This is a genomic window from Bradyrhizobium sp. Kon69, assembly GCF_055807515.1.
Genome location: NZ_JBVVOS010000006.1, coordinates 1 through 113,458, shown reverse-complemented (window position 1 = coordinate 113,458; position 113,458 = coordinate 1). Strand labels below are relative to the sequence as shown.

Below are 113,458 nucleotides of genomic sequence, written 5' to 3'. Positions count from 1 at the left end.
GGTCTACCAGACCAACTCGACCCATAAGTCGATGTCGGCGATCCGCCAGGGTTCGATGCTGTCGGTCAAGGACGTCGAGTTCCACACCGTCGAGCAGCAGTTCAAGGAGGCGGTGTTCACGCACGCATCGACCAGCCCGAACCAGCAGCTCATCGCCAGCCTCGACGTCTCGCGGCGCCAGATGGAGCTTGAGGGCTACGGTCTCGTCGCCAACGCGATCGAAATTGCGTTCGCGATCCGCAAGGCGGTCAACAGCAATCCACTGATCTCCAAATACTTCCGGATTCTCGGTGCGGACGCGATGGTGCCGGCGCAGTACCGCCAGAGCGGGTTTACCGACTATCTGGCCGCCGGCACGAACTGGGCGAACGTCGTGAAGAGCCTGGACGACGACGAGTTCTGCCTCGACCCGACCCGGATGACGTTGGTCTGCGGCACCGCCGGCTACGACGGTACGCAGTTCAAGGGCATCTTGGCCAACGAGTACAACATCCAGATCAACAAGACATCGCGAAACTCGGTGTTGTTCCAGTCCAACATCAACAATACCCGCAGCGACGTCGCGCATCTGGTGAGGGTGTTGGCCGAAATCGCGGGCGAGGTCGATCGCGGGCTGGTTCAGGGTGGCGCCAATGCGAAGAAGACCTTCGATGCGCGGGTGAAGAGCCTGATGACTGATGTGCCCGATCTGCCGAACTTCTCGCACTTCCACGACAGTTTCCGTGGCGATGCCGGCACCAAGACCAACGAGGGTGACATCCGTAGCGGCTTCTACTCGGCCTATGACGCCGCGGGATGCGAATACATCCGGCTCGGCGATCCCGAGATCGACCGTCGCCTCAAGGCCGGTCCCGACCTCGTCTCTGCCAGTTTCGTGATCCCGTATCCGCCGGGCTTCCCGATCATGGTGCCGGGGCAGGTCATCACCCAGGAAACCATCGACTTCATGCGCAAGCTCGATGTGAAGGAAATCCACGGCTACGACGCCAAGGAAGGGCTGAAGCTCGTACGCGCCGAAGCCCTGGCGAAGATTGGCCGGCCCAAGCCCGGCGCCGCGCCGAAGCTGAAGGCTGCATCGTAATAAAAGGGGACGGACATGCAGAGCTTTTTCACGTTCTTGCAGCAGAACCCGTTTCTGTTGCTGTTCTTCGTCGTTGGCCTCGCCGTCTGGATCGGCCGGGCCAGCATCAAGGGTTACGGCCTCGGCATGGTCGCCGGCGCCATCGTGGTGGGCGCTGGCTTATCTGTGTGGGCGTCGATCTATGGCGTGAAGCTCGAGTTGAACAACTTTGCCAAGAGCCTGTTCTATTACCTGTTCATGTATGGGGTTGGCCTTCGTGTCGGGCCCTCTTTCATCAACAGCCTGAAAGGCGACGGCCTCAAGTTCTGCATCCTTGCGCTCGTGTCCAGTGTTGTCGGACTTGCGCTGGTCGTGATTTGCGCCAAGCTGTTTGCGCTGCCAATTGGTGCTGCCGGCGGCATGCTGGCGGGGTCGCAGACCATGTCGGCCGCGATCGGTTCGGCCGAGCAGGCTATCACTTCGGGTGTGGTGAAGCTCCCTGAAGGCATGAAGCCCGAGGATGCGTCTGGCATGATCGCGCTGTCCTACGGCATCACCTACATCTGGGGCACCGTGGGCATCATCCTGATCTGCAAGTACCTGCCGCGCTGGTGGGGGGTCGACGCCAAAGCGGCAGCCAAGCAGTACGAGCAGGAGTTTGGCGTCAAGGACCTCGAGGGTGGCGGCCTGACCGGTTACCGGCAGTTCGGCCTCCGTGCCTACCGGCTCGACAATCCGGCCCAAGTCGGCATGAGCATTGCCAAATTCCGCACGATGAATCCCGAATACCGCATCGTCAACGTGGTGCGGCGCGGAGAACCCCAAGGCGCCGATCCCGAACTCGTTCTGCAAAAGGGCGATGTCGTCGCGCTCGGCGGCTCGACCGAACATCTGACCGACAAGATGGGCCTGATCGGGCCGGAAGTCGCCGACGCCAAGGCGCTCGGCATTCCCATGGATCAGGCGGACATCCTTGTCACCAACAAGGAGATGGCCGGACGGACCTTTGAATCCTTCCGCGAGACGGCCATTGCCGGCCAGTTGCAGGTCACCAAGGTAGAGCGTGGCGGCGTGCAGATCCCCGCCGGTCTCAAGACCGAGTTGCAGCGGATGGACATCGTCTCGGTGGTCGGTATCAAGTCGGCCGTCAACGAGCTCGGCGAGATGTGGGGACGCATTGCGCGGACCAACACCTCGACCGATCTGTTGACGCTCGCCGCCGGCATGATCATCGGCTTCCTGATCGGGATGATCGAATTCCCGGCCTTTGGTGCCAAGATCGGCCTCGGCAACGCCGGCGGTCTGTTGCTGTCCGGCGTGATCGTCTCGTCGCTGGTTTCCCGGCTGCGCTTCTTCGGCAACACGCCGAACGCGGCGCGCAATGTGCTCGAGGATCTCGGTCTCGTGGTCTTCGTCGCCATCGTCGGCATCAATGCCGGCGCCGGACTACTGGCGCAGCTGACCGGGGCCGTGGCGTTGAAGATCTTCGTTGCCGGCTTCATTGCCTGCACGATTCCGCCGTTCATCGTCTGGGCGATCGGCTTCCACGTCTTCAAGATCAATCCGGCCGTGCTGATGGGCGGCGTCGCCGGTGCGCGGTCTCACTCCGGGCCGTGCCGTGAGGCCGCGGTGGAGATCCAGAGCTCCGTGCCCTGGATTGGGTTCCCGGTCGGCTACGCGGTATCGGGCATTCTGCTCACCGTGTTCGGCTACTTCGCAATGATCCTGGCTCAATAGCTCGGCGTCAAAACCAGAGGAAAGAAAAGTCATGAGAAAAGTCGCTATCTATGCCGCCCTGGTCGCCTCGCTGGCAGGCGTCGCCGGATTCAGCACGCCATCGCGGGCAGAGACCGGCCAAGTTGCCGTTGTCTTCACCAAGGGTGGCTTCATCGTTGGCGTCGGTGGGGGCGAGGGTGTTCTGCTGTATCGCGGCCACAAATACCCCTTCACCGTCTCGGGCATGAGCGTCGGCTTCACCATCGGCGCTTCGACCACCAAGCTGGTCGGTCGTGCCCTCAACCTGAGGGGGCCGGAGTCGCTCGAAGGCTCCTACGCTGTCGGCGGTGCGGGCGGTGCCATCGCCGCCGGCGCAGGTGCCGTTCAGCTGCAAAACGGCAACGGCGTGATTCTGCAGCTTAGCGGGCCGAAGGTCGGTGCCGAGCTGTCAGCCGCTGTGGGAGGCGTGACGATAGCTTTGAAGCGGTAGAGCCGCAGTCGCGCCGCTTCGGCGGTCGCGGCGCTTGAATGGCGCTGCTTTTCTCATGCACGTAAGTCGGGATCCGGCCGCAAATCAGTGCCAGGTCGGGTGCAACCGCGTTCCGCGAGGCATCGTCGAAGCGGATCACGGCACCCATATCGAGGGAGGACATGCCATGTTTCGTTATCTTCTCGCTCTCGCTGCGGCCTTCGTTCTTCTCACAGCCACGCTCATTCCAGATGACGCCTACGCCCGCCGGGGCGGCGGTGGTGGCTATCGCGGAGGTGGAGGGGGCATGCGCGCCGGAGGTTTTCATGGCGGTGGCTATCGTGGCGGCGCCGTTCACGCGGGGCGGATCCATGGCGGAGGCGGACGCCATTACGCAGGAGGTCCGCGGCCGAGCCATCCGATCGCCGGTCGTCCGGGTCGTCCTGGTTACCCCGTTGCGGGTCGTCCCGGCCGCCCCGTCGCCGGCTATCCGCGATATGGCTACCGAGGCGCGGCTTACGGAGCTGCTGCCGTCGGTGCGGCCGCGGCGGGCGCCTACGGGTACTACAATAACAACTACAACAATGGTTGTTATCAGGACACGTACGGCAATTGGGTTTGCCCCAACCAGTATCCCTATTAAAGGAAAGTGCTGCTGACGGGTCCAACGGACCCTCAGCAGCATGGTCAGGTGATCGGGCCGAGCCGGGAGCGCGGCGTCAATATCGCTCGGTAACGAAGTTCATCCCACGCAGGCCGGCCTGGTCATTGTAGCGTCCTTTGTCGGAACGCTTCGGCAGCCTCACCTTGTCCTTCTTGATCCGCTTGTGGGGGATCGCCGCCAGGATGTGCGCGATGCAGTTCAGCCGCGCCCGCCGCTTGTCGTCGGAGCGAATGATGTACCAAGGCGCCTCCTTCGTGCTCGTCTTCTTGAGCATCAGGTCGCGCGCGCGCGAATAATCATACCAGCGCTTGAAGGATTCGAGGTCCATCGGACTCAACTTCCATTGCCGCACCGGATCGTCGATGCGGGCGTTGAAGCGGCGCTCCTGCTCCTCCATCCCGACCTCGAGCCAGATCTTGATCAGAATGATGCCGCCGTCGATGGCGTACTTTTCCATTTGCGGGCAGAGCGCGAGGAACCGATCGTGCTCGGCGGGCGAGCAGAACCCCATGACATATTCGACGCCGGCGCGGTTGTACCAGCTCCGGTCGAAGATCACGATCTCGCCGCCGGCCGGAAACTGCTTCATGTAGCGCTGGAAGAAAAGCTGCGTCTTTTCGCGATCCGATGGCGCCGGCAGCGCCACCACCCGGAATACGCGCGGGCTGACCTTTTCTGTGATCGCCTTGATCGTGCCGCCCTTGCCGGCCGCATCGCGGCCTTCGAACAGGACGATGACTCGAAGCTTGTTTTCCTTCACATAATCCTGGAGATGGCAAAGCTCGATCTGGAGCTTTTCGAGCTCCTTCTCGTAGTCCTTGCGCTTCATCCGCTCTGAGGCTTCGTCCTTTGCCATGCCGCTCCGCCTTCTCTTAACTCGGCCGAAACGTGATCAGTCGCCCCAGGAAATGATGACGCCGATGTCGCCGGGGACGCCGTCAGGAAAGTCGACGACCTGGTAGCCGATGCGATAGCCGCGCGGCTTGAGGTATTCGGTCCAGAGTTCGAAGATCTCTTTTGGAATTCCCGTCAGCGTTTTCTCCCAGCCCGCCTCCATCTGGTTGATCGCGCGGCCCTTGTCGGTGCACAAGGTGTTCGGGAAGCGATAGACCTGCACTTCGGTCAGGCCGTTGCGAACCGCGCGCTGGATGATGGTCGAGGCGAGCTTGATTTTCTCCTCCTCGGATTTGCCCGACGGTTTGCTCAGCCGTTCGATCAGAGCGCGTTTCTCGGCTTCGGCCGCGGCGGCGAGGCGAACATATTCCTCGGCCTTTCTGGCTTCCTCGAGCGCAGCTTCCTTGCGAATTTGCAGTGCGTTGGGAATGAGCTCATCGATGCCGGGCATGATTGGTGCGTTCCTGGCTTGCTGTGGGATCGGAGTCAGGGCTAAGCTAAGTTTCGCGCCGTTCGGACCTTTGATTCATATCAAGCAATTTTCTCACCTGCGCGGCCACGGTGACGAGCCGGCGCGCAGACCGCCCTGATCCCTTCCGTGGAGGCGACCATTGAGCGAGCAACTTCATCCGATGGCCCCGCATCATCTGCCGTTCTACCTCGCGCCGGGAAGCGGCACGGACGTGCTGATGGTGGTGATGGGGATCTTCCTGATCGGCACCGTACTCTGGGTTGGCACGCTCTATTGGAAGCTGCACAGCCTCCCCGAACGAATGGCGCACAAGTCGCAGAAGCTGCAATTCGAGATCGTGGCCGTGCTCGGCATCATCTCGCTTTTTACGCACATGCACATTTTCTGGGTGGCCGGCCTTCTGCTCGCGATGATCGACTTGCCGGATTTCGGCACGCCGCTGCGGAGTATCGCAGGCTCGGTCGAGAGGATCGCCGACGCCGCGCCCGGCGAGAGCCGCGAGCCCGAACTCCCTGGCTTGCCGCCGGTTGAGAAGCCGATCGTCAAGGGGAAGGAGCACAGCCATGTTTGAGCTCATGTTCTGCTCCATCCTGACCATCCTGCCGGACTACCTCTACCGCCGTTATGCCCAAGGCAAACGTTTCGGCAAGGAAATCACCTTCTTTTCCATCTGGTACGAATTGCGATGGGGTATCACCGGCTGCCTGATGCTTACGGTGTCGCTGATCACCATGATCTTCTACTTTCACCCGTCCACCACTTCGGCCGCGCTCTATTTTCGGACGGTCCCCATCCTGCCTGAAGGCTCCGGCCGCGTCGCGGAAGTCAATGTCGGCTACAGCGAGGCAGTGAAGAAAGGCGATGTGCTGTTCAGGCTGGACAGTTCGAAGCAGAAGGCCGCCTTGGAGACGGCCACGCGCAAGATCGCCGAGGTCGACGCCGCGATGACAAGCGCCGAAAACGACGTGGTCAAGGCCGAAGCGCAGATCCAGGAAGCCAAGGCCAGCCTTCAGCAGGCCAAGGACGAGCTGGACGTCAAGACGGAGCTGCAGCGCCGCAATCCCGGTATCGTCCCGCAACGCGATATTGAGAAACTACAGGTCGTGGTCAACCAGAGGCAGGCCGGTGTGGACTCGGCCACCGCGTCCAAAACGTCGGCGATGTTGCGGCTTTCAACGCTGTTGCCGGCTGAAAAAGCGAGCGGCCAGGCGGCGTTAGCTGAAGCGCAGGTCGATCTCGACAAGACCTTCGTTCGCGCCGGCGTCGACGGGCGGGTCGAACAGTTCCTCGTTCGGACTGGCGATCTCGTTGCCCAGATCATGCGACCAGCCGGCGTGTTGATACCGGCGGATGCCGGCAGGGGTAGGCTGCAGGCAGGGTTTGGACAGATTGAAGCGGGGGTGGTGAAGGTAGGGATGGTTGCAGAAGCGACCTGCATCTCCAAGCCATGGGTGATCATTCCGCTCCTTGTCACCGATGTGCAGGATTACATCGCCGCCGGCCAGGTCCAGGCTGGCCAGGAACTGATCGAAGCTCAGAATGCACGTAAGCCGGGTTCAATACTCGCCTTCCTGGAGCCGCTGTACAAGGGCGGCCTCGACGGCGTGACGCCGGGCAGCAGTTGCATCGTCAACGCCTATACCAGCAACCACGAGGAGATCTCCGCGAAGGAGACGGGCACGGCTCGTGCCGTCGCCCTGCATGTCGTCGATGGCGTCGGCCTCGTGCACGCCATGCTGTTGCGAATTCAGGCGCTGCTGCTGCCGATCAAGACGCTGGTGCTGAGCGGGCACTGACCGGCTTCGCTTTGGTTTGAATCGCACTTCGGTTCAGCAATGCGCCTCAGTTGAGCCGGTCTGGCGTCATGAGCCAGTCCGACCGCCCAGCGCATATTCACTATGAGCGCTACATGGTCCCCGCAAAAATGCCGATCTGGCTTCGTTCCTTTATTGTCGCCAGCGCTGTCGCGCTCTTGCTTGGAGCTGGCCTGTTCGGCTACCGCTGGTACTCTCGCCCGACGACGCTGACCATCGCGGTCGGATCGCTGGATGGCGAAGCCACACGGCTGGTATCGGCGTTGGCAAGCCGGCTTGCCGCCGTGAACGCCCCGGTCCGGCTCAGACTGGTGGAAACCACCAACGCGGTTGATGCTGCCGAGCAATTTGCGGCGGAAAAGGTCGAGCTTGCTGTCGTCCGCGGCGACGTCGGCGACCTATCGCAGGCGCAGGCTATCGTGGTTCTCGCCCATGCCGTTGTCCTGCTGGTTGCGCCGCCGGGCTCCTCCATTACCGAAATCGCTGGTCTGAAGCGCACCAGCGTCGGCGTGATCGGCAGCGAGATGAATCGCAAGGTCGTCGACGTCCTCAGCGACGAATACGGCCTTGGACGCGCCAACGTGACATTCCGCAATCTCCAGCCGGCAGACGCGCGGCGGGCACTCGACACCAAGGAGGTGCGGGCGATTCTGATCGTCGTTCCCCTTGCGGAAAAGTATCTGGCCCTCTTGCGCGGCCTCTTTCTGCAGACGCCGAAGACCGCGCCGGTCCTCCTTCCCGTCGAGGCGGCTGGTGCCATCGCGGAAAAGCAGCGCGCCTATGAAAGCTTCGATGTCCCGAAGGGCACGCTGCGCGGTTCGCCTCCCGTCCCGAGCGAAGATCTCACCACGCTGCGGGTTTCGTTCTATGTGGTCGCGCAAAAGCAGCTCAGCGCAGAGGTGGCGGGCGGCCTGGCCGACGCGCTGATGAAGGCGCGCAGGGATCTGCTGGGTGAATTGCCAATCCTCTCGCAAATGACCGCGCCGAGCACGGATTCGGACGCCTTCCTCCCGGTCCATCCTGGCGCCGCAGCATTCTACAACGGAACGCAGCAGAGCTTTCTGGACGAATGGGGAAACGTGATCTTCCTCGCGCCCATGATTTTCGGCGGCCTCATCTCCATATTGGCGGCGGCTTGGAAATTCCTTCAGGTGCGTGATCCCTCTAAGGACGAACGGGGCCTGGACTTGCTGTATGCGCTGGGCGCGCGGATACGCAAGACGGAGGCGGAGGCCGAACTGTCCGATATCGAGGTCGAGATCGACCGGGTGCTCCAGGGCCAGCGCGCCAAGGCCGCTGCAGGAGACGAGAATGCGCTCGATGTCACGACATTGAATGTCGCTGCGCATCGTCTTCAGAGCCTGATTCACGACCGTCGGATCCTGTTGTCCGCGAACGGACATGAGCAAGCGCTCGGTCAGCCAGTTGACCGCACCTGACGGTGGTCACTCCAGACCAAGTCGAATCACGGCCGCACCCAAGCTCAGCGACCTTGATCTTGATCAAACCCTCCGGCCGCCAACCCCGTTTCCTTCAGCAATCGCGTCATGCGAAGGGTGCGGGATATCAGGGGGATAGCGGACGGGCAATGAAGCGTCGTGAGTTCATGGCCTTGGTCGGGGCTGCAGCCGCTTGTCCGGTTTTCGCGCACGCTCAGGACGGGGCACCGCGGCCGATGCCGTCGGTCGGCGTGCTGACTGGCAATGTGGTGGGCGATGGCGGCGCTCAGATGCGCGTCAATGCCTTTCAGCAGGGTCTCGCCGACCTCGGCTGGATCGCCAATCAGAACTACCGACTCGATGTGCGCTGGCCGGGTTCCAATCCGACATGGCAGGAACGTGAAGCTCGCGAACTTGTTGCCACCGGACCCGACGTGCTGTTTGCGACCAGCACGGCGACGACACGGGCGCTGCGGGCTGCAACGCAGGTCATTCCGATCATCTTTGTCGGGCTCTCGGATCCGGTCGGGACAGGCCTCGTCGTCGATCTGGCAAGGCCGACCAGCAATCTTACCGGCTTCTCGCTTTACGAGCACGCCATGAGCGGGAAATGGCTGAGCCTGTTGAAGGACATGGTGCCCAGCATGAGCAGTGCGATGCTTCTGTACAATCCCGAGACCGCGCCATATGCGCCCCTTTATCTTCAGGCCGCACACCAGGTGGAAAGTCGCCTGCGCATGACGGTTACCGGCGCCTCCGTCCGCAGCGGCGCCGAGATCGCAGGGGTCATCGAGACGGCGGCGCGGAATGGTAGCGGGCTCGTCGTGCTGCCGGATGGCGGTTTCTTCAGTACTCAGAGCGCCATGGCAATCCCGTTGCTGGCCCAGCGCCGCGTGCCGGCGATCTTCGCCGTCCGCTTCTATACTGTGAATGGCGGGCTGATGTCCTATGGCGCCGACCTGACGCAACAGTTTCGGGACGGCGCTGGCTATGTCGCTCGCATCCTTCGCGGCGCCGAGGTCCGCAGTCTTCCGGTGCAATTCGCCACAAGGTTTGATCTCGTTATCAACGTGAGAGCCGTCCACTCACTTGGGCTGGCGATCCCGGAACGATTGCTGATGGAGGCTGAGCTGATTGACTAGCTTGCTCGGGCGTCGCGGGGGATGAGGCAGCGTTTCGTTGATCTCGATCAACAAACGCCAGCTCTCGGGTCTGATGATCGCCGGAACATGTGTATGGAGGATCTGATGTTTTGCTGCGGCAGGACCTTGATGGCGCTTGCGCTCGTGATCGCGATTCCGCTGGCGGCGGCGGCGCAGACCGCAGATAAGGCGCCCGCCTCCAGCCCGCAGCAGGCAAATCCCCCCGCGCAAGCCGCAGAGCTTCTGAAACCGGAGCAGCTCGAAGCTCTGGCCGCGCCGATTGCGCTCTACCCCGACGAGTTGCTTGCCAACGTGCTCGCGGCTTCCACCTATCCTCTGGAAGTCGTTCAGGCCGATCGCTGGCTGAAAGAGCGCAAGACTCTGAAGGGTGATGTCCTGAAGACTGAAGTCGAGAAGCAGCCGTGGGATGACAGCATCAAGGCGCTGGCCTCGACTGCTGAGGTCTTGGCCATGATGAGCGACAAGCTCGACTGGACCAAGGCGCTCGGCGACGCCGTGCTGGCACAGCAGCCGGATGTGATGGATGCGGTCCAGCGGCTGCGGACCAAGGCTTATGACAACAAGAAGCTGGTGACCACCAAGCAGCAGAAGGTGAGCGTCAAGACCGAGGAAAGCAGGCAGGTGGTCGTGATTGAGCCGGCGGTTCCCGATACGATGTATGTGCCGTATTACGAGCCTGCGACAGTCTACGGCGCGTGGCCCTACACCGAGTATCCACCATATTACTTCGGCTACCCGTCCTACATCGGCGCAGGCGTCGTCGCGGCAGGTCTCGCCTTCGGCACGGCCTGGGCCATCGGTCGCTGGGGCAATTATTGGGGCGGCGGCTGCAACTGGGGCAACCGCAGCGTCTATGTCAATCACCGAACCACGAATATCGGAAATGGCTGGCAGCACAATCCCTCGCATCGCCAAGGGGTACGCTACAACAACGCCAACGTTCAGCAGCGCTTCGGCAATAGCAATCTAAAGGCCGGGGCCGCCGACCGGATGGATTTCCGCGGCCGCGACGGACAGCAGAAGCCGGGACAGGATCGGTCAGGTGCGGGAGATCGCGCAGGAGATCGTGCCGGCGATCGCGCAGGTGATCGAGGCGGTGACCGACAAGGCGCGGGGGATCGTGCCAAGGCGGGAGGCGATCGCGCCAAAGCTGGTGGCGATCGCGCGGCCAAGGGTGGTGGTGCCAAGAATGCTGGCGCAAAAAGTGCCAGCTCTAAAGCTGGCGGTGCCAAGGGCGGCGGTGGCGCCAAGGCCGCGAACCGCGGGGGTGGCGGCGCCCTGAACGTGTCGTCGGGGCGCTCGGCGGCCGCAGCGTCGGCCCGTGGCCAGGCGAGCATGGCGAGCATGGGACCGCGCGGTGGCGGCGGCGGAGGTGCGAGCTTCGCCGGCCGAGGCGGCGGCGGAGGCTTCCAGGGTGGCGGTGGCGGTGGCCGCGGTGGTGGTGGCGGTGGACGGCGTTCCGATATTGGGCTGAAGCATGATGTCGTTCTGCTCGGCCATCTCGCAAGCGGCCTTGGTTACTATCGCTTCAGCTATATCGGCAGCGACAGGGCCTATGTCGGCGTCATTGCGCAGGAAGTCGAAGAGGTGAAGCCACAAGCCGTCACCCGCGGAGCCGACGGCTATCTCCGGGTCTATTACGAAAAGCTCGGTCTGAAATTCCGTACCTATCGCGATTGGCTCGAGAGCGGCGCGCGGATTCCTGCGGGGGTGACGCCATGATGGGTTTGAAGTCGCTTCATCGTGCGGCGTTGCCGGCCATCATGGCGCTAGCGCTCCTGAATTCGCCGTCCCTGGCGCAGCAGTCCTATCCGACACCGGAGGATGCGGCAGCGGCGCTCGCTGCCGCCGTGAAAGGCGGGCCGGACCGGGCCATCCTGAAAGTCCTCGGCAGCGCTGCCGAGGACATCGTCTCGTCCGGTGATGAGGTCGCCGACGTCGACATCCGGCAACGCTTTACCTCGATGTACGACGCCAAGCATTCGATCAAGGCGGAGGGTAACAAGAAGGCAATGCTGATGTTGGGTCCGGACGACTTCCCGTTCCCGATCCCGCTCGTCAACTCCAGGACCGGCTGGGAATTCGATGCCGCCGAAGGCCGCATCGAAGTGCTGTATCGCCGCATCGGCCGCAATGAGCTCGACGCCATTCAGACCAGCCTCGCGTTTGTCGATGCCGAGAACGACTACGCCGACAAGGATCGCGGCGAGGGGGCCGGCGTGTACGCACAGCGCATCGTCAGCAGCGCGGGCAAGAAGGACGGGTTGTTCTGGCGGGACGACAGCGACCAGAGCCCACTCGGCGCATTGGCAGCGCAGGCTTCGGCTGAAGGCTACAAGGCCGAGGAGGGTGCGGCGCCCTATCACGGCTATTATTTCCGGATCCTGAAGGGGCAGGGGTCGAACGCGCCAGGCGGCGCGCTCAACTATGTGGTCAAGGGCAAGATGATCGGAGGTTTTGCACTGGTCGCCTGGCCTGCCGAGTACGGCAACTCCGGCGTCATGACCTTCCTGGTCAACCATGCGGGCGTTATCTACCAGAAGGATCTCGGTTATCGGACCAAGGTTCTCGTTTCCCGCATGACTGCATTCGATCCGGACCAGACCTGGAAGAAGGTCGATGGTGCAAAACCCTGAGCGACGCACGCAGATAGTGCGTCTGGCACCCTCGTATCGGTCGCCAACCTCAGCACGATCATGATCTCTATGAAGTGAGCGAAAGGCGGAACGATCGTGACGGTCTCGGAGCGTCATTGCGACGAAGTGGGAGCGGAGATTGGCATCTCCAACTCGAAAACGGAGCCCCTGACATCCGATTTGACCAGCCTCAACCTTCCTCCGCACCTTGCAACCAGGTTGGAGGAGATGGCCAGTCCCAACCCCATACCGCCTTGCTTCGTCGTAAAGAAAGGGTCGAAGATGCGCTCTTGATGACGCGGTGTGATGCCGGTGCCCGAGTCCTCGACGGACAAATGAACCGCTGTACCACCATCGAGGGCAGTTTTCAGACGGAGCTCTCGTTGGTCGGCGGGGACAGAGCTCATTGCGTCAATCGCGTTTTTGCAGAGGTTCAGGACAATCTGCTGAAGCTCAGTGCCGTCCAGTGCGACTGGAGGTATGTTGCCCTGAAGCTCCATCGTCACTGATACGCCATTGGCCAGGAGATCGTGCTTCAACAGTCTCAGCGTAAGCTCCGCGATGTCCGCGACGTTTGCCGAAGCGCCGCCGCGCGCCGTTTTGATTGTCATCTCGCGAATGCTCGATATGATGTCAGCCGCCCGACCGCCGTCGGCTTCGATGTCACAGAGGATGTTCTCGAGTTCCTCGAGTTCAGGGGAGGCAGCTCGCAAGTGACTCAACCCTGTCGCAGCATTGAGCGAGATGGCCCCCAATGGCGATCTCAGCTCATGGGCGATCGCGCCAGTGACCGCGTCGATGCTGAGAAGCCGGTTCGCTCGTTCGCGTCGCTGCAGGGCAATGACGCTGGCAAGGCGCGAATAGATAAACATCGTTTCGATGAGCAATACGGTCAGCAACATGCAACTGCCGATCAGAACGAAACCGCGTGCTGCGTACCAACCGATGGTGAAGCGAACCGAGCTGCCGATGATCGCTACCAGAAAGTTCGGCAAGTAGGCGAGCAAAGTCACCATCAGCCAAACGTCAAGAATGGTGCGCATGCGCGCAAACAGGACGGTGAGAGCAGTCACATTCCAAAGCAAAAGTATCAGGTTGACTTGATTACCGAGAGGCGTCTGATGCCTGACGTCGTTCACGTAGAAGCTAGGGAGAAATTCGGCTTTCGCAGTCACCATCCACGTCAGTGCTGCCACGGTGGCAGCGATGCAGCCGAAGGCTAGTACGATCACGGCTATCGCCGGTCTGCCTGGTCGGCCGGCGGTGGAGTGATCCTTTGTGAATCCGTACACCAGGATAGCCGCGGGAAAAGCCGTGTGCCAAAGCACGTAAAGCCAAGCGGGGCTATCCAGTCCATTTCCAATGACACCTGCGGTAGCGTATCCGTTCGGAAAAGCGAGCGTTTGCAAGAATGCGAACGATCCGCTGAAAACGTATCCACTTGCGAGTGCGAGAAGTGCCCGTTGGGGCTGGATCGAAAATTGAGCAAACAGCAGGGCTGCCGTGATAAACTCGGCCAGGGCCAACGCGGTCTGCAATACTGGAACGAAACCATTGATCTGGCCCAATTGGATCCGGGCGAACGGCGCGATGGCCGCTGCAAGGACGATGAGCAAGACGGCGACACCCACCGCCCAGGCCTTTTGGCGAGGGGTTGCGGGCATGTTCGCGATGATCAATGGGAATTCTTGCTCATCATCGTAGGGGGGCTCGGCGGCTGCATTGGCCGATCGCTGGCTCGCTCGCGCAATGCCCGGCCCTGATGCTGTCGCACCGCCGCCAAGTCCCATGAACTTGCGCTGGCTCATTCCGCCTCCGGGACCACGAGACAGCATCTTACTCGTCCCCGCGCCCGTTGAAAGCCCATAAGGGGGATCGGCGTGTCGGAAGAGACATCTGACGGCCGGACTTATGTTCGCAACATGGCCTCGATCTCTTGCGCCGCTTCAAGCAGCGTGCGGTCTTGTCCGCGCGCGGCGATGACCTGAAGACCGAATGGAAGTCCGCACCGATCCGTTCCGCACGGTATCGAAATCGCCGGCAGGCGGGCATGATTGACAAAGGGAGTTAACGCCGCGTGCGCGCGCGGACTCGCCACGCGGCCACCGATCGAGTCGGGTCCGGACTGGGTGAATGGCCAGGCGACACAGGGCACGGTTGGCGCCAGCAGCAGATCGACCTCCGTGAAGAATGCAGCGAAAGCATTGGCGATCGCGGCGCTTGCCAGCAGCGCACCGGCAACGTCGGCGCCCGACCACGACAGCCCTCGCTCGATCTGCCTGGCGATGTCAGGATCGAAGACGGCCGGATTCTCGCGGAACGCGTCTCGATAGAGTGCGGCGAGCCCGGCGTGCTGCAGCGGCATGATGGCCTCTTCCGTCGCGCCCGCCGGCCAGACGGGATCGCGCTGCGCGATGCTGAGGCCTGCGGCGGAGAGACGCGCGATGGCGAAAACGAGCCCGTGAGCGACAACATCATCAACGGCGACGTCGAGCCCAAGCCGTGGCGAGAACGCGATGCGCAGACCGGCGATGTTTTTGGCCTCTTGAGCGATGGGGGCGGAATCCGGGTCGCGCGGATCGATACCGGCCATCGCCTCGAACGCCAGCGCGATATCCGCGACATCAGTGGCGATCGGCGCGATGACGGAGAGGCCGAAGAACGGTTCGGCGAAGCCGGGCCCATAGGGGATCGCACCATACGACGGTTTGAACCCGGCGACGCCGACATGAGCCGGCGGCCTGCGGCTCGATCCGCCCGCATCGGTGCCGATCGCCAGCGGCACGAGACCGGCCGCAACCGCGGCGGCCGGGCCCCCCGACGAGCCACCGGGCGTCAATGTGGGATCGAGTGGATGCCGCGTTGGCCCATACAGCGGCGAGGTTGTCACGCCCTTGCAGGCGAATTCCGACGTTGCGCCGATGCCGACGACGACGGCGCCGGCCTTGCGCAGCCGCTCGATCGCAATCGCGTCCCGCGGTGCGACGAATTCGGCGAACAAGCGCGAGCCCTGTGTCACACGCCAGTCGCCGACCCAGATGTTGTCCTTGACGATGACGGGGACACCGGCGAGCGGCATCGTCTCGCCGGCACGCAAGCGATCTTCGACCGCTGTGGCATCGGCAAGCGTACGTGCGGGAGCGGTCGTCACCACCGCGTTCAGCGCCTTGGCGGACTCGATGCGCGTAAGCGCGGCCTCGGCGGTCTCGACCGCACTCGTTCGTCCGGCAGAAACGTCGGCCGCAATCTCGCACGCGTTATTTCTTCCCTTTGTCATGGCCTCCCCAGATCAGTGCCAATGTGCCGCAGAGGGCGAGGCACGCCAAGGCGAAGAAGGCGGCACCGAGACTGGCTGCGCCGTCCAGGAGCGACACCAGCGCCGGCGCCGCCAAGAGGCCGGCATAGGATGCGGTCAGCACCGCGCCGGTCGTTTCGCCAATCCTGTCCTGCGGGGCGAGGCGTGCGATCTCGGCCACGAAGACACCGTTCCAGCCCGAGGCCGTCAGGCCGAACAGGGTTGCAATCGCAAACTGGCCCGTCCGTCCGAGCGATGCGCCGTCGAGGCCGAGCAGCGCGGCGCAAAAAGTCATGCCGAGGCCGATGACGACGAGAACTCCGCGTGAGGCGTTGAGGCGCATTGCGACGAGGCCCCAGCCGAGCCGGCCGACCAGCCCGCCGGCCTGGGCGCAGGCAAGCGCCATGCCGGCCTCGACATGGCTGAGGCCGAGTTCGCGGGTGCCGAGCGTGACGAAGACCGTATTGAGCGACACCTGCATCGCGCTGAACGGCATCGAGGCCAGCGCCAGCATTGCGATGCGCCGGTCCGCGGTCACCAGTGCCAGCCGCGTTCGAAGGCCAAGCTCTGGCAGTGGAACGACCTTCACGGCGTAGGCCGGCCGCAGGCGCTCGAACCATGCTGTCGCCAGCAGCGCACAGGCGCCGACGACTGCGTAGCACCAGGCCGGTCCCAGCGAGATTGCGATCACGGGCAGAACCAGCGAGCCGCAGACCGCGCCGATCTGGTTTCCGGTCTGGCGAACCGAGAACACGAACGCGCGCCGCTCGGCCGTCACGAGCCGTGCCAGCAGCGCCGCGCTTGCGGGGGTCTCCGGTCCGAAGGCGAGGCCAAGACAGAGGCCGGCTGCGAGCAGGGCGGCCGTCGAGCCGAGCGAAGCCAGCGCCATGCTGGCGATGATCGCCGCCGCGCAGAGGCTCGCGATGCGTAGCGAGCCCAGGCGGGCGATGAAGCCGCCGCCCCAGAACGAGGCGGGAATGCCGACGGCGAACACGGCGCAGGAAAACATCGAGAGCTGCCAGACCTCGATATGGGCGCGCGGTGCCACCACGCCCGGCGCGAACAGAGCCAGCGCCACCAGCGCCTGCAGCGAGGTCATGGCGCCAAGCGCCGGCAACAATGCCGGCGCTGGCCGAACGGCCGTGTTTGCGTCTACCATGGTGCTGCGTTCGTTGGAGGAACATCGTGGCAGGCGGCATTTCCATTCACGCGGTCGATGTGGCGAGCGGACGCCCGGCGCAGGGTCTGCGTGTCGAGATCTGGCGGATCGATCCGGACTCGCTGCGCGTCGCCGACGGACGGCTTGCTGCCAACGGCGTGCTCGATCATCCCGTTGCGCAGGGCGCGGGCGTGACGGCAGGCGAGTACGAGGTCCTGTTTCATCTCGGCGAGTTCTTTGGCGAGCGCGACGGGTTTCTCACGGTGACGCCGTTCCGCTTTCGCATCAAGAATGTTGACGAGCATTTTCACCTGCCGCTGAAATTCACGCGCTGGGGCTATTCGCTGTTCCGCGGCGCCTGATCAGTTGGTCAGCCGCCGCGACAACCCCGTGACGCGCTCCATGATCGCGACCAGCGCGACGGTCGCAATGATCAGCACGCCCGACAGCGCGGCGATGGTGACGTCGAGCTTGCCCTCGAGGTCCTGCCACATCCGGATCGGCAGCATGTCGGTGGCGGCATCGCGCAGGAACAGCGACACCGGCACGTTGTCGAACGACGACATGAAGGCGATGAAGGCGCCCGCGATGATGCCCGGCCGGATCAGCGGCAGCACGATGCGCCGGAACGTGTAGATGCGGCTGGCGCCCAGCACGGCCGAACTTTCCAGCAGGGTCGGCTCGAGCTGGGCCAGCGCCGCAATCGTGTTGCGCACGACATAGGGCACGCACACCACGGTATGGCCGATCACCAATGTCAGCGGCGACACCGGCAGTCCGACCAGCGAGAACAGCATCAACGCGGCGAGACCGAAGGCCAGCGCCGGCAGCACCAGAGGGGACATGAACAGGGAATCGAGCAGCCGCGCCGACAGCTTCGGCGAGCGCGAGATCGCGAGCGCTGCGGCAACGCCGAGCACCACGGACAGTCCCGTCGCCCATACCGCCACGATGAGGCTGTTCTTGGCCGCGAAGTGCAGCTGCCAGGCGTTCCACAATTCGGCGTACCAGCGCAGCGAATAGCCCGGCGGCGGGAAACGCAGCGAAAAGCCGCTGGTGAAGGAGACGGTCAGCACCACCAGCGACGGCGCGATGATGATGACCAGCGCGACGATCGCGACCACGGTCATGACCAGCTCGAAGCTGAACGCCTCCAGGGTACGCTTGCGCCCGCTCATCAGGCGCCTCCATAGCCGCGCGACAGGCGGCCCAGCGTAGTGAAGACGGAGACGACCGCGAGCACGGCGAGCAGGAAGATGATCGAGATCGCGGATGCAAACGGCCAGTTCTGCAGCGTGGAGGCCTGCTGATAGAGATACATCGGCATGAACAGCATCTGTCCCCCGCCGATCAGCGACTGGGTGATGAAAGCGGTGATGGCGGCGGCATAGGTCAGCGTGCAGCCGGCGATCACGCCGGGCAGCGACAGCGGCAGAACGATCTTGAAGAAGGTGCGCCAGCTTCCGGCGCCGAGCGAGCAGGAGGCATCGTCGAAATTGGAGTCGATCCGGTTGAGCGCAGTGATCAGCGGCAACGTCATCAGCGGCATTTGCACTTGCGCCAGCGCGAGCACCACGCCGAACTGGGTGTAGAGCAGCTTCAAGGGCGAATTGATGATGCCAAGCGATTGCAGCGTCGCGTTGATAATGCCTTGGCGGCCGAGAATGACGATCCAGGCAAAGGTGCGCACCACGACGCTGGTCAGGAGCGGTAGCAGCACGATCAGGATGATGATGGTCTGAAGCCGCGGCCCGACCCGCTGGTAGAGCCAGGCGATGGGAAAGCCGAGCACGAGGCAGACGGTAGTCACCTCCGCCCCCAGCAGCAGCGTCGAGCCGAGCACGCTGAGGCTGAAGGGGTCGGTGAGGAAGTGCAAATATTGGCCGAGCCCCCAATGGAGCGCGGCCGTGTCGTTGTGGAGCGACAGCCAGAGCAGTTGCAGCAGCGGCGCCACGAAGAAGACCAGGAAGAACAGCGCCAGCGGCACTGCCAATCCCATCCCGTAGGAGGTCACGTCCCGTGGTGCCGGTGCTGCGCCCATGGTCAGGTCCCTGAAGCTCTTAGATCTTGATCTCGCGGTTGAAACGCTCGATCCAGGCCGAGCGCTGCTCGTTGATCTTCTTCCAGTCCTGGAACACGAATTTCTGCTTCAGCTCGGCGGTATCCTTGGCGAGCACGCGCGCGATCTCGCCGCCCATCGCCACCTTGGAATTGGTCGGCACGATCAGATAGGGCGGGTTCATCAGCGTGGTCTGCACCTCGGGCGTCAACGACGCCTCGATCAGCTTGAAGGCGAGCTCGCGGTTGGGCGAGTTCTTGACGATGTGGATCGTGGTCTTGAAGGCGATGGCACCTTCCTTAGGGGCCACGAACTCGACCGGCACGCCGCGCGCTTTCAGGATCTGGATGGCGTTGAAATTGCCGGGCGAGATGTCGATCTGGCCCTGCTGGAACAGTGTGGCGAGCGCGCCGGGATTGGCGGCGACCGCGGCGAGATTGGGCTTCAGCTCCTCGATCGCCTTGAAGCCGGGATCGACATTGGCTTCCGAGCCGCCGCGCATCTTGGCGATCTCGACCAGCCAGCCGGTCCCGAGCGTCGAGTTGAGGTTGGTGATGCCGACGCGGCCCTTGAACTCGGGCTTCCACAGATCGGCCCAGGAGGTGGGCGGCGTCTTGACCGCTTCCGGATTGTAGGTGAGGCCGACGACCTGGAAGAACGGGGCAGGGCCCATCGGCTCCTGCGCCTCGGCGATGAGGTCCTTGTAATAGGCGCTCTTCTCGACGGGGTAGGGCTCGACCAGATCCTGACCGATCGCGACCAGCGCCGGGCCGGGATCGTGCAGCATGACGTCGATCGGCGGATTGGCCTTGGCGGCGTTCACCTTGGCGATCTGGTCAACCGAGAGCATGGGGTCGAGCACCATCGCGGCGTCCGCGTTGGCCTTACGGAAGGCCGGCACCAGCACGGCCTTGTGCGCCTCCTCCCAGCTTCCGGTGAAGGTCGCAAACACCAGCGGGCGGGCCTGGGCATAGCTCAATCCGGGAAACGCCTTCATGGCACCGAGTGTGAGTGCGGTCGTCATCAGGCTTCGGCGGTTCATAATCATGTCGAACTCCCTCTGGACAAAGACTGGATCTAAAGCGTTGCAGGAAAAGCGTTGGCGAGCGACGGGGCGAGCGGCGCGAGGCGCACCGCGGCGCCGCTCTCGAGCGTGCGCGTCTCGCCGATGCGCGCCTGTGAGATCTTGACGCCGGAGCCGTCGGCGGTGGTGACCTCGTGGACCACGGTGGCTCCTAACGGCAGCGACATGCCGACCACGCCGGCAAAGCCGGTCTCGTCGCCGACGAATTGCAGATGCTCGGGTCGGATACAGACGGTGACGCGGCCGCCTTCGGTGAGAGCGCCGCCGGCGGGACGCGCGATGATTTCCGCGCCGGCGTCGAGACGGACTTTTGCTGCCGTCCGATCCGCCGAGACGACCACGCCGGGCATGCGATTGCTGGCGCCGACGAAGGTGTTCACGAACAGCGTCTGCGGCCGGTCATAGACGTCCGATGGCGATCCGAACTGCTCGAGCTTGCCGTGGCTCAGCACCGCGACGCGGTCGGCCATCGACAGCGCTTCTTCCTGGTCGTGGGTCACGATCACCGTGGTGATGCCGGAGACGCGCTGGAGCCGCTTGACCTCGATCTGCATGTCCAGCCGCAAATTCTTGTCGAGCGCGGCAAAGGGCTCGTCGAGCAACAGGATCGACGGCTTGATCGCCAGTGCGCGAGCGAGCGCCACGCGCTGCTGCTGGCCGCCGGAGAGCTGCCGTGGCAACCGTTCCGACATGGTCGGCAACTGCACCAGATCCAGCAGGCGCTGCGCTTCGCGCTGGCGGGTCGTCTTGTCGACGCCGCGCGCGGCAAGCCCGTAAGCGACGTTCTCGCTGATGCTGAGATGGGGGAATAGTGCGTAGTTCTGGAACACAATGCCGACCGCGCGACGGTTCGGCGGCAGCGCGTCGACGATGTCGTCGCCGATGATGATCCGCCCTTGCGTCTGCGCGATGAAGCCGGCGATGATTCGCAGCAGGGTGGTCTTGCCGCAGCCGGAGGGGCCGAGCAGGGCGATGATCTCGCCACCCTTGATGTCGAGATTGATGTTCTCGACCGCGAGCGCGCCGCTCGGATAGCGGTGGGTAACGGCGTCGACGACGAGCGATCGGCCGCCTTGCGCTTCAGCCATGATGTTGCCTCCCACTGTCCCGAGGAAGAAAGCAAGTCTCGTGCCCGCGCCGGTCGCTTTTCGCTGCGAGGTTTGGCATTGTGGAGCGATGACATCGATTTGCGATCTCACCGCCACGGCCCTCACGCGCGCCATCGCGAAGGGCGAGCTGTCGTCGCGCGAGGTTGTCGAGGCGCATCTCGAACGGATTGCGCACCGAGACGTGCAATTGGCGGCATTTATGACTGTCGATGCGGAGGGCGCCCACCGTGCCGCGCAAATCTGCGATGCCGCGCCCGCGCCGATGGGCCCACTGCACGGCGTGCCCGTAGGAATCAAGGACCTCACGGACACGGCGGGGCTTACGACCACCCATGGGTCGGTTCTGTTTCGTGATCACGTCCCCGCCGAAGACGATCTCGTGGTCGCGCGGCTGCGGCGTGCCGGCGCGATCATCCTGGGCAAGACCAACACGCCGGAATTCGGCTTCGGTGCGGTCTGCACCAACAAATTGTGCGGACCGACCCGTAATCCGTTCGATCCCGCGCTGACCTCCGGCGGGTCGTCCGGCGGCTCCGCGGTTGCGGTCGCGGCCGGCATGGTGCCGCTGGCCCATGGCACCGATTTCGGCGGCTCCGTGCGCACGCCCGCAAGTTTTTGCGACGTCGCTTCGATCCGGCCGACGCCCGGCCGGATTCCGTCGCCGCGGCGCCCGCTCGGCTGGGACATGCTGGCCTCCCACGGTTTTCTGGCCCGCGGCGTCGACGATCTCGAACTTGCGCTGTCGATCTGTGGAGGAGGCGACGCGAATGATCCGATTTCGGTCGGCGTCGTCAGCGACGGTCGGCTGGTCGCAAGGCGTCCCAGAATTGCAGTGACGCCCGATTTCGGCGTCGCGCCGGTTGCGCGCGATGTTCGAGCCCGCTTCGGCACCGCCTGCGAGGCGCTCGCGCGCGTTGCCGATCTCGTGCCGTCGTCGCCCCATTGCGGCGGTGCTATCGAGGCTTTTCGGACGCTGCGCGCCGCACACATTGCCAACGGTTGTGGCGAGCTGCTGAGGACGCGCCGCACAGAACTCACGCCTACCGTGATCTGGAACATCGAAGCGGGCGCAAAGCTCGCGGCTGAGGACTATCTCAACGCCGAACGGCGCCGCACCGCGATCTACCGCAGCTTTCGCGAGCTGTTCACTCGCGCCGATTTCCTGGTTGCGCCGGCGGCGTCCGTCTTGCCCTGGCCGAACGAAATCAGCGATGTCACCGCGATCGACGGCGCAGTGCTGGAGACCCCGATCGACTATCTCGCCGTCACTTTCATCGTGTCGCTGGTTGGTTTCCCGGTGCTGACCCTGCCGGCGCCGCGAGCGGAGAGCGAGCTGCCGTTCGGCATCCAGATCATTGCCCCACCGGGATGCGAATCCCGCCTGTTTGCCTTCGGCCGTGCCATCGAGAACGAATTCGGTTTTTCTCATCGCTGGCCGAAGCTCCCCTAGCTGTCGCGGTGCTCGAGCCGAGCGGCGAGCGCATCGGCAAGGCCAAGGGTGGGTTTGGCGGCGGGGCGGCGGTAGGTGCCTGCAGTTGCCTTGCGCAGGCGTAGCGCCACCAGCGCTTCCGCTTGCTTCACTGCGGCGACGACCTGATCGACGACGGGAACGGGGATCCGTTCGGCGACGCGCTCTGCAAGGCCCGAAAGTGGCGCGCCCGCGAAAATCAAAACATCGGCGTCGTTCTCGACGATCGCACGCTGAGCAAGTCCGACAAGCACATCTTCCTTCTCGGTGCCGACCTCCGAGATCGCCTGGAACGGCGTATCGAGCATGCGGATACCGGCGCAGCGATCCCACAGCCCGTGGGCGCGGACGCATTCCTCGTACCAGGGGCCGAGCGCCTGGGCGAAGGTGACGATTGCGAAGCGGCGTCCGGCCATGCAGGCGGTCAGCATCGCCGCTTCCGCCATGCCGACCACGGGAATGTCGAAGGTTTCGCGCGCGGCGAACAGGCCGGGATCGCCGAAGGCGGCGATGATCGCGGCGTCGACCTTGCGGTGCTGCTCGGCCAGCATTTCCAGTGCGATAGTGCCGCCGATCTGCGCCTCGGTGCGCGTCGAGATGTAGGGCACGCCGCGGGTCGCGGTGCAGGGGATCAGCTCGGTCCCGGGCGAAGCCGCGCGCTGCCCGACATCCGTCATCAACTGGGTGACAGCGGTGCTGGTGTTCGGGTTGAGCAGCAGCAGCTTCATGATTACGCCGCCGTCTGCTTGGCTTGAGAGGTGCCGATCACTTCGAGCAGAGCTGTGCCGGTGCGCCGGACATGGGCGCCGAGCAGGCGTCCTGCGGTTTCGCTATCGCGCGCCTCGAGCGCGGCAAGGATGCCGGCGTGCTCGTCGACCGAATTGCTCCAGCGCCGGTCGGCGCCGAGCGCGAGGTAACGTGCGCGCTCGGCGCGGGAGATCAGCGTCTCGTGCGCTTCCCGCAACGGCGTGTTGCGCGCCATGCGGACGATGGTGTTGTGGATCTCGCCGTTGATGGCGAAGTACTCGTCGAGCTTGCCGTTGCGATGATGACCTTCCATGCGGGTCTGAAGCGTGCGCAGTCGGGCGAGATCGCGCTCGGTGGCGCGCTCCGCGGCAAGCTCTGCGGCCAGCCGCTCGATGCCGGCCAGCGCCTCGAATAATTCGGAGATGCCGTCGAGCGCGAGGCCCGCGATGCGCGGGCTGCGGTTGGGGCGCAGCTCGATCAATCCCTCCGCAGCCAGCACCTTCATCGCCTCGCGCAGCGGCGTGCGCGACACGCCGAGCTCCTTCGACAGCCTAGTTTCCTGGGTCTGCGATCCCGGCGGCAGCTCGCCGCGAATGATCATCGCCCGCATCCGCGCAGCCGCGCGCTCATGCAGGCCCATCCGCTTGAGTTTGGGCGACTTTCGTCCCGTAACCGGTTCGGATTTCTGCTGCACGCCGACCTTCCTGCTGACGTGCGATCCTAGCTAATTTCCTTCATGTGAGGTGCCCAAATGGAAGACGTATGCGGCTCAAAACACATGCATATCGAATAAATTGTATGCAGCATGCAGATTGCGGGTTGCGTCGACGGATGCGGACGCGGATGATCTTTTGAGGAAGCGAAGGAGCGCTTTCGCCGCAACGGAGCGACTGCGATCGATGTCAATTATGCGCAAACGCCTCGGCATGATCACGCCCTCCTCCAATTCGGTGCTGGAGCCCGTCACCAGCGCGATGCTCGCCGGCGTCGACGGCGTCACTGCGCATTTCTCGCGCTTCCGGGTCACCGAGGTCGCGCTCGACACCGCCGCGCTGAACCAGTTCGATGCCTCGGTGATGCTGCCGGCGGCGGACCTGCTCGCCGACGCGAAGGTTGATGCCGTCGCCTGGAACGGCACGTCCGCAAGCTGGCTCGGCATCAGCCGCGACCGGAGCCTTTGCGAGGCAATCACGGCGCGCACAGGCGTGCCTGCGACAACGTCGACGCTTGCCTGCATCGATGCCGCCCGTGCGCTCGGCGCCAAGCGCGTTGGTCTCGTATCGCCCTATACCGACGACGTACAGCGGCGGATCGGCGACGTCTGGGCCGAGGAGGGCATCGCCCCGCACACGGAGCGGCACCTCGGACTGCGCGACAATTTCTCGTTCGGCGAGGTCGCGCCTGCGACCATTGCTGGCATGATCCGCGCGGTGGCGGCTGACGGCGCTGATGCTGTCGTCATCCTCTGCACCAACCTCGACGGCGCCGTGCTGGCGGCCTCGCTCGAACGGGAATTGAATGTCGCGGTGCTCGATTCAGTCGCGGTCACGCTGTGGCGAACCCTGGAGCTCGCCGGCGGCGACGCCGGGGCTCTTGCCGATTGGGGCCGGATCTTCCAGACATCGACGGTCATCAAGTGATGGAAACTCCCGTGACGCAGCTCGATCTCGCTATTCGCGGCGGAACTATCGTGACGGCCAGCGACGAGTTCCGCGCCGATATCGGCATTCACGACGGCCGCATCGTCAGCATTGCCGATCATATCGAGAGTGCTGCCCGCGAGATCGACGCGACCGGGCTGCTGGCGCTGCCGGGCGGGATCGACAGCCATGTCCACATCTCGCAGGCCTCCGGCCCCGACGTGGTGATGGCCGACGACTTCGCCTCGGCGACCCGTTCGGCAGCCGCCGGCGGCAACACTATGGTCCTCCCGTTTGCGCTTCAGGAGAAAGGCACGTCGCTGCGGGCCTGCGTCGAGAACTACCGCAAGCTCGCCGAAGGCGAGTGCTATATCGACGCGGCGTTCCATCTCATCATCTCCGATCCGACCGCGGTCGTGCTCGGGCAGGAGCTGCCGGCGCTGGTCAAGGACGGCTACACCTCGTTCAAGGTGTTCATGACCTATGATGACCTCGTGCTCAGCGACCAGCAGCTGCTCGAGGTCTTCGAGGTCGCGCGCCGCGAGGAAGCGCTGGTGATGGTCCATTGCGAGGGTTACGACGCCATCCGTTTTCTCACCTCAAAACTCGAGCGAGAGGGGCATATCGCCCCATATTTCCATGGCGTGTCGCGGCCACAGGCGGTCGAGCGCGAAGCCACGCATCGCGCCATCAGTCATGCCGAGGTGGTCGGCGTTCCCATCATGATCGTGCACGTCTCCGGCCGTGAGGCGATGGAGCAGGTGCGCTGGGCCCAGCAGCGCGGATTGCCTGTTCATGCCGAGACCTGCCCGCAATACATTACGCTGACGGCCGATGACATGAAGGGCCTGAACATGGACATGTCAGGCGCGAAATACGTCTGCTCGCCGCCACCGCGGGACGCGGAAAGCCAGCAGGCGATCTGGGAGGGCATCACCACGGGCGTATTCCAGACCTTCTCGTCCGATCACTGCCCGTTCCGCTACGACGATCCCAAGGGCAAACTGACGCCGAACGGCCGCACCTCGTTCCGCTGGGTGCCGAACGGCATTCCGGGTGTCGAGACCCGGCTGCCGATCCTGTTCTCCGAGGGCGTGTCGAAGGGGCGAATCAGCCTGCAGAAATTCGTCGAGCTGACCGCGACCAACCATGCGCGCATCTACGGCCTCTATCCGCGCAAGGGCTCGATCGGCGTCGGCTTCGATGCGGATATCGTGCTGTGGGACCCCAAATTGAAGAAACCTATTCGGCAGGCCGATCTGCATCATGGTTCGGATTACACGCCATGGGAAGGCTTCGACGTCACGGGATGGCCGGTAACGACGATCGCCCGTGGCCGGGTGGTGTACGAACACGGCAGGATCGTCGGCGCTAAAGGTGCCGGCGACATTCTTAGCCGCGGCAGGTCAAGCCTGATCTGATCGAGCTCAACACATTGCTGCTCAACTGTGCCGCTCGTGCGCGGGGGCGATGGCCTGTCCTTGGTGGGAGACACCGTCTCTGATTGGATCTGGTTGGGCCTCGGTTGCTGCAGGGACCAGCATGGATTGGAGCGAGAGTTTAGGTTTTCCAATTGGTTAGAGAGTGACGTGTGCACGATGCGTGCACTGGGAGATCCTGGAAAGTCCGAAGTCGCCATTTGAGCGACCTCGATCTGAATCGCGCAAAGGGCTCTCGAAAGGGAGCAGGGCGGAATCTGCGCTCGATGTGTTTGTGTTTGGAGCCAAGACTGCGTCGACATCGCTGGTCAGGAGCAATACAGGCCGCGCGCGAGTGATTTCTGTCTGCGCCAGGACCTAGTATCCGCGAGGAAGCTCCGATTTGATCTTTCGATACTGTCCTTCTAGCCTCACGGTGACGTCTCCCTCGCACGGGTGGTGCGAACGCAAGGGCTTGTTCTGTGAGGATTCTGATTGTCGAGGACGATGCCGCCATGGCGCGGGGCCTTGCCGAGCGGCTCAAGCTGTCCGGGTTCGCCGTCGATATCGAGGCTGACGGGGCCTCGGCGGCGCAGACCGCGTTGCTGGAACCCTACAGCCTCATCATCCTGGACATCAACTTGCCGAACGTGTCGGGTTTCGGAGTCCTGCACAAGATACGGCAGGCGGGGTCAACCGTTCCGGTCATGATTTTGACTGCCCGTTATACGGTCGGCGACAAGGTCAGCGGGCTCGATCTCGGCGCCGACGATTACCTCTCCAAGCCGTTTGATATCGCCGAGTTTGATGCCCGCGTCCGTGCGCTCGTGAGAAGGGGGCAGGGGCTGCCCAATCCGACCTTGATCTGTGGCCCGCTCGCGTACGACCGCGCCGCGGGCACGATTACGCTGAGCGGCCGGCCGCTTGAGTTGCGACGGCGCGAGTTTGCCGTGTTGGAAGTGCTGATGACCCGCGCCGGCAAAGTCGTGTCCAAGGAGCGTCTGATCGCGGAGGTATTTGGCTTCGACGAGGCGGTAGCGCCGAACGCGGCGGAACTCTATGTTGGTCGCGTTCGCCAGAAACTCGGTCCCGACGGGCCGCGGATCCGCACCGTCCGCGGGCTAGGGTATCTGCTGGAGGTATAGTGATCGCCACCTGGCGGCCGTCGTTGAGGCGAACGCTCCTCACCAATCTGGTGGCGCCCGCCATTGTATTGGCGATCGTGCTTGGAATCGGCGGCATGTTGCTGATCCAGCGCGTTGTCCAGACAGTCCATGACCGGTTGCTCGATGGGTCGGTTCTCGCCATCGCCGAACGTGTCGGCGTGGAAGATGGCGAACTGACCGTCGACTTGCCGCAGGTTGCGCTCGGCATGCTGGAAAGCCAGTCGCACGATAGCATTTACTACAGCGTGACTTACCTCGGCGAATTGATCACCGGGTACAAGGATCTTCCATTGGCGGGCTTCGATCGATTGAAGGCTGGCGAAACCGGCCATCGAGATGGTGCGTATCGCGGCAAGACGGTTCGTATCGGCGCGCAGGCGCGGCAGGTCTACGGCAGGCCAGGGCTGGTCCTCGTCGCAGTGGCCGAAACGGTGCAGGCCCGCCGCGTCGTCGAACGTGAAATGCTGATCGGACTGGCGATGCTCGAGGCCGGGTTGATTAGCCTCATCGCTTGCCTCGGCTGGTACGCGGTCGATCGAGGCCTGAGGCCGCTTGGCGAACTCAAGCAAGAAATCGACGCGCGCGGTATTCAGGGCGGTCCGAATCTCAGTCCGCTCGACCTTTCCCGGGTGCCGCAGGAAGCTTTAGCACCGGCGCTTGCGGTAAATTCCCTGCTACAGCGGCTGGATCTGGCCATTGGACTGGTGCGCCGGTTCACCGCCGATGCCTCGCATCAGATGCGAACGCCGTTGGCGATATTGCGGACGCATCTCGATCTGGTGCGACGCCTGGGGTCGGAGACGCCGGCGGGCCAATCTGCTCTCAACGAGGTCGATAACGCCATCAACCGCCTTGAACGGCTGCTCGGGCAGCTCGTGACACTGGCGCGGGCCGACGAGCAGAACATTGCGCAACCGGCCGCGGAGAACGTCGACCTGAACGAGGTCGCCTTCAATGTCCTGTCGGAGCGAGCCCCCCAGGCTTTCGCGCGCGATATCGACGTCCAGTTCGATCGATTTGACGGTCCCGCGGTCATCGCCGGCAATACCGTCCTGATTGGCGAATTGCTGGCAAACCTGATCGACAATGCCATCCGCTACAACCGACCCGGCGGGTTGGTCCTGGTTCGCGCGGTTGTTGACGCCACGACCGCGCGGATTGAAGTCGAGGATACCGGTCCGGGAATTCCGGAGGCCCATCTGGCCCGTGTGTTCGAACGCTTTTATCGGATTCCGATGGCGAACGGCCCTGAGGGCAGCGGCCTTGGACTGGCCATCGTGAAAGCGTTGTCGGACCGTCTCGGGGCTCATATCGTGCTTGCACCTGGCCCGGAAGGCCGGGGCCTGCGGGTTTCCGTGAGCTTTCCTCTTGCCAAGCGTGATGGTGAAAGCTCAAGTTGGGCCTGATTGTGCGCTGCTGTAGAAGTGGCTGCAGTCCTGAACAAACTAAAGTCCGCAAAGCGGCTCATCGACGAGGAAACGTCACGATGGGGGCTGCCAAAGCCTTGGCCTTGTGCGTTGGAATCTTGCTGGCGTGGCCTGCCATGTCGGAGCAGGCGCAGCTCGGCCCTCTCAAAGGGCAAGCATCCGCTACCGCCGGAGCTCGAGAGCAACTCAACATCGTATCGACGACCCAGGACGCGGACGTCGCCGACCTGCTTGCCGATTTCCGGGCAGGCCATCCGGGCATCGAGATCGTCCATACAAAGATCAACTCGAACGATATCTACAATCAAGTCGTGGATCCCTCGACTTCCAGCGCAGCACCCGGAGACATTGTCTGGAGCTCCGCGATGGATCTGCAGATCAAGCTCGTCAACGACGGCTATGCTCAACCCTATGTGTCGAAGGAAATTGCGCATATCCCGGATTGGGCCATCTGGAAAGATGAAGCCTATGCCATCACGGCGGAGCCGATTGTCATTGTTTATAACAAGAACCTCGTTGCGGAGTCCGACGTTCCCCGAACCCGCGCTGATCTGAAGAGCCTTCTAAGCCGAAAGCCTGACACCTATCGGGGCAAGATCGCAACCTATGACCCGGAGCAGAGCGGGACCGGATTCCTGTTCATCACGCGCGATGCCGGAATCACCAGGACGACGTGGGATTTGGTCCGTGCCTTCGGCGGCGCCGGTATCAAGCTCTACTCGACCACCGGAACGGTGCTTGATCGAATTTCATCCGGCGAGCATCTGATTGCCTACAATATGATAGGGTCTTACGCGATCGAACGGGCCAAGGAAGATGCCTCAATCGGAATAGTGTTTCCTGCCGACTACATCACCTTGATGTCGCGCATAGCCTTCATACCGGTCACCGCGCCGCACCCGGAATCCGCGAAACTGTTTCTTGATTACTTGCTTTCGGAGCGCGGCCAGAAATTTCTCCTGGCCCGGTCGGTCGGTCCTGTGCGCCTCGGTCTCGGTGCGGAAGGTGTGATACCTGCGGATCGCAGCAACGCGGTCAAGCCGATCCATATTGGTGCGGAATTGCTCACCTATCTCGATCAAGCAAAACGAGCGAGCTTTCTCAAAGAGTGGCGCCGCGCATTGCAGGATCGATAGAAATCCACGGATTTGGATTTCGAACGGAATAACATCCGAGAGAAACCCCATATCTGCCGGCTCGCCAAGCGCACCGTCTTCACTCCGACTTCGACCAGATTTTCCTGCAGGGTGCATCAGCGACAGGTTGGTGACAGGCAGCTGATATACGGTGGGGCAGCCTAGCTTGAACGATAGCGCCTCGCGTATCGGTCAATCCGGCCGCGATCAAGTTTGCAACACCTGCCAGACGGGTGAACAAGACAAAGAATCACAAACGATAAAAAGGGAGGACGGCATGACGGCTACCACCGGACAGTCGAAGCTTGGCATGGTGCTCCGCGTCACCAGTGGCAACTTTCTTGAGATGTTCGATTTCTTTCTGTCAGGCGTCTACGCGTCGTACATCGCCAAAGCATTCTTCCCGCTGGAAAATGAATACGCGTCACTGCTGCTGACCTTTGTCGCGTTTGGCGCAGGCTTTCTGATGCGTCCGCTCGGCGCCATCATCCTCGGCGCCTACGTGGATCGGATCGGCCGGCGCCAAGGCCTGATCGTTACATTGTCCATCATGGCTGCCGGGACGGTGCTCATCGCGTTCGTGCCAAGTTATGCAACCATTGGCATATTGGCCCCGATTCTCGTCTTGATTGGACGCCTGCTGCAGGGCTTCTCGGCTGGCGTCGAGCTTGGTGGTGTTTCCGTCTATCTCTCGGAAATGGCCACACCGGGAAAGAAGGGTTTTTACGCCAGCTGGCAATCGGCAAGTCAACAGGTCGCGATCATCGTCTCGGCCTCGCTGGGTTTCGCTCTGAATGCTTGGCTTGCACCGGCGCAGCTTGACGATTGGGGCTGGCGCATTCCGTTCTTCATCGGCTGCCTGATCGTTCCTTTCGTATTCTTTATTCGACGCTCGCTGCAGGAAACCGATGAATTCCTGGCGCGGAAGCATCATCCGACACCCCGCGAGATCTATCGCTCCATCCTCGCAAACTGGAGCATTGTTCTTGCCGGGATGATGATGGTGATCATGACCACGGTGTCGTTCTACCTCATTACCGTCTACACGCCGACGTTCGGCAAATCGGTCCTCAAGCTGACCGCGGCTGACGGCCTGATCGTGACGATTTGCGTGGGAATATCGAACTTCATCTGGCTTCCCATCATGGGCTCGTTGTCCGATCGGATTGGTCGTCGGCCGATCCTCATCGCCTTTTCGACTTTGGCATTTCTGACTGCATATCCCGCGCTTTCCTGGTTGGCCGCCGGCCCGACATTCCCGAAGATGTTGACGGTCCTGCTTTGGTTGTCTTTCATCTACGCCAGCTACAACGGCGCGATGATCGTCGCATTGACCGAAGTCATGCCGGTGGGTGTACGAACGTCGGGATTCTCCCTCGCCTATAGTCTGGCAACGACGTTCGGTGGGTTTACGGCAGCGATCTGCACCTGGCTGATCGCTGCCACTGGTGACAATGCGTCGCCGGGATATTGGATGAGCGCGGCAGCACTCTGTGGTCTGGCCGGGACGTACCTCGTTTACAGGCCGCAGGAACGACGCGCGCTATCCGGGGCCAATTCGGCCGAGACGGTGATAGGGACGTGACCACCAAAGTACTCGATGACGTCGACCGTCATCGAGCAAGCACAGTCCCCGAATAATTGCATCGAAGGAAATTGCCGATGACAATCGTCGTGCGCAGGCTAGTTGCGCTGAGCTTGCTGATTGTTTTGACGGCCGCGGCGGGACTAGCCGGGGCGTCCGAGGTCAGGGTCATGATCTCGGGAGGCTTGGCGACGCCTTATAAGGAACTCGTACCGCAATTTGAACGCGCGACGGGAAACACGGTCGTCACGGCCTATGGCCCTTCGATGGGTAGGACGGAGAATGCCATCCCCGTGCGACTGGCACGCGGGGAGGCAGCGGACGTGCTCATCATGGTCGGCGACGCGCTTGGCGAAATGATCGAGCAGGGCAGGGCGGTCGGAACCAGCCGGGTCGACCTGGTACGCTCGCCGATCGGGATCGCGGTACGCGCCGGCACGCCAAAGCCTGACATCGGTACGCCTGATGCATTGAAACAGGCACTGTTGAACGCGAAGTCGGTCGCGTACTCCGATAGCGCCAGCGGCGTCTATGTCGGCAACGAGCTGTTCAAGCGTCTCGGGATTGCCGCCGAGATGAAGGCCAAAGCCAAAATGATTCCGGCTGAGCCGGTCGCGAGTGTTGTTGCGCGCGGTGACGCCGAACTCGGCTTTCAACAGATCAGTGAGCTTCTGCCGATCGCTGGAGCCGATCTTGTCGGGCCGCTCCCGCCAGACGTCCAGAAAATCACGATCTTTTCTGCAGGCATAACCTCCAGTGCCAGTCAGCCGGAAGCCGGACGGGCTCTCATTGCCTTCCTCGCTTCAGCTGCAGCCGCTCCGACCCCGAAAAAAGCGGGTCTCGATCCCTTCGCGGCATCGGAAAAATAGACCGGCTTCAGATCTGCGGGAGGAGAGAGGACGCCATGACTTCAACTGCTGCGCGGCCATCGCACATTGAAAAGGAAACGATGCGGAAGGTGACGTTCCGCATCATTCCCTTCCTGATGGTCTGTTACTTCATCGCGTTCGTCGACCGCGTCAACGCCGGTTTCGCCGCGCTGCAAATGAACCAGGATATCGGCCTCTCGTCGGCCGCGTTCGGCCTCGGAGGAGGGCTGTTCTACATCACCTATGTCCTTTGCGAGGTGCCGAGCAATCTGGCGATGGAGAAGGTGGGAGCCCGGCTCTGGATCGCGCGGATCATGATCACATGGGGCATCGTCGCCGCATGCATGGCGCTGGTGGTGGGGCCAAACTCGTTTTATCTCGTGCGAATGCTGCTGGGGGCTGCCGAGGCAGGGTTCTTTCCGGGCGTCATTCTCTACTTGACCTATTGGTTTCCCGCCGAATACCGCGGCCGGATCGTCGCGATCTTCATGGTTGCGATTCCGATCTCGAGTTTCCTCGGCTCGCCGATTTCCGCCTCGTTGCTGCAGCTTGAGGGATATCTCGGCTATCACGGCTGGCAGTGGATGTTCGTGCTGGAGGCAGTACCTGCGGTACTTCTCGGCATCGCCTCGTTCTTCGTGCTGCCCAACGGGCCTGCCAATGCGCGATGGCTCACCGATGCGCAGCGCAACTGGCTGGCCAATCGACTGGCCGCCGACACTTCTTCGCCGAAAAAGGCCGCGGCGCATTTGTCGCTTTGGCAGGTCGTGTCGAACAAATATGTTCTCGCCGCCTCGCTGATCTATGCCGGCGCGTCCGGCTCGAGCCAGGTTCTTTCGCTGTGGCAGCCCCAGATCATCAAGTCGTTCGGCCTGAGCAACATGGAAACCGGATTGGTCAATTCCATCCCGTTCGGAATTGCATCGGTGCTGATGGTGCTCTGGGGCCGGAATTCGGATCGCACGCGCGAGCGAACCTGGCACACCGCGATTCCGCTGCTGCTTTTGGCGATCAGCCTTTCGGTCGCTCCATTCACCAGCGCGCTGCTTCCGGTCGTCCTGTTGCTGTGTGTCTCCGTCACGGCCACCTACATCGTCAAGGGGCCGTTCTGGGCGCTTGCCACGGAATGGATGTCGGCTGGCGTTGCCGCCGCTGCGATCGCCCAGGTCAACGCGATCGGAAACATCGGCGGATTTCTGGGGAGCTATCTTCTTGGCGTGATCAAGGACGCTACCGGCAGCTACTCACTGGGGCTGTTGCCGCTTGCCGCTCTGTCCGGCGCGGGGTGCATCATGGTGCTGGCGCTGGGCCGAAATCCGCAACGCCACGCCGAGACCGTGCAGGAGCAGGTCCATTGAACGAGGGGGCCAACGTTTCGAAGGACGCCGGCTGAAAACGCCGTTTCATTCATGGGGATTTGCGATGACCACAGCTAAATCACTGCAGAAGCGGCCCGCTACGCTCATTCCAGGCGATGGTATCGGCCCCGAGATCGTGAAATCGGCCGTCGACATTCTCGAAGCGCTCGGCTCTCCGTTCGAATGGGACATCCAACAGGGTGGCTTGGCCGCGATCGAGGAAAGCCGCGATCCCTTGCCGCAGGCGACGCTGGACAGCATCCGGCGCACGCGGCTCGCCCTGAAGGGCCCGCTAACGACGCCGGTGGGGGGAGGATTCCGGTCGATCAATGTTCGTCTGCGCGAAGAATTCGGCCTTTACGCCAATTTGCGGCCGGTTCGCAGCATGGTTCCCGGAGGACGATTCGACGAAATCGATATCGTGCTGGTGCGAGAGAATCTCGGCGGGCTCTATGTCGCTTTCGAACATTATATCCCGATCGGGGAAGATCCGCACGCGGTGGCTATTTCGACCGGGGTCAATACCCGCGAAGGATCGCGCAAGATCATCGAATTCGCATTCGACTACGCGCTCAAAAACGGTCGCAAGAAGGTGACCGTCGTGCACAAGGCTAACGTCCTGAAGGCGCTGACCGGCATCTTTCTTGAGGTCGGTCACGAGGTTGCAAAGAAATACGAGGGCAGGGTCAAAATGGACGATCGCATCGTCGATGCCACGGCGATGCAGCTCGTCATGAATCCCTGGCAGTTCGACGTCATCGTCACCACCAATTTGTTCGGCGACATCCTGTCCGATCAGCTCGCCGGGTTGGTCGGCGGTCTCGGCATGGCTCCCGGTGCCAACATTGGACCGGATGCGGCCATCTTCGAGGCCGTGCACGGCTCGGCGCCGGATATCGCCGGCAAGGGAATCGCCAATCCGCTCGCTTTGCTGCTGGCGGTCGGGCTGATGCTGGAGCACATTGATCAGCCTGATCTTGCGAACCGTCTCAGAACGGCGATTGATCAGGTTTTACGGAAGGACGGAGTTCGTACTCCGGATCTTGGGGGTAAAGCATCCACCACCGATTTCACCCAAAGCATCATTCGTCGGTTGGGATAACCGGCAACTGGGAGAGCCGTCCTCGCTTGAGCACGATTGGTGCCACCTCGTTACCGCAAGATCAGGAGAATAAGATGCCGAAGGGTTCAGATTTATTGGTTGCCGCACTCGAGAACGAGGGCGTCGACCGGATTTTCGGCGTTCCCGGTGAAGAGAACCTCGATGTCGTGGAAAGCCTGCGCAACTCGTCGATCAAGCTGATCCTGACACGCCATGAGCAGGGCGCGGCCTTCATGGCCGCGACTTATGGACGACTGACCGGCAAACCCGGCGTGTGCATCACCACGCTGGGCCCGGGCGCATTGAACCTGACGACTGGCGCCGCCTATGCGCTGCTCGGCGCTATGCCCATGATCATGCTCACGGGCCAGAAGGGCATCATGAGCAGCCGGCAGGCCAAATTCCAGATCGTTGACGTGGTCAGCGCTTTCAAGCCGTTGACCAAGCTGTCGCTCCAGATCGTCAGCACGACCAGCATTCCGACGATTGTTCGCGATGCCTTCCGGATCGCCATGGAAGAACGCCCGGGTCCGGTGCTGCTCGAATTGCCGGAGGACATCGCCGGCGAAGAATCCGAGGATGTCGCGATGGTGGCGCAGCATCCGATCGAGATCCCGGTCGCCCATCGTGCCTCGCTGGACCGCGCCGCCGACATGATCCTCAAGGCCAAGCGGCCATTGATCATGCTCGGTGCCGCGGCATCCCGGCCGCGGAGCACGGCGGGCATCGGCGGCTTTGTCCGCCGCACGCAGATTCCGTTCTTCACGACGCAAATGGGTAAGGGGACCGTTCCCGGGGGCGGCAATCTCTATATGGGGACGGCGGCGCTCAGCGAACGTGACTACGTCCACGAGGCCGTTGATCGTGCCGACCTCATCATCGCGATCGGCCACGATACGATCGAGAAGCCGCCGTTCATCATGGGGCCGAAGGGGCCCCAGGTGATCCACGTCAGCTACACGCCGGCCAACGTGGAGCGGGTTTACTTTCCGCAATGCGAGGTGGTTGGCGATGTAGGGCCCAGCCTGGAACTGCTAGCGGATCGCGTGGAGGGTCGTCTGCACAACGCCGGCGCGTTGCTCGGGCTTCGCGAAGGCATTTTGAAGCGGATCACCGACCGCAATACCGAGGATCGCTGGCCGCCGACCCCGCAACGCATCGTGCACGATGTGCGAAAGGTCATTCCTGAGGACGGCATCGTCGCGCTGGATAACGGGATGTACAAGATTTGGTTCGCCCGCAACTACCGCACCTATGTGGCGAACACGCTGCTGCTGGACAATGCGCTGGCGACAATGGGCGCCGGGCTGCCATCCGCCATGATGGCGGCGATGCTGCATCCGGAACGTCGCGTGCTCGCGGTCTGCGGCGATGGCGGCTTCATGATGAATTCGCAGGAAATGGAAACCGCGGTTCGCCTCAAATTGAATCTCGTCGTGCTGATCCTCGAAGACTCTGCTTATGGCATGATCCGCTGGAAGCAGGCGGTCGACAGTTTCCCCGACTTTGGCCTGACGTTCGGCAATCCGGATTTCGTCAAATATGCCGAGAGCTACGGCGCGAAAGGCTCGCGAGTCGAAAGTACGGATTCGTTGATTCCGACACTCGAAAACGCGTTCAAGGGTGGCGGTGTGCACCTCGTCGTGGTGCCGATCGACTACAGCGAAAATACCCGCGTGCTGGTGGATGAACTTCGCGAGAAGCTGAAACAGGTCGTTGAGCCAACCGTGTGAGCCGTCGGCAGGGTCAATTGATGAGCTGAGCTGAAATTGGCGTGGTCGCAAGCGCCGGCAACGGAGAGTGCAATGAGTGAGCAGATCAACGAGCAGGCCGAGAAGATGCGGGAAATGGCGCAGACCACGCTCGATAAGGCGAAAGAGGCTGTGTCGAAGTACATAACCGAATCCCAGAAGTTGAGAGAGAAGGCCGATTCCAGCGTTCGCTCAACCTATTCGGCGGCGAAGGAGATGAACGAACGAGCAGTCGCGTTCGCCGAGGAAAATGTGGCTTCGGGCTTCGAGCTTGCGCAGCGGCTGTTGCATGCCAAGGACCCGCAGGAAATGGGTGCAGTTTATCAAAGCCATCTCAAGGAGCAGATGGAAAAAATGAACGCGCAGTTTCGCGAGCTTGCGAGTGCAATGGGCCAGCCGCTGACGGTTGACCTGAATAAGTAGGGCCGGTCGCCTCAGAGCGAAATCAAATCGCTTGATCACGGGATGCTGCCTGGACGCGGTCCGAGCGCGGACGGTCCGCGCCGGCTGATCGTCGAGGCGATCGCGCGGGCAAAGAGCTGAAACCGAGATATGGGCAGCGATATGAGACTGGTTCTGTTGGGGCCGCCAGGCGCAGGCAAGGGCACGCAGGCGACGAGGATCGTCACTCGATTTGCGATCCCGCAATTGTCGACCGGCGACATGCTGCGCCAGGCGGTCGCGGAAGGCACGGCTGCGGGATTGCGCGTCAAGCACATCATGGATCGCGGTGAACTTGTGCCCGACGACGTTGTGGTGTCCGTGATCGCCAACCGTATCGATCATTCCGACGCGGCAAACGGCTTTGTCCTTGACGGCTTCCCGCGCACGGTCGCCCAGGCCGAAGCGCTCGATCGGGAACTCGCTATCCGGGGCATCAAGCTCGACGCGATACTTGAGCTCGAGGTCGACGAAGATGCACTGCTCGAGCGCATCAAGGGGCGCGCCGACGAGGCGGCAAGCCGAGGCGCCGCGACGATAATCCCGAGGTCTTCAAGACCCGGCTCGACGTTTATCGCGAGCAAACCGCGCCGGTCACGGAATACTACCGGTCGCAGGGACTGCTCAATGTCGTCGACGGTTTGCAGCCGATTGACGCCGTGACCGAACAGCTCGCCGCGGCGCTTGCGGCACTAACGCCCGATCAGATCAGGAGTGATGTCAGATGAAAGCGTTTACCTTCCAGGCGCCGCCCAACATTCTGTTCGAGGCAGGCGCATCGAAGAAGCTGGCGGAGTTGGTCGCTGGATACGCGGCAAAACGTGTCCTGCTGGTTACGGATAAGGGCGTACGCAATGCCGGCCTTACGACAAACGCCGAGGCTGGCCTGATTGCCGGCGGCTGCGAACTGACAATATTCGAGGACGTGGAGGCGGATCCGCCGTCGCATATCATCGAGCGGGCGGTCGCACTTTGCCGTGACAAGGAAATCGAGCTGGTTGCCTCGATCGGCGGCGGCAGCGCGCTCGATACCGCGAAGTTGGTGGCCTATCTGGCCAAGACGCCTGATCGCCTCGAAGATATCTACGGCGTCGGCCTTGCGAAGGGCGAACGCCTTCCGCTGCTGCTGGTGCCGACAACGGCCGGAACGGGCTCGGAGGTGACACCGATCGCGATCGTCACCACGCCGACGACCGAGAAAAAGGGCGTCGTTGCGCCCCGCCTGCTTCCGGACTGGGCGATCCTTGATCCGGAGCTGACGCTCGGCCTGCCCGCGCATGTCGCCGCGGCGACCGGCATCGACGCCATGGTCCATGCGATCGAGGCCTATACCAGCAAGCACCGGAAGAATCCGATGTCGGACCAGTTGGCGCGGCAGGCTCTCGCCCTGCTGTCGGCGAATGTCCGGACGGTCTGTACGGACGGATCCAATCTGGAGGCGCGGTCGCAAATGCTGCTGGGCTCGATGCTGGCCGGCATGGCGTTCGCCAATTCCCCGGTCGCCGCCGTGCACGCGCTGGCCTATCCGATCGGCGCGCTGTTCCACGTGCCGCATGGCTTGTCGAACGCCTTGGTGCTGACCCAGGTGCTGCGGTTCAATTTGCGGGAGGCAGAAGGGCTCTACGCCGAACTGGCGCCGATCGTCGATCCCAAGTCGGAAGGAATGAGTGTCAGCCAGCGGGCACGGCTGTTCGTCGATGCAATCGCGGCGATCTGCCGGGATTGCAACGTGCCGGCCTCGCTGGCCGATGTCGGCATTGCGAGGGGCGACCTGAAGAAGCTCGCCGAGGACGCGATGAAGCAGACGCGGCTTCTCGTCAACAATCCCAGGGAATTGAGCTTCGACGATGCGTTGGCGATCTACACCGAGGCGTTCGGCAACCGTGCGGCGGCCTGAGCGGGGGACAAAGTGTGAGCAGCATGAGCGAGAACGACAAATAGACTTCCGCTGAGTCCGATCCCGGCCTGGAATGGGCGAAGCTTTGGCAGACGATGGCCGAATCCTCGAACCGCATGGTCGAGGCGTGGTCGGGATCGATGGCACCGTTCATGTTGGCGCGTTTGTCGGAAAAGCCGGGAGGTTTTGGCGACGGCAACGAATTGTCGGCAGCGATCGAGCGAATGGCGCAGGGGCCGCGGCTTGCCGACGTCTGGGACATCGACCGGAAAATGGCGTTGGCCTTTGGCGCTTGGATCGAGATGCGTCAGCGGCTTGCGAGCTACAATGCGGTCGCTGCCGCTCCATGGCCTGAAGCGTCGAAGCGGTTTTACGAGACGATGTCCGCAACCGGTAGCGGTGGCTCCCCGCATCCGGAGTGGCGCGAGGCGTTCGCCAAATGGAGCGAAATCTCCAACGAGGAACTGATCCGAAACCAGCGCACCGACGGGTTTTTGCAAGCTCAGAAAGAGCTACTCCAGGCGGGACTCAAATTGCGGAGCCGACAGGATGACGTGGCTGAGGCGGCGTCAGCCATGTTGGGCCTGCCGACTCGCAAGGACTTCGACGACGTGACGCGGCAATTGACCGAACTCCGCCGTGAAGTCCGCACGCTCAGCCGCCAGATGCGCGACCAGAAGAGCGAAGGCGCACGATGAGCGATCAAGAGGATCAGACCTCGCGCTTCGCCCGCGACATGGCGGCCAACGCCGAGAAAATGTTCAAGGCGACACAGCTGATCGCCAACACGCGGGATGAAGACGTCGCCATCGGTACGACGCCGAAGCATCTGGTCATGCGCCGCGACAAGGTCGAGCTGTTCCATTACGAGCCGATTGCGCAAGCCAGTGCGAAGACGCCCGTCCTTTTGGCCTACGGCCTGATCGGGCGGTACACCATGGCTGATTTACAGCCCGACCGCTCGCTGGTGCGCAGCCTACTCGCAAAAGGGCTCGATCTCTGGCTGATCGACTGGGGTCAGCCGGGCCGAACCGAGCGATGGCTGAAGATCGATGATTACGTCGATGACTACATCGATGCCGCGGTCGACCGCATCGCGCAGGAAACCGGCCATGACAAGATCACGCTGCTCGGCATCTGCGAAGGCGGCGTCTTTACGACGTGCTACGCCGCGCTGCATCCGGAGAAGGTGAAAAATCTCGTCATCACCATCACCCCGATCGACTTCCATGCCGACGTCAAGGACAAGGCCGCGCACCACGGCTTCCTCAATCTCTGGACCCGCAGCCTCGATCCGGATGACATCGACAAGCTGGTCGATACGTACGGCGTGCTGCCTGGCGAGTTCATGAGCTCGGTGTTCTCGATGATGACGCCGATGCGCTCGCTGACGAAGTACAATGTCGATCTCATCGACATCGTCGATGACGAGGCGAAGTTCATGAATTTCCTCCGCATGGAAAAGTGGCTCGCGGACCGTCCGCATCATCCTGGCGAAGCGGCGAAGCAGTGGCTGAAGGATCTCTACCAGGAGAACCGCCTGGTCGATGGCCGCTTTGAACTGTCCGGCCGTCGGGTCGATCTGAAGTCGATCACGGCTCCCGTGCTGAATGTTTTTGCGCTGGATGACCATATCATTCCGCCGGACTGCTCGCGCGCGCTCGGAGCGAAGATCGGCAGCACGGATTACACCGAAATTCCGCTGCCCGGCGGCCATGTCGGCCTGTTCGTCTCCAGCAAATCGCAGGGCAAGCTGAGCCAAGGCATTGCCGACTGGCTAATGGCCCGCGACGCCAATCCCGGAAGTGAAGCCTGATGCGCAACAAGATCGTCGACGCCGCCGAGGCGGTGGCCATCATCCGTTCCGGTGACACCGTCGCCTCGTCCGGCTTCGTCGGCGTGGGAACGCCTGACGAAATCATCAAGGCGCTGGAGCGGCGCTTCGTGCAGACCGGAGAGCCGCGGGACCTTTCGCTGGTGTTCGCGGCGGCGCCGGGGGACGGCGCCGATCGCGGCCTCAACCGTCTAGCGCATCCCGGCCTGATCAAACGCCTGGTCGGCGGACATTTCGGCCTGGTTCCGAAGCTCGCCCGGATGGCGGTCGACAATCACGTCGAAGCCTATAATTTGCCGCTCGGATGCGTATCGCATCTGTTTCGCGAAATTGCGGGGCGCAAGGCCGGGCTTCTCTCCAAGGTCGGGCTCGGCACCTTCGTCGACCCAGCCAATGGCGGCGGAAAGCTGAATGCGCGCACCACCGAAGAGCTGGTGCGGTTGATCGAAATCGACGGCGAACGATGGCTCTTCTACAAGGCATTTCCGATCAACGTTGCGATCATCAGAGGCACCACCGCCGACCACAACGGCAACATCTCGATGGAGAAAGAGGCGTTGACCCTCGACAATCTGGCGCTGGCAACGGCCGCCAAGAATTGCAAGGGGTTCGTCATCGCGCAGGTGGAGCGCATCGCCGCGTCCGGTTCGCTCAATCCGCGCCATGTCAAAATTCCGAGCGTCTTGATCGACTGCGTCGTCGTTGCCCAGCCCGAAAACCATGTCCAGACCTATGCCACCGGCTACAACGGCGCGTTCTCGGGCGAATTGCGCGCGCCGGCCGATCGCAATGTTCCGATGGCGCTGGACAACCGCAAGATCATTGCGCGCCGCTGCGCCCTGGAATTGCCGATGGGCGGCGTGGTCAATCTCGGCATCGGCATGCCCGAGGGCGTTGCGTCGGTTGCCGCCGAAGAGAAGCTGTTCGATTTTGTGACGCTGACTGCCGAGCCCGGCATCATCGGCGGTATTCCGCAAGGCGGCCTCGATTTCGGTGCTTCGATCAATGCAGAATCGATCATCGACCAGAACCAGATGTTCGATTTCTACGACGGCGGCGGGCTCGATCTGGCCTGTCTCGGCATGGCCCAGGTCAATGGCCGCGGCGACGTCAACGTCAGCCTGTTCAATGGCCGCCTGGCCGGCGCCGGCGGCTTCATCAACATATCCCAGAACGCGCGGCGGCTGATCTTCGCAGGCACCTTCACCACGGGTGGGCTCAAGACATCGGTCGCGGACGGTCAGCTCAAGATCCTCAGCGAAGGAAAATCATCGAAATTCATCGACAAGGTCGATCAGATCACGTTTTCGGGCAAGCTTGCCGCAACCAACAGGCAGCCGGTTCTCTATGTGACCGAGCGATGCGTGTTCAAGCTTACCCAGGAAGGTCTCGAACTAACGGAGATCGCGCCGGGTGTCGACATGGAGCGCGACATTCTCGCGCTGATGGGCTTTCGCCCCATCATCCAAGCGCCGAAATCTATGGATGTCTCGCTGTTCAGCGAAGCGCTGATGCAGCTCGACGACCGGCTACTGAACCGGCCGCTGGCGGAGCGGCTGTCATACGATGCCGATCGCAACACGCTGTTTCTCGGTCTCGACGGCTATCGGGTCCATAGAGATGCCGACGTCGAGGTAATCCGGGCGTCGATCCTCGAGCTCTTCCATCGTGTCGGACGCCGGTTTTCCGCAGTCGTCAATTACGATTCGTCTTACATCGCTCCCGACATGGCGGAGAAATGGTTTTCGATGGCCGCGGAGGTCGAGCGGACCTGCTACGATCATGCCTCGCGCTACACCACCAGCGCATTCATGCGCCTGAAGCTCGGCGATGCGCTCTCCCGCCGCGACGTCGCGCCGCATATCTTCGAAACCTCGGCCGACGCCCACCGGTTTGTCGAATAGACCGATGCGGCTGAAATCCACCGAGGTGCGCCCCGCGGATTGGCCTGAAGGACGGCAAATGGCGCCCGACCGTATCGGATCGGTGCGCGGGCTGACCCGCCGCAGCTTCCATCGCATCGCATTCACGGATTGGGGACCGGCGTCCGCGGTGCGGCCAGTACTCTGTGTCCACGGATTGACCAGAAACGGCCGGGACTTCGATCATCTCGCTGCAGTTCTCGCCAGCGCAGGCCGGCGTGTCATTTGCCCGGATTTGCCGGGCCGGGGACAAAGCGAGCGGCTGCAGGACAGCAGCGACTACGCGTTGCCGCAATATTGCAGCGATATGACAGTGCTGATGGCAGGCCTCGGTGCAACGGAGATCGACTGGGTCGGCACGTCGCTCGGTGGCCTGATCGGGATGGTGCTGGCCGCCCTTCCGGGCAGTCCGATCCGTCGCATCGTCATCAACGATATCGGACCGTATTTGCCCTGGGCCGGATTGCTTCGTCTCGGTGCCAATCTCAACGAGGCGCCCAAATCGTTTGAGACGATCGAACAGGCCGAAGGCTACTACCGGCGGGTTCTGGCGCCTTTCGGGCGATTGGAGGATGTGCACTGGCGGCATCTGACGACGCATAGTGTGATCTGGAGCGCGGAGGCGGGCTGCTTCAAGCCGCTGTGCGATCCGAACATCGCTCAGGCCTTCCGAAACCCCTGGCACTACAGCGTCGATCTCTGGAAATACTGGGATGCGATCGATGTCCCCATTCTTGTGATACGCGGGCAGCAATCGGATTTGCTTCCCGAAGCCGTCCTGAGGGACATGATGCGGCGCAATCGTAATGTCCGCGTCCACACCATTGCGGATTGCGGCCATGCGCCGGCCCTGATCGCTGACGACCAGATCGAGGTCGTTGCCACGTTCCTCAGCGGCGAGCGCGGAACGCTTTAAGCGGTTTTGCGCGGGTCGCGGACCGATTTACTCCATTCATTTTGGCTGTCTTCATCATGACTTCGAAACTCACGCTCCTGTTGCGCGATGCCTGTCCGGTGGCGGGTGCGTGGGTAGCTGGCGATAACGGCGCCACCATCGCAGTCGATAATCCCTCGACCGGCACCGTGGTCGGGCATGTTCCTAACATGGGATGGCCGCGACCCGGCGCGCGATCGAATTCGCCAACGCCGTGCTACCGGCGTGGCGCGCCCGGACCGCGAAAGAGCGCGCCGTGATCCTGCGACGCTGGTTCGATCTGATCATGGCGAACCAGGACGATCTCAGCGCAATCATGACGGCGGAGCAGGGGAAACCGCTTGCTGAAGCCAAAGGCGAGATCGCGTATGCCGAAGCGTCATCGAGCGGTTCGGCGAGGAGGCAAAACGCATCTATGGCGATACGATTCCAGGCTTCACGGGCGACCGCCGCATCATCGTGCTGAAGCAGCCGATCGGCGTTTGTGCCGCAATCATCCCGTGGAATTTCCCGGCCGGGATGATCACCCGCAAGGCCGGCTCGGCGCTTGCTCGTTGCAGGTGAGCTGAGCAATCAGCTGAGCCAGACGATTGATCCAGTTTGGTCAGGCCGTTCACCTTCTATTGAGGCGCTTCCTCAATCACGCTGAAACTGGCCCATCATCGATCTCTCACGGATGAGCTTGATCGATACGGATCTCGTTGCGGAAGACGATTTTATTCCGGTTGAATGCTTGAGCTTCTCCCGTTTTTCATCTCGCCGCTCGCTAGCGCGAGTAAGTGGGTGGAAGATGTTTTCGAGCGGCCATTCTTCGCTGTCCTTGCGCTGTCGGAAAGTCTCAGCCACATAACGGGCTTGCGGTGGACTTGGACGCGTCAGTTTCCCGATGCCATTGAGAGAGGGTCGCCACGCGTGTGCACTCCGGCTTTCGTTTGCACTATGTGTGCACTGAGAAGTCAAAACGGGTACAAACCTGTGTAATTTCGGCTAGGTTGGAGTGCACATTTTCGTGTTTCATCCTATTGAGGCGATAAGGTAAGTTATTGAAAGTACAAGACTATCGCTTTTCTGTGGCGCCCATGATGGATTGGACCGACCGGCATTGCCGGGTGTTCCACCGTCACCTGACGCGGCGGGCGCTGCTCTATACGGAGATGCTGACCACCGGTGCCATCATTCATGGTGACCGGGAGCGGCTGCTTGGGTTCGACGTGGTCGAGCACCCGGTCGCGCTTCAGCTCGGCGGGTCGGATCCGCGCGAGCTGGCGCTGGCGGCGCGGATCGGCGAGGAGTCCGGTTATGACGAGATCAACCTCAACGTCGGCTGCCCCTCCGACCGCGTGAAGGACGGCCGTTTCGGCGCTTGCCTCATGGCGGAGCCTGATCTCGTGGCGAGGTGCGTCGAGGCGATGAAGGGTGCGGTTGCCGTGCCCGTCACCGTGAAGTGCCGCATCGGCATCGACGACCAGGATCCGGAGGTCGCGCTCGACAACCTTGCGCGCGCGGTCGTCGCCTCCGGCTGCGATGCGCTGATCGTGCATGCCCGGAAGGCATGGCTCAGCGGATTGTCACCGAAGGAGAATCGCGACATCCCGCCGCTCGACTATGATCGCGTCTATCGCCTCAAGCGCGCAATGCCCGATGTGCCTGTCATCATCAACGGCGGCATCCCCGGTGTCGACGAGGCCAAAGCACATCTCGATCACGTTGACGGCGCGATGCTTGGACGCGCCGCCTATCAGGAGCCATGGCGGCTGCTCTCGGTCGATACCGACATTTTCGGCGAGGCGGCGCCGCATGCCTCGATGCAGGATGCGCTCGAAGCGATGATGCCCTACATCGAACAACAGCTCGCGCGCGGCACGCGGCTGCACTCCATGACGAGGCATTTCGTCGGCGCATTCCATGCCGTGCCCGGCGCGCGCGCCTTCCGCCGGCATCTTGCCGAGCAGGGGGTGAAGCCGGGCGCCGGCCTCGAGGTGCTGCGGGATGCGATTGCGCGTGTCGGTGCCCGCGCGCCGGCGGAGGCGGCGGCCTAGCCGTAGTCGCATGACGAGGCGGATTGCAAAACTCTAGTCGACTGCCAGGCGCGAGCGGCGTTGACTGGTCTGGAGCTCCGGATAACCGGTGAGCATCAGCTTATCGGCGCGCACGCCCCAGCTCTCCAGGCGGTCCAGGAAGCTCATGCCGAGCAGGTTGGTCTTCATCTGCCCGCGCTGCACGACGAGGGCCGGCACCGATTTCTCGACGAGGTGACCGACGGAGAGGCGGTCGATCGTGAGGCGGGCCGCCTTGGTGTGACCGCCCGCGGTTTCGAGATCGACGTCGTATTCGAGCATCTCGAGCGGCAGCCCGATCGCTTTCGCGGTTTCCCAGGTCAGCACCACCGAAGTCGCGCCGGTGTCGATGACCATCGGTGCGGCCACGCCGTTGATCTTCGCGCGCAGCGCGAATTCGCCGCCCTGGCCGCGAGGGATCTGCACAGCGGGGGCGGGCGCTGCGGTCTGCGTGCGAAAGATATGCGAGACCTTGCTGCTCGCGCGCGCGATCTGGTCGGAATCGCCATAGGCGACGACGGCACCGGCCGTGCAGGCGAGCATGGTGAGAACGAGCAGGAACCGGATCATTGCGCACCTCCCGATGCGCTCAGGCCGGTCAGGTGCGTTTCGGCGATCCTGCGATGGGCGCAAGTCCAGCCTGATTCATGCGCGTCGGCAACAGCGCCATGACCGCGAGCCGTTCCGCGCTCTCCATGGCGTGCCAGCGCGCGATCTCCGGCAATGTACGTCCGCAGCCGAAGCACAGCCTGGTCTTGGGGTCGATCATGCAGACGGCCACGCATGGCGTTTCTTTGCTCATTCGGACATAGTGGCGGATGGTCAGGCATCTGCAAGCATCTCGTTACGAGCCCGTACCTGCGCTCATGATCGGCTTGCGACGGGGCCGGCGCTTCTCGTCCGCTACCGCGGAACTCTCGGGCTGGAGCGGCGGAGAATCATCCGACATCGGCGCCAGCGCGCTCATCACGCGCTCGGGCGGGAAGGTGACGATCACTTCGGTGCCAATGCGCAGCTTCGATTTCAGCGTGAACGTACCGCCATGCAGGTCGACCAGATTCTTGGCGATGGGCAGGCCGAGACCGGCGCCCTGTTCGGCCGACTTGATCGAGTTGGAACCTTGGCCGAACGAGGCCAGCACGACCGGAATCTCGTCCTCGGGGATTCCGGAGCCGGTATCTTTCACCGAGAGATATTGTCCGCCTGAGGCCGTCCAGCCGGCCTTGAGCCATATCTCGCCGCCCTGCGGAGTGAACTTGATCGAGTTGGAGAGCAGATTGAGCACGACCTGGCGGATCGCGCGCTCGTCGGCCCAGAGCCGCGGCATCGCCTGCTCGAACACCTCGTGGATGGTGATGCCGCGGCTCGAGGCGCGCAGCTTCATCAGATGATGGCAGTCAGCGACGATGCCGACCAGCGAGACCGCTTCCTCGTTGAGCTCGTAGCGGCCGGCCTCGATCCGCGACAGATCGAGGATCTCGTTGATGAGGTTGAGCAGGTGGACGCCGGAATTGTGGATGTCCGCCGAGTACTCCTTGTAGACCGGCACAGCATGCGCGCCGAAAATCTCGCTCTTCATCACCTCGGAAAAGCCGAGGATCGCGTTGAGCGGCGTCCGCAATTCGTGGCTCATCTGCGCCAGAAAGCGCGACTTGGCGACATTGGCGGATTCGGCACGGTGGCGCGCCTCGTCCGAGATCGCCTTGGCCTGCTCGAGCTCACCGATCAGCGCGTCCTTTTCGGCGCGCGCCTCGAGCGTGGCGAAGGTCGAAGAGTGCAGGCGGTGGGCCAGCAGCACGAAATAGCCTTCGGCGGCGAGGGCGAGCGCGGCCAGGATGTAATTGTCCAACGAGCCCGTCATTACAAAGCTCAGCGCCATCGCGACCGCGACCGGTGCGGTGGCGGCGAGGGCGGCGATCGGCAGATTGGCGGCGAGCATGCTCGATACTGCGATCACCAGCAGCATCAGGAACATCATCAGCGATTCCGTGATCATGTCGAGCACGGGATGGATCAGGATCGCCATCCAGCAAAGGCCATAGAGCAGGTCGAGCACGACGAAACGCGTCTGCCATGCGCGCGTTGCCGCGGGCGAGGCGGGCTCGGCCAGGAAGCGGTGGCAGCTGCGGATCATCGCGGCATGGATGCACAGCATGCCGACGGTCCAGGCCGCGGCGGGGATCGGCTGCATCCACAGGCCAAACAGCACGCCTGTCGCGACCACCAGCAGCATCACGACATAGGAGGCCGACAGCCGGGTTTGGGCGTAATGGCGCAGCATCTCGGCGTCGAAAGCCGGCCGGGTTCCACTAGTCGACGTTAACTTGTCGCGCGCCTCGCGCACCCGCTGTGCCGCAGCCCGGCGATGGCTCGCCGACGGCACGCTCACCGGCTCGGCCGGAAGCTGCACAACCTCGGGCTTTTCAGCGGGTTTACTCATCGCACAACAACAATTCCTGCCCGCGCGGGACGGGCCTTCTGCATTGTCTATCTCTGGCAAGAAATCCTTAAGAGGTGACTTAAGGAGCTAAAGAATTACGTTAACCCGGCGTTAATTTTGGATCCGGCGTGAGCCGCTCAATGCAGCGCCGCGTGCTGCGCGATGTACACCACGGCTCCCGCCAGATAGCCGGCGAGCGCCGGGAGGGCGATGCGGCGGGCGTACCAGAGGAACTCGATGCGCTCGAGCCCCATGGCGGCGACGCCTGCGGCCGAGCCGATGATCAGGATCGAGCCGCCGGTTCCGGCGCAATAGGCGATGAACTCCCAGAGGAAGCTGTCGGGTGGATAATGCGCGAGGTCGTACATGCCCATCGTCGCGGCGACCAGCGGCACGTTGTCGATGACGGCGCTGAGCAGGCCGAGCACGATCACGATGATGTCCTGTCGGCCGATCGCGGTGTCCAGCCATTTGGCCACCATAGAGAGCAGGCCGGCATGTTCGAGGCAGGCGACCGCGAGCAAGATGCCGAGGAAGAACACGATCGAGCCCATGTCGATCCGCGTCAGCGCATTAGCCAGCGTGAGCGGACCGCGGACATGCTCATCCTTGTGGCGATGAACGATCTCGCCGACCAACCACACGACGCCAAGCCCGAGCAGGACGCCCATGAAGGGCGGCAGGTGCGTGACCGTCTTGAAGGCGGGCACCGCGATCAGTACGCCGAGTCCGAGATAGAACATCACGTTGCGCTCGAACGGATCGACGCCTTGCAATCCGTCCTCTTTCGGCGGCGGAGCGATGGTCTTGCCCTTGAGCGAAAAGCTGATGAATGCGAGCGGCACCAGCAGGTTCAGCAGCGAGGGCAGGAACACCCCGCCCATGATTTTCAGGGGCGAAATCTGTCCGCCGATCCACAGCATGGTCGTGGTGACGTCGCCGATTACGGTCCATGCTCCGCCGGCATTTGCGGCGATGACGATGAGGGAGGCGAACAGCAAGCGGTCGTCGCGCTTGGCGATCAACCGCTGGATCAGCGAGACCATGACGATGGTGGTGGTCAGATTGTCGAGGATTGCGCTGAGGAAGAAGGTCACGAAGCCAATCAGCCATATCAGACGAACCTGGCTGGTCGTGCTGATGCGGGAGGTAATGACTTCGAAACCATCATGGGCGTCGATGACCTCGACGATCGTCATCGCGCCAATCAGGAAGAACACGATCTGCGCGGTGGAGGCGACGGACTCATCAAGCTGACGGCCGACCAGCGTGTGGTCACCGGTCGCAAGTGCATAGATTGTCCAGAGCACGCCGGCGCCGAGTAGCGCAGACGCGCTCTTGTTCACCCCGATCGGATGCTCAAGCGCGATCGCCGCATAGGCGAGAACGAAGATTGCGGCGAGTGCGATCAGCAAGGCAGGATCACTTCGTCAGAGGTCAGCGATTGAGGCGCGCGAGCAGGCTCGACGTATCCCAGCGCTTGCCGCCCATCTTCTCGACCTCCGCGTAGAACTGGTCGACCAGCGCGGTCACCGGCAAATTGGCGCCATTGCGGCGGGCTTCGGCCAGCGAGATCGAGAGATCCTTGCGCATCCATTCGACCGCGAAGCCGAAATCGTATTTGTCGTCGTTCATGGTCTTGTAGCGGTTTTCCATCTGCCAGGACTGCGCGGCGCCCTTTGAGATGGTTTCGATCACGGCGGCGACATCGAGGCCACTCTTCTTGGCGAAGTGAATACCCTCGGAGAGGCCCTGGACGAGGCCGGCGATGCAGATCTGGTTGACCATTTTGGTCAGCTGGCCGGAGCCTGCCGGCCCCAGCAATTTGCACATCCGCGCATAGGCGCCTGTGATGATCGGCTCGGCACCCGCATAGGCGTCCTGCGCGCCGCCGCACATCACCGTCAGCACGCCGTTCTCTGCGCCGGCCTGCCCACCGGACACGGGTGCGTCGATGAACTTGAAGCCGGCCTTGGTCGCGGCCGCATCGAGCTCACGGGCGACCTCGGCGGACGCGGTGGTGTGGTCGACGAAGGTCGCACCCTTCTTCATGCCGGCAAACGCGCCGTCGGCACCGATCGTGACCGCGCGCAGATCGTTGTCGTTGCCGACGCAGCACATCACGAAATCCTGGCCCTCGGCTGCAGCCTTCGGGGTCGCCGCGGTCTTGCCGCCGAACTTGTCCGCCCACTCCTTCGCCTTGGCCGCAGTGCGGTTATAGACGGTGACCTCATGGCCCCCTTTTTTCACGAGGTGTCCGGCCATGGGGAAGCCCATCACGCCGAGACCGAGGAAAGCGACTTTAGCCATCTGTGGTACCTTGTCCGTAGTTTGGGTTTTACGGTTCTTGCGGGGCGAGGGCCGCCCGGTTCCGCCATTGCGGCAGATCGGCCGCACCATAAACCCTTGAGGCCGGAGGGCAACGGGTTCGTTTGGCCCCCGCTTGTGCTAGGATGGCGGACCTAAGGACTTCAAAAAAAGGGAGCGAAGGCATGGGCGGCGTAAGCGTGGGCGTGCTCGATCATTTCAACATCCGGACCCGGAATCTGGCCGAGACCGTCCGCTTCTACGAGGACGTGCTGGGCCTGGAAAAGGGCGCCCGGCCGAATTTCGCCTTCCCCGGCGCCTGGATGTACAGCGAGGGTAAGCCAGTGGTGCACCTCGTCGATATTTCTCCGACTGTCGAGCCACAAAAGCCGGATTCCGGCGTTGTCCACCACGTCGCCTTCGCCAGCCGCGGCTTTGACGGCATGAAGCAGCGGCTGGCCTCAAAGGGGATGAAGTTCGACTCCCGCCAGGTGCCCGGCGGCGAGCTCTGGCAGATCTTCGTCCACGACCCCAATGGGGTCATGATCGAGCTGAATTACGAGGCGGCCCTGGAGCAGGGCGCCGCGCCCGCCGAGATGGCTGACGATATCGGCAGGCAGTAGCCTTTTGGGCGTTTCCGCTCTAATGGGGCATCTTGAATTCTAGGAGATGCGCTTTGAGCGTGACGCAGCAACAGGTTCTCGACAGCCTCGCCAGGATCAAGTCGCCCCGCGGGGTCGCGCTCACCAATGCCAATGTGCTGAGCGCGATCAGCGCGGCCGATGGCAAGGTGTTCTTCTCGATCAATGTCGACGCCGCCGAGGCGCGCGCCTGGGAATCCGTCCGGGCCGAGGCCGAGGCCGCGGTGCGCGCCATTCCCGGCGTCACCACCGTGATGGTGGCGCTGACCGCCGAGCGGAAGGCCGGCGCGGCGCCGCCACCGCCGCCAACGCCCAGCCGCGGCACGCCGGGCGTGCAGCCGGTCCATGCCCACAAGCCGCCGCCGCAGGGCGGCGCCCAATCGCCGATGGCGCGGCAGTCCGAGATTCCGGGCGTCGCGGCCGTGATCGCGGTTGCCTCGGGCAAGGGCGGCGTCGGCAAGTCCACCACCGCGCTCAATCTTGCGCTGGGCCTGCGCGATCTCGGCCTCAAGGTCGGGCTGCTCGATGCCGACATCTATGGCCCCTCGGTGCCGCGGCTGACAGGCCTGCATGAGAAGCCGGAGCTGGATGGCGAGCGCAAGATGATTCCGCTCAGGCGCTTTGGCCTGGCCATCATGTCGATCGGCTTCCTGGTGGAGGAAGAGACCGCGATGATCTGGCGCGGGCCGATGGTGATGTCGGCGGTGACGCAGATGCTGCGCGACGTCGCATGGGGCCAGCTCGACGTCCTCGTCGTCGACATGCCGCCGGGCACCGGTGATGCCCAGCTCACGCTGGCGCAGAACGTCCCCTTGAAGGGCGCCGTGATCGTCTCGACCCCGCAAGACCTTTCCCTGATCGACGCAAGACGGGGGCTTGCGATGTTCAAGAAGGTCAACGTGCCCGTGCTCGGCATCGTCGAGAACATGAGCTATTTCCAGTGCCCGCAATGCGGCACGAAATCCGACATTTTCGGCCATGGCGGCGCGCGCCACGAGGCCGAGAAGCTCGGGGTACCGTTCCTGGGCGAGGTCCCCCTGCACATGGCGATTCGTGCCACCTCGGATGCCGGCACGCCCGTGGTGGACAGCGAGCCGGACGGTCCCCATGCGGCGATCTACCGCGCCATTGCGGGACAGGTGCGGGACCAGCTCAAGGGCGTCATCGCCGCGGCCTGAGCGGATCAAGCCAATCCCTTCAAACCAGTACCTTGGGGACATGCGACTTTCGTAGAGCCCTGTCATGCCAATGTCGCGTTTCGAAAGCGGGGCTTCCGTGTTAAAGGCCCACGGCAGTCAAGCCCCTTCGGTTCGACGCGGCCAAAGAACGCGTCGCCGGAATGAGCGGCAGCAAAGAGGAAGTTAGGGGAAACGCCCCAACAAGGAGAGACTGAAGATGAAGCGTCGTGATTTTTTGAAAGTGTCGGCAGCCGGCGCGGCGGGGACCGCCGCGGTGGCCTCGCCGGCGATCGCGCAGTCCTCGCCCGAGATCAAGTGGCGCCTGACGTCGAGCTTCCCGAAGTCGCTGGACACCATCTATGGCGGTGCCGAGCAGATGGCGAAATACGTCGCCGAGATGACCGACAACAAGTTTCAGATCCAGGTCTTTCAGGCGGGTGAAATCGTTCCGGGCCTGCAGGCGCTGGATGCGACGCAGAAGGGCACCGTCGAGATGTGCCACACGGTGTCGTATTACTACGTCGGCAAGGACCCGACCTTCGCGATCTTCGCGTCGGTGCCTTTCGGCCTGAACGCACGCCAGCAGAATTCCTGGCTCTACCAGGGCGGCGGCAACGAACTCGCCAACGAGTTCTTCAAGAAGTCGAACGTGATGGGCTTCCCCTGCGGCAACACCGGCACCCAGATGGGCGGCTGGTTCCGCAAGGAGATCAAGACCGTTGCCGACCTCTCGGGCCTCAAGATGCGCATCGGCGGCATTGCCGGCCAGGTGCTCCAGAAGGTCGGCGTGGTGCCGCAGCAGCTCGCCGGCGGCGACATCTATCCGTCGCTCGAGAAGGGCACCATCGACGCGGCCGAATGGGTCGGCCCCTACGATGACGAGAAGCTCGGCTTCGCCAAGGTCGCCAAGTACTACTACTACCCGGGCTTCTGGGAAGGCGGTCCGACCGTTCACGCCTTCGCCAACATCGACAAGTGGAACGAGCTGCCGAAGAACTACCAGGCGATCCTCACCAACGCGACCGTCAACACCAACACCTGGATGGCCGCGCGCTACGACATGGTGAACCCCGGCGCGCTGAAGCGTCTGGTCGCCGGCGGAACGCAGCTTCGCCCGTTCACCAATGAAGTTCTGGAAGCCTGTCTCAAGGCGACCAACGAATTGTGGGGCGAGATCTCGGCCAAGAATCCCGACTTCAAGAAGTCGATCGACGCCATGCAGGCCTACCGCTCCGACGAATATCTGTGGTGGCAGGTCGCCGAATACACCTACGACAGCTTCATGATCCGCTCGCGCACCCGGGGCTGATCTTCGAACAAGTCGCAAGACGACGCGCCCGGTCTCGTTCGCGAGGCCGGGCTTTTTCTTTGAGACGACGCGATCGGAATAGGCGAGGCGGAAGCCGCCGAGCGGCGTCGTCGCCAGGGTACGGGTGGGGCGCCCAACAAAAAACCTGAAAAACAACCCCATGCACAGTAGACGAGGGGTGAGCGGACAAGGCGCCGCGAGTGCAGCCAACAGCTTGATGCGATGGAGCTAATTGGCAGGCACGCCAGAGCATCGCGGGGGCGATGAGAACTTCGCAATTTGGGCGTCAAAGCGGGGTCTGCCCAGGAATACCAAGCGAGCGCTTCAGCGAGACCCGTTTGACTCGTCGGGCAAAACAGTGGCATAAAGGCATTATCGCAAAATCCGAAATCAACGACTCGGGTGGCCCGCGTGGGATTGACGATGAGCTTCGATCCCGATGAGGTTCAAAGCGCGTCGCGCAAGGCCTGGTCGTTGGCAACCGCCAGTCAATGGACGGCGAGCAATCCGGCGGCAGGGCAATGCAACGTCACCTCGCTGCTGATTCACGAGCTCTTCGGCGGCGAGTTGCTGAGGACGCCGCTGCCGGCCGGCGACCACTTTTACAATCGCATCACAGGCCGGCGGTATGACTTCACGGCGAGCCAGTTCGATCAGCCGACTGCTTACAAGGATTTACCTGCAAGCCGTGCCGATGCGGAACTGGGAGCGACAAGCGATGAACTGGCTGCTCTAAGAGCTGCTTTTCACAAGCACCGTACCAAGTCAGGTTAGGAGCACCTCCGAACCCAAAGGTTAGTCTGTGGGCAAGGGTTCATCGCAAGTTTCGGCAGTGTTCTTCCCGGCACCGACCCTGATGGTACTTGGCCGACATCGTGAGCTCCCATTCTGCGGTAAAAGGGAGCTGCACCGGGATCCGCCTCGATTGTTAGCCGCGTGGCACCCAGTTTCCTCGCGACATCGGAAGCCCAAGCGAACAAGGCCTTACCTGTGCCGCTGTGAATCGCACTCGGCTCGACGAACAGCTTCAGCAAATCGGCTTCGCGATAGACGATTGTTAGCTGTGCAACTCCGATGGGCCTCCCGTGATTTTCGGCAACCGCGATGGACGTCACCTCCAGGTCGCGCGGTTCAAAGGAAAGCTCGCCACGACAGGCTTCCATGAACTCATTGTCGTAGCCCCAGACGGTTTTAGACCTGAAACACAAATCGGAAAGCCCGGATAGCTCATCGATCGTTGGCGGCCGGATGATCAGAGGCAAGCTAAACCTCCCTGCACTGAGGAAGTGTAGCACTTCGGCTTGCCGAAGTCTCCGTGGGTCAACCGGGTCGATCTGCCTCTAACTGGACGGCTTCACAACCGCCGTCGTAGGCGCCGGCATGTCTTGGCGTAGGCGGCTCGGCCACGCTGCTCAGGCGTCCGAGGTCTGCCGAGCCTGTAGTACGGGTGAGTCTTCCCTTCCATGAGTCAACACGGCCTCGGCAGCAGCTTCGTCGACGGCCGCCATCACGTCAGCGGTTGCGGAATGATGAATCATGTGTCCCGCTCCGTCGATCCGGTGCAATTTGCTCTGCTTGATCTCGCCATGCAGCCTGACCGACTGCCTGATATCGATCAGACGATCGTCCCGGCCCGCGATAATGATCGTCGGCATCTTGAGTTCTGCATAGGTCTTCGAACCTGAGAATGCGGCGGGGACCAACATCGTCGCTTCGGCCGCTGCGGCCCGCATCTGTGATGGGCGGAGCGCCATTTCTTTCGGAAAGCCCGCGAACTTGTTCGGGACCGGCCGCGGGCCAAACAGCTTGCGCAACATCGCGGGCCACATCATCCGACCGGCTAACGGCGAGATCGTGGAGCTGATGACGTCGCCGACCACTGGTAGGGCGGATAGCACGGACGTGGCGCTGTCCGCGCGGGGCGTTGGGAAATAGTAGCCCGAGGCCAGCACGAGAGCCTGCACGAACGAAGGTTGTCTTCTCGCCAGCGCAACCGCAACCGACGCTCCCCACGAATGGCCAAGGACAATCGCTTGAGAGACGCCCAACTGATCGAGCGCCTTCTTGAACAAATCCGCTTGGGCGCCCGGGGTCCAGACGACGTGTCTTGGCCGCGAGCTATGCCCAAAACCGGGACGATCGAACACGATGACCCTGTAGTTCTCGGCTGCGAGATCGATCAATCCACTCGAGTCGAAATCCTGGACCATGCTGCCATTGCCGTGAAACAAAACCAGCGGCTTGCCCCTGCCGCGTTCCAGATAGTGCAGGCGAACCCCCTCGACGTCGATGAACCGACCCTGCGGAGGATTATCGCGTTGCGCTTTGTTCGCGAGCCGCCGATTTATGATTGCGGTAGCCGCAACGAGGGTCCCTGCGGCAGCAAACGCGGCCGCGCCCGGATGTCGCGTGATGGCGGTCAAGCAATCGGATAGGAGGGAGCTGGAACGTGTTCGTCGTGCAAGGCGCATGTGCATTACCTTAGGTGGTCTGCACGACGCCCCATCAAATGAGAAATGTTGCAGCTGAGTTAAACGGTCCGCCGGGGTGTTCGTTCCTTGGCAGGGTCGATGCGACGCGGACGGCTGGGCCCAAGGAGGCAAGCTTCCGCGCCATCCGGGACCTCATCCGCACATGTCTTGGTTGGCTTACAGGAACCTGACGGAAGGGAGCGGCCGGCCCGCCGGGCGCTTTTTCGCTGGCCGAGATGCCCCGGATGATGGAAGACAACGAGGATGCGGCGGAAGCCGTGCGGTGACACCGGAACATCCCGCAGGAAAATACGATGCGCCTACTGATCGTCGAGGACAATGCGGAGCTGTCGCGGCTCGTTGCCGGCGGGCTGTCGGCGGCCGGCTATGAGAGCGACATCGTCGGCAGCGTCGCCGAAGCGCGCGAGGCGGTCAGCAGCGTCAGCTATGCCGCGATGATCCTCGACCTCGGGCTGCCCGATGGCGATGGCCTGTCGGTGCTGCGCGAGCTGCGCCGACAGATGGAGCCGTTGCCGGTGCTGGTGCTGACCGCGCGCGGCGGCTTGCAGGACCGCGTCAGCGGCCTGCGCAGCGGCGCCGACGACTATCTGGCCAAACCGTTTGCGATGGAGGAGCTGGTGGCGCGGCTGGAGGCGATCCTGCGCCGTCCGGGCCAGTTGCTTGGCCGTTCGCTGCGCCTTGCCAACCTCGTCTATGACACCGAAAGCCGCCAGATCTTCGTCGACGACGAGCCGCGCATCATCTCCGCGCGCGAGACCTCCGTGCTTGAGATCCTGCTGCGCCGGCAGGGGCGGGTGGTGCCGAAGAAGAACGTCGAGGACCACATCTTCGGCCTCGATGGCGAGGTCGCCTCGAACGCGGTCGAGGTCTACGTCTCGCGGCTGCGCAAGCAGCTCGCCGAGCACGGCGCCAAGGTCGTGATCCACACTATCCGTGGCGTCGGCTATCTCATGGCCGAGGAGAAATAGCGTGGCCCGGATCGGATCTCTCGCCGGATTCCGCGCCGGGATCCATGCGAGGTCGCCGACGTTCAAATCGCTGATCTGGCGCATCGTGTTCCTGCACATCGTGGCGGTCGCTGTGGTCGCGATCTTCCTGCCGCTGGTGCTGTTCTGGCTGCTCAATTCCGAGATCGACCAGCTGCATCGCGATGCCATGCGCGCCCAGGCCGAGGTGTTGGCCGAGCGCATCGTCGCCCAGCCCGACGGCCTGCTGACGTTCAACCTGCCGGACAGTCTCAAGGGTCTCTATTCGGAAGCCTATGGCCGCTACCAGTACGACATCCGCGATGCCGAGGGACATCTGCTGTTCTCGTCGCGTCGCAAGACCGGCACTACCACGGCCGCGCCACCGCCGCTCTCCGAGACGATTTCCGGCGCCGGCGTCACCCGCACCATCGACGGCAAGGTGATACGCATTCGCGTCGCGGAGGACCTCGCGCACCGCGACGTCATCATCGACGACATCGTGTCGAACTTCTTCCGGCGGGTCGGGTGGATCACCATTCCGATCCTGCTGGTCCTGCTCGCCATCGACATCATCATCTTTCGCCGCGCTGTCGCGCCGCTGTGGAAGGCCTCCGAGGAGGCAAGCAATATCGGTCCGGCGCGCACCGACATCCGCCTGCCGACGGAGCAGATTCCGCGCGAGATCATGCCGCTCGTCACCGCCGTCAACCAGGCGCTCGACCGCCTCGAGGACGGCTTTCGGGTGCAGCGGCAGTTCACCGCCGACGCCGCGCATCAATTGCGCACGCCGCTCGCGATCCTGCGCACGCGGATCGAGACGCTCGGCGATGGCGCTGCAAGGCAGGCGCTGCATGCCGATATCGAGGGCATGAGCCGCATCGTCGCGCAGCTGCTGGAGATCGCCGAACTCGACACGCTGGTGCTCGATCCTGGCGAGACCGCGGATTTGCGCGCGGTCTGCGCCGAGGTGGTCGGTTCAATCGCGCCGCTCGCGATCGCGCAGCACAAGGACATCGCGCTGAGGGGCACCGAGGGGCCGGTGCTGATCCACGGCAACTCCGTGATGCTCCAGCGCGCGATCTTCAACCTCGCCGAAAACGCCATCAAGTTCACGGCAAAGGACACGTCGGTCGATGTCGATGTGAGCGAGGACGGTGCGGTGCGCGTGCGCGATTGCGGCCCGGGAATTGCGGAAGCCGAGCGCGAATTGATCTTCCAGCGCTTCTGGCGCGCCGACCGCCAGCGCAGCGACGGCGCCGGCCTCGGGCTGTCGATCGTGCGCGCCGTAGCGGATGATCACGCGGCGACGGTTGCGGTCGAGAATCGTCCGGGCGGCGGCGCGCTGTTCACGCTGCGGTTCAGGCTGGCGAAGGCATCCAAGGCGATTGAGAAGAACGGGCGCGTCATTGACGCTGCACCCTCTCCCCTTGTGGGAGAGGGTGGCTCGCCGCGGTAGCGGCGAGGCGGGTGAGGGGTCGTCTCCGCGAAGCCAATCTCTCCATGGAGTGCGCGGAGAGAACCCCTCATCCGGCGCTTCGCGCCACCTTCTCCCACAAGGGGAGAAGGAAGAGCACTATTTCAGCTTGCCGGTGGACAAATCCATGATCATGCGCGTGGTCAAATAGAGACGCGGCACGATGCTGTCGAGTTTGACATATTCGGCATCGTTGGAATGCGCGCCGAAGCCCGACAGGCCCATGCCTTCGACCACGGCTCCGTTGGTCCTCAGCGCGGCAAACGCCGCGTCGGTGCCGCCGCCGGTCGCTTTCTCGTCGACCTTGAGAGGCAGTCCGAGCTCCCCATAGATCGTCTTGCCGTGGGCCGCGACGCGACGTGAGGCATCGTTGGCTTCAAGCGGCGGACGGCGCACCTCGAATTTCAGCGCGACCTTGGAATCGGGCAACAGGTGATTCTTGATCTTCTCCTGCAGCGTTTTCTCCAGCTCGTCGAAATCGGCGACCTTGAGCGCGCGCGCGTCGGCCTGGGCCGTTGCCTCGGCGGGGATCACGTTGCGGTTGGTGCCGGCCTTGGAGACCGTCCAGTTCAGTTTCAGGCCTTGCTCTGGTTTGGACAGGTCCTTCATCTGCAGCAGCTGGTGCGAGAGTTCGTACAGCGCGTTGACGCCGCCCTCGGGCCGCGAGCCTGCATGTGAGGACTTGCCCTGCACCGTGAGATAGGCCGAGCCGATGCCGCTGGTGGCCAGCCGCAGCGTGCCGTCGGTGCCGCCGCCTTCGAACGAAAACACCACATCCTGATCCGCGGCGAACCTGGTGATGGTGCTGCGCCAACCGGGGATGAGATCTCCTCGTCGCCATTGGTGAGCACCGTGAGCGTGCCATAATCCCGGAAGCTCAGCTTCTGCAGCAACGCCACGGTATGGAGAATGAGCGCGACGCCCTGCTTGTCGTCGGCAATGCCGAGGCCGTAGGCCTTGTCGCCGTCGATGCGGAACGGTTGATCCTTCAGCATGCCCTTCAGGTACACGGTGTCCATGTGGGCGATCAGCATGATCTTCTTGCTGCCCGTGCCCTTGAATACGGCGTGTACGGCCGGGCCGATCTTCTCCGGTGTGTCGTCGAGGCGATAGACGTCGGTGGGTTGCAGGATCTCCACGGTGCCGCCGAGCTGCTTGAGCTGGCCGGCAACGCGCTCGGCGATCTGGTTCAGGCCTTCGACATCCTTGCTGCCGGATTCGATGCTGACGAGATCGCGCAGCGTGTCGAGCAGCGGCTGCTGCTCCTTTTGCGCCAGCGCATGGACGTCGGCCATGACATTCGCGCTGGGCTCGGCATGGGCCGGCATTGCCGCACAGGCCAGCCAGAGCGACGCGATCAAGGGAGCAACGAGCGATGGAGCAGGGTGCGATCGAGGCATGCGTGGCGGCCTTGGGTTGGGGGATGGCGCGGTATGCCCGTGTTTCCGGCGCTTGTCACGCCCGGCGCAGCCGTCATGCCGGGCCGAGGCGGACATGATGTCGAGAGGCAGGGCCGCTGGCCGCCTAAGCCTAAAGTCGTAGGACGGACGGCGCGGGAGCTGGGCATTTTTGTCCCTCACATCGTGAGGGATGGAAATCGGGCGACACATGTTCCATGCTGGCCGCCAAGCCTCGGCAAGAAGGCCCACCGTCACAATCCATCAGGGTAGGAAATCATGAAAAGACGAGATTTCATCAAGGTCACCGGGCTTGGTGCGGCGGGTGTCGCCACGCTCGCCGCTCCAGCGATCGCGCAGACGACGCCCGAGATCAAATGGCGCATGCCGACGAGCTGGCCGAAATCACTCGATACGCTCTATGGCGGCGCCGAGATGATGGCCAAGATGGTCGCGGAGGCGACCGACAACAAATTCCAGATTCAGACATTTGCCGGCGGCGAGATCGTGCCGGGCCTCCAGGTGCTCGATGCCGTGCAGAACGGCACCTGCGAGATCGGCCATACCGCGTCCTACTATTATTTTGGCAAGGACCCGACCTTCACCTTCGGCTCGGCCGTGCCGTTCGGACCGAACATGCGCATCAACCAGGCCTGGTACACACTCGGCGGCGGCAGGGACATCCTCAACGAGTTCTACAAGAAGTACAACGTCGTCTCGCTGCTTGCCGGCAACACCGGCTGTCAGATGGGCGGCTGGTTTCGCAAGGAGGTCAAGACGCCTCAGGACTTCAACGGGTTGAAATTCCGCATCGGCGGCTTCGCCGGAAAAGTGATGGCCAAGCTCGGCGCGGTGCCGCAGCAGATCGCCGGTGGCGACATTTATCCAGCGCTGGAGAAGGGCACCATCGACGCGGCCGAATGGGTCGGACCGTATGACGACGAGAAGCTCGGCTTCGTCAAGGTCGCGCCGCATTATTACTTCCCGGGCTGGTGGGAAGGCGGGCCGATGCTTCTGGCCTTCGTCAACCAGGACAAATGGAATGCGCTGCCGAAGCACTATCAGAGCATCCTCGAGCAGGCGGGGCACTACGCCAACAACTGGATGATGGCGAAGTACGACCAGTCCAATCCGCCGGCGTTGCGGCGCCTGCTCGCGGCCGGCGCCAAGCTGCACCCGTTCTCACCCGAGGTCATGCAGGCCTGCTTCAAGGCGTCAAAGGAGCTGCACACCGAAGTCTCGGCCACCAACCCGGACTTCAAGAAGGTCTATGAATCCCTGACCGCGTTCTCGAACAATGGATATCAGTGGTTCCAGGTCGCCGAAGTCGGCTATGACAACTTCATGGCGCGCAACTCGCAGAGCTGATCGCCGGGCGCACGATCGGCCCAAACGAAAAAACCCGGAGCAAAAGCTCCGGGTTCTTTTTTGCAGGCGGGCCGGGCGCTATTGCTTCGGCTGGCCGAAGTCGAGCGGCGGCAGATCGATCTGGGGAATGTCGATCTTGATGCTGTTGGGATCGACGGTGGACTGTACGCCCTTGTAGTGCATCACCATCGACGGGAACATGATCACGAGCAGCACCATGATCATCTGAATCACGACGAACGGCACCGCACCCCAATAGATCTGTCCCGTCGTGACCGGCTCCATGCGCTTGCCGGTGACGCGATCGGTATAACGTTCCTTTGGCGCCACCGAGCGCAAATAGAACAGCGCAAATCCGAACGGCGGATGCATGAACGACGTCTGCATGTTGACGCCGAGGATGACGCCGAACCAGATCAGGTCGATGCCGAGATGCTCGGCCGCAGGCCCGAGCAGCGGGATCACGATGAAGGCAAGCTCGAAGAAGTCGAGGAAGAACGCCAGCACGAACACGAAGGTGTTGACGAAGATCAGGAAGCCGATCTGGCCGCCGGGCAGGGAGGTCAGCAGGTGCTCGACCCAGACATGGCCGCTGACGCCGTAGAAGGTGAGCGAGAACACGCGCGCGCCGACCAGGATGAAGACGACGAACGCGGACAGCTTCGCCGTCGACTCGGTAGCTTGACGGATCAGGTCCCAGGTCAGCCGCCGCTTCGCGGCTCCGAGAATGAGGGCGCCGGCTGCGCCCATGGCGCCGCCTTCGGTGGGGGTCGCGACGCCGATGAAGATCGTGCCCAGCACCAGGAAGATCAGGAACAGCGGCGGCACCATGACGAAGGTGGTCTGTTGCGCCATCTTCGAGAGGAAGCGGTAGCCCGTCAGCTTGTCGAGGATCCAGTTCGCGATGGCGACGAAGAACGCGAAGAGGATCCCGAAGAACATGCTGAGCACGACGAAGTCGGCGCCGTGTGTCTCCGAATTCCGCATCATGAACCAGCCGAACACGCAGCTCGCCAGGAACAGCACGCCGAGCGACTTCAGGCCGCGGTCGCCGCTCTCCTCGCGGAAACCGATGGCCTCCTTGGGAAGACCCGGCGCTGCCTTCGGGAAAATCATGGTCACGAGGAACGCGTAACCCGCATAGAGACCGGCGAGCACCAGGCCCGGAATGAACGCGCCCTCGTACATGTCGCCGACCGACTTGCCGAGCTGGTCGGCCATCACGATCAGGACGAGTGAGGGCGGAATGATCTGCGCCAGCGTGCCGGAGGCCGCGATGATGCCGGTCGCCACGCGGCGATCGTAGCCGTAGCGCAGCATGATCGGGAGCGAGATCAGGCCCATCGAGATCACCGAGGCCGCGACGACGCCGGTGGTCGCCGCAAGCAGGGCGCCGACGAAAACCACCGCGTAGGCGAGGCCGCCGCGGATGGTGCCGAACAACTGGCCGATGGTGTCGAGCAGATCCTCCGCCATGCCGGAGCGCTCGAGCACCAAGCCCATGAAGGTGAAGAAGGGAATGGCGAGCAGCGTGTCGTTGTTCATCACGCCGTAGACGCGCTCGGGCAGAGCCTGGAGAAAGTCCGGGTGAAATTGCCCGAGCTGAACGCCGATGATGGCGAAGAACAGGCCGACGGCGCCGAGCGAAAATGCCGCCGGATAGCCGAGCAGCAGCACGATCACCAGCGTCGCGAACATGATTGGCGCCATATTGGCGACGATAAACGCGGTCATTGAATCCCCCTACGATGCCGCTTGGCGATCACTTCTGTTCGATCGCTTCAACGAGATGCTCGACTTCGGCCTCCAGCGCCGAAATCTGCGACTCGTGGGGATCCGGAATCATGCCACGCATGATGGCGATCCGCTTGATCAGCTCGGAGATGCCTTGAACAAGCAGGAGCGCAAAGCCGATCATGATGAGCGACTTGGCCGGCCATTGCGGCAGGCCGCCCGCATTGCCGGATTGCTCGTTGATCTGGAGTGAGCGCAGGAAGAACGGTACCCCGGTGACGATCATGACAACGGTCAGCGGGATCAGGAAGAAGATGTGCCCGATGATGTCGATGATGTTGCGAGCTCGCTTCGGCATCATGCTGTTGAAGATGTCGATCCGGATGTGCTCGTTATCGAGCAGCGTCCAGGACGCGCACAGCAGGAACACGATGCTGAAAAGCACCCATTGCAGCTCGAGCCACGAGTTGGAGGACGTGTCCAACGTCTTTCGAATGATCGCATTGACCGCCGAGATGACGACGGCGACCAGGATCAGCCAAGCCAAACGCTTGCCGGTCCAACGTGTGAACGCGTCAATTCCATTGCTCAGCTTCAGGAGCGCTTGCAAGATTGGTCCTCCCCGATTTGCCCCGGCCGTCTTGACTGCGCCGAGTGGCGCGTTGGCTTGTCTCGCCGCGCAGGCATGAGGCAGCCGCACCAAACCAGCGAGTTTGCCGCCAGTCAATCGGAAGTTTGTTGATAGTTAAGGGGAATAAGCCGCGGCCGGGCAGCCGATGCTAGCCGCCGGTGACGCTCATGTGCCTGCTGACGCTGGGGCGGTCGTGGCGGCGGTCGATGATGAAATCGTGGCCCTTGGGCTTCAGCCCAATGGCGCGATCGATCGCATCCGCAAGCAGCGAATCGTCGTCCGATGCACGCAGAGGTTTGCGCAAATCGGAGGCATCCTCGTGGCCGAGGCAGGTGTGCAGCGTTCCCGTGCAGGTGACGCGCACGCGATTGCAGGATTCGCAGAAATTATGGGTCATCGGGGTGATGAAGCCGAGCTTGCCGCCGGTCTCGGCGACGCTGACATAGCGCGCCGGCCCGCCGGTGCTCTCGGCCAGATCCGTCAGCGTGAACTGCTGGGCGAGGCGCGCGCGCACCAACGACAGCGGCAGATATTGGTCGATCCGTCCCGATCCGATCTCGCCCATCGGCATGACCTCGATCAGCGTCAGCCCCATGCCCTTGCCGTGGGCCCAGCGCATCAGGTCGGGAAGTTCGTCCTCGTTGAGATTCTTCAGCGCCACGGCATTGATCTTGACCGCGAGGCCTGCAGCGCGTGCCGCCTCGATGCCTTCCAGCACCTTGTCGATCTCGCCCCACCGGGTGATCTCGCGAAACTTCTGCGGGTCGAGCGTGTCGAGCGAGACGTTGATGCGGCGGACGCCGCAATCGGCGAGCTCGCTTGCGTATTTCGCAAGCTGGGTGCCGTTGGTGGTCAGCGTCAGCTCGCTCAACGCGCCGCTCTTGAGATGCCGCGACAGCGAGCGCACCAGCGTCATCACGTTGCGGCGGACCAGCGGTTCGCCGCCGGTGAGCCGCAGCTTCTTCACGCCCTTGGCGATGAAGGCCGAGCAGAGCCGGTCGAGTTCCTCCAGCGTCAGCAGGTCCGCCTTGGGCAGGAACGTCATGTCTTCCGACATGCAGTAGAAGCAGCGAAGATCGCAGCGGTCGGTAACGGAGACGCGCAAATACGAGATGGTCCGTCCGAACGGATCGGTCATCGCGCTCGACAGCGCGGCGCGGGGGCTCGCGGAAAGTCCGTTCATACCAAATGCCTTGTCACTTGCGGCGACTGGAACAGCTTTGCTTCAGCTGCGCCCTGAACGCAATCTAAGCATCGGTGGCGTCAGAGACAATTGGGGGGATGACGGAGGTCAGCGCTTGCCCGTGTTCGGATCGGGGAACGGCGAGCCCGCGGCCGGTGCGGCAGCAGCCGCCGGGGCAGCGGCGGGCGCCTCCGGTTTCGGCTTCTTCGGCCGGTGCGGCTTGCGGACCGGTTTTTGCGGAATGGCCGGCTGGAGCTCCGCGAAAACCGGGTTGGGGTCGGTGGTGACCGAGGCGGGGGTCGTGAAGTCGCCGGGATTCCTGATGACGTTCACCGGCACGCTCGCCGGCTGGTATTTCGGCAGCGCGAAAGCGACCGTGAAGGGGGCGTCGGGGGCGGGAACCGACACGGAGCAGGGGGTCTTGCAGCCTCCACCTAGTGAGGTCGTGGCGTCAGCACCCGGAGGATTGGATTCGAGTCGGACCTGGACGGTCGGCGGGGCCGATTTGAACATGTCCCAGGACACCGAAGACATCGAGGAGCAGCCAGCAAGGCTCGTTGCCCCGATGACGCTTACTCCAGCTAATGCAAACGAGATGACACGACGCATGACATCCACCTAGTGCGGCGAACCGCCACATCCCTAGACAAACTTAGGAGCGTCGTTCCGAGCGAGCAACCGGCGGCCCGCGCATAGTTAGTAGATGGTTAACGCGGGATTCTGCGGAATAACCAAACTATCTCAGCTACTTGAGAGCTTCCTGCGCAGTCATCAGGCTGTGGGCTGCGGCCGGCAGGTCGCGCATGTGATGGATCAGCCGGTCCGGCTTCAGCTCGGCAATCGGCACGTCCGTATAGCCGAAGCTGACGCCTATCACGGGAACTCCGGCGCGCCGGGCCACGCCGACATCGGGTCCGGCATCGCCGACCATGATGCTGGCTTTGACCTCGCCGCCGGCCCGCGCCACCGTTTCCCGGAAAATGGTCGGATCGGGCTTCTGCACGCCAAATGTGTCGGCGCCGCAGATCGCGGCGAAGCGCCGGCTCAGGTCGAGCTGGTCCAGCAGGCGCTTCGACAGCCATTCCAGCTTGTTGGTGCAGACGGCGAGACGATGGCCCTGGGCCGCAAAATGGTCGAGCGCGGCCTCCAGCCCCTCGAACGGCCGGGATTCGACGGCGATATTGTCGGCGTAATAGGCGATGAAATCGGCCGTCATCCGGTCCATGTCGGCAACCGTGACGCTGCGGCCCTCGGCCTCCAGCCCCCGCTCGATCAGCTTGCGGGCGCCGGCGCCGATCATGTTGCGGGCCGAGGCCATCGGCACGGGCGGCAGCCCTTCGCGGTCGAGCACGTAATTGAGCGCGGTGATCAGGTCGGGCGCCGTATCCACAAGCGTGCCGTCGAGATCGAAGACGATGGTGTGGGAGGGGATCATGGCCCAGCGCTACCGGCCCGGCCCCGCCCGCGCAAGGGCCGAAGCCATAAGATCACCTTATAAGGTGGACCCGGAGGCCCGTTCCCCCAGACCCTGTTCTCCGAGGGAAAACGAGGCTACACAGGCCGCCGCGAGCCTATCGGGCAGCACACTCGTAATTCAGGGACGGCGCAAACGTGAATATGGACCAGTTGAAGCGGCAGGCTGCGGCGCGCGCCCTCGAGGACGTCCGAGACGGCATGCAACTCGGGCTTGGGACCGGCTCGACCGCCAAACATTTCGTCGAGCTGCTCGGCGAGCGGGTCCGCGCCGGACTGAAAGTGATCGGCGTGCCGACCTCCGAGGCGACGCGCCTCGATGCGCTGCGATGCGGCGTGCCGCTGACCACTCTGGATGAGATCGACCATCTCGACATCACTGTCGACGGCGCCGACGAGATCGACCCCGAACTCAATCTGATCAAGGGCGGCGGCGGCGCGCTGTTGCGCGAGAAGATCGTGGCGGCCGCCTCGGATCGCATGATCGTGATTGCCGACGACACTAAATGGGTGCCGACACTCGGCCGCTTTCCGCTGCCGGTCGAGGTCATCCCGTTCGGGCTCGGCGCAACGCGGCGCGCGATCGAGAAGGCGTTTGCGGAATGCGGCGTTTCCGGGCAGATGGCGGTCCGCAACGGCAAGGACGGCCACGTTTTCGTCACCGATGGCGGCCACTGGATCGTCGATGCCCAGCTCGAAAAAATTGAGGATCCCGCGCGCCTCGCCACGGCGTTGAGCGCGATCCCCGGCGTCGTCGAGCATGGTTTGTTCATCGGCTTGGCCAGCTCGGCTGTTTTGGCGGGTGGCGAGGGAATTCGCGTGATTGAACGGCGAAAGCCGAAAGGAGACTAGGAATGAAGAGCGTTTTGAAATTGTTGCCGGTCGCGACCCTCGCTGTGGGACTGGCCCTCTCGGTCGCCCCGGCCGTGGCTCAGCAGGCCGCCGGGCAGAAATCGACGCCGGCGGCCATCGCGGCCGCCAAGGAGATCCTGGCAATCAAGAACGCCAGTGCGATGTACGCGAACGCCGTGCCCGGCCTGGTCGAGAAGACCAAGATCGCGCTGATCCAGCAGAACCTGAATTATCAGAAGGACCTCACCGAGGTCGCCCAGGTCGTCGCCCAGCAGCTCAAGGGCCGCGAGAACGAAATCGGCGAGGGCATGGCGCAGGTCTATGCCAGCGAGTTCACCGAGCAGGAGCTGAAGGATCTCGTCACCTTCTACAAATCGCCGCTGGGAAAGAAGCTGATCGAGGCCGAGCCCCGCGCCATCGGGCTGAGCATGGCCTTCATGAACTCCTGGGCCCAGAACTTCTCCGAGACCGTAATGGGCAACTTCCGGGCCGAGATGCGCAAGCGTGGCAAGGAGATCTGACAGTTCCTATCTGATCAGAATCCAGATCATGTTCTGAAAGAGGTCGGAGTGGACAATGGCTGAATTCGACGTCGACCTCTTTGTCATCGGTGGCGGTTCGGGCGGCGTGCGTGCCGCCCGCATCGCGGCCGGCTACGGCTCCCGCGTGATGATCGCGGAAGAGTACCGCATGGGCGGGACCTGCGTGATCCGCGGCTGCGTGCCGAAGAAGCTGTTCGTCATCGGCTCGCATTTCCGTCATGAGATCGAGGACGCCGCCGGTTTTGGCTGGACCGTTCCGCCTGCGACCTTCGACTGGCCGACGCTGATCGCCAACAAGGACAAGGAGATCGCACGTCTGGAGGCGGCTTACACCGCCAATGTCGAGAAGTCGGGCGCGCAGATCGTCAAGAGCCGCGCGGTGATCGAGGACAAGCACACGGTCCGCCTGCTCGAGAACGACAGGAAGATCACCGCAAAATACATTTTGATCGCCACCGGCGGCGCGCCCAATCACGGCGCTCCGATTCCCGGCATCGAGCACGTGATCTCCTCCAACGAGGCGTTTCACCTGACCAAGCTGCCGAAGCGGATCGTGATCCAGGGCGGCGGCTACATCGCGCTGGAGTTTGCCGGCATCTTCGCCGGCTTCGGCTCCGACGTCACAGTCATCTATCGCGGCGACAACATTCTTCGCGGGTTCGACGAGGATGTTCGCGCCCACGTCCGCGCCGAGATGGAGAAGCAGGGCATCACCATTCTCACCGGCTGCACGGTGACGAAGGTCGATCGGCACGGCGAGGAATTCACCACGCATCTGTCGAACGGATCGAGCCTCGCCTCCGACCAGGTGATGTTCGCGATCGGCCGCCATCCCGCGGTCGCCAATCTCGGCCTGGAGAAGGCCGGCGTCGCCATCAACCCGCGGAACGGCGGCATCGCCGTCGACCATTTCTCGAAGAGTTCGGTCGACAGCATCTATGCAATCGGCGACGTCACCCATCGCTTCAATCTGACGCCGGTCGCGATCCGCGAGGGCCATGCGTTCGCCGACACCGTGTTTGGCAAGCGCGAGGTGCAGGTGGATCACGCCAACATCCCGACTGCCGTGTTCTCGCAGCCGGAGGTCGGCACCGTCGGCCTCACCGAGACCGAGGCCCGCGCGCAATTCAGCCATGTCGACATTTACAAGACCACGTTCCGCCCCATCAAGGCGACGATGTCGGGCCGCGATACCCGCGTGCTGATGAAGCTCGTCGTCGACGGTTCAACCGATCGCGTGCTCGGCTGTCACATCGTCGGCGACGCCGCGGCCGAGATCACGCAGGCGGTCGCGATTGCGGTGAAGATGAAGGCGACCAAGGCCGATTTCGATGCGACGATCGCGCTGCATCCGACCGCGTCCGAAGAGCTCGTCACCATGCGCACCCCGACCGCCCGCCACGTCCGCCAGGCGGCGGAGTAACTCCGCTCAGTCGTAGAGATACCCGACGGGCTTGCCCTCGGTGCGCAGGGGACGGATGTCCTTCTGTGTGATGATCTGACCGGCGAGGCCGTCGATCTCGTCGCGTTGCGTCGGCGTCCAGCTGCGGAGGTCGTTCATGCCTTTGAGGAGGCCGAGCCGAAGGACCTGCGTGTTCTCACCCACGCCGACGAGACTTGTGGCGTTCTTGCCCGCCGTCACCACATCGCCGGCCGCGAGCTCAAAGGTCTCACCAGTCTTGTTCCTGAATTCGGCCGTGCCGCGGATGACGCGGTAGATCACGACCTCGCCCTTGGCGAAACATGTGGTGTCCGCCGCTGCCGCCGTGCTCTTGGGCAAGAGCGATTGGCCGCGCGGATCGGTTGCGATGATGTGGCCGGCGACGAGGTGACCGCTCGGGACTTCAATGCCGATGTCGCGCACATAGACCGGCATGGATGATTTGACCGGGCTGTCGGTGAGCGGTTTGAACAGCGCATCCAGCGCGAGCGGGTCCTGGAGCCAAAAGCCTGCGTCCGCAGGGCGATCATGCAGAGGGTGGCTCCATGCCACCCGTGGCGTCTCGTCTTCGTTGATCTGATCCGGGCCGACAATGGTCGGGTTTGGAAACGTCGTCGGATCGGTGATGAAGGCTTCGAGGAATTTGCCGGAATAGCCCATGGAAATTGGATCCGGCGCCACCGTCTGTGGCGTCTTCAAATTCTCTTCGGTCGACAATCCCGACCAGGTATAGAACAGCTGGCGATGCACGATCGCGCTTTGCAGCATCACCGCGCCGGGGCCGACATTGTAGAAGCGCCCGTCATAGTCGAAGGTGAACGCGCCCGAGGTGACCAGCACGAGCTGAAAGCCGCCCGGCGGCAGATGAAGATGGAAATCTGTGGGACCGGTGTCGGGCAGATAGATCGGCAGATTGGTCGCGACTTCGTGCAGCAGGAAGGTTTCGTTGTTGGCGTGAAAGCCCTCATTGGCGCGATTGTAGAGGGCTTGCGGCCGGTACGTTGCCTCGAACTTCGCATTCCGGTCGCGGTCGATCGCCACGAAATCCTGAGCGTTGAGGCGAAGGGGGACGCCGTCCGGGCGGGTGAGGCCGGTGATTTTGAGATCGCTGGCTGCATGCACGTTCATGGCATTCTCCGATTCTAGACCGCTCACCCGGTCTCTCGGCGCACACATCTTGCTGCTCCAATCGGGAGAGCAGGGATCAGGCCTGATGCTGCCTTGCGAATTTTGGGCCAGTCGAAGTGCTGTGCGGCATGCAAGGCTTGGCGACTCGCCGCCACGCGAGGAAAAATCGAGGTTGCACCTGAGGTTAGATGACACGCTTCGCCAGCCTGCATGGCCGGGTTCGCCCAGTCCGCAAGCCTGGCGACGAAACGTGTCTTGTCTAATTTGTCGGCATTCTGGCGCGGACGTGCAGCCGCGCCGATCAGTAGCTACCGGCGGCCGGGCGTCTGAAGCCGTTCATTCGAAAGATCGACGGACGGTCCGTTCGGGCTTGCCGTACGGGCTGTCCGCCCACTTCGCCATGTCCACTGCACGCGCCTCGATGAGCTCGCACCACAGGCAGCTGAGCTCCGCGCGCCCTTTGGCCGAGAGCATCGGAATGAGGCCATGGCCACAGCCGGCGCAACATTTGACGCGATTCATGGTTCTCTCCGCGACCTTCCGGATTCAGGAGCAACATCGTTGCTCCCGAAGCTTGCGCGGGCGCTATGAGGTGGCAGCGACGCCTGCGGCCGGGGCGCTCGTGCCCGCGATCGTCGCGTCTGCGATCCAGCGCGACACGGCGGCGATGTCTTCCGCATTGTCGCGGAAGGCACGAAGCTGGAATTCAGCCGAGCTGCCACGTTCGACGATGGTACGACAGTGTTCGACCTCGGCGGCGCAGTTCAGTGCGGCGGCGTCTTCGGCGATGTCCTCGATCACGCGGGAGAGCAGCTCGGAGATCTCGACCGGCCCGTCCTTGGAGGCAAAGATGCAATCGGTGCCGTAACGCTGGGCGCGCCATTTGTTCTCCACCGCGATCGCGCGTTCGACCGCGGTGACCTCTTTCGATAGGTGAGGCCGCAGGTAGAGATAGCGGGTCAGGCAGCGATAGAGCGAGGCGATGGCAACGGCGTCGTCGACGAAGGTGCAGGTATCGGGCGCACGCAGCTCGAGGGTCGGGTGCTTCATGGAGGGGCGCATGGCCCACCAGATGTGGCTTTCATCGGGGATCACGCCCGAGCGCTGCAATGCGCCGACATATTCGTCGTAGTCCTGCCGGCTCTCGAACAATTCTGGCAGGCCGGTGCGCGGCAGCTCGGAATAGGCGGCGAGCCGATAGCCCTTCAGCCCGGTCTTGTGTGAATTCCAGAACGGGGAGGAGGCCGACAGGGCGATGAACAACGGCAGATGCGGCAGCATCGCTCGCATCACCGCCATGCGCTTTTCGGGATCGGGCAGCTGGACGTGGACATGCATGCCGCACATCAGGTTGCGGTGGCCGATGCTGCGCAGATCCTCGATCATCTCCTCGTAGCGCGGCTTCGGGCTCGGCTGCGACATGCGCCAGACCGCGGTCGGATGTGTGCCGCAGGCCATGATCACGAAGCCATATTGTGCCGCGACGTTTGCGACTTCGCGACGCAGGAAGCGAAGCTCTTCGCGCGCGTCGGCGACGTCGACATGAACGTTGGTGGCGATCTCGAGCTGCGACTGCAACATCTCCCGCATCGCCTGGCCGCCGGTGGACCAGTTCGCAGATTCGAAAAGCTCATTCGGGGTCTGGATCGCTACCTCAAGGCTGCGCCGATCGGCGAGGAAGTATTCCTCCTCGATGCCGAACGAATATTCCGCGGCCTTGCCGCGTCCGCCGGCGGAGCGAATGACGAGGTGCTGCTTGTCTTCCGAGGAATCGAGCCGCAGCAGTTTTAAAACGTCTGATGCAAATGTCATTGTGCCACCCGGCCAAGGTATTTACCTGCGGGCGATAATCCTTCTGGCAGGGGCGGGTTCCGCGTCAGCCCCACCGGAAATTGCAAGGTCGAACGGAACAATTTTCGCGCTTTCGGACGCACGTGCGACCAGCGCGTGATTCGGGGGCACTTCCGTCCAATCCGTTTCCTTGTCGAACGGCTCGGACACCACGATGACCTGGCCGCCGGCCTCGCGGAAATACAGCGTGTTGGCGGCATCGTTGACGGCGACCCGGAAGGCGTAGAGATCCCGGCCGTTGGCGATGGCGCTGGTGAAGCGGAGCCGCTCACGAAGCTCGCCTTCGTTGACGAGGCCGACGAGGGCTCGCAGCACGCGATGGGTTGCGCCGAGCGGATCGGCATCGAGTCCCGCGCCCATCATGGCGAGAAACACGGCTTCCGAATCGGTCGTGCCTGTCCGCGAGGGGTAGTAGGCGTCGGGGATCAGCGCCTCGACCTTGCGCCGCAGGCGATTCCAGCTGCCGACGAAGCCATTGTGCATGAACATCCACTGGCCGCAGGCAAAGGGATGGCAGTTCTGCCGTGTCACCGCCGTGCCGGTGGCGGCGCGCACATGGGCGAAGAACAGATGCGAGCGCAGATGGCGGCAGAGGTAGCGGAGATTCTCGTCCGACCAGGCCGGGCGTGTTTCACGATAAAGACCAGGCTCCGGATGCTCGCCGTACCAGCCGAGACCAAAGCCGTCGCCATTCGAGCCGGCGGTCGACTGGAGCGAGCGGATGCTCTGTGCAATCAGCGAATGCTCGGGCTCGGTGACGTAGGGCTCGAAGGACGTGGTCTCGCCCCGATATGCGATCCAGCGACACATGGGAATCCTGTCAGGAGATGCTTGCTGAAATGTATCAACGAGCCTGACAGGACGATGGTTCCCGACGGCGAGTGTCAGGAACCAAGGTCCACTACACCGGAACCGGAATTAACGGCGCAACCTCGCGATCACCCGCGTTCTCGCTAGCTGCGAGACCTTGTGCGACGCCGACCCGGTCGGCCTCGGGACGGTTCTGGCTCATCTTGCGCTTGCCTTCGAACCGCATGACGGGAATGCGCACGCCGACGATTCCGCGCAGCTGCGCGGCGATGAAATCCGCAGGGGCATCCGTAACGGCCCAAGGCTTGGCACGCGATCCTTCGTGCCTGTTGGTGAGCCGCGTCACGGCCTCGAGCAGGCGCTCGGGGTCCTGGAAGAACTCGACGGGGCCGTAGGCATGCACCGCGACGTAATTCCAGGTCGGCACGACCTTTTCGGTTTCCTGCTTGGTCGCGTACCAGGACGGCGTCACATAGGCGTCGGGACCGCTGAAGATCGCCAGTGCATCTCCGATCGGCGGCAGTTTCCATTGCGGGTTGGCTTTGGCCACATGTCCGTACAGCACACCATGCTCGCCTTCACTCTCGTCGAGAAAGAGCGGCAGCGGCGTAGCGACCGGGCCTTCGCTGGTGGCCGTGACCAGACTGGCGAGGCGGGCGCCGTGAATAGTCGCCCGGATGCTCTCGATGTCGTCCTTGAAGGCGGGAGGGATGTACATGGTCTATCTCCGGTGTGGGTCTGGAGATAGCCGGAATCTGGCCTATAAGAAACTGCCAGTTATCGCATATTTTATCAGTCCAGTTCGGCGACCGCCTGTGCGAGAAGCCTGCAGCCGCGCTCGATCTGTGCCACCTCCAGTGCCGAATAGCCCATGACGAGGCCAACTGTCTTCCGCGGTCGGCGAGGTCCGACGAACAGGGCCGAGACGGGATAGATGCCGACGCCCTTGGCATGAGCCGCCTTGATCAACGCGTCCTCTCGCTTCTGCGGCAGGTCGTCGAACCACGCCACGATGTGCAGGCCGGCGGCCGTCCCCTCGATCCGGACGCGATCCCCGAACCGGCGGCGAAGCGCGTCGAGCAGCGCCCGCTGGCGCTCGGCGTTGCGCCGGCGCACGCGCCTGATGTGGCCGTCATAGGCGCCGCTTTCCAGCATCGACGCGAAAGCGTCCTGTTCGATCAGCGGCGTGTGCCGGTCCATGATCTGCTTGGCGGCGGCGAACAGGGATCGCAGGGCGGCGGGCACCACCAGATAGCCGATCCGCAAGGTCGGGGAGAGCGTCTTGGAGACGGTGCCGAGATAGATCACATTGCCGCCGCCTGCCAGCGCGTGCAGCGGCGGGATCGGCCTGGTGTCGTAGCGATACTCGCTGTCGTAATCGTCCTCGATCACGTAGGCGTCGTTTGCCCTGGCCCAGGCGAGCAATTGGTGCCGGCGTCCGATCGGCATGACGCCGCCGAGCGGATATTGGTGCGAGGGCGTGACATAGGTGAGGCGGGCTTCGACGCCATCGAGCCGCGCTGTCTCCAATCCGTCCGCGTCGACGGGGATCGGGATCGTCTCGGCGCCCGTCGCCGCGAAAGTATGCCGCGCCATCTGGTAGCCGGGATCTTCCATCACGAAGTGGTCGCCGGCGTCGAGCAGCAGGCGCGCGCAGATGTCGAGGCCCTGCTGCGAGCCGTTGACGACGACGATCTGATCGACCTCGCAGCGGACGCTGCGCGACCGCCAGAGATAGCCTTGGAGCGCGGTCCGCAGCCGCAGCGCGCCGCAGGGATCGTCATAGGCCAGCCGCTCGGGTTTGCGCGCCATCGCGGCAGTCACGGCCTTCTTCCAGGCCAGTACCGGGAAATCCGACGGCGCGAGCTCGCCATAGCGGAAATTCGCGACCAGCCCGCGTGGCGGCTCGGTCCAGCGCGGCGGGTCTTGAAGCAGCCGGTCCCCGAAGGCCGACAGCCGCACCTTCCGCGCCGGCGGCCGCGATGCTACGCGCGTGTGTCCCCGCTCGACGACGGCGCGAGCCACCCGCGGCCGCGCGCCATGGCGTGTCTCGATGAAGCCCTCGGCGGCGAGCTGTTCGTAGGCGATCGTGACGGTCGAGCGTGCCACGCCCATCTCGCCGGCCAGCGCGCGGGAGGACGGCAGCAAGCCGTCGATCCCGAACACCCGCGCCATGATCTGATCTCTCAGGGCTTCGTAGATCTGGCGCGCGCCCATGCGGTCGGCACGGGGAGCGGGTTTGGTCTTCATCTGGATCATCCACATTCCAAGCCGGCATTCGCCCGAGCGGACGATGTCGGAATGTGGTTCTAATCCCGTTCGCCAAGAGTTTCGACGTAAGCCTTGCCGTAGGGATGAAAATGCTCCTTGCGGCCCTGGTCCCACAGGGCCCTGAGGCCGGGCGCCGTGATGTCCCAATCCGGCCGGCACTTCATGCCGACTGCCCTGAGGTCCTGGCGGAGCTCTTCGACGGTTGGACGGCCGAAGAACCAGTAACCGTTATAGATCTTGTGAATGACGAGGCCGGGCTCGAGCACGATCACGTGCGGAATCATCGGATTGTGGACGGGATCGGTGTATTCGGCGATGTCGAGATCTTTCTGAACGAGGCGCCGCGAATCCGAGAGGAAGGGCCAGTGCGCTCCGACGCCGCTGCGATATTCGCTGGTCTCGGTGATGTTGTCGGTCGTGATCGTGACCATCCGGCAATAGCCCACCTCCATCTCGCGATGGAGCTGCAGCAAGCCTTCGGCCTGGCGGCGATCCTTCGGACAAAATCCACCGCGGCCGAGCACGAGCACCATCGGATCGCCCGCCTGCAGTTCGGAGAGCTTCCGGTGCTTGCCGGTGTGGTCGCTGAGTTCGTAATCCGGGAAGGTTACTCCCGGCATCATGTCAGGTCGCATTACGCTCTCCCGGTTTTACAGATCAATCACGACGTCGTTTCGGGGCCGTGAGCAGCAGATCAGGACATTGCCGTCCGCCGGCGGATCGAGCGGATCCGGCGCATAGTCGACCGTCCCCGCGATCAACCCGCTCTCGCAATTGTGGCAGACGCCGGTCCGGCACGACCAGCGCACGGGAACGTCGCACGCCTCGGCCAGCTCCAGCAGGCTGGCGTAGGCCGGTCCCCAGCACACGTTGAGGCCGCTGCGGGCGAACGAAACCATCGGGCCGGAGCCAGGAGCGCCGGCTGGCGAGTGCGCGCGCGTCGGAGGCGAAGCGGCGATGCCCGGTGTCAGGGATGGCTTGCTGCCGAACAGCTCGGTGTGGATGCGATCGGGCGGGACGCCCAACGCAGCGAGGCCGGCGGTGAGATCGCTCATGAAGGCGGCAGGGCCGCAGAGATAGAAATCACCGTCACGTGGTACATTGAGCTGTTCGAGCAAGCGCCGGTCCAGATGTCCGGCGGTGTCGAAATCGACTCCGGGACGATCGGCCAGATCAGGCACGCTGAAGCAGACGTGGCTGTGATGGTGAGGGAGCCCCGCCAATAGCCCGCGCGCCTCGGCGGCGAACGGATGCTCGCGGCCGTTGCGGGTGCCGTGCAGCCACCACACGTCGCGAGTCGTCGCTTCCGTGGCGAGGGCGTGGAGCATCGCGAGCACCGGGGTGGCGCCGATGCCGGCGCTCAACAGGACGACGGGGCGCGCATCTTGCCGGAGCGTGAAACTGCCGCGTGGCGCACCGAGCTGCACGGCAGCGCCGTCCACCAGCTCGTCGGCGATGTAGCGGCTGGCGGCGCCGTGCGCTTCGCGCTTGATGCTGATGCGATAGGACGCGGCATCGGCGCCGCTCGAGAGCGAATAGCTGCGCGTCATCGCCTGCGCAGCGGAAGGTTCGAGCCTGATGACGACGAATTGACCGGGCAGGGCGGCCGCCACCGGACGTCCATCGGCGGGTTCGAGGATCAGCGACGTCACGTTGCCGCTTTCCGCGATCTTGCGCGCCACGCGAAAGGAGCGGAATCCGCGCCAGGCGGGAGCTGGGCTCGCCGCCGGTCCAAGCCCGGCGTTTCCCGCTGTCTTGTCGTCCTTCTGCTCGAGCAGCGCCTCGAAGGAACGCTGCCAGCCGCGGCTCAGCGCCGGAATCCGCAGCGCGCGCTCAAGGCGTTCGCGCGGATGAGGCGGCAGGTAAAGCAGCGCATTGATCTCGAACACGCTCATGCGCTCGGGCCCGGCGGCGACCTGATTGATCTCGTCACCGGCTTCGACGTCGCCCTCCTCGATCACACGGAAATAGAACCCGGGCCGGCCGTGCCTGACCAGCAGCGCCGCCATGTCCGGCTCGTCCATGCGAATGCCGAGCCGGTAGCAGGTGACGCGGGGCTGGGTCACTTCGAACAGCGCGGAACCGATCCTGTAGCGGTCCCCGATGCACACGCCGGCGTCGGCGAGGCCCTCGACCGTAAAGTTCTCGCCGAACTGGCCATGAACGAGGTTCGATCGACCGAGATGCTCCTGCCAGTATCGATAGGATTCGTCCTGATAGACGAATACGGCACGATGTTCGCCGCCATGACCGGCCGTATCGCCCTGGCCGTCGCCGTCGATGTTGAGCCGGCGCACCCTGCGCGGGCCTGTGACCTGCGCCTTCCAGATGCCGGTGTGAACGGTCCGACCCTGCCAGGCGACGTCGCGCGGCAGGCCGACATTGACCGAAAGCAGATTTGCCATTGCGTGTTCCCGATCTGGCTGCGCGGTTCTGCCATCATCCTTGCATCCGGATGGGGTTTTTGGCTCGTTAGTCGTTGTTAGAGGTTGCGAGCAAGCCTTGTCAGCGGCTGCCTGCGCGCCAATCTGAAATGGCGTAACGAGAACGCAGTCGGGACAACGGGAGATCACGATGGATGATCAGGGCAAGCTGGCCGCGCTCCAGCGGCATTGGGACGCTTCGGACGCGAACGATTTCGAGGCCGAGCACGACATCTATCGCGAGGACGCGGTGCTCGACTATCCGCAATCCGGCGAGCGCATCCGTGGTCGCAGTAACATCCAGCAAAGCCGGTTCGTGCAACCGAACAAGAAGCGCTTCACGGTTCGGCGCATCGTCGGCGGTAACGATCTCTGGGTGAGCGAATTCGTGCTGACCTATGACGGGGTGCCGTCTTACGTGGTGAGCATCATGGAATTCCGCGACGGCCTCGTGGCGCACGAGACGCAGTATTTCGGCGACAGATTCGAGCCCTCGCCCTCGCGGGCGCATCTTGTCGAGCGGGTGGGGTAACACGGGGAACCCGATGCGGCGGCTGGTCGCAGTCGCGTCGCCTTGATTCCGACAGTCCCATCTTTATGTGTGGAAGGAACAAGAATCCGGGCCCCTCTGGCGAGGACGCCGACGCTGTCGGCAAACCTCGTGATGTCGGATGACCTGTCCCGCGCGAATGCGATGGATCGGCCGATCGTCGGGCCTTCTTGAGAGTCTCTCCGACCCAATCGTCCCCATCGCAGCTCCGTGCGGTCATTTCGCAAGATAAGGGAGCAACGATGTCCGACGCCAAGCATTCCAATCCGATCGAAATCGAGATCACCGAGCCGTCCAGCCTGAACGAGCAGGCTGCGGTGGCGCTGGTGATCGTCGGCGCGCTGGTTGCGGTTGCCGACCGGCAAGTTTCGCCGGTCGAACGCGACGAGGTCGTCCGTTTCATCCGCGATCGCAAGCTCGCACCGCACATATCGGAGGACCGGCTCTACGCCATGTTCGACGAGCTTGCCGAACGTCTTGAGGAGCCTGATTTCGCCAATGTGGTGATCGACAATTTGCGTCCGGTTTCGGACCTGCCGCTGTCGGCTCATTTGATGGAACTGTCGGAGCGCGTCGCGGCCGCGGACGAGGACGTTCATCCCCACGAAGTGCAGGCGATCAAGCTATTGCGCCTGCTGACGCTGGTGCTGCCACGCGCAAAGCAAGTGACGCCGGGTGCAGTGCGCGCCGAACAACGCATCGCCGCCGAGGAGTAAGCATGAGCGTAGTTTCGGACGAAGATAAAACAGGGACTGCGGGCGCTACCGGCCAGATGGCCGGCGGCGACCCGCGCCTGGACAAGCTCGTCCGTCGCCTGCCGCCGCGCATGGGTGACACCGTCACCTATCTGCTCAAGCCGTCCAGCCGCTGGGTGAGAATCCCCTCGGGCGCGCTGCTCATTGTCGGCGGCGTGCTCTCGTTCCTGCCGGTGCTCGGAATCTGGATGCTTCCGCTCGGCCTCGCTTTGCTCGCGGAAGACGTGCCCGCGCTGCGATCCTCGCGCGGCAAGGTTCTGGATTGGGTCGAGCGGAAGAAGCCGCAATGGCTCGATCCTGCCGCACCGAAAAATGACCAATCATGACCGAATTCATCACCACCGAAGCGCTGACCGCGCTGCTTCAGGTCGTCCTGATCGACCTCGTGCTCGCCGGCGACAATGCCGTCGTCATCGGCCTTGCCGCAGCCGGCCTGCCGGCCGAGCAGCGCCGGCGCGCCATCGTCGTCGGCATCATCGCCGCCACCGCCCTGCGCATCGTCTTTGCTGGCGTCGCGACCCAGCTTCTGCAAGTGATCGGGCTGTTGCTCGCCGGCGGCGTGCTGCTGCTCTGGGTGTGCTGGAAGATGTGGCGGGAGCTGCGCGAGCAGTCCGCGCACGCGAACGAGCTCGCGTTCAGCCATGGCGGCAGCGGCGCTGCTCCTGCCTCCCGAAAGACCTTCAGACAGGCGGCCGTGCAGATCGTCGCCGCCGACGTCTCGATGTCGCTCGACAACGTGCTCGCGGTCGCGGGCGCCGCGCGCGAGCATCCCTACATCCTCGCCTTCGGCCTGTTATTGTCGGTCGCGCTGATGGGCGTCGCCGCCGATTTGCTCGGCCGCGTGCTCCAGAAGCAACGCTGGATCGGCTATGTCGGCCTCGCCATCATCGTTTACGTCGCCTTCGAGATGATCTATCGCGGGTCGCTCGAGCTCGCGCCTGTGATCGCGAGTCTCTGAGGCAACGTGCCTGTCCATCATCCGGAGTGATCAATGACGTCCGAACCCAAAGCACCTTCGGCGGTTTCCGTGCCGGCGCCGCAAATCGGCGCGTTTGCCCAACTCATCTTTGGCTCGCGCTGGCTGCAGGTGCCGCTTTATGTCGGCCTGATCGTCGCGCAGGCCGTCTATGTGCTGCTGTTTCTGAAGGAGCTCTGGCACCTGGTCGTGCACTCGTTCGACGCCAGCGAACAGCAGATCATGCTGGTCGTGCTCGGGCTGATCGACGTCGTGATGATTTCGAACCTGCTGGTGATGGTGATCGTCGGCGGTTACGAGACCTTCGTCTCGCGCCTGAACCTCAGCGGTCATCCGGACGAGCCGGAATGGCTGAGCCACGTCAATGCCAGCGTGCTCAAGATCAAGCTTGCGATGGCGATCATCGGCATCTCCTCGATCTCTCTGCTCAGGACCTTCATCGAGGCCGGCAATCTCGGCACGACGCGCAGCAATTTCACCGAGAGCGGCGTGATGTGGCAGGTGCTGATCCACTTGACCTTCATCATCTCTGCGATCGGCATCGCCTGGGTCGACCGCCTCGGCGATAGCGGCCAGCGCAAGGGAGCCGGTCACGGCTGAACGTGACACACGGCCGTTCAAAGACCGAAGGCTGCGCTCAGGGACGTCGGCTCCGCGCCAGCGTCTCGGAGGGCGTCTCGCCGAACGCCAATCTGTAGCCGCGCGAGAACTCACCAAGATGCCAGAAGCCGTTGCCGAGCGCCGAGGCCTTGACGCTCATGCCGCCGCCTCCGACCATGAGCTGGATGCGGGCAGACCACAGCCGCTTGAGGCGCAGATAGTGGTGCAGGCTCACGCCGTGCACCGCGTGAGCGGCGGTCTGGAGCGTACGCACCGATACGCCGAGCGCAGAGGCGAGGTCGTCACTGTAAAGTGCCTTGCTGCCGGACCACATGACCATTTCGTCGAGGCGCGCGATCAGCTTGCGGTGCTTGGCGAACGATCCGCCTCGCGCAGTCAGCCCGCCTGCCGGCGCCAGGGCGTTGTCGAGGCAGGCGAGCAGCGTCTCCTGGATGGGTCGGTTGAGCGCCTCGAATTGCCGGGGATCGTTGCACGCCGAGGCGAGCGAGAACATCTCCAGGATAGCGGCGCGCAATCGCGCCATCGGTTGGTCCGGCGCGCGAACATATGCGAGGCCCGTGTCGAAATCCGTCCAGCCGCGATGACGCATGTCCGAGTTGAAGCGCAGCATCAGGTAAGTGTTGGGATGATGCTCGATGGCGTCGACGGGGGCTTTGCCGCGCATCATGGCAATCGTTGAATTGTCGACCTCGCGGCCGTTGGAGGTGGAGTGAAACGCGAGGGGGACAACGAGGCCGACACCATTGTCCGTGCCGATCTCGGCCTCAAACCGCCGTGCAAAGGAGCGCTGGAGCACGAAAAGCCCATCCTGGAGCGGCAGGATGGCGCGAGACAGCGAGAATTCGCGCGGGCGGAGCGGCGTGCTGATGCCGAGGCCGAGCACCTCGTTGGCGCGAAACTCGGCGAAATCCGAGAAGCGCTCGATGCCGAGGATTCGCGAAGGCTTCAGCCGACATAGCGGCATTCCGGATCCTTGAGGCGTGTAAATTGAGCAGGTTTGAAGAGGGTATCAATGGCCGGCCATCGGCCATATTCCGGAAAACTACTGTCGGCGATCACGTCCACGCGCATCGAAAGTTGATTTTGTTTGATCAGGCGATCTGCGGATGCGCCGCGTTTTCGCGCCGCTCGCGCTCGGCCAATTCGCGCACCAGCTCCTGGAGGAAGGATTCCGTGTAGGCGGGCAGTGTGCGCTCGGCGCGAACGTAGATGCCGAGATCTGACCACACCGGACTGTCGGCGTTGTCGAGCGGCAGGAAGACGAGCCGGCTGTCGCGCGACAGTCGCTCGATGCCGAGCTGGGTCTGGAAGGCGATGCCGACGCCGCGCGCGGCGAGCTCGCGCATCAGGTCGATCGAGTTGGCCTGGATCGCCGGCTCCGGCGTCTCGGACAGCTGCGCGATCAGCGGCTGGAGCAGATGATAGATCGACAGCTCCGGCAGCGCGTGGATGACGGGAAAGGCGAGACATTGGGTTAGCGTGACCGTCTTGCCACGCGCGAGTGGATGATCGCCCGCCACGATTGCGCCGAGGCGAAACCGTTTCAAGGCGACCTGGCGCAGGTCCGGCGGATGCCGCAGCGCCATGGCGATACCAATGTCGGCCTCGCCGCGGCTCAAGGCCTCCAGCACATCCGACGATCCCTTCACCTCGGTGGTGAAGCTGACGCGCCGGGCGCGGCCGCGATGTGAGGCGATCAGGTCCGGCAGCACCGACTCCGTGAGCGACTCGATGCAGGCAATGCTGACGGTGCCGTGCCAGGTGCCCGACAGGGACGCGACGTCGGAGCGGAAGCGGTCGAGGTCCTGGAGCACGTTCATGACGTGCCGGGCCAACATCTCCCCGACCGTCGTCAGCGTCAGGCCGCGCGCATTGCGCTCGAACAACGGTGACCCAACCTCTTGTTCAAGCTTGAGAATCTGGCGGCTTACGGCCGACGAGGCAACGTTCAGCAAACGCGCCGCGGCCCGGATCGAGCCGGTGCGGCGGACGGCGTGGAAGTACTGGATGGCCGGTGAGTGAAATCGCATGAGACCCCCGGCCGGACTATAGCTGTTGCCGAAACGGCATCAATATGTACGAAATTCTGTGCTTTTCGAGCGCGCTCCTCCCGCCTAGGTTCGCCGCCGGCTTGCCGGTCCCGCCGGACCGTCATGCCATGCGCAACGAGGCGCCAGGGGATCCGGGGTGGACGAGAACACTGTTTGCGAGGTCGCGCCGGACACGCGTCTGGTCGATCGCCGTCGCGCGGCCGCCTATGTCGGCGTGACCGCCGGACGCTTCGAGCAACTGGTGCGCGACAGCGTCGTGCCAGCGCCTGTCATGGTGGACAACAAGCGGCGTTGGCCGCTCGCGTTGCTCGACGTCGCGAAGGACGCGGTTGTCAGCAGCAGCATGCCGTGCCTGCCGCAGGTGACTGTCGAGATTATGCAGGACGCGCGTCCCTGCGAACGAGCCCCGGCACCGGCCTTGCACGAACTGCCGGACCAGGCCTGGTTCGAGCTGCGGGCGCGGTTCGTTCAGCGCGTGCGCCGGTCGCTGCTGTCGGGCAACGAGATCCGTCTCTTGCGCGAGTTCAAGCTGCTCAGGCAGAACCAGATCAGCATGTTCGGCTATTACGGCAGCTTCGAAGCCCTGATGGTGCGCGGCTACATCGTCGAGCTCGCGCGAAAGCCGCCGTCGAGCCGTCCGCTGGTGACGTACCGGCTGACCGCGCAGGGCGAGCGGGTCCTGTCGGCGCTGAAGGACGAGCCGGCGATCTGACCGGCGCGGACAAGGCGACGGCATCCTTCATCATCGCACGGCGTGCATCTCCAGAAACGCCTTCACACCGGTGACGGTGCCGGTGTCCGACGGCACATAGCCGGGTAGCGTCGCGACAGCCGCGCGAAAATCGGCGCTGCGGATGATCTCCAGGATGCGCTGCATCGGCCCGGTGTCCAGGAACGCGCGCTTGCAGACGAAGAAATAATCCTCGGTCAGGAGCCGGATGAAATCGAGGCCGAAATGCCGGGCGGCGGCTTCGACGCCGAAACTCGCATCGGCCATGCCGCTCGCGACATAGGCTGCGACCGCGGCGTGGGTGAATTCGATCTGCTGCGCGCCGTTGATGCGGCTCTCTTCGATGCCGTTTGCCGCGAGCAACTGATCGAACAGCAAGCGCGTGCCGGAATCATGGTCGCGGTTGACGAAGCGGACTTTCGGCCCGGTGAGATCACTGAGAGAGGCGATGCGCAGCGGATTGCCGCGCGCGACCATCAGCCCCATTTCGCGCGTGACGAAGCTGATGATGCGATCCTCGCGCGGATCGAGCCATTCGCGCGCAGCCTTGATGCCCTGGGCGCGTAGCGCGCCGTGCGGCAGATGCAGGCCGGAGAGATCGCAGGCGCCCTGCGCCAGCGAGACCAGCGAATGCTGGTTGCTGACATAGCGCAGATCGACGCCGATGCCGGGCTCGCGGTCGAGGAATTCGCGCAGTTTTGCGACCGCAAAACCGTGGCTGGCATGCACGCGGATCACCGACGGGCGCTGCTCGAGGAATGGCTTGATCTCGTTCGCCAGCTCCTGCGCGAGATTTTCAAGCTGAGGTCCGAGCCGGGCCTGCATGCGCTCGCCCGCCCATACCAGCCGCTCGCCGAACGGCGTGAGCTTCGAGCCTTTGCCGCGCTGGGTCTCCACCAGCGGCGTGCCGAAAAACTCCGACCATTGCTCGATCAGATTCCAGACATGGCGGTAGGAGAGGTGCGCGTCCTTGGCCGCGCTGGTGATCTTCCCCGTCCTTCTGATTTCGTTGAGGACGCCGAGCATGATGATGGCGGTGCGTGGATTGCCCTCGCGGCGAAACCGCCAGACGGCCTCGATCTCGATCTGAAGCATTGGTCTCCCTTATGAACTGCACTTCATATGCTGACCGTCCATTTGCAATTCATATCATATTTACTCCGGCGTAAGGGTGCCTAGTCTGGTATACCAGAACTGGGAGGAGATATGATGTCTGTTGCATATGATTTTGCACACTCGCCGGCCACCGAGTTCATGTCCCGGCCACAGCATCTGCTGATCGACGGTCGCCGCGTCGCCGCAAGCTCCGGGCGCACCTTCAAGTCGCTCAATCCGGCCACCGGGCAGGTCATCGCCGTCGTCGCCGAAGGCAACGAGGCCGATGTGGAGTATGCGGTCGCCGCCGCGCGCCGGGCTTTCGAAGGCTCCTGGCGCACGATGCGGGCGTCCGAGCGCGGCCGGATCCTGCTGCGCTGGGCTGACCTGCTCAAGGCTCACGCAGAGGAGATCATCGAGCTCGAGTCGATCGATGCGGGCAAGCCGATCGCCGCGACATCGCGGCAGGATTTTCCGGCCGCCGTCGATACGCTGATCTACTACGCCGGTTGGGCCGACAAGATCAGGGGCGACGTCGTGCCCGTGCGCGATGATGCCCTGACCTACACCGTGCGCGAGCCGGTCGGCGTGGTCGCCGCGATCGTGCCGTGGAATTTCCCGCTGATGATCGGGATGTGGAAGCTCGCGCCGGCGCTGGCCTGCGGCTGCACCATTGTGATGAAGCCGGCCGAGCTGACCTCGCTGTCGGCGCTGCGTATCGCCGAGCTCGCGCTCGAAGCCGGCCTGCCGGCGGGCGTCTTCAATGTCGTCACAGGCCCCGGCCGGGTCGTCGGCGACGCGCTGGTCAATCACCCTGACGTCGACAAGGTCACCTTCACCGGCTCTCCCGGTGTGGGCCGGGGAATCATGAAGGGCGCCGCTAGCAACTTCAAGCGCGTCTCGCTGGAGCTGGGCGGCAAGTCGGCCAACGTCATTTTCGACGATGCCGATCTCGAAGCCGCATCGAAAGCTGCGGCTTCCGGCATCTTCTTCAATGCCGGCCAGGTCTGCTCGGCCGGCTCGCGCGTGCTGGTGCAGGAGAAGGCCTATGACGAGGTCGTCGAGCGGCTGGCGGCGCGCGCAAAGTCGCTCCGGATCGGCGACCCGCTCGACCGCAAGACGACGCTCGGCCCCGTGATCTCAGAGAAGCAGATGAAGTCGATCCTCGATTATGTCGACATCGGCCGGAAGGAGGGCGCGACCCTCGTCACCGGTGGCGAGAAGGTCGGCGACCGCGGCTACTTCATCAGCCCCGCGGTGTTCGCGAATGTCGCCCACCAGATGCGGATCTCGCAGGAGGAGATCTTCGGACCGGTCGTCAGCGTCATCAAGTTCAAGGATGAGGCCGACGCTTTGAGGATTGCCAACGGCACGGCTTACAGCCTCGCCGCCGGCGTCTGGAGCCGCGACATCGGCAAGCTGCAGCGCTTCGCCAAGCGGGCGCGCGCGGGCACGGTCTGGATGAACACTTATGGCTATACCGACGTGCGCCTGCCCTGGGGCGGCGAGCGCGACTCCGGCCTCGGCCGCGAGCACGGCACCGCCGCGCTCGACAATTTCACGGAGCCCAAGGCTGTCTGGATGAATCTGGCCGTTTGATACCTCCCGAGCGGCCAAGCCTGGAGCCCGCCTGACCACCCGTGCAGGCGGGCTCATCTTTCGAGATCGATAAAATTGTCTGCATTCCGCTCAGCGGCGGCAAACCCTGCGGACAAGAACTGTGCGGCCTTAAACCCCGGCTTTGGAACCGGCGTGCATCCTGCCTGCAACAGGGTGGGGCATCAGCATGTCAGTTCTTAGGGAGGTCGTCGTCGCGGTCGCGGGAGTCTATGCGCTCCTGTTCGCGTGCGACGCAGTGTTCGGGGTCGGCGAGGCACGCTTCGACGACACTTATTACAGCGCCAGCTTCTACGCGCCGCGGCCGAAGGAGTTTCGTTTCGCCGGCGATACGCCGCCGGCCGTCCGCGTCAGCGACGCCTTTGCGCAATTCGCGCCGGGCGAGGCCAAGCCGAACAAGCGCTACTCGTCGCTGACAACGATCCTCCGGTAAGCGCCGTCTACTCTCCCTGGATCCATTCCGCGACGCCGCGCCACAAAGTGTCGCGGTGGTCGGGGCGGAAGAAGCCGAAATGGCCAATCGTCTTGGCGCCGACGTCGGACGGCTTCACGTTGATTACCTCCGGCTTGATTGCGGTGAACCCGCTTGCAAGCAGCTCGACCGCGGGCCGCGTCGCCCAGGGATCGTCGGAGAAGCAGAGTGTGCGCAACTCGCCCTTGAACCTGGCGAAATTCTCTAGCTCCGGCAGCTTTGAATCGAAGAGATAGCGGGGACTCGAGACCCACTTGGTCCATTCCAGGAAGACGCCCTTGGGCAAATCCTCACCGATGCCGGCCCAGCCCGGCGCGTAACCCAGCGCGTGGGCGAGCGGCACGCCGACGAGATTCATGAAGGCGAAGACGCGGTATTTTTCCGGCGACGTCATCAGCCGCCAGGTCGCCGCCTGCGAGGCCACGAACGCGGCGCGCGAAATCTCCGTGTTGTTCGCGATTAGCCCGAGCGCCTGGCCGCCAAAGGAGTGGCCGATATAGGCGAGAGGGAGAGTGTTGTAGCGCTCGCGCATCCAGTGCACTGCGGCGGTGACGTCGAGCGCGGCCCAGTCCGACATCGAGGCCTTGAAGCCGACCAGCGATTTCGGCTGGTTGTAGCCAACCATCGCCGGCAGCCGGGAGTCGCCGATGCCGCGATAGTCGTAGGTCAGGACCGCGCAGCCGCGATGGGCGAGATAGGAGGCAAAGCCGCGATAGATTTTTCGCGGGACGGCCGTCGCCGAATTGACCAACACGGCATGACGTTTGGTGCCGCGCGGCAAGAATAGCGTACCGCTCAGCGCATACCCGTCGGTCGCCGGGAAGCTGATCTCGTCGATGAAAACGTCGTCCAGTGCCACGTCCATGGGCCGAAGGTATCTTGCCAGTTTCCAAGCCGTTTCCCAGCAAATGCGAATTTGGCTTTCCCCGCAAGGCTTTGCAGTGCCGGACGGATTTACAACTGGCGGCCGGTGGCTAGCCTGTGTATAAGGCGACCCTCGCAACCCACAGATCAGGTTGTGCTTTTTGCTTCACGGAGAGATTGCGATGTCCGAGCGGTGGACGCCCGAATCCTGGCGCAGCAAGCCGGTGCTACAGGTGCCCGATTATCCCGACGCCAAGGCCCTGGCCGACGTCGAGGCGCAGCTTGCGACCTTTCCGCCGCTGGTGTTCGCGGGCGAGGCGCGCAATCTGAAGAAGGCCTTAGCGCGGGTCGCGGCCGGTGAGGCCTTCCTGCTGCAGGGCGGCGACTGCGCCGAGAGCTTTGCCGAGCACGGCGCCAACAACATCCGCGACTTCTTTCGCGTGCTGCTCCAGATGGCGGTGGTACTGACCTATGCCGGCGCCGTTCCGGTGGTGAAGGTCGGGCGCGTCGCCGGCCAGTTCGCAAAACCGCGGTCATCGCCGATGGAGAAGATCGACGGTGTCGAGCTGCCGAGCTATCGCGGCGACATCGTCAACGACATCGCCTTCACCAAGCAGGCGCGCGTTCCTGATCCGCAGCGCCAGCTGATGGCCTATCGCCAGTCGGCCGCGACGCTCAACCTGCTGCGCGCGTTCGCCACCGGCGGCTACGCCAATCTCGGCAGCGTGCATCAGTGGATGCTCGGCTTCCTCAAGGACAGCCCGCAGTCCCGCCGCTACAAGGAATTGGCCGACCGCATCTCCGATGCGCTCAATTTCATGCGCGCCTGCGGCCTCGATCTCGAGGCCCACCCGGAGCTGCGCGCCACCGATTTCTACACCAGCCACGAGGCCCTGCTGCTCGGCTACGAGCAGGCGATGACCCGCGTCGATTCCACCACCGGCGACTGGTACGCGACCTCGGGTCACATGATCTGGATAGGTGACCGCACCCGCCAGCTCGACCACGGCCATATCGAATATTTCCGCGGCATCAAGAATCCGATCGGGCTCAAATGCGGCCCGTCACTCAAGCCCGACGAGCTGCTGAAGCTGATCGACGTGCTCAATCCCGACAACGAGCCGGGCCGGCTGACGCTGATCGGCCGCTTCGGTTCCGACAAGATCGGCGAGCATCTGCCGAACATGATCCGCGCCGTGAAGCGCGAGGGCAAAGTGGTGGTCTGGTCGTGCGATCCCATGCACGGCAACACCATCACCTCGACGTCAGGTTACAAGACGCGGCCCTTCGACCGCATCCTGTCCGAGGTGAAGTCGTTCTTCGCGATCCACGCCGCGGAAGGCACCCATGCCGGCGGCGTGCATCTGGAGATGACCGGCCAGGACGTCACCGAGTGCCTCGGCGGCGCCCGTGCGATCACCGACGAGGATCTCAACGACCGCTATCACACGGTCTGTGATCCCCGGCTCAACGCCGAGCAATCCATCGACATGGCGTTCCTGGTCGCAGAACTGCTCAAGCAGGAACGCGCCGGCAAGGTCAGGCCGATGCCGGTCGCAGCGGGGCTCTGAGACCTTGCTGCGGATCTGGAAGGCCACGATCAATTCCCGTAACGGTCTGGCCTTTGCGTTCCGCTCGGAGCAGGCGGTCCGCGAGGAGATCGTCGCGCTCCTCTTGTCGCTGCCGCTTGCATGGTTCGTCGGCGCGACCGCAATGCGCGCGGTCGAGCTGATCTGCGCGGTCGCGTTCGTGCTGGTGGTCGAGCTGCTCAATACGGCGATCGAGAAGCTTGCCGACCGGCTGACGATGGATCACGACAAGCAGATCGGACGGGTCAAGGACATGGGCTCGGCCGCGGTCGGTATTGCGCTCCTGATGGCCGGCGCGTTCTGGATCATCGCCATCATCGAGCGATTGGGATTCCTCTAGAGCGCGTCTCGCGCTTTAGACTGTTTTTTGAGCATGATCTTTTCGGAAAACCGCTTCACGCTTTTCCGGATCATGCTTTGATCGGAGCGCCATGACCGAACGTCTCAACGCATTCGCGCTCACGCTCGCCCAGCTCAATCCGACCATGGGCGACATCGACGGCAATGCCGCCAAAGCGCGCGCGGCGCGCGTGCGGGCAGCCGCCGACGGCGCCGATCTCGTGCTGTTTCCGGAATTGTTCATCGCCGGTTACCCGCCGGAAGATCTGGTGCAGAAGGCTTCGTTTCAGGCGGCCTGCCGCGCCGCGATCGAAGCGCTGGCGCGCGAGACCGCCGATGGCGGACCGGCCATGCTGATCGGCACGCCCTGGGTCGAGGAGGGTAGGCTCTACAATGCCTGCGCGCTGCTCGACGGCGGCCGTATCGCCGGCTTGCGCTTCAAATGCAATCTGCCGAATTACGGCGTGTTCGATGAGAAGCGGCTGTTTTCGCGCGGCCCTGCGGCGGGCCCCGTCACCGTGCGCGGCGTGCGCATCGGTGTGCCGATCTGCGAAGACATCTGGCTGGAGGAGTCCGAGGACTACGAGAACGTGGTCGAGACGCTGGCCGAGACCGGCGCCGAGATCATCCTTGTGCCGAACGGATCTCCTTACGCCCGCAACAAGGCTGACGTGCGTTTGTCGGTCGCGGTCGCGCGCGTCACCGAGAGCGGCTTGCCGCTGGTCTATCTCAACCAGGTTTGCGGCCAGGACGAGCTGGTGTTCGACGGAGCTTCCTTCGCGCTCAACGGCGACCTTTCGCTCGCAGCGCAATTGCCGGCGTTCGCGGAGAGCGTCACCACACTGCGGTTCACACGAAGCGGCGACGATTGGCGCTGCACCGGTCCGATCGCCGCGCAGCCCGAGGGCGACCACGCCGACTACGCGGCCTGCGTGCTGGGTCTGCGCGACTACGTCGCGAAGAATGGCTTTCCTGGTGTGCTGCTCGGCATTTCCGGCGGCATCGACTCCGCGCTGTGCGCCGCGATCGCGGTCGATGCGCTCGGGGCCGATCAAGTGCACGGTGTGATGCTGCCTTATCGCTACACTGCGGCAAGCTCGATTGCCGACGCCGGCGAGCTCGCTGGCCATCTCGGCATCCGCTACGAGGTGCTGCCGATCGCGGAAGCAGTAAGCGGGTTCGAGACCATCCTGTCCGGCGTCTTCAAGAATCTGCCGCCTGATGTCACCGAGGAGAATCTCCAGGCCCGCACCCGCGGTACGCTGCTGATGGCGATCTCCAACAAGACCGGGCTGATGGTGGTGACAACAGGCAACAAGTCGGAAATGTCGGTGGGCTACGCCACGCTCTACGGCGACATGAACGGCGGCTTCAATCCGATCAAGGACATCTACAAGACGCAGGTGTTTCGGCTCGCAAGCTTGCGCAATTCGTGGAAGCCAGAGGGGGCGCTGGGGCCGGACGGCGAGGTGATCCCGCCCGACATCATCACGCGTCCACCGACCGCGGAGCTGCGCGAGAACCAGACCGACCAGGATTCGTTGCCGGCTTACGACGTGCTCGATGCCATCCTGGAGCGTCTGATCGAGCGCGAAGAGCCGCTCGACACGATCATCGCCGCCGGCTTCGACCGCGAGACGGTGACCCGTATCGACCATCTCCTCAACGTCGCCGAATACAAGCGCCGCCAGGCCGCCCCCGGCGTCAAGGTGACCGCCAGGAATTTCGGCCGCGACCGCCGCTACCCCATCACCAACCGCTTTCGCGACAAAGGCGAGCAGCTCGCCGCCCCGGACGAGACGCTGGTGTCGCGTGGGAGCAAAGCCTCGATCGACGCGTTCGAGGGGTGAGGCTGGCGCTTGCGCTGCCGTTTCCGCAAGCGAGATGGGCGTTGTTGTGCCCTCGCCCCTTGCGGGAGAGGGCAGCTCCGCCGTCGAAGCGAACTCATTCGGGTGAGGGGTCTATCTCCGCGAACCCATGTGCACATGTGAGCGCGGATAGAACCCCTCATCCGACGCTTCGCGCCACCTTCTCCCGCAAGGGGAGAAGGGAAGGGCCGCCTACTTCTGCTGTTGCGGCAGGAAGCTCGGGCCGACCGAACGGATCGGCTTGTTCTCGGAAGGCGTCGCAGGGGTGCCGGTTTCCGCCGGCGGCGTCGCTGCCGGGGCGCCAGCCGTCGTCGTCGCCGGAGCCGCACCCTTCTTGCCATTGGCGGCCGGCGTGCCCTTGTTGAGCTGCCGCTGCTGCATCTTCTTGGCGCTCTCCTCGGTGACGATGATGTCACCCTGCTGCTCGGCCGATGCCTTGTCGTCCGCCGATTTGAGCGCGTCGGCCCAGGTCTGGCCCGCGGCCTTGCAGGAGCAGGACGGGTTGAACTCGCTGCGGAATTTGAACGCGGTCGGCAGCGCCGTGTAGGGCTGGCCGCTGGTGGAGACCGCGGAGTTCATGTCTTCCCCGGGGTTGCGATGGGTGTAGAGCACGGCCTCGGCGGCCGGGCACAGCGCCTTGCAGGTCTTCTCGTCGTCGGGGAAGCGCGCCGGCACGGTCGCAAACGAGACCGGGAAATAAGCGCCGTCGCAGGTGCGCACGCACACGGTGCGATAGGTGCCTGATTGCGGGCCGAGATCGGACGGCGGCACGCCTTGCGGATTGTTGGGGTTGTTGCCGCCGAACAGATTGCTCAGGAAATTGCCGCCGCCTTGCGACTGCGCGGCGTTGGCATATTGCGGGCCGCAATTGTTCTGCGCCAGCGCTGCCAGCACCGAGCGGCGCTGGTTGTCACGCTCGGGGCTGAAGCCGCCGGCGCCACCGCGCAGGCGTTCGAGATTGCCGGTGATCTGGTCCAGATTGGCGCGCATCTGCTGGATCTGGGTGTTGACCGGACCGCATTGCGCCGACTGGCCGCTGAACAGCGAGAAGAAGCCGGAGGAATCGCAACCCATGCGCTTGGCCTGCATGGTGACGCGGTCAAGCTCGGCCTGCTGCTTGCTCTGGGACTCCTGATAGCGGCGGATCTGGTCTTCGCGCGCGGGATCACCGCCGCCGCCACGATCGAGACCGGCGAGCTGGCCTTCCAGGCGCGCGCACATCGGGTTGGGTCCGAGCCCGTTCTGGCCGGGCTGAGGCGGCGGTCCCGGCGGGCCGGCCTGTGCGAACGCGTTATTGGCGAGCGCGACCGTGCTCAAGAGCACGGCGCAGGCAAGGATCGAGCGAGCACGGGAGAGAGACAAAAATTCAGGCATATCCGCCATTCTAGCGAGGTCACGGCCACGCGTGATGTGGGGGGCCGAAGCGCGCCCTCCCATAGCCGCTTCCTGCGGCATCGTCACGTCGTTTCAGAGGCCAGGGATTGGACCTAAGGTACGCCAGTTCCGAGCGAATTCAGCGCTGGCAGGTGATTGCGACATATTCATCGCAATGGCCATGGGAGCAGTTTGCGCCGGATTTGGGGACAGAGCCGGTAATTTCGTCGGGATCGACCCGGCGATAGGCCGAAGCCTGGGCAAAATCGCGTGACTGGCAGTAGGTGCGGGCGACCTGCGCGCCGCATTTGTCACTTTTGGCCAGGCACTGATCCACGCCGTAGCCGTCCGCCTGGTTGGGGATGATGAAGACGCGGGTCTCAGCGAGAGCGCTGGAAACGACGAGGATAGAGGCGCAGGAAATGAGCGCGAGCAATGATCGCATGAAAACACCGGGGCAAAAAAATGGGAACTGCCAGTTCCAGAATGGGCTCAAATGGTTAAGGAGATAAACCATCTGTGTGCGGCGGCTGCGCATTGCGGAGATAAAACGGCGTTTTCGCGGCTCTCTTGACGCGGGGCCGCCTCATAGCCCATATGTTCCGTCATGAACGGTCTCCTCGTCATTTGCGCCATTTGCCGCGAGATTACGAGCTAGCGATTCGCTGGCTGGAGCCGTCTTTTCTCAAAACCATTGAGAGCACTGGACGCCCGGCCAACAGCCGACGGGTATCCTTATGGAATTGCGCCTCTACGATACGCTGAGCCGGGAGAAGCGCACCTTCGTGCCGCTCGATGCCGAGGACGTCCGCATGTATGTCTGCGGACCGACCGTCTATGACTTCGCCCATATCGGCAACGCCCGGCCGGTGATCGTGTTCGACGTGCTGTTTCGGCTGCTGCGCCATCTCTATGGCGCGGCCCACGTCAAATATGTCCGCAACATCACCGACGTCGACGACAAGATCAACGACCGCGCCGCGCGTGATTTCCCCGGCCTGCCGCTGAACGAGGCGATCCGGAAAGTCACCGAGCAGACCGGCAAACAGTTTCACGCCGACGTCGATGCACTCGGCGCACTTCGGCCGAGCGTCGAGCCGCGTGCTACCGAGCATATCGGCGAGATGCGCGAGATCATCGAGCGGTTGGTCGCCGGCGGCTTCGCCTACGTTGCGGAGCATCACGTGCTGTTCTCGCCGCAGGCGATGAACGCGGCCGATGCCGGGCTGCCGCGCTATGGCGCGCTGTCCAATCGTTCGCTGGATGAGATGGTCGCCGGCGCCCGCGTCGATGTCGCGCCCTACAAGAAGGGCAACACCGACTTCGTGCTGTGGAAGCCGTCCAAGCCCGGCGAGCCGTCATGGCCGTCACCGGCCGGTATCGCCGCGCAGGGGCGCCCGGGTTGGCACGTCGAGTGCTCGGCCATGGCCTGGAAGCATCTCGGCGAGCACTTCGACATCCATGGCGGCGGCATCGATCTCGTGTTTCCGCATCACGAGAACGAGGTCGCGCAGACCTGCTGCGCCTTCCACCGGGAGCGCATGGCGAACTACTGGATGCACAACGGCTTCCTGCAGGTCGAGAGCGAGAAGATGTCGAAATCGCTCGGCAACTTCGTTACGATTCACGAGCTGCTCGCGGACTGGCCGGGCGAAGTGGTGCGCCTGAATATGCTGAAGACGCATTATCGCTCGCCGATCGACTGGACGATGAAATCGCTGGAGGAGAGCGCCAGGACGCTCGATGATTGGTATCGGGTTGCGGCTGACGTCGCGCCCGGCAAGCCCGCCCCGTCGGTGATCGAGCCGCTGCTCGACGACCTCAACACGCCGCTGGCGATCGCTGCGCTGCATGGCCTGCGCGGCAGCGACGTTGGTGCGCTCGCGGGTTCGTTGCGGCTGCTCGGCTTTCTCTCCGAGAGTGCCGCGCAGTGGGAAGGACGCAAGCAGCAGGCGAGCGGCGTCGATGCCAAGGAAGTCGAGCGCCTGATCTCGGAGCGGACGGCGGCGCGTGCGCGCAAGGACTTTGCGGAGTCCGATCGTATCCGCGATCTGCTTGCCGCGATGGGCGTTGCGATCAAGGACTCCAAGGAAGGCACGACGTGGGAGGTCGCGCGATGAAGCGGCCCGACACGCCGTTTCCGCGGCACTGGTTCTATTACATCGCGCTGAAAATCCTGCTGCTCGGCGCCGCCGTGGCGCTGGCGCTGAAACTCTATGGGATGTGGTGAAGACGATGGCACAAGCACTCCCAAAGCCTGGTTTGCGGCCCTTCCTGCCCGAGGACGTGCCGGTTCTTGCCGCGATCTTCACGGCCAGCATCGAAGAGCTGACCGGCGATGACTACAGCGAAGCGCAGCAGCAGGCCTGGATGGCCGCGGCCGAGGACGAAGAGTTCGGCAAGCGGCTTGCCTCCGACCTGACGCTGATCGCAACGCTGGAGGGATCGCCCGTGGGCTTTGCGTCGCTGCGCGGCAAGGATCATATCCGCATGCTCTATGTGCATCCGGCCGTGGCCGGGCAGGGCCTCGCGACGATGCTCGTCGATGCGCTGGAAAAGCTTGCGGGCGGCCGTGGTGCCGACAAGCTGACGGTCGACGCCAGCGACAACGCGCAGGGCTTTTTCGCCAAGCGCGGCTATGTGGCCATGCAGCGCAACAGCATCACCGTGAACGACGAGTGGCTGGCCAACACCACCATGCAGAAGACGCTGGGCAGCGGACCCGCGACGGGAGCGCTGCAATGAGCAAGGAGCGTCTCTATCTGTTCGACACCACGCTGCGCGACGGCGCGCAGACCAATGGCGTCGATTTCACGCTGACCGACAAGCAAATCATCGCCCAGATGCTCGATGAACTCGGCATCGACTATGTTGAGGGCGGCTATCCCGGCGCCAATCCAACCGACACCGAGTTCTTCGGCACCAAGCCGAAGTTTTCGCATGCGCGCTTCACTGCGTTCGGCATGACACGTCGGGCAGGGCGCTCGGTCTCCAACGATCCCGGCGTGGCCGGGCTGCTGGAAGCCAAAGCCGACGCCATCTGCTTCGTGGCGAAGTCGTCGGCCTATCAGGTGCGCGTTGCGCTGGAGACGACCAAGGAGGAGAACCTCGCCTCGATCCGCGACAGCGTCGCGGCGGCGAAGGCCGCCGGCCGCGAGGTGATGCTCGACTGCGAGCATTTCTTCGACGGTTACAAGGAGGATTCCGGTTTCGCGCTCGCCTGCGCGAAAGCTGCCTATGAAGCCGGCGCGCGCTGGGTGGTGCTGTGCGACACCAACGGCGGCACCATGCCCAACGAGGTCGAGGCGATCGTTGCCGAGGTGACGAAGCACATCCCCGGCGATCATCTCGGCATTCACGCCCATAACGATACCGAGCAGGCGGTGGCGAATTCGCTCGCTGCGGTGCGCGCCGGCGCGCGGCAGATCCAGGGCACGCTGAACGGCCTCGGCGAGCGCTGCGGCAACGCCAATCTCTGCTCGCTGATCCCGACCCTGAAGCTGAAGGCCGAATTTGCCGACGCCTTCGAGATCGGCGTCACGGCGGAAAAGCTCGCGACCCTGGTCAAGGTGTCGCGCACGCTCGACGACATGCTCAACCGCGTGCCGAACCGGCATGCGGCCTATGTCGGCGAGAGCGCCTTCGTCACCAAGACCGGCATCCATGCCTCCGCCGTGCTGAAGGATCCGCAGACCTACGAGCATGTCCTGCCGGAGCTGGTCGGCAATCACCGCAAGGTGTTGGTGTCCGACCAAGCCGGACGCTCCAATGTCATCGCCGAACTCGACCGCGCCGGCATCGCCTATGAGAAGAGCGATCCGAAGCTGTCGCGGCTGGTCGAGGAGTTGAAGGAGCGCGAGGCGCAAGGCTATGCCTATGAATCCGCCAACGCCTCGTTCGAGCTGCTGGCGCGGCGCACGCTCGGCAAGGTGCCGCATTATTTCGAAGTCGAGCAGTTCGACGTCAATGTCGAGCAGCGCTACAATTCGCATGGCGAGCGCGTCACCGTGGCGCTGGCGGTGGTCAAGGTCGACGTCGCCGGCGAGCATCTGATCTCGGCGGCCGAAGGCAACGGTCCCGTCAACGCGCTCGACGTCGCGCTGCGCAAGGATCTCGGCAAGTACCAGAAATATATCGAAGGCCTGACGCTGATCGACTATCGCGTCCGTATCCTCAACGGCGGCACCGGCGCGGTCACGCGCGTCCTAATCGAGAGCGAGGACGAGAACGGCGACAGCTGGACCACGGTCGGGGTCTCCCCCAACATCATCGACGCCTCGTTCCAGGCGCTGATGGATTCGGTGATCTACAAGCTGGTGAAGTCGGGCGCGCCGGCTTAGGGGATGGTAGCGTGAGCTATGGCGGTGCCATATACGCCGTCATTGCGAGGAGCGAAGCGACGAAGCAATCCAGACTGCTTCCGCTGAGCCAGTCTGGATTGCTTCGCTTCGCTCGCAATGACGAGGAGAGAGGGGAGCGCGACCCATGATCGATCACATCTCCGTCGGCGTCAGCGATCTCGAACGTTCGGCGACATTTTACGAAGCGGCGCTCGGGGCCCTCGGACTCGCGCGCGTCGTCACGCGGCCGCGGACGATCGGCTTTGGCAAGGCCTATCCCGAATTCTGGATCAATCTGCGCGAGGGCATGCCACGCGTCACGCCGGAGAGCGGCGTGCATATCTGCCTGCGGGCCAGGACGACCGCCGAGGTCGATGCATTTCACGCCGCAGCGCTGTCCGCCGGCGGCGCGTCCGACGGCGCGCCGGGTATCCGCCCGCACGATCGCGTGCGCTATTACGCAGCCTTTGTCGTCGACCCCGATGGCAACCGGATCGAGGCGGTGACGTTTCCTGCGGACTAAAGCTTACGCGCCATTTCCGGGGCGAGCTGCTTTTCCGCGTCTTCGATCTGCGCTGCAGCCGATTTCAGCTTCGGCAAAATCTCTTCGATCCGATCGGCCTTGAGGATGTCGACCGAAAGCCCGGCCCGGATGAACTCGGTCTGACGCATGTGCGACAGCAGCGAGAACAGCGGCTCCCAGAAATTATCGATATTGGCAAGCAGCACCGGCTTGGCGTGACGTCCGAGCTGCTTCCAGGTCAATTGCTCGACCAGCTCTTCCAGCGTGCCGACGCCGCCCGGCAGCGCCACGAAGGCGTCGGAACGTTCGAACATCAGCCGCTTGCGCTCGTGCATGTCGGGGGTGACGATCATCTCCTGCACGCGCGTCAGCGCGTTTTCGCGCATCCGCAGGAAATCGGGGATGATGCCGGTGACGGTGCCGCCGTGGTCGAGCACGGAGGTCGCCACCGAGCCCATCAGGCCGAGCGAGCCGCCGCCATAGACGAGGCGGATGTTGTTCTCGGCGAGCGCCTTGCCGAACGCCTTGGCGCCTTCGGTGAAACGGGGATTGGTTCCTGGGCCGGAGCCGCAATAGACACAGACGGTTTTGATCGTGCTCATTGGTGCCATGATGCATTGCAGCGGAGAGGCGTCAAGTCCAATCGGTGATTCGGGACTTCCGGAAATCTACCGGTAAACGACGGCGAACAATCGAAGATTCGCCATCTGGCGGGGTGCATGGGCATCGGTAAGGCTCTATATGACAATCGAAAATCCTTAATGGCAACGCAGCCCGCATCTGACGGGCTTTTCAGGTTTCTTGATGGACCAACCTCAATCGCCCGCCGGCCCCAACGTTCCTGATCCCGCCGGGGGACCGCTGGAACGGGCCACGCTGATGGGCACGCTGGCGCATCTGTGGCCCTATATCTGGCCGGGCGACCGCTTCGACCTGAAGATGCGCGTGGTCTGGTCGATGGTGCTGCTGCTCGCCGCCAAGCTGATCACGCTGACGGTTCCTTTCAGCTTCAAATGGGCGACCGACGCGCTGACCGGCGCCAACACCGCGCCGGTGCAGGCCGACAATTGGCACCTCTGGGTGATCGCCTCGCCGCTGCTGCTGACCGCCAGCTACGGCGTGATGCGCATCGTGATGGCGGTGCTGACGCAATGGCGCGACGGCATTTTCGCGCGCGTCGCCATGCACGCGGTGCGCAAGCTTGCCACCATCACCTTCATCCACATGCACGAGCTGTCGCTGCGCTTCCACCTGGAGCGCAAGACCGGCGGCCTGACGCGCGTGCTCGAGCGCGGCCGCGAGGGCATCGAGGTCATCGTGCGGATGGTGATCCTGCAGCTGATCCCGACCATCGTCGAGGTCTCGCTGCTGATGGCCGTGCTGCTGTGGCAGTTCGATTGGCGTTTCGTGCTCGCGACCCTCGTCACTGTCGCCGTCTACATGTACTACACCTACATCGCGACGGAGTGGCGGATCGGCATCCGCCGCAAGATGAATGATGCCGACACCGAGGCGAACACCAAGGCGATCGACTCGCTGCTCAACTACGAGACCGTCAAATATTTCAGCGCCGAGACCCGTGAGGCGCAGCGCTACGACCGATCGGTCGCGCGTTACGAGGAGTCGAGCGTGCAGGCTTATACTTCGCTTGCAGTCCTCAACACCGGGCAAGCCGTGATCTTCACGCTGGGACTGACCGCGACCATGCTGATGTGCGCGATCGGCGTCCGCAACGGCACCAACACGGTCGGCGATTTCGTGCTGGTCAACGCCATGATGATCCAGCTTTACCAGCCCTTGAACTTCATGGGCATGGTCTATCGCGAGATCAAGCAGGCGATCATCGACATCGAGAAGATGTTCAACGTGCTGGGGCGCGAGGCCGAGATCAAGGACGCACCGGACGCGAAGCCGCTGGTGGTCTCAGCGGGCAATGTGCGTTTCGAGGACGTGCGCTTCGCCTATGAGCCTGCGCGCCCGATCCTGAAGGGCATCAGCTTCGAGGTGCCGGCCGGCAAGACGGTGGCGATCGTCGGCCCGTCCGGCGCCGGCAAATCGACCATCTCGCGGCTGCTGTTCCGCCTCTACGACATCTCCGGCGGCCGCATCCTGATCGACGGCCAGGACATTCGCGAGGTCACGCAGGCGAGCTTGCGCGCGTGCATCGGCATGGTGCCGCAGGACACCGTGCTGTTCAACGACACCATCCGCTACAACATTCGCTACGGTCGCTGGGACGCCAGCGATACCGAGGTCGAGCAGGCAGCGCAGCTGGCGCAGATCGATCATTTCATCCGCATGGCACCGAAGGGCTACGAGACCCAGGTCGGCGAGCGCGGCCTGAAGCTGTCGGGCGGCGAAAAACAGCGCGTCGCGATCGCGCGCACCGTGTTGAAGGCGCCGCCGATCCTGGTGCTGGACGAGGCGACCTCCGCACTGGACACCCACACCGAGCACGAAATCCAGGGTGCGCTCGAGCGCGTGGCGAAGAACCGTACTTCGCTGGTGATCGCCCATCGGCTCTCGACCATCGTCGGCGCCGACGAGATCATCGTGCTGGACCAGGGCCGCATTGCCGAGCGTGGCACCCACGCAAAACTGCTCGCGGAGGGGGGACTTTACGCCAGCATGTGGAACAGGCAGCGCGAGGCCGAGGCGGCGCGCGAGAAACTGGCCAGGATGGCCGACCCTGACGAGGCGCCCAACCGGGAGCCACCGCCGGTCGCCGATGTCCTGACGGCGCCTGCGGCGGCGGAGTGACCTTGTCTCCGGTCCCAACTCTGGCCTAAACAACACCACCGCGCGGGACGACCTGCGCCATCAACCCTGAGCGGCAAATAGCGATGTCCATTCTCGATTCGATCCAGCGTCAGATCCCGCCAATCCACAAGGAGGGTTATCCCTTCATCGGCGGCTTTGCGCTGGCCAGCCTGGTCCTGTTCTGGCTGTGGTCGCCTTTGGGATGGATCGGCACCATCCTGACCGTGTGGTGCGCGCTGTTCTTCCGCGACCCCGTGCGCGTGACCCCGGTGCGCGAGGGGCTCGTGGTGTCGCCCGCCGACGGCCGCGTCTCGATGATCACCATGGCGCTGCCGCCCGCCGAGCTCGGGCTCGGCGACCGGCCACTGCCGCGCATCTCGGTGTTCATGAGCGTGTTCAACTGCCATGTGAACCGCAGCCCGATCGCGGGCCGGGTGGACCGTATCGCCTACCGCCCCGGCCTTTTCATCAATGCCGAGCTGGACAAGGCGAGCGAGGACAATGAGCGCAACTCGCTGGTGATCACGACGCCGACGGCGCGGATCGGCGTGGTTCAGATCGCAGGGCTCGTCGCCAAGCGCATCGTCTGCTTCGTCAAAGAGGGGCAGGCGATCGGCGCCGGTGAGCGCTTCGGTCTGATCCGCTTCGGCTCGCGGCTCGACGTCTATCTGCCGCTGGGCACCAGGGCGCTGGTCTCGGAAGGCCAGACCGCGATCGCCGGCGAGACGATTCTGGCCGATCTCGCCGGAGACGACCCGAGCCGCGCCTACCGCTCCAATTAACCAATAAGTCGGCCCGAGGGGCCTTCCGCCGCAATGGCGGAGGGGAACGCGGCTTGCTATACCTCGCCCCAAGGTGAGGACGAGCCATGACGCCCTACGACTCTAGAGATCCAGACGTACGCCGGCGGCGGTTCCGCCCGATCCCGGTGCGCATGCTGGTGCCCAACGTCATCACGCTGCTGGCGATCTGCGCCGGCCTGACCTCAATCCGGCTCTCGATCGAGGGGCGGATGTCGCTCGCGGTCTACGCCATCGTGTTCGCGGCGGCACTCGACGGCATCGACGGCCGCATCGCGCGCATGATCAAGGGGCAGTCCAAGTTCGGCGCCGAGCTCGACAGCCTCGCCGACTTCGTCAATTTCGGCGTGGCGCCCGGCCTGATGCTGTATTTCTGGCAGCTGCACGAGCTCGGCAATGCCGGCTGGATCGCGGCCATGGTGTTCGCGATCTCCGGTGGCCTCCGCCTGGCGCGCTTCAATGCCACCATGGACGATCCCAACAAGCCGGCCTTTGCCGCGAATTTCTTCACCGGCGTGCCGGCGCCGGCCGGCGCGATCACGGTGCTGCTGCCGATCTATATCGCGTTCCTCGATCTCGGCCGGCTGCCTGCGGCGGTGACGGCTGCGTATACGCTGCTGATCGCCTTCCTGATGGTGTCGCGCCTGCCGGTGTTCTCCGGCAAGACCAAGCGCATGCGCGTGCCGCCCGAACTGGTGCTGCCGGCGTTCGTCGCTGTGGTTGTGTTCATCGCGATCCTGATCGCCTATCCCTGGCACGTGCTGTCCATCGGAACGGTGCTGTATCTCCTCGCTTTGCCGCTCGGCTACAAATCCTATCGCGACCAGGCACGCGCAATGGAAGCCACCGCGCCGGCTGGAGGCGAGGTCTCCTCTCCGCCGTCGGCACCGACGCTGGCAAACCTGTCGGAGCCGCCGCGCGAAGACGACCGGCCCGACCGGCTGCACTGAACGGCAAGCGCCAAGCAGCGAGGCACTGAGCCCAAAGCCACTTAGGCAGCGAGACTTGGATATCTGCCATGAGGCGCCCTGAGTTGGGTTGAGGCCCGATCTCGGCTATATCGCCCGGTGCCGGCGGCACCGCGCCAACAGTGGCCGCCAATCTGGGAGAGAACGCCGTGACGAATACTGCGACCGGGCCGCTGCCCGCTTCCGTCCTCGAAGCGCTGGGCCGCTATGACACGCCGACGATCTGCAATGCCATGGAGATCGTGGCGCCCGAGCGCCGGCTGATCGGCTACACCACCAAGCCGCTGGTCTGCCCATTTCCCGATCTGCCCCCGATCGTCGGCTATGCCCGCACGGTCGCGATCCGCTCGGTGCTGAAAAATTCGCTACCGCCGGAAGAGCAGTCCAAGCGCCGCATCGACTATTACGAATATGTCGGTACCGGCCACGGTCCGCGCATCTCGGTGATCCAGGACATCGACGGTCCCGACGTCGGCTACGGCGCGTTCTGGGGCGAGGTGCAGAGCAACGTGCACAAGGCGCTAGGCTGTCTCGGCGTCATCACCGACGGTTCGATCCGCGACATCCCGCAATGGGCGCCGGGCTTCCAGGCGCTGGCCGGCTCGATCGGCCCGTCGCATGCCTGGGTGCACGCCGAGAGCTTTGGCGGCGAAGTGCGCGTCGCCGGCATGACCGTCAAGTCGGACGATTTGATCCACGCCGACCAGCACGGCGCCATCGTGATCCCGCACGATATCGCCGCAAAGCTGCCCGAGGCTGCCGAGCTCTGCGGCCGCCGCGAGACGCCGATCCTCGAGATCGCCCGCAGCCCCGACTTCTCGCTGGAGAAGCTCAAGGCCGCGCTGAAGCGCTCGGCGGAGATCCACTAACGGCGGGACCGCAATGATCTACGGTTGCGACGCCGCTCGCAGGCTGCCCTGTTCCGTCAGGAACAGGGCGGCCTGATCCGGCTCGCCGAGCACCGCGGCAGCGCATCCGATCAAGGTGAAGCCGCCGGCAAAATCCCACAGGGTGATATTGTCCGCATTGTCCGGCATGTGGATCAGGCGTGCTGCGATCACGGCCAGGGCCGCCTCGACAAAGAGCAGCACGCTGAAGGCCGGCAGGACGAGCCCGGGTTCGAGCATGTGGAGCGCCAGCACTGCGGGAAGCGCGGTGAGAAGACTGAACAGCGTCACCATTGCGATGCCTTCCGCCCTGAGGAGCCGGCCCGCTCCAGAATACCAACTGATCGGTCGCCCCCGATGTGGCGCAGGGCCGCAGCCGAAGGGATCGCGCGCGCACGGCCTTGAGTGATGGGGTACGCGCAACGCCCTATGGTTAGCGAAATGTTGAAATCCCTGTCGGCACTCGGCAAAAGCCGGCGCCTTTCAGCGCGCTGCGGCCGCCAGGCGCGACGGCTCCACTTAACCTTTACGCGTCTTTAATCGCAGCTCACTAGGGTTTCCGATGCGGTTCGGGGTTGGGCCGCGCCATCGGCCAGGACGGCCGTTGTTGCGTTCGCGTTGGAGTCTCCCATGGATATCATGACGAGCATCGGGCTCGTGGCGGGTATTGTCGTCATCGCGACGATGATGCTGCTGGGCGGCGATCTCCACATGTTCGTTTCCGAGCATGCGATGATCATCATCTTCGGCGGCTCGACGGCTGCGACCATGATCCGCTTTCCGCTCTCGACGCTGATCCACGGCCTGCCGCTCGGCGCCAAGTTTGCCTTCACGATGAGCCGTCTGTCGGCGCACGATCTGGTCGACGAGCTCGCCCGTATCGCCGAGATCGCCCGCAAGCAGGGCCCGGTGGGGCTGGAAAAAGTCGAGACCGACGAGCCGTTCCTGGCCAAGGGCATCCGCTACGTCGCCGACGGCTACGACCTCGATTTCATTCGCGACAATCTCGAGCGCGACCGCGATAATTTTTTGATGCATCTGGACGAAGGCAGCAAGATCTACCGCGCCATCGGCGACTGCGCCCCGGCCTTCGGCATGGTCGGCACGCTGATCGGCATGGTGCAGATGTTCGCCAACATGACCGACCCCTCAAAGCTCGGCCCGTTCATGGCGACCGCGCTGCTCGCGACTCTCTACGGCGCGCTGGTCGCCAACCTGTTCTGTACTCCGATCGCCGACAAGCTGCATGGCAAGCTCCTGGACGAAGAGACCAACCGCACGTTGATCATCGACGGCATCCTGATGATCCGCGACTCCAAGAGCCCGACGCTGGTCCGCGAAATGCTGCTGGCCTATCTGCCCGAGAAGCACCGCCACGCCGAAGGCGAGCCGGTGCCGGCCTGAGGCCGCGCATCGGGATTTGAGACATGGCCAAGAAGAAGCGCGGCGATTCACACGGAGGCGGTCACGGCTGGTTCGTGACCTTCGCCGACCTGATGGGCCTGATGATGAGCTTCTTCGTGATGCTCGTCGCGTTCTCGACGCAGGATGCCAACAAGCTCAAGGTCGTCGCAGGCTCCATGCGCGACGCCTTCGGTGTTCAGACCGAAGCGCGCTATTCCGGCATCGTCGAGTCCGACGGGCTGCCGACCCGCCCGCGGCTGAAGAACGTCGATCACATTCAGCCCGAGGACTCCTCCAACACGCCGACGCCGGACCAGGAGGATCGTGACCGCACCTCGGGCGCGAAGATCAAGGTCGACCGCAATTTTGCGCTGGCGGCGGCCTCGCTGCGCCAAGCGTTGCAGGACATGCCAGAACTGACCGAGATGTCGAAGCACATCATGTTCGAGGAGACCAAGCAGGGCCTCAACCTCGAGATCGTGGACCAGGACGGCCGCTCGATGTTCGCCGACGGCTCCAAAGTGCCCTATGACCGCACCCGGCGCCTGATCGAGAAGCTCGCTGTCCCGCTCAAGGCGACACCGCTGCGCGTCTCCATCGCTGGCCACACCGCGGCTGGATTCGTGCCGACCCGCAGCGACTACGGCGCCTTCGACCTGTCGGCAGACCGCGCCAATGCCGTGCGTCAGATCCTCGAACGCGAGGGCCTGCCGGCCGCCCATGTCTTCGCCGTCGCCGGCAAGGCGGACACCCAGCCGCTGTTTCCGGACGATCCCTCGCTCGCGGCCAACCGGCGGGTGACCATCACCCTGATGCGCGAAGATCCGCCGCTGCCGCCGAATCTGAAGCCGTAGGGCGCATTCGAGCAAAGCGGACCCTGTTTCGCGCGAAGAAAGCACGACAAAACAAGGATGTAGAGCCAATTCCCGTTCGATCGGGGACGGACAGGCTCAGGGCTCTTGTGCCACAATCTTACCTGAGGCATGTCGTCGCGTGGACGACGACCGTTGCTGCGCCGTCACAGCATCTGCCTTGGCGCCTGCTATGGTGATGTGCCGATTGACAGGGGCGCCGGAACCGTCAAAAGGCGCCGGATCAATTCTCGGGCAAAAGCGTTCCAGTTTCATATGACGGCGAGCATCACATCGACCGAAGCTCCGGACGGACCGGTCAGCTCGGGTTTCTGGGGCCTGACGCTCGGGAGCATCGGCGTCGTCTTCGGCGACATCGGGACGTCGCCGCTCTACGCATTCCACGAGGCCGTCAGGGGCGCGGCCCACGGTCAGCCGGTCTCGCGGGTCATGGTGCTCGGCGTGCTCTCGCTGATCCTCTGGGCGCTGCTGATCGTCGTCACCGCCAAATACGTTCTGCTGCTGCTGCGCGCCGACAACAACGGGGAGGGCGGCACGCTTTCCCTCATGGCGCTCGGTCAGCGCGCGCTCGGGCGGCGGAGCTGGTTCCTGACGGCGCTTGGCGTGGTCGGCGCCTCCATGTTCATCGGCGATTCCATGATCACGCCGGCGATCTCGGTGCTGTCGGCGGTCGAGGGTCTGAAGCTCGCAACACCCGCCTTCGAGCACTATGTCGTTCCCCTGACCGTTCTCATCCTGGCGCTGCTGTTCGCGGTCCAGAGCAAGGGGACGGCGCTGGTCGCCTCGGCTTTCGGGCCGGTGATGGTCGTCTGGTTCACCGTCCTTGCCGTGTTGGGCGCCGTTCACATCGCCGACGATCCGTCGGTGCTGGCAGCAATCAATCCCTACTACGCGCTGCAATTCCTGCTGTCGCACGGCACGATCGGCTTGGTGACACTGGGCGCGGTGTTCCTCGCGGTGACCGGCGGCGAGGCGCTTTACGCAGACCTCGGCCATTTCGGCCGCAAGCCGATCCAGTCGGCCTGGATGTTCTTCGTCCTGCCCGCGCTCCTGATCAACTATTTCGGGCAGGGCGCACTGGTGCTGTCGGATCCCAGCGCGATCGAGCACTCTTTCTATCGCATGGTGCCCGAGCATTTCGTGCTGCCGCTGGTCGGACTTGCGACCGCGGCGACCGTGATCGCGAGCCAGGCGGTGATCACAGGGGCCTATTCGCTGGTCTATCAGGCTGTGCAGCTCGGCCTCCTGCCGCGCTTCGAGGTGCGCTTCACCTCGGAAACTCATGCCGGCCAGATCTATCTGCCGCGTGTAAACCGGCTGCTCCTGATTGGTGTGATGCTGCTGGTGCTGTTGTTCCACACCCCCAGCAATCTGGCTTCGGCCTACGGTATTGCGGTTTCCACCACCATGGTTGCCGACGGCATCATGGGCTTCATCGTGATCTGGAAATTGTGGAACTGGCGCGCGGCGACGGCCGCGGCCGTGATCCTGCCCTTCGTCGTGGTCGACATCAGCTTCTTCAGCGCGAATCTTCTGAAGCTGCTGGAAGGCGCCTGGGTGCCGCTGCTGTTCGGCGTGCTCATGGCCGGGACAATCTGGACCTGGCGGCGAGGGTCCGCGATCCTGATCCAGAAAACGCGCCGCATCGAGGTGCCGCTGGACGATCTGATCCGGAGCTTGGAGAAGCGGCCGCCGCACATCGTCAAGGGCACCGCGGTGTTCCTGACCAGCGATCCCTCCTTCGTGCCGACCGCGCTGCTGCACAATCTCAAGCACAACAAGGTGCTGCACGAGCACAACGTGGTCCTGACCATCGAGACCGCGCATACGCCGCGGGTCGACCTATCGGAGCGTTTCCGGATGGAGAAGATCAGCGACAAGTTCTTCAAGGTCCGCCTGCGCTTCGGTTACATGGAGCAGCCAAACGTGCCCAAGGCGCTCGCGATCGCGCGCAAGCAGGGCTGGCAGTTCGACATCATGTCGACCTCGTTCTTCGTGTCGCGGCGCTCGCTGAAGGCGTCGGCGCAGTCCGGCATGCCGCTTTGGCAGGACCATTTGTTCATCGCGCTGAGCCGGTCCGCCAACGACGCCACCGACTATTTCCAAATTCCCACCGGGCGGGTGGTTGAAGTCGGAACCCAAGTCACCATCTAAACGGCGACTGGCAGAGACATGCAAAATTGCATGCCAAAGCCCCAAAATCGGGCTAGGCTATGCCGGTAGCGCAGGCCTATAAGCCGCGCGCCCTTCTGCCGTTGTGCAGTGAAGCATTTTCAGAGGCCATCAGGCTCTCCCATGACAAGTGATGTAGCGATTTCCGCCCCGGAAACGGCGGCGGCCAATGGGCATGGCGACGCCCACACCACCGCCGGTTTCGGTGCGCTGACACTCGGCAGCATCGGCGTCGTCTACGGCGATATCGGCACCAGCCCGCTCTACGCGTTCCGCGAGGCGGTCATGGCGGCTTCTGGCGCGGAGGGGCTGCCGACGCCGGCGGCCGTGCTCGGCGTGCTCTCCCTGATCCTGTGGGCGCTCATCATCGTGGTGACGCTCAAATACGTCGTGATCCTGCTCCGCGCCGACAACAACGGCGAGGGCGGCACGCTGGCGCTGATGGCGCTGGCCCAGCGCGCAGTCGGCACCCGCGGAACAACCATCGTCCTGCTCGGCATCATTTCCGGCGCCCTGTTCTACGGCGACGCCGTGATCACGCCGGCGCTCTCGGTGCTGTCGGCGATCGAAGGCATGAAGGACGTGACCCTGCACTTCGAGCCCTACATCGTGCCGCTGACCGTGATCATCCTGGTTGGTCTGTTTGCCGTGCAATCCCGTGGCACCGCTCGCGTGGCCGCCTTCTTCGGCCCGATCATGTGCGTCTGGTTCGCCGTGATCGCGATCGCGGCGATCAACCCGATCATCCAGCAGCCGCAGGTGCTGTTGGCGCTGAACCCGCTCTATGCCGTGTCCTTCATGATCCACCATGGCATCATCGGCTTCGTGACGCTCGGCGCGGTGTTTCTGGCGGTCACCGGTGCCGAGGCGCTCTATGCCGACCTCGGCCATTTCGGCAAGCGGCCGATCCAGACCGCCTGGCTGTTCATCGTGGTGCCGTCGCTGGCATTGAACTATCTGGGGCAGGGGGCGCTCGTGCTCGGCGATCCCGGCGCGATCGTGAGCCCGTTCTTCCAGCTCTTTCCGCAAGGCTTCTTCCGCGGCTGCATGGTCGTGCTGGCGACCGCCGCAACTGTCATCGCGAGCCAGGCGGTCATCACCGGTGCCTATTCGCTGACGCGCCAGGCGATCCAGCTCGGTCTGTTGCCGCGTTTTGAAATTCGCCATACGTCCGAAGCCCATTCGGGCCAGATCTTCATCCCGCGCATCAACCAGCTCCTGCTGGTCGCGGTGGTGCTGCTGGTGCTGCTGTTCCGCTCTTCCACCGCGCTGGCGTCGGCCTATGGCATCTCCGTCACCGGGACCATGGTGGTCACGGCGATGATGGGTTTTGTGGTGATCTGGAAGGTCTGGAAATGGTCGCCGTTCACGGCCGCCGCCCTGATCGCGCCGTTCCTGTTCCTCGACCTGACCTTTCTCGCCGCCAATCTGCTCAAGGTGTTCGAGGGCGGCTGGGTGCCCCTGGCGCTCGGCGCAGTCATGATCATGCTGATGTACACGTGGCGGCGCGGCAGCCGGCTGCTGTTCGAGAAGTCGCGCAAGCTCGAATTCCCGCTCGCCGACCTCGTGGCGATGCTGGAGAAGCGCCCGCCGCAGCGCGTGCCCGGCACCGCCGTGTTCCTGACCAGCGATCCCCTCAGTGCCCCGACCGCGCTGATGCATAGTCTGAAGCACTACAAGGTGCTGCACGAGAAGAACGTCATTCTCACCATCGAGACCGCACAGACCCCGCGCATCGATCCGGCCGAGCGGGTGAAGCTGGAACAGATCTCGCCGACCTTCTCCAAGGTGACGCTGAAGTTCGGCTTCATGGAATCGCCCAACGTGCCGAAGGCGCTGGCGATCGCCCGGAAGCTCGGCTGGCAGTTCGACATCATGTCGACCTCCTTCTTCCTGTCGCGGAGGGCGCTGAAACCGGCGGCCCATTCCGGCATGCCGCGCTGGCAGGACCGGCTGTTCATCTCGCTCAGCCGTTCCGCCAACGACGCCACCGACTATTTCCAGATCCCCTCCGGCCGCGTCGTCGAGGTCGGCACCCAGGTCACCATCTAAAGTGACGATCTGATCCTCCGTTGGAAGGTCGCGCTTCAAGTCGCTGCGATTTAGCTTTAACTTGCGCAATGCAGCTCAAGCCTTTGTAGTGCTTGATTTTCACCGGCCGAGAGGCGAGGTTGCCGGCCGCCGGGATCGCCCCGGCAGCGGCCCGCGACGTTGGAGGATGATGTGGCAAATCAAGTACAGGATCTGACCCCGGACGAGGTCTCCAAGGGTGTCGCGGAAGGGCGCTATCTCCTGGTCGACGTGCGCGAGCCGAACGAGGTCGAGGCCGAGGCCTATCCCTACGGCGTGGTCGTGCCGCTCTCGACTTTCGATCCCAAGGCGATTCCCGATCCCGCCGGCAAGGAGGTCGTGTTCGCCTGCCGCTCGGGCAAGCGTTCCGTGACGGCCTCGCTGGCGGCGCAGGCGGCAGGGCTGCCTTACGACAAGCATCTGGCCGGCGGCATGCTGGGCTGGAAGGCGGCGGGTCTTCCCAGCAAGGTCGGCGGCTGACCCCGCCGATGTCCAAGAGCTCGTCCCTCAACAAGGTCTTCGCGGACCTTCCCGTCACCATCTTCGAGGCGATGTCGCAGGCCGCGCGCGACAATGCCGCCATCAATCTCGGCCAGGGCTTTCCCGACGATCCCGGGCCCGAGGACATCCGCCGCGCCGCGGCCGAGGCCTCGCTGAACGGCTACAACCAGTACCCGTCGATGATGGGCCTGCCCGAGCTGCGCCAGGCGATCGCGACCCATTACGGCCACTGGCATGGCCTCGAGCTCGATCCGATGAGCGAGGTGATGGTGACCTCCGGCGGCACCGAGGCCCTGACCTCGGCCATCCTCGCCGTCGTCCAGCCCGGTGACGAGGTGGTTTGCTTCCAGCCGGTCTACGATTCCTACCTGCCGATCATCCGGCAGGCCGGCGGCATTCCGCGCCTGGTCCGGCTCGAGCCGCCGCATTGGCGGCTGAATGAGGACATGCTGAAAAGCGTCTTCAATTCAAAGACCAAGGCGGTGCTCTTCAACAATCCCCTGAATCCCTCCGCGGTGGTGTTTCCGCGCGAGGACCTCGAGCTTTTGGCGCGCTACTGCCAGGAGTTCGACGTCATCGCGATCTGCGACGAGGTCTGGGAGCACGTTACTTTCGACGAGCACAAGCACATCCCGCTGATCACCATCCCCGGCATGCGGGATCGCACCATCAAGGTCGGCTCGGCCGGCAAGATCTTCTCGTTGACGGGCTGGAAGATCGGCTTCGTTTGCGCCGCGCCGCCGTTGCTGCGCGTTGCCGCCAAGGTGCACCAGTTCCTGACCTTCACCACCGCGCCGAACCTCCAGGCCGCCGTCGCCTACGGCCTTGGCAAGCCGGACGAGTATTTCCTGTCGATGCGCAAGGACCTGGCGCGGAGCAGGGACCGCCTCGCCAAGGGACTGGAGAGCCTCGGCTTCCCGGTGCTGAAGTCGCAGGGCACCTACTTCCTCACCGTCGACCTGTCCCCGCTCGGGCTGAACGAGAGCGACGCCGAGTTCTGCTGGCGGATCGTGAAGGACTACAAGGTCGCGGCAATCCCGGTGTCGGCCTTCTACGAGCAGGACCCTGTGACCTCGGTGGTGCGCTTCTGCTTTGCCAAGAAGGACGAGACGCTCGACACCGCGCTGGAGCGGCTGTCGGACGCGGTGCGCGGGCGCAAGAGGTAGGGAGATGACGAACGTCAGCCGCTTTGGTTTTGGCCTCGCGATCGCCGCCGCGCTGACGTTGCTCTCCGCCCCCGCGGGGGCCGAGGAGCGAGTCGTCAACTTCTACAACTGGTCGAACTACGTGGCGCCCGATGTCCTCGAGGCCTTCACCAAGGAGACCGGCATCAAGGTCGTCTACGACACTTTTGACGCCAACGAGACCCTGGAGACGCGCTTGATGGCCGGCAAGTCCGGCTATGACGTCGTGGTGCCCACCGCCTATTTCCTCCAGCGCCAGATCAAGGCCAACATCTTCCAGAAGCTCGACAAGTCGAAGCTGCCGAACCTGGCCAATGCCTGGCCGGTGGTGACCGAACGTCTCGCGATCTACGATCCCGGCAATGTCTACGCCGCCAATTACATGTGGGGCACGACGGGCATCGGCTACAACGTCGCCAAGCTGAAGCAGATTCTCGGAGCGGATGCGAAGATCGACAGCTGGGACATCGTGTTCAAGCCGGAGAATCTCGCGAAATTCAAGGACTGCGGCGTCCACATGCTGGATTCCGCCGACGACATCTTCCCGGCGGCGTTGAACTATCTCGGGCTCGATCCGAACTCGACCAAGCAGGCCGACCTCGAAAAGGCCGCCGATGTCGTCGCCAAGGTCCGGCCCGCCGTGCGCAAGTTTCACTCGTCCGAATATTTAAGCGCGCTCGCAACGGGCGAGATCTGCTTCGTGGTCGGCTGGTCCGGCGACATCATGCAAGCCCGCGCCCGCGCTGCCGAAGCCAAAAGCGGCATCGAGATCGGCTACACGATTCCGAAGGAGGGCGCGCAGATGTTCTTCGACAATCTCGCGATCCCCGCGGATGCCAGGAACGTCAAGGAAGCCTACGAGCTGATCAACTATCTCTACCGTCCGGACGTGGCCGCCAAGAATACGGACTTCCTGTCCTACGCCAACGGCAACCTCGCCAGCCAGAAGCTGGTCGACCCGAAGATCCTGAACGACAAGAATATCTATCCGGACGAGGCGACGCTCGCGAAACTGTTCGTCATCACGGCGCGTGAGCCGGCGACCCAGCGGGTCATCAACCGGCTGTGGACCAGGGTGAAGACGGGGCGGTAAGGACTGTCCGCTACCGCCACCTGCGGTGCAGCCACAACCACTGCTCCGGATGCTCGCGGACCCAGCCTTCCACTACGCTCGTGATCGCCTGCGTGGTGCCCTGGATGTCGATCTTGCCGTCGGCGTCGCGCACCGGGTGGACCTCTTCGGTGATCTCGGCGGTGAAGCGGCCGCCGGGCAGGCGGATGACGCGGACGCCGTGGATCGGGCATTCCACCTGGCGCAACAGGCGCGCCAACATCGGATTGGCGCGGGTCTTGCGGCCGAAGAAGGTGACCTCGACGCCGCCGGTCAGATACTGGTCGATCAGCATCGCGACGTGCTTGCCGTCCTTGAGCGCCTGCGCGAGCCGCAGCGGCGCGTCGCGCCCTGCCGGGATCAGCGTGCCCATGTTAACCTGGCGCATCTCCTGGATGATGCGGTCGGCGGACGCGATATTCGGGCGGCGGTAGAGGATCGCCGCATCGAGCCCGTGTGCGACGGCGGCAAGCGCCGGCAATTCCCAGTTGGCGAGATGCGCGGCGAAGATCAGCGCGGGTTTGCCGTCGTCGCGGATCTGATCGAACAGCTCGATGCTGCGGCTGGGCAGTTCGATCCGACTGTTTTCCGGATGATCGCGGTCGTAATCCCAGACGTGGTCCATATGGGCGAATTCGGCGCCGACGCGACCGAGATTGTCCCAGACGCCCATCAGGATGGATTCGATTTCCTCGGGCGATTTCTCCGGAAAGGCCGCGCTGAGGTTGGCGCGGCCGATGCGGTGCTCGCGAAGGCGCGGCCCGATCAGCTTGGTGACACGTGCGAAAAAGTCCGAGGTCTTGGCCGGATCGAAATAACGCGTGGTGCGCAACATGCCGACGGTGGCCGCGCCGATCAGGCCTCCACCGATCGATTTGGCCGTCTCCCGCGCGCGGGCCTTCGTCCTCGCAGGAAGCAGCGCCATGCGTCCGGTCAGGCCGGTTCGCGGGTCAGGATCAGCGAGGCGTTCTGGCCGCCGAAGCCGAACGAGTTCGACATCACAGCGGTGACGCGGGCATCGCGTGCCTTGTTGCCGACGACGTCGAACAGGATCGTTGGGTCGGGATTGTCGTAGTTGATCGTCGGCGGGATGCGCTGATGTTCGAGCGTGAGCAGCGAGAAGATTGCCTCGACCGCGCCGGCGGCCGAGATGGTGTGGCCGACCATCGACTTGTTGGAGGTGACCGGAATCTTCGAGACGAGGTCGCCGAACACGGCCGATGTCGTATTGTACTCCATCTTGTCGTTCTCGGGCGTCGCGGTGCCG

General features: G+C 63.6%; 105 protein-coding genes and 4 pseudogenes (1 of these 109 cut by a window edge). 67 read left to right on the top strand and 42 right to left on the bottom strand.

The genetic code is table 11. The features are described 5' to 3' along the window. The 4 genes from AC0L3U_RS10390 to AC0L3U_RS10375 form a co-directional block, all read left to right on the top strand. Positions 1–1,081, top strand: the 3' portion of a protein-coding gene (locus tag AC0L3U_RS10390) for a decarboxylase (protein WP_473361677.1). It extends 1,673 nt beyond the left edge of the window; 1,081 of the gene's 2,754 nt are visible here — the last part of the coding sequence; its start codon lies beyond the left edge, outside the window; it ends in the stop codon at positions 1,079–1,081. A 15-nt stretch (positions 1,082–1,096) separates the two neighbouring features. Beyond that, on the top strand, positions 1,097–2,797 hold the full coding sequence (locus tag AC0L3U_RS10385; protein WP_473361676.1) for an aspartate:alanine exchanger family transporter: 1,701 nt from the start codon (positions 1,097–1,099) through the stop codon (positions 2,795–2,797). Positions 2,798–2,828: 31 nt separating this feature from the next. Beyond that, the gene (locus AC0L3U_RS10380; RefSeq protein WP_085351231.1) at positions 2,829–3,266 is read left to right on the top strand and encodes a hypothetical protein; all 438 of its coding nucleotides are present in this window, start codon (positions 2,829–2,831) and stop codon (positions 3,264–3,266) included. Positions 3,267–3,432: 166 nt separating this feature from the next. Beyond that, positions 3,433–3,888 (top strand): hypothetical protein, encoded by a 456-nt coding sequence (locus tag AC0L3U_RS10375; RefSeq protein ID WP_473361675.1) that lies wholly within the window; start codon positions 3,433–3,435, stop codon positions 3,886–3,888. Between the two features lie 76 nt (positions 3,889–3,964). Here the strand turns inward: AC0L3U_RS10375 and ppk2 are convergent, their stop codons facing one another. After that, positions 3,965–4,765 (bottom strand): polyphosphate kinase 2, encoded by an 801-nt coding sequence (ppk2, locus tag AC0L3U_RS10370; RefSeq protein WP_473361674.1) that lies wholly within the window; start codon positions 4,763–4,765, stop codon positions 3,965–3,967. Positions 4,766–4,801: 36 nt separating this feature from the next. After that, on the bottom strand, positions 4,802–5,254 hold the full coding sequence (locus AC0L3U_RS10365; RefSeq protein ID WP_085351234.1) for a hypothetical protein: 453 nt from the start codon (positions 5,252–5,254) through the stop codon (positions 4,802–4,804). A 181-nt stretch (positions 5,255–5,435) separates the two neighbouring features. On the opposite strand from AC0L3U_RS10365, the gene AC0L3U_RS10360 reads away from it, so the two are divergent. From AC0L3U_RS10360 to AC0L3U_RS10335, 6 genes are all read left to right on the top strand, one after another. Next, positions 5,436–5,846, top strand: coding sequence for a hypothetical protein (locus tag AC0L3U_RS10360; protein ID WP_473361790.1), 411 nt, complete (start codon positions 5,436–5,438; stop codon positions 5,844–5,846). After that, a complete protein-coding gene (locus AC0L3U_RS10355; RefSeq protein WP_473361673.1) occupies positions 5,839–7,071 on the top strand; it encodes an HlyD family secretion protein in 1,233 nt (410 codons plus the stop codon). The genes AC0L3U_RS10360 and AC0L3U_RS10355 overlap by 8 nt, the downstream gene beginning before the upstream one ends. A 113-nt stretch (positions 7,072–7,184) precedes the next feature. After that, a complete protein-coding gene (locus tag AC0L3U_RS10350) occupies positions 7,185–8,528 on the top strand; it encodes a TAXI family TRAP transporter solute-binding subunit (protein WP_473361789.1) in 1,344 nt (447 codons plus the stop codon). Positions 8,529–8,677: 149 nt separating this feature from the next. Beyond that, the gene (locus AC0L3U_RS10345) at positions 8,678–9,670 is read left to right on the top strand and encodes an ABC transporter substrate-binding protein (RefSeq protein WP_473361672.1); all 993 of its coding nucleotides are present in this window, start codon (positions 8,678–8,680) and stop codon (positions 9,668–9,670) included. A gap of 105 nt (positions 9,671–9,775) precedes the next feature. Next, a complete protein-coding gene (locus tag AC0L3U_RS10340) occupies positions 9,776–11,413 on the top strand; it encodes a DUF3300 domain-containing protein (protein ID WP_473361788.1) in 1,638 nt (545 codons plus the stop codon). After that, positions 11,410–12,327, top strand: coding sequence for a DUF2950 domain-containing protein (locus AC0L3U_RS10335; RefSeq protein ID WP_473361671.1), 918 nt, complete (start codon positions 11,410–11,412; stop codon positions 12,325–12,327). Before AC0L3U_RS10340 ends, AC0L3U_RS10335 begins: the two co-directional genes overlap by 4 nt. A 113-nt stretch (positions 12,328–12,440) precedes the next feature. Here the strand turns inward: AC0L3U_RS10335 and AC0L3U_RS10330 are convergent, their stop codons facing one another. From AC0L3U_RS10330 to AC0L3U_RS10320, 3 genes are all read right to left on the bottom strand, one after another. Further along, complete coding sequence (locus AC0L3U_RS10330) at positions 12,441–14,135, bottom strand: MASE4 domain-containing protein (RefSeq protein ID WP_473361670.1); 1,695 nt, start codon at positions 14,133–14,135, stop codon at positions 12,441–12,443. 101 nt (positions 14,136–14,236) lie between these two features. Further along, entirely contained in the window at positions 14,237–15,604 is a 1,368-nt protein-coding gene (locus AC0L3U_RS10325) for an amidase (RefSeq protein ID WP_473361669.1), read from the bottom strand. Further along, on the bottom strand, positions 15,585–16,781 hold the full coding sequence (locus tag AC0L3U_RS10320; RefSeq protein ID WP_473361668.1) for an MFS transporter: 1,197 nt from the start codon (positions 16,779–16,781) through the stop codon (positions 15,585–15,587). Before AC0L3U_RS10320 ends, AC0L3U_RS10325 begins: the two co-directional genes overlap by 20 nt. A gap of 26 nt (positions 16,782–16,807) precedes the next feature. Between AC0L3U_RS10320 and AC0L3U_RS10315 the strand changes: the two genes are divergently transcribed. Next, on the top strand, positions 16,808–17,143 hold the full coding sequence (locus AC0L3U_RS10315; RefSeq protein ID WP_473361667.1) for a hydroxyisourate hydrolase: 336 nt from the start codon (positions 16,808–16,810) through the stop codon (positions 17,141–17,143). Here AC0L3U_RS10315 and AC0L3U_RS10310 read toward each other — a convergent pair whose 3' ends face one another. Genes AC0L3U_RS10310 through AC0L3U_RS10295 form a run of 4 tightly spaced genes read right to left on the bottom strand, consistent with a single transcriptional unit; the run spans position 17,144 to position 21,012 of the window. After that, positions 17,144–17,959, bottom strand: a complete 816-nt coding sequence (locus AC0L3U_RS10310) for an ABC transporter permease (RefSeq protein ID WP_456764918.1) — start codon at positions 17,957–17,959, stop codon at positions 17,144–17,146. Then, on the bottom strand, positions 17,959–18,822 hold the full coding sequence (locus AC0L3U_RS10305) for an ABC transporter permease (RefSeq protein WP_473361666.1): 864 nt from the start codon (positions 18,820–18,822) through the stop codon (positions 17,959–17,961). Before AC0L3U_RS10305 ends, AC0L3U_RS10310 begins: the two co-directional genes overlap by 1 nt. A 19-nt stretch (positions 18,823–18,841) precedes the next feature. Next, positions 18,842–19,888 carry an ABC transporter substrate-binding protein gene (locus AC0L3U_RS10300; protein ID WP_007608710.1) on the bottom strand — a complete coding sequence of 349 codons (1,047 nt, stop codon included), beginning with the start codon at positions 19,886–19,888 and terminating at the stop codon, positions 18,842–18,844. A gap of 29 nt (positions 19,889–19,917) precedes the next feature. Further along, on the bottom strand, positions 19,918–21,012 hold the full coding sequence (locus AC0L3U_RS10295; RefSeq protein ID WP_473361665.1) for an ABC transporter ATP-binding protein: 1,095 nt from the start codon (positions 21,010–21,012) through the stop codon (positions 19,918–19,920). An 88-nt stretch (positions 21,013–21,100) separates the two neighbouring features. Between AC0L3U_RS10295 and AC0L3U_RS10290 the strand changes: the two genes are divergently transcribed. Beyond that, complete coding sequence (locus AC0L3U_RS10290; protein ID WP_473361664.1) at positions 21,101–22,483, top strand: amidase; 1,383 nt, start codon at positions 21,101–21,103, stop codon at positions 22,481–22,483. On the opposite strand, the gene AC0L3U_RS10285 is transcribed toward AC0L3U_RS10290, so the two are convergent. Further along, complete coding sequence (locus AC0L3U_RS10285; protein WP_473361663.1) at positions 22,480–23,229, bottom strand: aspartate/glutamate racemase family protein; 750 nt, start codon at positions 23,227–23,229, stop codon at positions 22,480–22,482. The two genes, AC0L3U_RS10290 and AC0L3U_RS10285, sit on opposite strands and share 4 nt — an antisense overlap. Before the next feature lie 2 nt (positions 23,230–23,231). After that, a complete protein-coding gene (locus AC0L3U_RS10280; RefSeq protein ID WP_473361662.1) occupies positions 23,232–23,942 on the bottom strand; it encodes a GntR family transcriptional regulator in 711 nt (236 codons plus the stop codon). A gap of 205 nt (positions 23,943–24,147) precedes the next feature. Between AC0L3U_RS10280 and AC0L3U_RS10275 the strand changes: the two genes are divergently transcribed. From AC0L3U_RS10275 to dusA, 19 genes and pseudogenes are all read left to right on the top strand, one after another. Next, positions 24,148–24,888 (top strand): maleate cis-trans isomerase family protein, encoded by a 741-nt coding sequence (locus AC0L3U_RS10275; protein ID WP_473361661.1) that lies wholly within the window; start codon positions 24,148–24,150, stop codon positions 24,886–24,888. Next, entirely contained in the window at positions 24,888–26,309 is a 1,422-nt protein-coding gene (gene hydA / locus AC0L3U_RS10270) for a dihydropyrimidinase (RefSeq protein ID WP_473361787.1), read from the top strand. The genes AC0L3U_RS10275 and hydA overlap by 1 nt, the downstream gene beginning before the upstream one ends. A gap of 479 nt (positions 26,310–26,788) precedes the next feature. Further along, on the top strand, positions 26,789–27,451 hold the full coding sequence (locus tag AC0L3U_RS10265; RefSeq protein WP_473287386.1) for a response regulator: 663 nt from the start codon (positions 26,789–26,791) through the stop codon (positions 27,449–27,451). After that, positions 27,451–28,878 (top strand): sensor histidine kinase, encoded by a 1,428-nt coding sequence (locus AC0L3U_RS10260; protein ID WP_473361660.1) that lies wholly within the window; start codon positions 27,451–27,453, stop codon positions 28,876–28,878. Before AC0L3U_RS10265 ends, AC0L3U_RS10260 begins: the two co-directional genes overlap by 1 nt. Before the next feature lie 80 nt (positions 28,879–28,958). Further along, positions 28,959–30,035: an ABC transporter substrate-binding protein gene (locus tag AC0L3U_RS10255; RefSeq protein WP_473361659.1), complete on the top strand. Its 1,077-nt coding sequence runs from the start codon at positions 28,959–28,961 to the stop codon at positions 30,033–30,035. A 277-nt stretch (positions 30,036–30,312) separates the two neighbouring features. Next, on the top strand, positions 30,313–31,620 hold the full coding sequence (gene tcuC / locus AC0L3U_RS10250) for a tricarballylate/proton symporter TcuC (RefSeq protein ID WP_473346764.1): 1,308 nt from the start codon (positions 30,313–30,315) through the stop codon (positions 31,618–31,620). Between the two features lie 71 nt (positions 31,621–31,691). After that, complete coding sequence (locus tag AC0L3U_RS10245; protein ID WP_473361658.1) at positions 31,692–32,489, top strand: substrate-binding domain-containing protein; 798 nt, start codon at positions 31,692–31,694, stop codon at positions 32,487–32,489. Between the two features lie 35 nt (positions 32,490–32,524). Then, positions 32,525–33,847 carry an MFS transporter gene (locus tag AC0L3U_RS10240; RefSeq protein ID WP_473361657.1) on the top strand — a complete coding sequence of 441 codons (1,323 nt, stop codon included), beginning with the start codon at positions 32,525–32,527 and terminating at the stop codon, positions 33,845–33,847. Then, complete coding sequence (locus AC0L3U_RS10235) at positions 33,753–34,949, top strand: isocitrate/isopropylmalate dehydrogenase family protein (RefSeq protein WP_473361656.1); 1,197 nt, start codon at positions 33,753–33,755, stop codon at positions 34,947–34,949. The genes AC0L3U_RS10240 and AC0L3U_RS10235 overlap by 95 nt, the downstream gene beginning before the upstream one ends. 74 nt (positions 34,950–35,023) lie before the next feature. Then, positions 35,024–36,682 (top strand): acetolactate synthase large subunit, encoded by a 1,659-nt coding sequence (locus tag AC0L3U_RS10230; RefSeq protein ID WP_027569375.1) that lies wholly within the window; start codon positions 35,024–35,026, stop codon positions 36,680–36,682. Positions 36,683–36,754: 72 nt separating this feature from the next. Beyond that, complete coding sequence (locus AC0L3U_RS10225; protein ID WP_473361655.1) at positions 36,755–37,123, top strand: phasin family protein; 369 nt, start codon at positions 36,755–36,757, stop codon at positions 37,121–37,123. Positions 37,124–37,264: 141 nt separating this feature from the next. Next, positions 37,265–37,869, top strand: a pseudogene (locus tag AC0L3U_RS10220) (adenylate kinase). After that, positions 37,866–39,038, top strand: coding sequence for an iron-containing alcohol dehydrogenase (locus tag AC0L3U_RS10215; RefSeq protein WP_473361654.1), 1,173 nt, complete (start codon positions 37,866–37,868; stop codon positions 39,036–39,038). The pseudogene AC0L3U_RS10220 and the gene AC0L3U_RS10215 overlap by 4 nt, the downstream one beginning before the upstream one ends. 95 nt (positions 39,039–39,133) lie before the next feature. Further along, on the top strand, positions 39,134–39,736 hold the full coding sequence (locus AC0L3U_RS10210) for a poly(R)-hydroxyalkanoic acid synthase subunit PhaE (protein WP_473361653.1): 603 nt from the start codon (positions 39,134–39,136) through the stop codon (positions 39,734–39,736). Next, positions 39,733–40,854, top strand: a complete 1,122-nt coding sequence (gene phaC, locus AC0L3U_RS10205) for a class III poly(R)-hydroxyalkanoic acid synthase subunit PhaC (protein WP_473361652.1) — start codon at positions 39,733–39,735, stop codon at positions 40,852–40,854. Before AC0L3U_RS10210 ends, phaC begins: the two co-directional genes overlap by 4 nt. Next, entirely contained in the window at positions 40,854–42,776 is a 1,923-nt protein-coding gene (locus AC0L3U_RS10200) for an acyl CoA:acetate/3-ketoacid CoA transferase (RefSeq protein ID WP_473361651.1), read from the top strand. The genes phaC and AC0L3U_RS10200 overlap by 1 nt, the downstream gene beginning before the upstream one ends. A gap of 4 nt (positions 42,777–42,780) precedes the next feature. Continuing rightward, a complete protein-coding gene (locus AC0L3U_RS10195; protein WP_473361650.1) occupies positions 42,781–43,710 on the top strand; it encodes an alpha/beta fold hydrolase in 930 nt (309 codons plus the stop codon). A 56-nt stretch (positions 43,711–43,766) separates the two neighbouring features. Continuing rightward, a pseudogene (locus AC0L3U_RS10190) lies at positions 43,767–44,280 on the top strand (aldehyde dehydrogenase family protein); the annotation flags it as partial. 491 nt (positions 44,281–44,771) lie between these two features. Continuing rightward, positions 44,772–45,767: a tRNA dihydrouridine(20/20a) synthase DusA gene (dusA, locus tag AC0L3U_RS10185; protein ID WP_473361649.1), complete on the top strand. Its 996-nt coding sequence runs from the start codon at positions 44,772–44,774 to the stop codon at positions 45,765–45,767. 33 nt (positions 45,768–45,800) lie between these two features. Here the strand turns inward: dusA and AC0L3U_RS10180 are convergent, their stop codons facing one another. The 5 genes from AC0L3U_RS10180 to AC0L3U_RS10160 all read right to left on the bottom strand — a co-directional run bounded on the left by AC0L3U_RS10180 (position 45,801) and on the right by AC0L3U_RS10160 (position 50,535). Beyond that, the gene (locus AC0L3U_RS10180) at positions 45,801–46,355 is read right to left on the bottom strand and encodes a TIGR02281 family clan AA aspartic protease (protein ID WP_456764895.1); all 555 of its coding nucleotides are present in this window, start codon (positions 46,353–46,355) and stop codon (positions 45,801–45,803) included. 28 nt (positions 46,356–46,383) lie between these two features. Continuing rightward, a complete protein-coding gene (locus AC0L3U_RS10175; RefSeq protein WP_473361648.1) occupies positions 46,384–46,587 on the bottom strand; it encodes a DUF1289 domain-containing protein in 204 nt (67 codons plus the stop codon). 42 nt (positions 46,588–46,629) lie between these two features. Then, positions 46,630–48,225 (bottom strand): sensor histidine kinase, encoded by a 1,596-nt coding sequence (locus AC0L3U_RS10170; protein WP_473287369.1) that lies wholly within the window; start codon positions 48,223–48,225, stop codon positions 46,630–46,632. 137 nt (positions 48,226–48,362) lie between these two features. Beyond that, positions 48,363–49,640 (bottom strand): sodium:proton antiporter NhaD, encoded by a 1,278-nt coding sequence (nhaD, locus tag AC0L3U_RS10165; protein WP_473361647.1) that lies wholly within the window; start codon positions 49,638–49,640, stop codon positions 48,363–48,365. Positions 49,641–49,662: 22 nt separating this feature from the next. Next, a complete protein-coding gene (locus AC0L3U_RS10160; RefSeq protein ID WP_377790195.1) occupies positions 49,663–50,535 on the bottom strand; it encodes an NAD(P)-dependent oxidoreductase in 873 nt (290 codons plus the stop codon). A gap of 182 nt (positions 50,536–50,717) precedes the next feature. Between AC0L3U_RS10160 and AC0L3U_RS10155 the strand changes: the two genes are divergently transcribed. From AC0L3U_RS10155 to AC0L3U_RS10140, 4 genes are all read left to right on the top strand, one after another. After that, positions 50,718–51,155 (top strand): VOC family protein, encoded by a 438-nt coding sequence (locus AC0L3U_RS10155; RefSeq protein WP_473361646.1) that lies wholly within the window; start codon positions 50,718–50,720, stop codon positions 51,153–51,155. A 53-nt stretch (positions 51,156–51,208) separates the two neighbouring features. Then, positions 51,209–52,351 carry an Mrp/NBP35 family ATP-binding protein gene (locus AC0L3U_RS10150; RefSeq protein WP_247360352.1) on the top strand — a complete coding sequence of 381 codons (1,143 nt, stop codon included), beginning with the start codon at positions 51,209–51,211 and terminating at the stop codon, positions 52,349–52,351. A 217-nt stretch (positions 52,352–52,568) separates the two neighbouring features. Beyond that, complete coding sequence (locus tag AC0L3U_RS10145) at positions 52,569–53,660, top strand: TRAP transporter substrate-binding protein (protein ID WP_473361645.1); 1,092 nt, start codon at positions 52,569–52,571, stop codon at positions 53,658–53,660. A 423-nt stretch (positions 53,661–54,083) separates the two neighbouring features. Further along, positions 54,084–54,434, top strand: coding sequence for a YunG family protein (locus tag AC0L3U_RS10140; protein ID WP_473361644.1), 351 nt, complete (start codon positions 54,084–54,086; stop codon positions 54,432–54,434). Here AC0L3U_RS10140 and AC0L3U_RS10135 read toward each other — a convergent pair. Then, complete coding sequence (locus AC0L3U_RS10135; RefSeq protein ID WP_473361643.1) at positions 54,431–54,922, bottom strand: GNAT family N-acetyltransferase; 492 nt, start codon at positions 54,920–54,922, stop codon at positions 54,431–54,433. The genes AC0L3U_RS10140 and AC0L3U_RS10135 overlap by 4 nt on opposite strands. A gap of 150 nt (positions 54,923–55,072) precedes the next feature. Continuing rightward, positions 55,073–56,131, bottom strand: a complete 1,059-nt coding sequence (locus AC0L3U_RS10130; protein ID WP_473361642.1) for an alpha/beta fold hydrolase — start codon at positions 56,129–56,131, stop codon at positions 55,073–55,075. A 314-nt stretch (positions 56,132–56,445) separates the two neighbouring features. Here AC0L3U_RS10130 and AC0L3U_RS10125 point away from each other — a divergent pair, with 314 nt between their 5' ends. Further along, the gene (locus AC0L3U_RS10125) at positions 56,446–57,120 is read left to right on the top strand and encodes a response regulator transcription factor (RefSeq protein ID WP_473361641.1); all 675 of its coding nucleotides are present in this window, start codon (positions 56,446–56,448) and stop codon (positions 57,118–57,120) included. A gap of 1 nt (position 57,121) precedes the next feature. Further along, the gene (locus AC0L3U_RS10120) at positions 57,122–58,576 is read left to right on the top strand and encodes a sensor histidine kinase (protein ID WP_473361640.1); all 1,455 of its coding nucleotides are present in this window, start codon (positions 57,122–57,124) and stop codon (positions 58,574–58,576) included. Positions 58,577–58,693: 117 nt separating this feature from the next. Here the strand turns inward: AC0L3U_RS10120 and AC0L3U_RS10115 are convergent. Next, positions 58,694–59,994 (bottom strand): annotated as a pseudogene (locus AC0L3U_RS10115) (M20/M25/M40 family metallo-hydrolase). Between the two features lie 276 nt (positions 59,995–60,270). Between AC0L3U_RS10115 and AC0L3U_RS10110 the strand changes: the two are divergent. Further along, the gene (locus AC0L3U_RS10110; RefSeq protein WP_473287362.1) at positions 60,271–61,359 is read left to right on the top strand and encodes a TRAP transporter substrate-binding protein; all 1,089 of its coding nucleotides are present in this window, start codon (positions 60,271–60,273) and stop codon (positions 61,357–61,359) included. Positions 61,360–61,437: 78 nt separating this feature from the next. Here the strand turns inward: AC0L3U_RS10110 and AC0L3U_RS10105 are convergent, their stop codons facing one another. The 5 genes from AC0L3U_RS10105 to AC0L3U_RS10085 all read right to left on the bottom strand — a co-directional run bounded on the left by AC0L3U_RS10105 (position 61,438) and on the right by AC0L3U_RS10085 (position 66,342). Then, positions 61,438–63,093, bottom strand: coding sequence for a TRAP transporter large permease (locus AC0L3U_RS10105; protein ID WP_473361639.1), 1,656 nt, complete (start codon positions 63,091–63,093; stop codon positions 61,438–61,440). Between the two features lie 28 nt (positions 63,094–63,121). Continuing rightward, positions 63,122–63,703, bottom strand: coding sequence for a TRAP transporter small permease subunit (locus AC0L3U_RS10100; RefSeq protein ID WP_473361638.1), 582 nt, complete (start codon positions 63,701–63,703; stop codon positions 63,122–63,124). A gap of 169 nt (positions 63,704–63,872) precedes the next feature. After that, complete coding sequence (moaA, locus tag AC0L3U_RS10095) at positions 63,873–64,907, bottom strand: GTP 3',8-cyclase MoaA (protein ID WP_219682533.1); 1,035 nt, start codon at positions 64,905–64,907, stop codon at positions 63,873–63,875. Between the two features lie 108 nt (positions 64,908–65,015). Continuing rightward, the gene (locus tag AC0L3U_RS10090) at positions 65,016–65,516 is read right to left on the bottom strand and encodes a hypothetical protein (RefSeq protein WP_473361637.1); all 501 of its coding nucleotides are present in this window, start codon (positions 65,514–65,516) and stop codon (positions 65,016–65,018) included. A 136-nt stretch (positions 65,517–65,652) separates the two neighbouring features. After that, the gene (locus tag AC0L3U_RS10085) at positions 65,653–66,342 is read right to left on the bottom strand and encodes an HAD-IA family hydrolase (protein ID WP_473361636.1); all 690 of its coding nucleotides are present in this window, start codon (positions 66,340–66,342) and stop codon (positions 65,653–65,655) included. A 176-nt stretch (positions 66,343–66,518) separates the two neighbouring features. Between AC0L3U_RS10085 and rpiA the strand changes: the two genes are divergently transcribed. The 3 genes from rpiA to gor are packed head-to-tail and all read left to right on the top strand — an operon-like array spanning position 66,519 to position 69,197. Further along, positions 66,519–67,232 carry a ribose-5-phosphate isomerase RpiA gene (gene rpiA, locus AC0L3U_RS10080; protein WP_473361635.1) on the top strand — a complete coding sequence of 238 codons (714 nt, stop codon included), beginning with the start codon at positions 66,519–66,521 and terminating at the stop codon, positions 67,230–67,232. A gap of 2 nt (positions 67,233–67,234) precedes the next feature. After that, positions 67,235–67,753: a DUF2059 domain-containing protein gene (locus AC0L3U_RS10075; protein WP_473361634.1), complete on the top strand. Its 519-nt coding sequence runs from the start codon at positions 67,235–67,237 to the stop codon at positions 67,751–67,753. 55 nt (positions 67,754–67,808) lie between these two features. Next, positions 67,809–69,197, top strand: a complete 1,389-nt coding sequence (gene gor, locus AC0L3U_RS10070; protein ID WP_473361633.1) for a glutathione-disulfide reductase — start codon at positions 67,809–67,811, stop codon at positions 69,195–69,197. 6 nt (positions 69,198–69,203) lie between these two features. Here gor and AC0L3U_RS10065 read toward each other — a convergent pair whose 3' ends face one another. The 8 genes from AC0L3U_RS10065 to AC0L3U_RS10030 all read right to left on the bottom strand — a co-directional run bounded on the left by AC0L3U_RS10065 (position 69,204) and on the right by AC0L3U_RS10030 (position 77,680). Beyond that, a complete protein-coding gene (locus AC0L3U_RS10065) occupies positions 69,204–70,343 on the bottom strand; it encodes a hypothetical protein (RefSeq protein WP_473361632.1) in 1,140 nt (379 codons plus the stop codon). Positions 70,344–70,679: 336 nt separating this feature from the next. After that, positions 70,680–70,865 (bottom strand): hypothetical protein, encoded by a 186-nt coding sequence (locus tag AC0L3U_RS10060; RefSeq protein ID WP_106943635.1) that lies wholly within the window; start codon positions 70,863–70,865, stop codon positions 70,680–70,682. A 63-nt stretch (positions 70,866–70,928) separates the two neighbouring features. After that, entirely contained in the window at positions 70,929–72,155 is a 1,227-nt protein-coding gene (locus tag AC0L3U_RS10055; protein WP_473361631.1) for a carboxylate-amine ligase, read from the bottom strand. Between the two features lie 21 nt (positions 72,156–72,176). Next, positions 72,177–73,004, bottom strand: coding sequence for a class II glutamine amidotransferase (locus tag AC0L3U_RS10050; protein WP_473361630.1), 828 nt, complete (start codon positions 73,002–73,004; stop codon positions 72,177–72,179). A 91-nt stretch (positions 73,005–73,095) separates the two neighbouring features. After that, positions 73,096–73,722, bottom strand: coding sequence for an FMN-binding negative transcriptional regulator (locus AC0L3U_RS10045; protein WP_473361629.1), 627 nt, complete (start codon positions 73,720–73,722; stop codon positions 73,096–73,098). 74 nt (positions 73,723–73,796) lie between these two features. Continuing rightward, on the bottom strand, positions 73,797–75,263 hold the full coding sequence (gene pdxR, locus AC0L3U_RS10040; protein WP_473361628.1) for a MocR-like pyridoxine biosynthesis transcription factor PdxR: 1,467 nt from the start codon (positions 75,261–75,263) through the stop codon (positions 73,797–73,799). Positions 75,264–75,313: 50 nt separating this feature from the next. Beyond that, positions 75,314–75,910 (bottom strand): redoxin domain-containing protein, encoded by a 597-nt coding sequence (locus tag AC0L3U_RS10035; protein ID WP_473361627.1) that lies wholly within the window; start codon positions 75,908–75,910, stop codon positions 75,314–75,316. Positions 75,911–75,925: 15 nt separating this feature from the next. Next, positions 75,926–77,680: an MOSC domain-containing protein gene (locus tag AC0L3U_RS10030; protein ID WP_473361626.1), complete on the bottom strand. Its 1,755-nt coding sequence runs from the start codon at positions 77,678–77,680 to the stop codon at positions 75,926–75,928. Positions 77,681–77,849: 169 nt separating this feature from the next. Between AC0L3U_RS10030 and AC0L3U_RS10025 the strand changes: the two genes are divergently transcribed. The 5 genes from AC0L3U_RS10025 to AC0L3U_RS10005 all read left to right on the top strand — a co-directional run bounded on the left by AC0L3U_RS10025 (position 77,850) and on the right by AC0L3U_RS10005 (position 80,579). Then, on the top strand, positions 77,850–78,230 hold the full coding sequence (locus AC0L3U_RS10025) for a nuclear transport factor 2 family protein (protein ID WP_354161149.1): 381 nt from the start codon (positions 77,850–77,852) through the stop codon (positions 78,228–78,230). A 260-nt stretch (positions 78,231–78,490) separates the two neighbouring features. Further along, the gene (locus AC0L3U_RS10020; protein ID WP_473361625.1) at positions 78,491–78,964 is read left to right on the top strand and encodes a tellurite resistance TerB family protein; all 474 of its coding nucleotides are present in this window, start codon (positions 78,491–78,493) and stop codon (positions 78,962–78,964) included. 2 nt (positions 78,965–78,966) lie between these two features. Further along, complete coding sequence (locus AC0L3U_RS10015) at positions 78,967–79,329, top strand: hypothetical protein (protein WP_027569423.1); 363 nt, start codon at positions 78,967–78,969, stop codon at positions 79,327–79,329. Continuing rightward, complete coding sequence (locus AC0L3U_RS10010) at positions 79,326–79,961, top strand: TerC family protein (RefSeq protein WP_007592545.1); 636 nt, start codon at positions 79,326–79,328, stop codon at positions 79,959–79,961. Before AC0L3U_RS10015 ends, AC0L3U_RS10010 begins: the two co-directional genes overlap by 4 nt. A 33-nt stretch (positions 79,962–79,994) precedes the next feature. Next, a complete protein-coding gene (locus AC0L3U_RS10005; RefSeq protein ID WP_027517271.1) occupies positions 79,995–80,579 on the top strand; it encodes a TIGR00645 family protein in 585 nt (194 codons plus the stop codon). 37 nt (positions 80,580–80,616) lie between these two features. On the opposite strand, the gene AC0L3U_RS10000 is transcribed toward AC0L3U_RS10005, so the two are convergent. Then, complete coding sequence (locus AC0L3U_RS10000) at positions 80,617–81,564, bottom strand: helix-turn-helix domain-containing protein (protein ID WP_473361624.1); 948 nt, start codon at positions 81,562–81,564, stop codon at positions 80,617–80,619. Positions 81,565–81,691: 127 nt separating this feature from the next. Further along, on the bottom strand, positions 81,692–82,630 hold the full coding sequence (locus AC0L3U_RS09995) for a LysR family transcriptional regulator (RefSeq protein ID WP_473361623.1): 939 nt from the start codon (positions 82,628–82,630) through the stop codon (positions 81,692–81,694). Positions 82,631–82,787: 157 nt separating this feature from the next. On the opposite strand from AC0L3U_RS09995, the gene AC0L3U_RS09990 reads away from it, so the two are divergent. Next, positions 82,788–83,363, top strand: a complete 576-nt coding sequence (locus AC0L3U_RS09990; protein ID WP_473361622.1) for a hypothetical protein — start codon at positions 82,788–82,790, stop codon at positions 83,361–83,363. 30 nt (positions 83,364–83,393) lie between these two features. On the opposite strand, the gene AC0L3U_RS09985 is transcribed toward AC0L3U_RS09990, so the two are convergent. Further along, on the bottom strand, positions 83,394–84,476 hold the full coding sequence (locus tag AC0L3U_RS09985; RefSeq protein WP_473361621.1) for a substrate-binding domain-containing protein: 1,083 nt from the start codon (positions 84,474–84,476) through the stop codon (positions 83,394–83,396). A gap of 114 nt (positions 84,477–84,590) precedes the next feature. On the opposite strand from AC0L3U_RS09985, the gene AC0L3U_RS09980 reads away from it, so the two are divergent. Further along, entirely contained in the window at positions 84,591–86,075 is a 1,485-nt protein-coding gene (locus AC0L3U_RS09980) for an aldehyde dehydrogenase family protein (protein WP_473361786.1), read from the top strand. A 187-nt stretch (positions 86,076–86,262) separates the two neighbouring features. After that, positions 86,263–86,526, top strand: a complete 264-nt coding sequence (locus AC0L3U_RS09975; RefSeq protein WP_473361620.1) for a hypothetical protein — start codon at positions 86,263–86,265, stop codon at positions 86,524–86,526. Positions 86,527–86,533: 7 nt separating this feature from the next. On the opposite strand, the gene AC0L3U_RS09970 is transcribed toward AC0L3U_RS09975, so the two are convergent. Further along, positions 86,534–87,430, bottom strand: coding sequence for an alpha/beta hydrolase family protein (locus tag AC0L3U_RS09970; protein ID WP_473361619.1), 897 nt, complete (start codon positions 87,428–87,430; stop codon positions 86,534–86,536). Between the two features lie 181 nt (positions 87,431–87,611). Here AC0L3U_RS09970 and AC0L3U_RS09965 point away from each other — a divergent pair, with 181 nt between their 5' ends. The 3 genes from AC0L3U_RS09965 (at position 87,612) to AC0L3U_RS09955 (ending at position 91,207) form a co-directional block, all read left to right on the top strand. Next, a complete protein-coding gene (locus AC0L3U_RS09965; protein WP_085395858.1) occupies positions 87,612–89,000 on the top strand; it encodes a class II 3-deoxy-7-phosphoheptulonate synthase in 1,389 nt (462 codons plus the stop codon). Between the two features lie 4 nt (positions 89,001–89,004). After that, complete coding sequence (locus AC0L3U_RS09960) at positions 89,005–89,358, top strand: diacylglycerol kinase (RefSeq protein ID WP_275167439.1); 354 nt, start codon at positions 89,005–89,007, stop codon at positions 89,356–89,358. A gap of 91 nt (positions 89,359–89,449) precedes the next feature. Then, positions 89,450–91,207, top strand: a complete 1,758-nt coding sequence (locus AC0L3U_RS09955) for an NAD+ synthase (RefSeq protein WP_473361618.1) — start codon at positions 89,450–89,452, stop codon at positions 91,205–91,207. Between the two features lie 210 nt (positions 91,208–91,417). Here the strand turns inward: AC0L3U_RS09955 and AC0L3U_RS09950 are convergent, their stop codons facing one another. Both AC0L3U_RS09950 and AC0L3U_RS09945 read right to left on the bottom strand, forming a co-directional pair. After that, positions 91,418–92,608: a DUF2865 domain-containing protein gene (locus tag AC0L3U_RS09950; RefSeq protein ID WP_473361617.1), complete on the bottom strand. Its 1,191-nt coding sequence runs from the start codon at positions 92,606–92,608 to the stop codon at positions 91,418–91,420. 130 nt (positions 92,609–92,738) lie between these two features. Then, the gene (locus AC0L3U_RS09945; protein WP_007592521.1) at positions 92,739–93,044 is read right to left on the bottom strand and encodes a hypothetical protein; all 306 of its coding nucleotides are present in this window, start codon (positions 93,042–93,044) and stop codon (positions 92,739–92,741) included. Between the two features lie 292 nt (positions 93,045–93,336). Between AC0L3U_RS09945 and cysS the strand changes: the two genes are divergently transcribed. The 4 genes from cysS (at position 93,337) to AC0L3U_RS09925 (ending at position 97,462) form a co-directional block, all read left to right on the top strand. Then, positions 93,337–94,719: a cysteine--tRNA ligase gene (gene cysS, locus AC0L3U_RS09940; RefSeq protein WP_473361616.1), complete on the top strand. Its 1,383-nt coding sequence runs from the start codon at positions 93,337–93,339 to the stop codon at positions 94,717–94,719. 115 nt (positions 94,720–94,834) lie between these two features. Continuing rightward, the gene (locus AC0L3U_RS09935) at positions 94,835–95,344 is read left to right on the top strand and encodes a GNAT family N-acetyltransferase (protein ID WP_473361615.1); all 510 of its coding nucleotides are present in this window, start codon (positions 94,835–94,837) and stop codon (positions 95,342–95,344) included. Beyond that, positions 95,341–96,939, top strand: coding sequence for a citramalate synthase (gene cimA, locus AC0L3U_RS09930; RefSeq protein WP_473361614.1), 1,599 nt, complete (start codon positions 95,341–95,343; stop codon positions 96,937–96,939). The genes AC0L3U_RS09935 and cimA overlap by 4 nt, the downstream gene beginning before the upstream one ends. Positions 96,940–97,084: 145 nt before the next feature. Continuing rightward, positions 97,085–97,462 carry a VOC family protein gene (locus AC0L3U_RS09925; protein ID WP_473361613.1) on the top strand — a complete coding sequence of 126 codons (378 nt, stop codon included), beginning with the start codon at positions 97,085–97,087 and terminating at the stop codon, positions 97,460–97,462. On the opposite strand, the gene AC0L3U_RS09920 is transcribed toward AC0L3U_RS09925, so the two are convergent. Continuing rightward, complete coding sequence (locus AC0L3U_RS09920; RefSeq protein WP_018459347.1) at positions 97,459–98,064, bottom strand: LOG family protein; 606 nt, start codon at positions 98,062–98,064, stop codon at positions 97,459–97,461. The two genes, AC0L3U_RS09925 and AC0L3U_RS09920, sit on opposite strands and share 4 nt — an antisense overlap. Before the next feature lie 202 nt (positions 98,065–98,266). Here AC0L3U_RS09920 and AC0L3U_RS09915 point away from each other — a divergent pair, with 202 nt between their 5' ends. The 4 genes from AC0L3U_RS09915 to AC0L3U_RS09900 all read left to right on the top strand — a co-directional run bounded on the left by AC0L3U_RS09915 (position 98,267) and on the right by AC0L3U_RS09900 (position 102,859). Continuing rightward, the gene (locus AC0L3U_RS09915; RefSeq protein ID WP_473361612.1) at positions 98,267–100,222 is read left to right on the top strand and encodes an ABCB family ABC transporter ATP-binding protein/permease; all 1,956 of its coding nucleotides are present in this window, start codon (positions 98,267–98,269) and stop codon (positions 100,220–100,222) included. A 77-nt stretch (positions 100,223–100,299) separates the two neighbouring features. Next, positions 100,300–101,004, top strand: a complete 705-nt coding sequence (locus AC0L3U_RS09910; protein ID WP_473361785.1) for a phosphatidylserine decarboxylase — start codon at positions 100,300–100,302, stop codon at positions 101,002–101,004. A gap of 86 nt (positions 101,005–101,090) precedes the next feature. Next, positions 101,091–101,972, top strand: coding sequence for a CDP-alcohol phosphatidyltransferase family protein (locus AC0L3U_RS09905; protein ID WP_473361611.1), 882 nt, complete (start codon positions 101,091–101,093; stop codon positions 101,970–101,972). Positions 101,973–102,139: 167 nt separating this feature from the next. Then, positions 102,140–102,859: an RraA family protein gene (locus AC0L3U_RS09900; RefSeq protein ID WP_027569441.1), complete on the top strand. Its 720-nt coding sequence runs from the start codon at positions 102,140–102,142 to the stop codon at positions 102,857–102,859. A gap of 18 nt (positions 102,860–102,877) precedes the next feature. Here the strand turns inward: AC0L3U_RS09900 and AC0L3U_RS09895 are convergent, their stop codons facing one another. After that, complete coding sequence (locus AC0L3U_RS09895) at positions 102,878–103,171, bottom strand: hypothetical protein (RefSeq protein ID WP_473361610.1); 294 nt, start codon at positions 103,169–103,171, stop codon at positions 102,878–102,880. A gap of 336 nt (positions 103,172–103,507) precedes the next feature. Between AC0L3U_RS09895 and AC0L3U_RS09890 the strand changes: the two genes are divergently transcribed. The 7 genes from AC0L3U_RS09890 (at position 103,508) to AC0L3U_RS09860 (ending at position 112,173) form a co-directional block, all read left to right on the top strand. After that, the gene (locus AC0L3U_RS09890) at positions 103,508–104,281 is read left to right on the top strand and encodes a motility protein A (protein WP_018459340.1); all 774 of its coding nucleotides are present in this window, start codon (positions 103,508–103,510) and stop codon (positions 104,279–104,281) included. Positions 104,282–104,304: 23 nt separating this feature from the next. Beyond that, complete coding sequence (locus AC0L3U_RS09885) at positions 104,305–105,135, top strand: OmpA/MotB family protein (protein ID WP_007592497.1); 831 nt, start codon at positions 104,305–104,307, stop codon at positions 105,133–105,135. 273 nt (positions 105,136–105,408) lie between these two features. Beyond that, positions 105,409–107,307: a potassium transporter Kup gene (locus AC0L3U_RS09880; RefSeq protein ID WP_473287329.1), complete on the top strand. Its 1,899-nt coding sequence runs from the start codon at positions 105,409–105,411 to the stop codon at positions 107,305–107,307. Positions 107,308–107,448: 141 nt separating this feature from the next. Continuing rightward, positions 107,449–109,377: a potassium transporter Kup gene (locus AC0L3U_RS09875; protein ID WP_473361609.1), complete on the top strand. Its 1,929-nt coding sequence runs from the start codon at positions 107,449–107,451 to the stop codon at positions 109,375–109,377. Positions 109,378–109,548: 171 nt separating this feature from the next. Beyond that, the gene (locus tag AC0L3U_RS09870; RefSeq protein ID WP_015686918.1) at positions 109,549–109,875 is read left to right on the top strand and encodes a rhodanese-like domain-containing protein; all 327 of its coding nucleotides are present in this window, start codon (positions 109,549–109,551) and stop codon (positions 109,873–109,875) included. An 8-nt stretch (positions 109,876–109,883) separates the two neighbouring features. Continuing rightward, positions 109,884–111,062 (top strand): aminotransferase, encoded by a 1,179-nt coding sequence (locus tag AC0L3U_RS09865; protein ID WP_473361608.1) that lies wholly within the window; start codon positions 109,884–109,886, stop codon positions 111,060–111,062. A 4-nt stretch (positions 111,063–111,066) separates the two neighbouring features. Beyond that, positions 111,067–112,173 (top strand): polyamine ABC transporter substrate-binding protein, encoded by a 1,107-nt coding sequence (locus AC0L3U_RS09860; RefSeq protein WP_473361607.1) that lies wholly within the window; start codon positions 111,067–111,069, stop codon positions 112,171–112,173. Positions 112,174–112,183: 10 nt separating this feature from the next. Here the strand turns inward: AC0L3U_RS09860 and AC0L3U_RS09855 are convergent, their stop codons facing one another. Continuing rightward, the gene (locus AC0L3U_RS09855; protein WP_473361606.1) at positions 112,184–113,116 is read right to left on the bottom strand and encodes a lipid A biosynthesis lauroyl acyltransferase; all 933 of its coding nucleotides are present in this window, start codon (positions 113,114–113,116) and stop codon (positions 112,184–112,186) included. Between the two features lie 8 nt (positions 113,117–113,124). After that, positions 113,125–113,458, bottom strand: a pseudogene (locus AC0L3U_RS09850) (beta-ketoacyl-ACP synthase); the annotation flags it as partial.

Coding starts and splice junctions, on each gene's coding strand:
- AC0L3U_RS10090 (WP_473361637.1), bottom strand. CDS start 65,516: ATGCGTCGTGTCATCTCGTTTGCATTAGCTGGAGTAAGCGTCATCGGG.
- gor (WP_473361633.1), top strand. CDS start 67,809: ATGGCTGAATTCGACGTCGACCTCTTTGTCATCGGTGGCGGTTCGGGC.
- AC0L3U_RS09865 (WP_473361608.1), top strand. CDS start 109,884: ATGTCCAAGAGCTCGTCCCTCAACAAGGTCTTCGCGGACCTTCCCGTC.
- AC0L3U_RS10305 (WP_473361666.1), bottom strand. CDS start 18,822: ATGGGCGCAGCACCGGCACCACGGGACGTGACCTCCTACGGGATGGGA.
- AC0L3U_RS10045 (WP_473361629.1), bottom strand. CDS start 73,722: ATGTACATCCCTCCCGCCTTCAAGGACGACATCGAGAGCATCCGGGCG.
- AC0L3U_RS10005 (WP_027517271.1), top strand. CDS start 79,995: ATGACGTCCGAACCCAAAGCACCTTCGGCGGTTTCCGTGCCGGCGCCG.
- pdxR (WP_473361628.1), bottom strand. CDS start 75,263: ATGATCCAGATGAAGACCAAACCCGCTCCCCGTGCCGACCGCATGGGC.
- AC0L3U_RS10030 (WP_473361626.1), bottom strand. CDS start 77,680: ATGGCAAATCTGCTTTCGGTCAATGTCGGCCTGCCGCGCGACGTCGCC.
- AC0L3U_RS09975 (WP_473361620.1), top strand. CDS start 86,263: ATGTCAGTTCTTAGGGAGGTCGTCGTCGCGGTCGCGGGAGTCTATGCG.
- AC0L3U_RS09980 (WP_473361786.1), top strand. CDS start 84,591: ATGTCTGTTGCATATGATTTTGCACACTCGCCGGCCACCGAGTTCATG.
- AC0L3U_RS10345 (WP_473361672.1), top strand. CDS start 8,678: ATGAAGCGTCGTGAGTTCATGGCCTTGGTCGGGGCTGCAGCCGCTTGT.
- AC0L3U_RS09965 (WP_085395858.1), top strand. CDS start 87,612: ATGTCCGAGCGGTGGACGCCCGAATCCTGGCGCAGCAAGCCGGTGCTA.
- ppk2 (WP_473361674.1), bottom strand. CDS start 4,765: ATGGCAAAGGACGAAGCCTCAGAGCGGATGAAGCGCAAGGACTACGAG.
- AC0L3U_RS10020 (WP_473361625.1), top strand. CDS start 78,491: ATGTCCGACGCCAAGCATTCCAATCCGATCGAAATCGAGATCACCGAG.
- AC0L3U_RS10000 (WP_473361624.1), bottom strand. CDS start 81,564: ATGCCGCTATGTCGGCTGAAGCCTTCGCGAATCCTCGGCATCGAGCGC.
- AC0L3U_RS10355 (WP_473361673.1), top strand. CDS start 5,839: ATGTTTGAGCTCATGTTCTGCTCCATCCTGACCATCCTGCCGGACTAC.
- AC0L3U_RS09950 (WP_473361617.1), bottom strand. CDS start 92,608: ATGGCGGATATGCCTGAATTTTTGTCTCTCTCCCGTGCTCGCTCGATC.
- AC0L3U_RS10060 (WP_106943635.1), bottom strand. CDS start 70,865: ATGAATCGCGTCAAATGTTGCGCCGGCTGTGGCCATGGCCTCATTCCG.
- AC0L3U_RS10380 (WP_085351231.1), top strand. CDS start 2,829: ATGAGAAAAGTCGCTATCTATGCCGCCCTGGTCGCCTCGCTGGCAGGC.
- AC0L3U_RS10230 (WP_027569375.1), top strand. CDS start 35,024: ATGCCGAAGGGTTCAGATTTATTGGTTGCCGCACTCGAGAACGAGGGC.
- AC0L3U_RS10160 (WP_377790195.1), bottom strand. CDS start 50,535: ATGGCTAAAGTCGCTTTCCTCGGTCTCGGCGTGATGGGCTTCCCCATG.
- AC0L3U_RS10075 (WP_473361634.1), top strand. CDS start 67,235: ATGAAGAGCGTTTTGAAATTGTTGCCGGTCGCGACCCTCGCTGTGGGA.
- phaC (WP_473361652.1), top strand. CDS start 39,733: ATGAGCGATCAAGAGGATCAGACCTCGCGCTTCGCCCGCGACATGGCG.
- AC0L3U_RS10010 (WP_007592545.1), top strand. CDS start 79,326: ATGACCGAATTCATCACCACCGAAGCGCTGACCGCGCTGCTTCAGGTC.
- AC0L3U_RS10085 (WP_473361636.1), bottom strand. CDS start 66,342: ATGATCCCCTCCCACACCATCGTCTTCGATCTCGACGGCACGCTTGTG.
- AC0L3U_RS09895 (WP_473361610.1), bottom strand. CDS start 103,171: ATGGTGACGCTGTTCAGTCTTCTCACCGCGCTTCCCGCAGTGCTGGCG.
- AC0L3U_RS10035 (WP_473361627.1), bottom strand. CDS start 75,910: ATGCGACCTGACATGATGCCGGGAGTAACCTTCCCGGATTACGAACTC.
- AC0L3U_RS09875 (WP_473361609.1), top strand. CDS start 107,449: ATGACAAGTGATGTAGCGATTTCCGCCCCGGAAACGGCGGCGGCCAAT.
- AC0L3U_RS10330 (WP_473361670.1), bottom strand. CDS start 14,135: ATGAGCCAGCGCAAGTTCATGGGACTTGGCGGCGGTGCGACAGCATCA.
- AC0L3U_RS10240 (WP_473361657.1), top strand. CDS start 32,525: ATGACTTCAACTGCTGCGCGGCCATCGCACATTGAAAAGGAAACGATG.
- AC0L3U_RS09880 (WP_473287329.1), top strand. CDS start 105,409: ATGACGGCGAGCATCACATCGACCGAAGCTCCGGACGGACCGGTCAGC.
- AC0L3U_RS10285 (WP_473361663.1), bottom strand. CDS start 23,229: ATGAAGCTGCTGCTGCTCAACCCGAACACCAGCACCGCTGTCACCCAG.
- AC0L3U_RS10155 (WP_473361646.1), top strand. CDS start 50,718: ATGGGCGGCGTAAGCGTGGGCGTGCTCGATCATTTCAACATCCGGACC.
- AC0L3U_RS09955 (WP_473361618.1), top strand. CDS start 89,450: ATGACCGAACGTCTCAACGCATTCGCGCTCACGCTCGCCCAGCTCAAT.
- AC0L3U_RS10130 (WP_473361642.1), bottom strand. CDS start 56,131: ATGCGCCTTGCACGACGAACACGTTCCAGCTCCCTCCTATCCGATTGC.
- AC0L3U_RS10290 (WP_473361664.1), top strand. CDS start 21,101: ATGACATCGATTTGCGATCTCACCGCCACGGCCCTCACGCGCGCCATC.
- AC0L3U_RS10175 (WP_473361648.1), bottom strand. CDS start 46,587: ATGAGCAAAGAAACGCCATGCGTGGCCGTCTGCATGATCGACCCCAAG.
- cysS (WP_473361616.1), top strand. CDS start 93,337: ATGGAATTGCGCCTCTACGATACGCTGAGCCGGGAGAAGCGCACCTTC.
- AC0L3U_RS09935 (WP_473361615.1), top strand. CDS start 94,835: ATGGCACAAGCACTCCCAAAGCCTGGTTTGCGGCCCTTCCTGCCCGAG.
- AC0L3U_RS10025 (WP_354161149.1), top strand. CDS start 77,850: ATGGATGATCAGGGCAAGCTGGCCGCGCTCCAGCGGCATTGGGACGCT.
- AC0L3U_RS09985 (WP_473361621.1), bottom strand. CDS start 84,476: ATGCTTCAGATCGAGATCGAGGCCGTCTGGCGGTTTCGCCGCGAGGGC.
- AC0L3U_RS10320 (WP_473361668.1), bottom strand. CDS start 16,781: ATGGTAGACGCAAACACGGCCGTTCGGCCAGCGCCGGCATTGTTGCCG.
- AC0L3U_RS10180 (WP_456764895.1), bottom strand. CDS start 46,355: ATGATCCGGTTCCTGCTCGTTCTCACCATGCTCGCCTGCACGGCCGGT.
- AC0L3U_RS10140 (WP_473361644.1), top strand. CDS start 54,084: ATGAGCTTCGATCCCGATGAGGTTCAAAGCGCGTCGCGCAAGGCCTGG.
- AC0L3U_RS10350 (WP_473361789.1), top strand. CDS start 7,185: ATGGTCCCCGCAAAAATGCCGATCTGGCTTCGTTCCTTTATTGTCGCC.
- AC0L3U_RS10255 (WP_473361659.1), top strand. CDS start 28,959: ATGGGGGCTGCCAAAGCCTTGGCCTTGTGCGTTGGAATCTTGCTGGCG.
- AC0L3U_RS09885 (WP_007592497.1), top strand. CDS start 104,305: ATGGCCAAGAAGAAGCGCGGCGATTCACACGGAGGCGGTCACGGCTGG.
- AC0L3U_RS10195 (WP_473361650.1), top strand. CDS start 42,781: ATGCGGCTGAAATCCACCGAGGTGCGCCCCGCGGATTGGCCTGAAGGA.
- AC0L3U_RS10375 (WP_473361675.1), top strand. CDS start 3,433: ATGTTTCGTTATCTTCTCGCTCTCGCTGCGGCCTTCGTTCTTCTCACA.
- AC0L3U_RS10340 (WP_473361788.1), top strand. CDS start 9,776: ATGTTTTGCTGCGGCAGGACCTTGATGGCGCTTGCGCTCGTGATCGCG.
- AC0L3U_RS10065 (WP_473361632.1), bottom strand. CDS start 70,343: ATGAACGTGCATGCAGCCAGCGATCTCAAAATCACCGGCCTCACCCGC.
- AC0L3U_RS09905 (WP_473361611.1), top strand. CDS start 101,091: ATGACGCCCTACGACTCTAGAGATCCAGACGTACGCCGGCGGCGGTTC.
- AC0L3U_RS10335 (WP_473361671.1), top strand. CDS start 11,410: ATGATGGGTTTGAAGTCGCTTCATCGTGCGGCGTTGCCGGCCATCATG.
- AC0L3U_RS10170 (WP_473287369.1), bottom strand. CDS start 48,225: ATGAGTAAACCCGCTGAAAAGCCCGAGGTTGTGCAGCTTCCGGCCGAG.
- AC0L3U_RS09890 (WP_018459340.1), top strand. CDS start 103,508: ATGGATATCATGACGAGCATCGGGCTCGTGGCGGGTATTGTCGTCATC.
- tcuC (WP_473346764.1), top strand. CDS start 30,313: ATGACGGCTACCACCGGACAGTCGAAGCTTGGCATGGTGCTCCGCGTC.
- AC0L3U_RS10145 (WP_473361645.1), top strand. CDS start 52,569: ATGAAGCGTCGTGATTTTTTGAAAGTGTCGGCAGCCGGCGCGGCGGGG.
- AC0L3U_RS10125 (WP_473361641.1), top strand. CDS start 56,446: ATGCGCCTACTGATCGTCGAGGACAATGCGGAGCTGTCGCGGCTCGTT.
- AC0L3U_RS10105 (WP_473361639.1), bottom strand. CDS start 63,093: ATGACCGCGTTTATCGTCGCCAATATGGCGCCAATCATGTTCGCGACG.
- AC0L3U_RS10015 (WP_027569423.1), top strand. CDS start 78,967: ATGAGCGTAGTTTCGGACGAAGATAAAACAGGGACTGCGGGCGCTACC.
- AC0L3U_RS09925 (WP_473361613.1), top strand. CDS start 97,085: ATGATCGATCACATCTCCGTCGGCGTCAGCGATCTCGAACGTTCGGCG.
- AC0L3U_RS09970 (WP_473361619.1), bottom strand. CDS start 87,430: ATGGACGTGGCACTGGACGACGTTTTCATCGACGAGATCAGCTTCCCG.
- AC0L3U_RS10200 (WP_473361651.1), top strand. CDS start 40,854: ATGCGCAACAAGATCGTCGACGCCGCCGAGGCGGTGGCCATCATCCGT.
- AC0L3U_RS09860 (WP_473361607.1), top strand. CDS start 111,067: ATGACGAACGTCAGCCGCTTTGGTTTTGGCCTCGCGATCGCCGCCGCG.
- AC0L3U_RS10055 (WP_473361631.1), bottom strand. CDS start 72,155: ATGACATTTGCATCAGACGTTTTAAAACTGCTGCGGCTCGATTCCTCG.
- AC0L3U_RS10385 (WP_473361676.1), top strand. CDS start 1,097: ATGCAGAGCTTTTTCACGTTCTTGCAGCAGAACCCGTTTCTGTTGCTG.
- AC0L3U_RS09855 (WP_473361606.1), bottom strand. CDS start 113,116: ATGGCGCTGCTTCCTGCGAGGACGAAGGCCCGCGCGCGGGAGACGGCC.
- AC0L3U_RS09945 (WP_007592521.1), bottom strand. CDS start 93,044: ATGCGATCATTGCTCGCGCTCATTTCCTGCGCCTCTATCCTCGTCGTT.
- AC0L3U_RS10275 (WP_473361661.1), top strand. CDS start 24,148: ATGTCAATTATGCGCAAACGCCTCGGCATGATCACGCCCTCCTCCAAT.
- AC0L3U_RS10360 (WP_473361790.1), top strand. CDS start 5,436: ATGGCCCCGCATCATCTGCCGTTCTACCTCGCGCCGGGAAGCGGCACG.
- AC0L3U_RS10110 (WP_473287362.1), top strand. CDS start 60,271: ATGAAAAGACGAGATTTCATCAAGGTCACCGGGCTTGGTGCGGCGGGT.
- AC0L3U_RS10365 (WP_085351234.1), bottom strand. CDS start 5,254: ATGCCCGGCATCGATGAGCTCATTCCCAACGCACTGCAAATTCGCAAG.
- AC0L3U_RS10295 (WP_473361665.1), bottom strand. CDS start 21,012: ATGGCTGAAGCGCAAGGCGGCCGATCGCTCGTCGTCGACGCCGTTACC.
- AC0L3U_RS10300 (WP_007608710.1), bottom strand. CDS start 19,888: ATGATTATGAACCGCCGAAGCCTGATGACGACCGCACTCACACTCGGT.
- AC0L3U_RS10210 (WP_473361653.1), top strand. CDS start 39,134: ATGGCCGAATCCTCGAACCGCATGGTCGAGGCGTGGTCGGGATCGATG.
- AC0L3U_RS09915 (WP_473361612.1), top strand. CDS start 98,267: ATGGACCAACCTCAATCGCCCGCCGGCCCCAACGTTCCTGATCCCGCC.
- AC0L3U_RS10225 (WP_473361655.1), top strand. CDS start 36,755: ATGAGTGAGCAGATCAACGAGCAGGCCGAGAAGATGCGGGAAATGGCG.
- AC0L3U_RS09920 (WP_018459347.1), bottom strand. CDS start 98,064: ATGAGCACGATCAAAACCGTCTGTGTCTATTGCGGCTCCGGCCCAGGA.
- hydA (WP_473361787.1), top strand. CDS start 24,888: ATGGAAACTCCCGTGACGCAGCTCGATCTCGCTATTCGCGGCGGAACT.
- AC0L3U_RS10050 (WP_473361630.1), bottom strand. CDS start 73,004: ATGTGTCGCTGGATCGCATATCGGGGCGAGACCACGTCCTTCGAGCCC.
- AC0L3U_RS10325 (WP_473361669.1), bottom strand. CDS start 15,604: ATGACAAAGGGAAGAAATAACGCGTGCGAGATTGCGGCCGACGTTTCT.
- AC0L3U_RS10215 (WP_473361654.1), top strand. CDS start 37,866: ATGAAAGCGTTTACCTTCCAGGCGCCGCCCAACATTCTGTTCGAGGCA.
- cimA (WP_473361614.1), top strand. CDS start 95,341: ATGAGCAAGGAGCGTCTCTATCTGTTCGACACCACGCTGCGCGACGGC.
- moaA (WP_219682533.1), bottom strand. CDS start 64,907: ATGAACGGACTTTCCGCGAGCCCCCGCGCCGCGCTGTCGAGCGCGATG.
- AC0L3U_RS09995 (WP_473361623.1), bottom strand. CDS start 82,630: ATGCGATTTCACTCACCGGCCATCCAGTACTTCCACGCCGTCCGCCGC.
- AC0L3U_RS10310 (WP_456764918.1), bottom strand. CDS start 17,959: ATGAGCGGGCGCAAGCGTACCCTGGAGGCGTTCAGCTTCGAGCTGGTC.